Origin of the sequence: Scytonema sp. PCC 10023, from assembly GCF_963920835.1 — a bacterium.
Taxonomy (GTDB): Bacteria; Cyanobacteriota; Cyanobacteriia; order Cyanobacteriales; family Nostocaceae; genus Kalymmatonema.
Genome location: NZ_CAWUDP010000013.1, coordinates 57672 through 146344, shown reverse-complemented (window position 1 = coordinate 146344; position 88673 = coordinate 57672). Strand labels below are relative to the sequence as shown.

Annotated in this window: 81 protein-coding genes and 2 pseudogenes; 34 read left to right on the top strand and 49 right to left on the bottom strand. The window is 43.8% G+C overall.

Going from position 1 to position 88673, the window contains the following annotated elements; genetic code table 11:
* Both ACM0OZ_RS10795 and ACM0OZ_RS10790 read left to right on the top strand, forming a co-directional pair.
* Nucleotides 1-962 (top strand): WD40 repeat domain-containing protein (locus ACM0OZ_RS10795; protein ID WP_414582831.1); only part of this gene is annotated, 962 nt, incomplete at its 5' end.
* Nucleotides 959-2143, top strand: a complete 1185-nt coding sequence (locus tag ACM0OZ_RS10790) for an ATP-binding protein (protein WP_414582830.1) — start codon at nucleotides 959-961, stop codon at nucleotides 2141-2143. The genes ACM0OZ_RS10795 and ACM0OZ_RS10790, both read left to right, overlap by 4 nt.
* Nucleotides 2144-2495: 352 nt before the next feature.
* On the opposite strand, the gene ACM0OZ_RS10785 is transcribed toward ACM0OZ_RS10790, so the two are convergent.
* From ACM0OZ_RS10785 to ACM0OZ_RS10770, 4 genes are all read right to left on the bottom strand, one after another.
* Nucleotides 2496-3827, bottom strand: coding sequence for a Rieske 2Fe-2S domain-containing protein (locus tag ACM0OZ_RS10785; RefSeq protein WP_414582829.1), 1332 nt, complete (start codon nucleotides 3825-3827; stop codon nucleotides 2496-2498).
* 972 nt (nucleotides 3828-4799) lie between these two features.
* Nucleotides 4800-6143, bottom strand: a complete 1344-nt coding sequence (locus tag ACM0OZ_RS10780; protein ID WP_414582827.1) for a serine/threonine protein kinase — start codon at nucleotides 6141-6143, stop codon at nucleotides 4800-4802.
* An 18-nt stretch (nucleotides 6144-6161) separates the two neighbouring features.
* Nucleotides 6162-7475 (bottom strand): serine/threonine protein kinase, encoded by a 1314-nt coding sequence (locus tag ACM0OZ_RS10775; protein WP_414582826.1) that lies wholly within the window; start codon nucleotides 7473-7475, stop codon nucleotides 6162-6164.
* A 599-nt stretch (nucleotides 7476-8074) separates the two neighbouring features.
* Nucleotides 8075-8974 carry a methyltransferase domain-containing protein gene (locus tag ACM0OZ_RS10770; protein WP_414582824.1) on the bottom strand — a complete coding sequence of 300 codons (900 nt, stop codon included), beginning with the start codon at nucleotides 8972-8974 and terminating at the stop codon, nucleotides 8075-8077.
* Between the two features lie 507 nt (nucleotides 8975-9481).
* Between ACM0OZ_RS10770 and ACM0OZ_RS10765 the strand changes: the two genes are divergently transcribed.
* On the top strand, nucleotides 9482-10993 hold the full coding sequence (locus ACM0OZ_RS10765) for an FAD-dependent oxidoreductase (protein ID WP_414582822.1): 1512 nt from the start codon (nucleotides 9482-9484) through the stop codon (nucleotides 10991-10993).
* 218 nt (nucleotides 10994-11211) lie between these two features.
* Here ACM0OZ_RS10765 and ACM0OZ_RS10760 read toward each other — a convergent pair whose 3' ends face one another.
* From ACM0OZ_RS10760 to ACM0OZ_RS10730, 7 genes are all read right to left on the bottom strand, one after another.
* On the bottom strand, nucleotides 11212-11607 hold the full coding sequence (locus ACM0OZ_RS10760) for a hypothetical protein (RefSeq protein ID WP_414582820.1): 396 nt from the start codon (nucleotides 11605-11607) through the stop codon (nucleotides 11212-11214).
* Between the two features lie 9 nt (nucleotides 11608-11616).
* Nucleotides 11617-12678 (bottom strand): ribosome small subunit-dependent GTPase A, encoded by a 1062-nt coding sequence (rsgA, locus tag ACM0OZ_RS10755; RefSeq protein ID WP_414582819.1) that lies wholly within the window; start codon nucleotides 12676-12678, stop codon nucleotides 11617-11619.
* A gap of 516 nt (nucleotides 12679-13194) precedes the next feature.
* Nucleotides 13195-13623 carry a DUF4112 domain-containing protein gene (locus ACM0OZ_RS10750; protein ID WP_414582817.1) on the bottom strand — a complete coding sequence of 143 codons (429 nt, stop codon included), beginning with the start codon at nucleotides 13621-13623 and terminating at the stop codon, nucleotides 13195-13197.
* Nucleotides 13624-13685: 62 nt separating this feature from the next.
* Nucleotides 13686-14792: an RRXRR domain-containing protein gene (locus ACM0OZ_RS10745; protein ID WP_414582815.1), complete on the bottom strand. Its 1107-nt coding sequence runs from the start codon at nucleotides 14790-14792 to the stop codon at nucleotides 13686-13688.
* A 515-nt stretch (nucleotides 14793-15307) separates the two neighbouring features.
* On the bottom strand, nucleotides 15308-15490 hold the full coding sequence (locus tag ACM0OZ_RS10740) for a hypothetical protein (RefSeq protein WP_414582813.1): 183 nt from the start codon (nucleotides 15488-15490) through the stop codon (nucleotides 15308-15310).
* A 100-nt stretch (nucleotides 15491-15590) separates the two neighbouring features.
* Nucleotides 15591-16025 carry a hypothetical protein gene (locus tag ACM0OZ_RS10735; RefSeq protein WP_414582834.1) on the bottom strand — a complete coding sequence of 145 codons (435 nt, stop codon included), beginning with the start codon at nucleotides 16023-16025 and terminating at the stop codon, nucleotides 15591-15593.
* A 42-nt stretch (nucleotides 16026-16067) separates the two neighbouring features.
* Nucleotides 16068-16580 carry a hypothetical protein gene (locus ACM0OZ_RS10730; protein ID WP_414582811.1) on the bottom strand — a complete coding sequence of 171 codons (513 nt, stop codon included), beginning with the start codon at nucleotides 16578-16580 and terminating at the stop codon, nucleotides 16068-16070.
* Nucleotides 16581-16843: 263 nt separating this feature from the next.
* On the opposite strand from ACM0OZ_RS10730, the gene ACM0OZ_RS10725 reads away from it, so the two are divergent.
* On the top strand, nucleotides 16844-17929 hold the full coding sequence (locus tag ACM0OZ_RS10725; protein WP_414582809.1) for an A/G-specific adenine glycosylase: 1086 nt from the start codon (nucleotides 16844-16846) through the stop codon (nucleotides 17927-17929).
* Nucleotides 17930-18407: 478 nt separating this feature from the next.
* On the top strand, nucleotides 18408-19718 hold the full coding sequence (locus ACM0OZ_RS10720) for a glycosyltransferase (protein WP_414582807.1): 1311 nt from the start codon (nucleotides 18408-18410) through the stop codon (nucleotides 19716-19718).
* Between the two features lie 178 nt (nucleotides 19719-19896).
* Here ACM0OZ_RS10720 and ACM0OZ_RS10715 read toward each other — a convergent pair whose 3' ends face one another.
* Both ACM0OZ_RS10715 and ACM0OZ_RS10710 read right to left on the bottom strand, forming a co-directional pair.
* On the bottom strand, nucleotides 19897-20802 hold the full coding sequence (locus ACM0OZ_RS10715) for a CheR family methyltransferase (RefSeq protein WP_414582805.1): 906 nt from the start codon (nucleotides 20800-20802) through the stop codon (nucleotides 19897-19899).
* A gap of 180 nt (nucleotides 20803-20982) precedes the next feature.
* Nucleotides 20983-21117 carry a hypothetical protein gene (locus tag ACM0OZ_RS10710; protein WP_414582803.1) on the bottom strand — a complete coding sequence of 45 codons (135 nt, stop codon included), beginning with the start codon at nucleotides 21115-21117 and terminating at the stop codon, nucleotides 20983-20985.
* A 410-nt stretch (nucleotides 21118-21527) separates the two neighbouring features.
* Here ACM0OZ_RS10710 and sipA point away from each other — a divergent pair, with 410 nt between their 5' ends.
* From sipA to ACM0OZ_RS10695, 3 genes are all read left to right on the top strand, one after another.
* Nucleotides 21528-21791 (top strand): regulatory protein SipA, encoded by a 264-nt coding sequence (sipA, locus tag ACM0OZ_RS10705; RefSeq protein ID WP_414582801.1) that lies wholly within the window; start codon nucleotides 21528-21530, stop codon nucleotides 21789-21791.
* A gap of 33 nt (nucleotides 21792-21824) precedes the next feature.
* Nucleotides 21825-22382, top strand: a complete 558-nt coding sequence (locus ACM0OZ_RS10700) for a peroxiredoxin (protein ID WP_414582799.1) — start codon at nucleotides 21825-21827, stop codon at nucleotides 22380-22382.
* Between the two features lie 738 nt (nucleotides 22383-23120).
* On the top strand, nucleotides 23121-23597 hold the full coding sequence (locus ACM0OZ_RS10695) for a hypothetical protein (RefSeq protein WP_414582797.1): 477 nt from the start codon (nucleotides 23121-23123) through the stop codon (nucleotides 23595-23597).
* 6 nt (nucleotides 23598-23603) lie between these two features.
* Here ACM0OZ_RS10695 and ACM0OZ_RS10690 read toward each other — a convergent pair whose 3' ends face one another.
* Together ACM0OZ_RS10690 and ACM0OZ_RS10685 are read right to left on the bottom strand one after the other, a co-directional pair.
* Entirely contained in the window at nucleotides 23604-23981 is a 378-nt protein-coding gene (locus ACM0OZ_RS10690) for a response regulator (RefSeq protein ID WP_414582795.1), read from the bottom strand.
* Nucleotides 23953-27861, bottom strand: a complete 3909-nt coding sequence (locus ACM0OZ_RS10685) for a response regulator (protein WP_414582793.1) — start codon at nucleotides 27859-27861, stop codon at nucleotides 23953-23955. The genes ACM0OZ_RS10690 and ACM0OZ_RS10685 overlap by 29 nt, the downstream gene beginning before the upstream one ends.
* Nucleotides 27862-28984: 1123 nt before the next feature.
* On the opposite strand from ACM0OZ_RS10685, the gene ACM0OZ_RS10680 reads away from it, so the two are divergent.
* Together ACM0OZ_RS10680 and ACM0OZ_RS10675 are read left to right on the top strand one after the other, a co-directional pair.
* On the top strand, nucleotides 28985-31327 hold the full coding sequence (locus ACM0OZ_RS10680) for a phosphoenolpyruvate synthase (protein ID WP_414582791.1): 2343 nt from the start codon (nucleotides 28985-28987) through the stop codon (nucleotides 31325-31327).
* Nucleotides 31328-31431: 104 nt separating this feature from the next.
* The gene (locus ACM0OZ_RS10675; protein WP_414582789.1) at nucleotides 31432-31959 is read left to right on the top strand and encodes a universal stress protein; all 528 of its coding nucleotides are present in this window, start codon (nucleotides 31432-31434) and stop codon (nucleotides 31957-31959) included.
* On the opposite strand, the gene ACM0OZ_RS10670 is transcribed toward ACM0OZ_RS10675, so the two are convergent.
* Together ACM0OZ_RS10670 and ACM0OZ_RS10665 are read right to left on the bottom strand one after the other, a co-directional pair.
* The gene (locus ACM0OZ_RS10670; protein ID WP_414582787.1) at nucleotides 31951-32163 is read right to left on the bottom strand and encodes a hypothetical protein; all 213 of its coding nucleotides are present in this window, start codon (nucleotides 32161-32163) and stop codon (nucleotides 31951-31953) included. The genes ACM0OZ_RS10675 and ACM0OZ_RS10670 overlap by 9 nt on opposite strands.
* Nucleotides 32164-32389: 226 nt before the next feature.
* Entirely contained in the window at nucleotides 32390-34207 is a 1818-nt protein-coding gene (locus ACM0OZ_RS10665; RefSeq protein ID WP_414582785.1) for a right-handed parallel beta-helix repeat-containing protein, read from the bottom strand.
* A 499-nt stretch (nucleotides 34208-34706) separates the two neighbouring features.
* Between ACM0OZ_RS10665 and ACM0OZ_RS10660 the strand changes: the two genes are divergently transcribed.
* The 5 genes from ACM0OZ_RS10660 (at nucleotide 34707) to ACM0OZ_RS10640 (ending at nucleotide 39092) form a co-directional block, all read left to right on the top strand.
* The gene (locus ACM0OZ_RS10660; protein WP_414582783.1) at nucleotides 34707-34859 is read left to right on the top strand and encodes a hypothetical protein; all 153 of its coding nucleotides are present in this window, start codon (nucleotides 34707-34709) and stop codon (nucleotides 34857-34859) included.
* 233 nt (nucleotides 34860-35092) lie between these two features.
* Complete coding sequence (locus ACM0OZ_RS10655; protein ID WP_414582782.1) at nucleotides 35093-35803, top strand: response regulator; 711 nt, start codon at nucleotides 35093-35095, stop codon at nucleotides 35801-35803.
* Nucleotides 35803-36918 (top strand): sensor histidine kinase, encoded by a 1116-nt coding sequence (locus tag ACM0OZ_RS10650; RefSeq protein WP_414582780.1) that lies wholly within the window; start codon nucleotides 35803-35805, stop codon nucleotides 36916-36918. Before ACM0OZ_RS10655 ends, ACM0OZ_RS10650 begins: the two co-directional genes overlap by 1 nt.
* Nucleotides 36919-38112: 1194 nt before the next feature.
* Nucleotides 38113-38379 carry a hypothetical protein gene (locus tag ACM0OZ_RS10645; protein WP_414582833.1) on the top strand — a complete coding sequence of 89 codons (267 nt, stop codon included), beginning with the start codon at nucleotides 38113-38115 and terminating at the stop codon, nucleotides 38377-38379.
* Between the two features lie 398 nt (nucleotides 38380-38777).
* Nucleotides 38778-39092: a hypothetical protein gene (locus ACM0OZ_RS10640; protein ID WP_414582778.1), complete on the top strand. Its 315-nt coding sequence runs from the start codon at nucleotides 38778-38780 to the stop codon at nucleotides 39090-39092.
* A gap of 3 nt (nucleotides 39093-39095) precedes the next feature.
* Here ACM0OZ_RS10640 and ACM0OZ_RS10635 read toward each other — a convergent pair whose 3' ends face one another.
* The 8 genes and pseudogenes from ACM0OZ_RS10635 to ACM0OZ_RS10600 all read right to left on the bottom strand — a co-directional run bounded on the left by ACM0OZ_RS10635 (nucleotide 39096) and on the right by ACM0OZ_RS10600 (nucleotide 43508).
* Nucleotides 39096-39221, bottom strand: coding sequence for a hypothetical protein (locus ACM0OZ_RS10635; RefSeq protein WP_414582776.1), 126 nt, complete (start codon nucleotides 39219-39221; stop codon nucleotides 39096-39098).
* An 89-nt stretch (nucleotides 39222-39310) separates the two neighbouring features.
* Nucleotides 39311-39979 (bottom strand): annotated as a pseudogene (locus ACM0OZ_RS10630) (response regulator); the annotation flags it as partial.
* Nucleotides 39980-40126: 147 nt separating this feature from the next.
* On the bottom strand, nucleotides 40127-41212 hold the full coding sequence (locus ACM0OZ_RS10625) for an RNA-guided endonuclease InsQ/TnpB family protein (RefSeq protein ID WP_414582774.1): 1086 nt from the start codon (nucleotides 41210-41212) through the stop codon (nucleotides 40127-40129).
* Nucleotides 41185-41340 (bottom strand): hypothetical protein, encoded by a 156-nt coding sequence (locus tag ACM0OZ_RS10620; protein ID WP_414582772.1) that lies wholly within the window; start codon nucleotides 41338-41340, stop codon nucleotides 41185-41187. The genes ACM0OZ_RS10625 and ACM0OZ_RS10620 overlap by 28 nt, the downstream gene beginning before the upstream one ends.
* 140 nt (nucleotides 41341-41480) lie before the next feature.
* A pseudogene (locus ACM0OZ_RS10615) lies at nucleotides 41481-41918 on the bottom strand (sensor histidine kinase); the annotation flags it as partial.
* On the bottom strand, nucleotides 41891-42850 hold the full coding sequence (locus tag ACM0OZ_RS10610; protein WP_414582770.1) for a cache domain-containing protein: 960 nt from the start codon (nucleotides 42848-42850) through the stop codon (nucleotides 41891-41893). The pseudogene ACM0OZ_RS10615 and the gene ACM0OZ_RS10610, both read right to left, overlap by 28 nt.
* On the bottom strand, nucleotides 42850-43260 hold the full coding sequence (locus ACM0OZ_RS10605; RefSeq protein WP_414582768.1) for a hypothetical protein: 411 nt from the start codon (nucleotides 43258-43260) through the stop codon (nucleotides 42850-42852). Before ACM0OZ_RS10605 ends, ACM0OZ_RS10610 begins: the two co-directional genes overlap by 1 nt.
* A 122-nt stretch (nucleotides 43261-43382) precedes the next feature.
* The gene (locus tag ACM0OZ_RS10600; protein ID WP_414582766.1) at nucleotides 43383-43508 is read right to left on the bottom strand and encodes a hypothetical protein; all 126 of its coding nucleotides are present in this window, start codon (nucleotides 43506-43508) and stop codon (nucleotides 43383-43385) included.
* A 291-nt stretch (nucleotides 43509-43799) separates the two neighbouring features.
* Here ACM0OZ_RS10600 and ACM0OZ_RS10595 point away from each other — a divergent pair, with 291 nt between their 5' ends.
* Nucleotides 43800-44816 carry a hypothetical protein gene (locus tag ACM0OZ_RS10595; protein WP_414582764.1) on the top strand — a complete coding sequence of 339 codons (1017 nt, stop codon included), beginning with the start codon at nucleotides 43800-43802 and terminating at the stop codon, nucleotides 44814-44816.
* Nucleotides 44817-45007: 191 nt separating this feature from the next.
* Nucleotides 45008-45445 (top strand): response regulator, encoded by a 438-nt coding sequence (locus ACM0OZ_RS10590; protein WP_414582762.1) that lies wholly within the window; start codon nucleotides 45008-45010, stop codon nucleotides 45443-45445.
* Nucleotides 45446-45477: 32 nt separating this feature from the next.
* Here the strand turns inward: ACM0OZ_RS10590 and ACM0OZ_RS10585 are convergent, their stop codons facing one another.
* The 3 genes from ACM0OZ_RS10585 to ACM0OZ_RS10575 all read right to left on the bottom strand — a co-directional run bounded on the left by ACM0OZ_RS10585 (nucleotide 45478) and on the right by ACM0OZ_RS10575 (nucleotide 47371).
* Nucleotides 45478-45669, bottom strand: coding sequence for a hypothetical protein (locus ACM0OZ_RS10585; protein WP_414582760.1), 192 nt, complete (start codon nucleotides 45667-45669; stop codon nucleotides 45478-45480).
* Between the two features lie 178 nt (nucleotides 45670-45847).
* The gene (locus ACM0OZ_RS10580; RefSeq protein WP_414582758.1) at nucleotides 45848-46114 is read right to left on the bottom strand and encodes a Precorrin-3B methylase; all 267 of its coding nucleotides are present in this window, start codon (nucleotides 46112-46114) and stop codon (nucleotides 45848-45850) included.
* 9 nt (nucleotides 46115-46123) lie between these two features.
* Complete coding sequence (locus tag ACM0OZ_RS10575) at nucleotides 46124-47371, bottom strand: HhoA/HhoB/HtrA family serine endopeptidase (RefSeq protein WP_414582757.1); 1248 nt, start codon at nucleotides 47369-47371, stop codon at nucleotides 46124-46126.
* A gap of 590 nt (nucleotides 47372-47961) precedes the next feature.
* Here ACM0OZ_RS10575 and ACM0OZ_RS10570 point away from each other — a divergent pair.
* Both ACM0OZ_RS10570 and ACM0OZ_RS10565 read left to right on the top strand, forming a co-directional pair.
* Complete coding sequence (locus tag ACM0OZ_RS10570) at nucleotides 47962-50097, top strand: caspase, EACC1-associated type (protein WP_414582755.1); 2136 nt, start codon at nucleotides 47962-47964, stop codon at nucleotides 50095-50097.
* A gap of 350 nt (nucleotides 50098-50447) precedes the next feature.
* On the top strand, nucleotides 50448-50654 hold the full coding sequence (locus ACM0OZ_RS10565; protein WP_414582754.1) for a hypothetical protein: 207 nt from the start codon (nucleotides 50448-50450) through the stop codon (nucleotides 50652-50654).
* Nucleotides 50655-50675: 21 nt separating this feature from the next.
* Here the strand turns inward: ACM0OZ_RS10565 and ACM0OZ_RS10560 are convergent, their stop codons facing one another.
* Both ACM0OZ_RS10560 and ACM0OZ_RS10555 read right to left on the bottom strand, forming a co-directional pair.
* Nucleotides 50676-51263: a Uma2 family endonuclease gene (locus ACM0OZ_RS10560; protein ID WP_414582752.1), complete on the bottom strand. Its 588-nt coding sequence runs from the start codon at nucleotides 51261-51263 to the stop codon at nucleotides 50676-50678.
* Between the two features lie 343 nt (nucleotides 51264-51606).
* Nucleotides 51607-52446, bottom strand: coding sequence for a prephenate/arogenate dehydrogenase (locus tag ACM0OZ_RS10555; RefSeq protein WP_414582750.1), 840 nt, complete (start codon nucleotides 52444-52446; stop codon nucleotides 51607-51609).
* 318 nt (nucleotides 52447-52764) lie between these two features.
* On the opposite strand from ACM0OZ_RS10555, the gene ACM0OZ_RS10550 reads away from it, so the two are divergent.
* The 3 genes from ACM0OZ_RS10550 to ACM0OZ_RS10540 all read left to right on the top strand — a co-directional run bounded on the left by ACM0OZ_RS10550 (nucleotide 52765) and on the right by ACM0OZ_RS10540 (nucleotide 56046).
* Nucleotides 52765-53997, top strand: coding sequence for an RNA-guided endonuclease InsQ/TnpB family protein (locus ACM0OZ_RS10550; protein ID WP_414582748.1), 1233 nt, complete (start codon nucleotides 52765-52767; stop codon nucleotides 53995-53997).
* 483 nt (nucleotides 53998-54480) lie between these two features.
* Nucleotides 54481-55074 carry a DUF1517 domain-containing protein gene (locus ACM0OZ_RS10545; RefSeq protein WP_073634501.1) on the top strand — a complete coding sequence of 198 codons (594 nt, stop codon included), beginning with the start codon at nucleotides 54481-54483 and terminating at the stop codon, nucleotides 55072-55074.
* Nucleotides 55075-55143: 69 nt separating this feature from the next.
* Nucleotides 55144-56046 (top strand): hypothetical protein, encoded by a 903-nt coding sequence (locus ACM0OZ_RS10540; RefSeq protein WP_414582747.1) that lies wholly within the window; start codon nucleotides 55144-55146, stop codon nucleotides 56044-56046.
* Nucleotides 56047-56119: 73 nt separating this feature from the next.
* Here ACM0OZ_RS10540 and aroF read toward each other — a convergent pair whose 3' ends face one another.
* The 4 genes from aroF to ACM0OZ_RS10520 form a co-directional block, all read right to left on the bottom strand.
* Entirely contained in the window at nucleotides 56120-57178 is a 1059-nt protein-coding gene (aroF, locus tag ACM0OZ_RS10535) for a 3-deoxy-7-phosphoheptulonate synthase (RefSeq protein WP_414582746.1), read from the bottom strand.
* A gap of 618 nt (nucleotides 57179-57796) precedes the next feature.
* Nucleotides 57797-58264: a PAM68 family protein gene (locus tag ACM0OZ_RS10530; protein ID WP_414582745.1), complete on the bottom strand. Its 468-nt coding sequence runs from the start codon at nucleotides 58262-58264 to the stop codon at nucleotides 57797-57799.
* Between the two features lie 12 nt (nucleotides 58265-58276).
* Complete coding sequence (rpsO, locus tag ACM0OZ_RS10525; RefSeq protein WP_041032248.1) at nucleotides 58277-58546, bottom strand: 30S ribosomal protein S15; 270 nt, start codon at nucleotides 58544-58546, stop codon at nucleotides 58277-58279.
* An 18-nt stretch (nucleotides 58547-58564) separates the two neighbouring features.
* A complete protein-coding gene (locus ACM0OZ_RS10520) occupies nucleotides 58565-58810 on the bottom strand; it encodes a hypothetical protein (RefSeq protein WP_414582744.1) in 246 nt (81 codons plus the stop codon).
* Nucleotides 58811-59064: 254 nt separating this feature from the next.
* Here ACM0OZ_RS10520 and ACM0OZ_RS10515 point away from each other — a divergent pair, with 254 nt between their 5' ends.
* From ACM0OZ_RS10515 to ACM0OZ_RS10495, 5 genes are all read left to right on the top strand, one after another.
* The gene (locus tag ACM0OZ_RS10515; protein ID WP_414582743.1) at nucleotides 59065-61611 is read left to right on the top strand and encodes a response regulator; all 2547 of its coding nucleotides are present in this window, start codon (nucleotides 59065-59067) and stop codon (nucleotides 61609-61611) included.
* A gap of 131 nt (nucleotides 61612-61742) precedes the next feature.
* Nucleotides 61743-64997, top strand: a complete 3255-nt coding sequence (locus ACM0OZ_RS10510; protein ID WP_414582742.1) for a response regulator — start codon at nucleotides 61743-61745, stop codon at nucleotides 64995-64997.
* Nucleotides 64998-65328: 331 nt separating this feature from the next.
* Nucleotides 65329-65706, top strand: a complete 378-nt coding sequence (locus ACM0OZ_RS10505; protein WP_414582741.1) for a response regulator — start codon at nucleotides 65329-65331, stop codon at nucleotides 65704-65706.
* Between the two features lie 201 nt (nucleotides 65707-65907).
* Nucleotides 65908-66357 carry a hypothetical protein gene (locus ACM0OZ_RS10500; RefSeq protein ID WP_414582740.1) on the top strand — a complete coding sequence of 150 codons (450 nt, stop codon included), beginning with the start codon at nucleotides 65908-65910 and terminating at the stop codon, nucleotides 66355-66357.
* A gap of 75 nt (nucleotides 66358-66432) precedes the next feature.
* Nucleotides 66433-66720, top strand: a complete 288-nt coding sequence (locus tag ACM0OZ_RS10495; RefSeq protein WP_414582739.1) for a Mo-dependent nitrogenase C-terminal domain-containing protein — start codon at nucleotides 66433-66435, stop codon at nucleotides 66718-66720.
* 92 nt (nucleotides 66721-66812) lie between these two features.
* Here the strand turns inward: ACM0OZ_RS10495 and ACM0OZ_RS10490 are convergent, their stop codons facing one another.
* The 6 genes from ACM0OZ_RS10490 to ACM0OZ_RS10465 form a co-directional block, all read right to left on the bottom strand.
* Entirely contained in the window at nucleotides 66813-68507 is a 1695-nt protein-coding gene (locus ACM0OZ_RS10490; protein ID WP_414582738.1) for an alpha-amylase family glycosyl hydrolase, read from the bottom strand.
* A gap of 410 nt (nucleotides 68508-68917) precedes the next feature.
* A complete protein-coding gene (locus ACM0OZ_RS10485; RefSeq protein WP_414582737.1) occupies nucleotides 68918-69760 on the bottom strand; it encodes a cyanophycinase in 843 nt (280 codons plus the stop codon).
* Nucleotides 69761-70121: 361 nt separating this feature from the next.
* Nucleotides 70122-70337 carry a hypothetical protein gene (locus ACM0OZ_RS10480; RefSeq protein WP_073634522.1) on the bottom strand — a complete coding sequence of 72 codons (216 nt, stop codon included), beginning with the start codon at nucleotides 70335-70337 and terminating at the stop codon, nucleotides 70122-70124.
* A gap of 433 nt (nucleotides 70338-70770) precedes the next feature.
* Nucleotides 70771-70977, bottom strand: coding sequence for a hypothetical protein (locus ACM0OZ_RS10475; protein WP_073634512.1), 207 nt, complete (start codon nucleotides 70975-70977; stop codon nucleotides 70771-70773).
* 12 nt (nucleotides 70978-70989) lie between these two features.
* Nucleotides 70990-71553, bottom strand: coding sequence for a peptide deformylase (gene def / locus ACM0OZ_RS10470; RefSeq protein ID WP_041032243.1), 564 nt, complete (start codon nucleotides 71551-71553; stop codon nucleotides 70990-70992).
* A gap of 225 nt (nucleotides 71554-71778) precedes the next feature.
* The gene (locus ACM0OZ_RS10465; protein WP_414582736.1) at nucleotides 71779-72732 is read right to left on the bottom strand and encodes a polyphosphate kinase 2 family protein; all 954 of its coding nucleotides are present in this window, start codon (nucleotides 72730-72732) and stop codon (nucleotides 71779-71781) included.
* A 297-nt stretch (nucleotides 72733-73029) separates the two neighbouring features.
* Here ACM0OZ_RS10465 and ACM0OZ_RS10460 point away from each other — a divergent pair, with 297 nt between their 5' ends.
* Nucleotides 73030-73848 (top strand): DUF3598 family protein, encoded by an 819-nt coding sequence (locus ACM0OZ_RS10460; protein WP_414582735.1) that lies wholly within the window; start codon nucleotides 73030-73032, stop codon nucleotides 73846-73848.
* Here ACM0OZ_RS10460 and ACM0OZ_RS10455 read toward each other — a convergent pair.
* A complete protein-coding gene (locus ACM0OZ_RS10455; protein WP_414582734.1) occupies nucleotides 73845-75212 on the bottom strand; it encodes a pentapeptide repeat-containing protein in 1368 nt (455 codons plus the stop codon). The genes ACM0OZ_RS10460 and ACM0OZ_RS10455 overlap by 4 nt on opposite strands.
* Before the next feature lie 249 nt (nucleotides 75213-75461).
* On the opposite strand from ACM0OZ_RS10455, the gene ACM0OZ_RS10450 reads away from it, so the two are divergent.
* On the top strand, nucleotides 75462-75956 hold the full coding sequence (locus tag ACM0OZ_RS10450) for a cupin domain-containing protein (protein ID WP_414582733.1): 495 nt from the start codon (nucleotides 75462-75464) through the stop codon (nucleotides 75954-75956).
* 397 nt (nucleotides 75957-76353) lie between these two features.
* Here ACM0OZ_RS10450 and aat read toward each other — a convergent pair whose 3' ends face one another.
* Entirely contained in the window at nucleotides 76354-76929 is a 576-nt protein-coding gene (aat, locus tag ACM0OZ_RS10445) for a leucyl/phenylalanyl-tRNA--protein transferase (RefSeq protein WP_414582832.1), read from the bottom strand.
* 99 nt (nucleotides 76930-77028) lie between these two features.
* Between aat and ACM0OZ_RS10440 the strand changes: the two genes are divergently transcribed.
* The gene (locus ACM0OZ_RS10440) at nucleotides 77029-77358 is read left to right on the top strand and encodes a hypothetical protein (protein ID WP_069351106.1); all 330 of its coding nucleotides are present in this window, start codon (nucleotides 77029-77031) and stop codon (nucleotides 77356-77358) included.
* A 96-nt stretch (nucleotides 77359-77454) separates the two neighbouring features.
* On the opposite strand, the gene rpsN is transcribed toward ACM0OZ_RS10440, so the two are convergent.
* The 5 genes from rpsN to ACM0OZ_RS10415 all read right to left on the bottom strand — a co-directional run bounded on the left by rpsN (nucleotide 77455) and on the right by ACM0OZ_RS10415 (nucleotide 83069).
* Nucleotides 77455-77757 (bottom strand): 30S ribosomal protein S14, encoded by a 303-nt coding sequence (gene rpsN / locus ACM0OZ_RS10435; RefSeq protein WP_414582732.1) that lies wholly within the window; start codon nucleotides 77755-77757, stop codon nucleotides 77455-77457.
* Nucleotides 77758-78563: 806 nt separating this feature from the next.
* Nucleotides 78564-79280: an endonuclease III gene (nth, locus tag ACM0OZ_RS10430; RefSeq protein ID WP_414582731.1), complete on the bottom strand. Its 717-nt coding sequence runs from the start codon at nucleotides 79278-79280 to the stop codon at nucleotides 78564-78566.
* The gene (gene rseP, locus ACM0OZ_RS10425; protein ID WP_414582730.1) at nucleotides 79256-80359 is read right to left on the bottom strand and encodes an RIP metalloprotease RseP; all 1104 of its coding nucleotides are present in this window, start codon (nucleotides 80357-80359) and stop codon (nucleotides 79256-79258) included. Before rseP ends, nth begins: the two co-directional genes overlap by 25 nt.
* A gap of 341 nt (nucleotides 80360-80700) precedes the next feature.
* A complete protein-coding gene (serS, locus tag ACM0OZ_RS10420; protein WP_414582729.1) occupies nucleotides 80701-81981 on the bottom strand; it encodes a serine--tRNA ligase in 1281 nt (426 codons plus the stop codon).
* A 518-nt stretch (nucleotides 81982-82499) separates the two neighbouring features.
* A complete protein-coding gene (locus tag ACM0OZ_RS10415) occupies nucleotides 82500-83069 on the bottom strand; it encodes a DUF3611 family protein (protein ID WP_414582728.1) in 570 nt (189 codons plus the stop codon).
* A gap of 555 nt (nucleotides 83070-83624) precedes the next feature.
* On the opposite strand from ACM0OZ_RS10415, the gene ACM0OZ_RS10410 reads away from it, so the two are divergent.
* The 3 genes from ACM0OZ_RS10410 to ACM0OZ_RS10400 all read left to right on the top strand — a co-directional run bounded on the left by ACM0OZ_RS10410 (nucleotide 83625) and on the right by ACM0OZ_RS10400 (nucleotide 85096).
* Complete coding sequence (locus ACM0OZ_RS10410; RefSeq protein ID WP_073636234.1) at nucleotides 83625-83972, top strand: PadR family transcriptional regulator; 348 nt, start codon at nucleotides 83625-83627, stop codon at nucleotides 83970-83972.
* A 56-nt stretch (nucleotides 83973-84028) separates the two neighbouring features.
* The gene (locus ACM0OZ_RS10405; RefSeq protein ID WP_414582727.1) at nucleotides 84029-84556 is read left to right on the top strand and encodes a cofactor assembly of complex C subunit B; all 528 of its coding nucleotides are present in this window, start codon (nucleotides 84029-84031) and stop codon (nucleotides 84554-84556) included.
* Nucleotides 84557-84961: 405 nt separating this feature from the next.
* The gene (locus ACM0OZ_RS10400) at nucleotides 84962-85096 is read left to right on the top strand and encodes a hypothetical protein (protein ID WP_414582726.1); all 135 of its coding nucleotides are present in this window, start codon (nucleotides 84962-84964) and stop codon (nucleotides 85094-85096) included.
* A gap of 121 nt (nucleotides 85097-85217) precedes the next feature.
* On the opposite strand, the gene ACM0OZ_RS10395 is transcribed toward ACM0OZ_RS10400, so the two are convergent.
* Complete coding sequence (locus tag ACM0OZ_RS10395) at nucleotides 85218-85535, bottom strand: DUF3155 domain-containing protein (protein WP_096564951.1); 318 nt, start codon at nucleotides 85533-85535, stop codon at nucleotides 85218-85220.
* A gap of 277 nt (nucleotides 85536-85812) precedes the next feature.
* Here ACM0OZ_RS10395 and ACM0OZ_RS10390 point away from each other — a divergent pair, with 277 nt between their 5' ends.
* On the top strand, nucleotides 85813-87264 hold the full coding sequence (locus ACM0OZ_RS10390; RefSeq protein WP_414582725.1) for a sensor histidine kinase: 1452 nt from the start codon (nucleotides 85813-85815) through the stop codon (nucleotides 87262-87264).
* A 17-nt stretch (nucleotides 87265-87281) separates the two neighbouring features.
* Here ACM0OZ_RS10390 and ACM0OZ_RS10385 read toward each other — a convergent pair whose 3' ends face one another.
* Complete coding sequence (locus tag ACM0OZ_RS10385; protein WP_414582723.1) at nucleotides 87282-88532, bottom strand: S-layer homology domain-containing protein; 1251 nt, start codon at nucleotides 88530-88532, stop codon at nucleotides 87282-87284.
* Nucleotides 88533-88673 lie beyond the last annotated feature (141 nt).

Here is an 88673-nt window from a genome sequence, read left to right as displayed (position 1 = left end):
GTGACAAGACACTCAAAGTCTGGGACTTGGCTGATGGCAAACAACTTTTCACACTTAACGCTCATCGCGACTGGGTAAACGCAGTCGCCGTTACGCCAGACGGCAAGCGGGTGATTTCTGGTTCATTTGACAACACACTTAAAGTTTGGGATTTGGCTGATGGCAAACAACTTTTCACACTTAACGCTCATCGCAACCTGGTAAGGGCAGTCGCCGTCACCCCAGACGGCAAGCGGGTGATTTCTGCTTCCGATGACAACACACTCAAAGTCTGGGATTTGGCTGATGGCAAACAACTTTTCACACTCAACGCTCATCGCAGCTCGGTAACGGCAGTCGCCGTCACCCCAGACGGCAAGCGACTAATTTCTGCTTCCCGTGACAAGACACTCAAAGTCTGGGACTTGGCTGATGGCAAACAACTTTTCACACTCAACGCTCATCGCAACTCGGTAACGGCAGTCGCCGTCACCCCAGACGGCAAGCGGCTGATTTCTGCTTCCCGTGACAAGACACTCAAAGTCTGGGACTTAGAGACAAACAGAGGATTTTTTCACTTTTTTCGGAATTTAATAACCCGAAGGCAACTTTTCACACTCAACGCTCATCGCGACTCGGTAACGGCAGTCGCCGTCACCCCAGACGGCAAGCGGGTGATTTCTGCTTCCAATGACAGCACTCTCAAAGTCTGGGACTTGGCAGATGGCAAACAACTTTTCACACTCAATGCTCATAGCTACTGGGTAACGGCAGTCGCCGTCACCCCAGACAGCAACCGGGTGATTTCTGCTTCCAATGACAGCACTCTCAAAGTCTGGGACTTGGCAGATGGCAAGGTTATTACCAATTTTACTGCTGATAATCCAGTATGGTGTTGTGCTGTTGCACCGGATGGAATGACAATTACGGCAGGGGATAGTTCAGGGCAGATTCATTTCCTCCAGTTGGAAGCAGGTTTATGAACATCACACCTCGCCCCCCAACCGCTTTTCAAAAAGAATTCCAGCAACTGATTCACGAAGGGAGCAGCAATTTTGTTGGTCGTGAATTTGCCTTTGCTGCTATTACCGACTTCCTCAACCACCAACCCTGTGGTTACTTTACCATTGTGGGCACACCTGGCAGTGGCAAAAGTGCCATCCTCGCCAAGTATGTCATGGAAAATCCTTCTGTTGTTTATTACAGTGCGGAAGTTGAAGGAAAAAATTTGAGTACGGAATTTCTCATAACTGTTTGCACTCAGTTAACCCTTCGGCTACGCTCAGGGTTAAAGCCGAGCGGAGTCGAGGCTTTAATCAGGGAAATGGGGGATACAAATGTGTCGCTTCCGGATAACGCTACTGAGGGAAGTTGGTTTTTCTCACTTTTACTTCAGAAAGTCAGCGATTTATTACAACCAGATCAGCGTTTGATTATTGCTATTGATGGGTGCGATCGCATCGACCTCAACAACCAATTTCCAGACTCAAATCTATTTTACCTTCCTAGATATCTTCCAGAGCGGGTTTATTTTCTCCTCACCCGTCGCCCCTTTTTAAGCGAAAAATCTGGTTTATTAATCGAAACTCCTGCTCAAATTTTGGATTTAGAAGCATATTCCGAACAAAACCGAGAAGATGTGCAGACATATATACAACAATACATTTCAGCAACACCCTCCTTTTTAAACAACGCTGAGTGGATAAACAATCACTCTATCAGCGAACAAGAATTCTACCAACAACTCACACAACAGCTAAGACTCAAGAGCGAAAACAATTTCATGTATCTCAACCACATCTTAAAAGCAATCTCCCAAGGTTTTTATCCCGATAGCCCAAGCGTGGCGTTAGCCATACCCTTTCAATTTGAACCACTCCCTCCGGGGTTAGAGGCGTATTACAAAAATCATTACCAGCGCATCAAGGGTAAAGGTTTGTCTTCAGTGGGATTGGCTGTATTAAAATGTCTAGCACAGCTTGTACAAGCCCTTTCAGTAGAATTAATAGCCCAAATGGTTGATGAAGATGAATACGAAGTAGAAAAAGTGCTAGAAAATTGGCTGGAATTCTTATATCAGGAAATTAGAGGAGAAGAAACCTTTTACCGTTTGTATCATACCAGCTTTCAGAACTGGTTAGGCAAGCAACTCAATTTATCTTAGATTTCGTTCCAGAAAAAGAGGGGCGATTGCGCGGAGCGCAGTGCCTTCGGCAATCGCTCAGCCCGCCCTATGCCCCAGCCCACCAAACCCTCTGGGCAAAGAAAGAAGGGCAATCGCATCTGATGGACGTCCGAAATTCTGAGCGATCGCCTACATCAACTTATGAGTGAGAACATAGGAGTGGAGATTCCTCGCTACACTGCGTTTCGCGACTAATGACATTTACGATTTTTGGAATGAATGCAAGAAGTCTATAAATCAAATAGAAACTATCCTTTCCCTGATAGGGAGGTTGAGTCCACAAAGTTTCGTACGGCACGATCACCATATATTACACGCAAATCGTTGACCCCTATCTCTGTGCATGGATGTAGTCCACAAAGTAAAACCTTGGACTAAGCCAGAATTTCAGCCAAGCGTAAGCTCCTAGACCTAATAGTGCTGTCACAATTAGGGGTAAACCTAACTTAACTTGCAATGCATCGGGAAGGAGAACAATAGCGGAAACAGTAATACCAAAGTATATCAAAAGCACTGCCTGCAAGAGTTGCACAACTTTCAGCGCACGCCGACAGCTACTACAATGTTGGGTATGTTGTTTGTAGCGATCCAAAACTTGTTCGCGATTTTCATTTATATTCCTGATTTCTGGAACACTTATTCCTACTTCACTCCACGGTAGCTGTCCGTGACAATACTTATCAAACCAATTCCTATACTCAATCACTAGCCTATCTGCGCTTGTAGGTAGTTTATAGCAAGTTTTCCAGCTTTGGGACGATTGTGTCTGTTGGAGAAAATACTCTTGCTGTTGTAAAAGCACCATATCTCCATCAAGAACTTCATTGCGTTCGCTAATATGATCCCACCAACGGGGTATAAGACGATGGAGTGTTTTGGCAAAGTTACGGGGAAACTGAGCGACAATCCGAGATTTACCAGGAGATACTGGCATACAATAGGTGACAAGTCCAACCTGCTTTCCACCGTTACCAAACTTGATTGCATACTCCAAGCGACAAGGTGGTTCAAAAGTGATTGTTGTTTGAAAGCGTCCAACTGTTGCCGCTTCAATCAAATTTGCTGTTGATTGCACAATTTTAATTGGTATAGGTTGTGCTTTTGAGCGATCGCCCTGCACGCCGTGATGAGCAAAAGGAACATGACTGGGATCTGCCACATTTTCCACAAGGGTTTGCCAGTCATATTCTAAATCCCGTACAAAAGAAGACCAAACAAAGCCTTTGCTTGCATCTACTTGCGGTGATAAAGGTAAGGGTGTATTAGCAGCTTGTTCGCTTGATTTTGCATCTGGCCAAACCCAGAGTAAATCCTGTTGCTGACGAACTGGTAGTGCTACAGCACACAGATTTTCTTTATTCTTGCTCACAAGTTCTGGATTTTCCGCTTGGGGAATCTGAGTACAAATTCCTTGCTCATCAAATTGCCAACCGTGATAGCTACACATTAAATTCCCCGTTTTGTCATCAATGCGCCCCTCACTTAGGGGAGCCTTGCGGTGGGGACATTGATCTAAAAACACCCGGAAAGTTTGAGATAATTTGGGTTTCCAGATAACTAAACGCAGTCCCAAAAGTGTCACTGCAGTTGGTTGCTTGGGATCTAGGTCTTCGACTGGCGAGAGAGGATACCAGTACTGAAAAAAGTTGAATTCAGGTTCCATTTTACTAACGGGGATTTAAATTCCCAAAACGCTTTAAGTTTTCTTAATGAAGCATTTATTCGCTATATTGAGTGCCAAAACTGAATCTAACCACGAAACAACGACTAAAAAAGCAAGTTAGCAGTTTTTTCCCCATAGTAAGAATTAATGCTCTTTCGTATCCTTCTTATTTTGCTCCTGCTGCTCAAGCCACGTTTCGACTAGATCGACCATCACTGCGTATTGCGCTTAAAAATGATTGACAGTTCAGTTTGAAACTCCTCATTTAATAAATAGTTTAGCTCTCTTGATCCGAGAGATAATGGCTGTTTCTGCCTCTGACAATTTTATAGGAGGATTCCAGTTAGGAGGACGCATTATTTTTTACTACCGATATGACTCAAATCATTTTGGCTAAGATGAGTTGATATTACACCGTTTTTATCCACCTTGATTCCTCAATCAATTCTTTTAGTATATTCATTCTTGGTCAGGCTATCGCACCTAGAAACTAGCTGGCGCAAGAATTTCTTTGACTTTCACTATGTATAAGTTATACAAAAATGACCGAGAATTGCACAGTTGCATTCACCCACTTCAAACTAACAAGCCTCTTAAGTCCCAAAGAATCGCGATCGCCTGCTTTTGTTGCTTGTTTTCCAACCTCATAAGTAGGTCAACCTTAAAAAACATAAAACAAACCTAACCCCCCAGCCCCCTTCCCTATAAGGAAGGGGGAGAGTCAAAGCTGCTCCCCAAGGGAGAGTCAAAGCCTCTCCCCTTGTAGGGGAGAGGTTTGGAGAGAGGTCTTACGTTTAATTAGGTTGACCTACTTATTACCTCTTTTTTGTCAATCATTATTTCTTGACCGGCGCTCTAGGTGTGCGATCGCTTTTTACCAGTCCTCATCGTACCCCGAAAGGGACTTTTGCAAGAGGTCTAATTTTCACTACAAAAATCAAATTATTAAAGAGGGCTAATTTATGTTGGTTATTAATGCATACGCCCCAACCACTCTTTAATCTCCTCAATCAACCAGTGGCGTTCCACCGTAGCCAAAGGACTGGAAGTAAATTTCCGTGTCCCAGAATATTCTATTGTCACCCCTCGCGGTGCGGAACCTTGCTGAACTATCTCTTCGTAGACTTTAGTAATCAGTGAAGTTTTTCCCCGACGCCACCAGTAGCATAAACCAAACAACTTCCAGCGGATTTCAAAATTTTCCTGGTCAAAATACAAGTCCGTGTGTCTAAAAGCAGGTAGCACTGTTGCTTGGAATAGCACAAGCAGCAAAGCTAAAAAAGGGAAAATATACAATATTGCAGAATAGCTGAGTCCTGTTGTCGCCAGATTCAGCCACTGGGGCAGTTGCCAGACAAAAGGAGTCACCAGCCCGATGAGATAAAATAATTTGAACGCTTTCGCTCCGCGTCTGGGAATTTTAATTTCTATCTTATGAGCAGACTTTTTGATTTGAATCCGACTACCTGTAGGCTTGGGGCTAGTCTGCGGTGGGCTGAGTGCGTGTCTGTTCTTGAGTGCGTCTAGTGCTTGGCGAGCAGTACTGAGCCGTTCTGTGACATTTGGTTCTGTAAGTTTACCAATCCAATTCACAAAACCCGCATCGATACTCACTCTGTCAGCAAACTGAATGCGGGAATCTCGATATGGTAAATCAGCAGGCGGCGTCCCTGTGAGGAGATGAATCAAGGTTGCGCCCACAGCATACAAGTCAGAGGCGGGAACAGCACGACCTCCAAACTGTTCCATTGGCACATAGCCGTAAGTTCCCACGACTGTGAAGGTAGCACCTTCTAATACGGCTTGGTCTTGCACTGCGCCAAAGTCTACCAGGTAAACCCGCTCATCCTGACCCCAAATTAAATTGCTGGGTTTGATATCTCGATGCAGCACAGGAGGGTCGAGTTCGTGCAGGTAGACGAGAATGCTCAAAATTTCCACCGCTATCTTTTCTACCTGTGACTCCCAAAAGCGATGACCCTTATCCAGCAGTTCCTGGAATGATCTTCCGGGAATGTAACTCTGCACCAACCCAAACCAGGGAAATCTCGAATCTGGCTGCTCTTCCAAGACAAAGTAATCTCGATACTTGGGAATTCGGGGATGATCAAGATTTTTTAGCACTTGAGCCTCACGCTCAAACAGCTTGCTTTCATCCCAATGCATCTGCGGGCTGAGAGTGAGCAGCTTGACAACAACTTGTTCTTGGGATTGTGTACCCAAATCTACTGCTAACCAAGTTTGACGACTAGCATCTTGCCCTAATTTTTCTTGAAGTTGATAGCGCTTGCAGAGTAACTGTCCCGTTTCTGCCATAACCTTTGAGCCTAAAACCTAAAGTCCCAACCAATGCTTGATTTCATCCACCAGCCAACGGCATGCGTCGTGGGAAAGAGGTGGATTCAATCTACCAAACGAATACTCTTCGACACCAACTGCAAGAGTGACTTCAGCAATTTTATTCTTGCCAAAGCCGCCAGAGTCACTTTTGAAAACTTTGTCAATCTCTAAAACATTTCCTCGCTGCTGTTTGATGCGAAAACCCAGTACTTTCACCTGAATTTCAAATTGCTGATGGTCAAAGTAGACATTTGTCTCCACCAAGACAGGTAAGATAAACCAAGCCGCTAATACGAGACTACCTGTCAACCAAAGCCAATACATCCACGAACTATTGGTCAAAACCGACAACCAAAACAACCAAAATCCGAACCCTGCTACCACAAGCCAATTTCTCGGACTAGTAACCACCTTACGCCAAGGGACAGGAAGTTTAATTTGCAAGCGGCTAGGTGATTTTTTCAGCCAAACACAGCTTTCTGGAAGGCGTGGACTAGCAACTTTGATAGCATTTTGATTAGCTTTGAGAGCCTCAAGCGCCTGTTGAGCGCTCTTGAAACGTCTTTCTAAATTAGGCTGGGTGAGTTGCTCTAACCAACGAGCAAACCCAGGATTGAGCCTGACAAGGTGAGCAAACTGCAAGCGAGAATCCTTTTGAGGTAAATCCGCTGGAGAAATACCTGTTACTAGATGAATTAACGTTGCTCCCAAGGCATAAAGGTCAGATGCTGGAGTCGCCCTTCCGCCAAACTGTTCCAAGGGTGCATATCCATAAGTTCCCACCACAGTAAAAGTGGCTCCCTCTTTAGCAGCGCGATCTTGTACTGCACCAAAATCAACCAAATAAATCCGAGAATCTTTACCCAATAACAAATTGCTCGGCTTAATATCCCGATGCAGCACAGGAGGACTCAAACCATGCAGGTAAATCAGAATTTTTAGGATATTAGCAGCAATTTTGCGAACTTCTGGCTCTGCGAACACTTTACCTTGAGCCAGTAATTGCTTGAGTGATGTGCCAGGAATATACTCCTGAACTAACCCAAAGTAGAATAACTGGTCATCAAGGCAAAAATAATTGCGATACTCGGGAATGCGAGGATGGTTGAGATGTTTCAAGACCTGTGCTTCTCGCTCAAACAGTCTTAAATTCTCCCACTGCATTTGGTCGCTAAAAGTGAGCAGTTTCACCACAACGTCTTCTTGTGTTGACAAATCCTGTGCTAACCAGGTTTGACGACCTGCATTTTCAGCCAGTTTTTCTTTAAGTTGATAGCGATTATCTAAGACCTGTTGCGTTTGCAGCATCGTGTCGCTATTCCTTAACACTTTTGTCCCAAAATGGCACTATGGATCGTCCAGAAATCAACTTCTTGGCTAATGTAGAGACTTACCATACTACATATATAATATTTTGAACTACGCATACAGTCCTTGACTTTTCAAGAACGCTCGACATATAGAGGAATTTTGCTATTAGCTATTGATAATCAATGGTTACCCGCCAAGGAAAAGAAACGATGCCATCATAGAGAGACATTTTTTAACTTATGTGGTAATACAAATTATCTACTGAGTGAAACAACTCTATTCCGGATTTTCTGTCAAATATTTAGCAAAACTTAGATATTTAACAGGAAGGAGAGGAAAGGCGAAATAAAATTTTTTGGGAGAATTAATGACCATTAATGATACGGTTTCTTGGTATATTTACTTAGATAAATGCGAGATAAGTTTTCTATCCTAGTAAATATTATAATTTTTATACAGCTTGCTGTGTTGATTCTGTTGACTAAACAAATCACGAAAAGTAGGATGGGCATTGCCCACCCTAGAGTAAACATTTATTTCAGTTAATTGACAAAAGCTATACTTTAGCAAATCAAAGTTGCATGAGGTATTCTGACTTAATTAAGTTGGCTGCTGTAAGCACTATACCCATAAGCCAAAGTTTCTTTCATAGCAGCTGACGGCTTAAGACTTCTGTTAATCAATTTAGCAAACGGTATCCGGATTCCTTTAATTGTTTCCGGTAGAATGGCGTATTCTTGTGTTGGTTCTACAATGTATTGTGGACACTTTTCTTTCATTCCGGAAGCAGTTAACATGGCTTCTATTTCAGATGCAGAGTATTGCTTGAGATAAACTGAATTCTGCTTTGGGCTGAGTCTTCTCACCAAATTATGAATTTTATGAGAAGGACAAGACTTGTTGTGGAAAGAATGATTGAAAACGAACGTTCCACCTGGTTTAAGTACACGAGATATCTCAACCAGCAGGTTTCTAATTTGTGCCTCTGGTATATGCATAAAGACGCAGTTAGAAATTACCAAGTCTACAGAATTATCTTCTAAAGCTAATAACTCAGCAGAAGCACAAATAATGTAAAACTCTGCTTCCGGAAAAAAATCATATTCTTGCTTACACTTGAGTAACCGTCGCAATAAAGATTCAGAAATATCAATACCGTAATATTTCTGACATTTTAAATTTTTATCCTTTGAAAGGAACAAAGGAATCCGACCGTAACCACAGCCAATTTCCAGAATAGAATCTACAGACTTGTTGATAGGAAACTGATTCCAAGTTCCTCCAGGTCTTCCGGTAAGAAGAGTGTAATCTTGTTTAATCGGCGATGTTTCTTCTGCTTGCTCAATTTTTTGGGAACCATAGTATGTCTTACCAATTTTGTCCCATCTTTGTTTTTGTTCAGTACTATTCAACTGTTCGTAGTCTTTGGGGAAATAAATGCCATCCCGCAGTTGAAAGTCATTTAAGCTGATTTTACTGTTTACTGATTGACTCATTCGATTATTCCTGATACATAGTTAAATATGTTGTCGGTTCTACTCTGAAGTCCATGTTAACCGCAAGTAGTCTTAGTAAGCTCACCGGAATGCACCCCACCCCCCAACCCCCTCCCCGCAAGCGAGGAGGGGGCAGAAAATAACTGACTTTTCACGCCATGTAGAAAAATCCACGAAAAACCTAACCCCCTAACCCCCTTCCCTACTAGGGAAGCGGCTAAGGTAAAAGCCTCTCTCCTCGTAGGAGAGAGGAATGGAAGCGAGGTTTTCCAGATAAGAGTGAAAAGTAAGCAGAAAATAAGGGTTTTAAAGCGGGTGTGCATTCCGGTTAATAAACTTACCTACCTTTGCACATCAACGCTAGATGTAAGGGTGTGAGTGAATTATTCTCGCCTTACAGCCTTACCCTCCTAGTAAGGTTTTCATCTCTGGGTGCCTTTATGGTTAAATAGTATCTTTACACCAAATGTTTTAAATTTGATGGTGGAATAAACATTGGAGGCTGGTATGTCAGAAGTGTCACAAGGCAAGCGAGTGGTGGTTGTTGGTGCTGGTTGGGCTGGTTTAGGTGCAACCTACCATCTGGCAAAACAAGGGTACGACGTGACACTTCTAGAAGCTGGTTCCTATCCTGGTGGATTGGTGGCTGGTTGGAAAACAGCAGCAGGACGTTCAGTAGAAGCGGGTATTCATGGCTTCTGGTATCCTTACACCAATATCTTTTCGCTGATCAATGAACTGGGAATTAATCCGTTTACAACTTGGACTCGTTCATCGCAATATTCTCCCGCGGGGTTAGAAGTTGAATCACCAATTTTTCAGAACTTACCGCAACTCCCGACGCCTCTAGGAACTTTTCTGTATACGCAGTTTAAGCGTTTGCCATTAATTGATCGCCTCAGCGCGCTGCCTTTACTTTACGCCGTTGTTGATTTTGATAACTCCGATGAAGCTTGGCGGCGTTATGATTTTGTCACCGCCCGTGAATTGTTCAAAGACTTTGGCGTTTCTGCACGACTTTACCGCGAATCTTTTGAACCAATGCTGTTGGTGGGCTTGTTTGCCCCTGGGGAACAGTGTTCGGCTGCGGCAGCTTTAGGAATGCTTTACTATTTTATTCTGGCGCATCAACCTGATTTTGATGTGGTTTGGTGTCGCGGAACTGTAGGAGAAAAAATCTTTCGCCCTTGGGTGGAACATATTGAAAAAGCTGGGGCAAAGGTGCTAGCAAACCGCCGAGTCACTGACTTAATTGTTGATAGCGATAATCGGGCAACAGGAGTTGTTTGTGGTGATGAAGTGTTTGATGCTGATGCAGTAATTTTTGCTGTTGGTATCACTGGCATGAAAAAGATTTTATCAAGTAGCCCTAGCTTGCAAAGCCGTCAGGAATTTCGCAATCTGAGCAATTTGGGAGCGATTGATGTTTTAGCAACTCGGCTATGGTTTGACCGAAAGATTCATATTCCCCTTCCTTCTAATGCTTGCTTTGGGTTTGATACAACCACTGGCTGGACATTTTTTGATTTGAATGCATTGCATGATGAATACCGTCACGAACCCGGGACAGTTGTTGAAGCTGATTTTTATCATGCCAATCAGTTTCTTTCCTTAGAAAATGAGGAAATTATTCCGATAGTTCAGCGTTATTTAGCAACTTGTGTACCAGAATTTCGTGAAGCTAAGGTCATTGATAGTAGTGTGATTCGTCTACCACAGGCAGTGTCTCACTTTGCTCCTGGTAGCTATCGTTCTATGTTACCAGCAAAAACAAGTTTTAAGAATGTCTTTATGAGTGGTGATTGGATTGTAAACCGCCACGGTTCATGGTCACAAGAAAAGGCTTACGTTACTGGTTTAGAAGCAGCAAATTTAGTGATTTCTTCTTTTGGAGAGGGTACGCCAGTCAAAATTACACCTGTGCAACCAGATGAGCCACACATTCAATTAGGAAGAGTCGTTAACAGGAGTGCGCGTCATATTGGCAAATCTATCTTGCCTGAATTTTGGTTACCATAGCATTTCGCGTTTAAAGCGTGTTAGCCTTTTTTATAAGGAATTAACCTTTATTCAAAGAATTTTTGTCTCTTATAAAGACTGGTAATTAACTCTGTCCAACGGCAAGACCTTCTGTTCTAAATTTTGAAATCCTCAGAATTTCTTCATTTTTTACAGCTAAGTTGGTAAATGTGTTTCCATTAGGGACGGCTAAGTCGCTGCTGACGCTAGATTAAGCGTCAGCAATTTTTCTTGTACACCATGAAGCCAAGCTGTTGATAAGTTCCACATAAAAGTTGCATTGCTTTATCGTGTAGACCGTTCACTGTTAACTGTTGAGTGTCAACCGCGAGGTCAACAACTCTAATAAGTGATTGTGCAATGAATATGTGTTTTAGCTTAGAAATGATGATGGCGATTGGCTTTGCCACAGAAGCGAATCGCGATCGCCTTACAGCACTGTGCTCCGTGCGATTGGCTTTGCTACTACCCCGAATTGCGATTGGCTTTGCCACTGCCCCTTGGGCAATCGCCCAAAGAATACTGCCCTTTGAGCGATCGCCAGTCCAAAGAAGTGCAAGCGTGTAGCCTCTACGCAGACAAAACACTAAAAAGTTGAGACGGGTTTCTTGCAACGTTGTGTTTTAACGCTTGTTGTGATTTCGCATTGCTTTATGGATCTTCTTCCATCGTTCTTTCTCAGCTAGATTCGCACTCTGGTCTTGTTTGCGAGCAAGGTAGTTGAGTTCTTTTTGCAGTTTTTGGTAGCTCAAAAACCTTGAGTAGTCGAGTCTTCCCTCTTCCAACGCCTGCTGCACTGCACAATCCGGTTCATTGCTGTGCTGACAATTTCGGAAGCGACACTGCTGTGTCAGGGTTTCGATGTCTGCAAACGTTTCCTGCAAACCTTCATCACCTGCCCAAATTTGGATCTCTCGCATTCCTGGAGTATCTATAATTAAGCCTCCAGTTGGAAGTAAAATTAACTCTCGATGGGTCGTCGTGTGTCTGCCTCGGTTATCGCCCTGTCGCACTGGTTGAACGGCTTGAACGGTTGCTCCCTTGATTTGGTTGGTGATGGTGGATTTACCAACGCCAGACGACCCTAACAAAGCAACCGTTTGCTTTGGTTGGAGGTAGGGCTTTAAGCCATCCAATCCTTGATGAGTGGCGGCACTTAAAACTACGATTGGTACACCAAGGGCAACTGCTTCCACTTCCGTTAAACGCTGTTCAACGCTGTCACACAAGTCTGCCTTGTTTAAGACGATAACTGGATTAGCACCGCTCTCCCAAGCTAGAATGAGATAGCGTTCAATTCTTCTGGCATTAAAGTCTCTATCAAGTCCTGAGACTAAGAAGACTGTATCAACGTTGGTTGCAACAATTTGTTCTTCTGTTTTAGCGCCTGCTGTCTGGCGGGAAAATTTACTTTTCCTAGGCAAAATCTTATGGATAGTTGCTCGTCCTTCAGAATCTCTAACACGGATGACAACCCAATCTCCTACTGCGGGAAAATCTTTAGTTTCAGCAGCCTGATACCGTAGTTTGCCTGTAACTTCTGCTGACAGTTCTCCCTGTTCGCTGTAAAGGATATAGGTATTTCTGTGTTCAATGGCTACCCTACCGACAGTAAATCCTTCTTTACGATAGGGTTCAAAGCTGTGAGCAAAAAAGTCGCTCCAGCCTAAGCAATCTAAATTCACTTCTGTTTCCTCAATGTGTGCTACTTGTTTTGCACAAGGCTCACAGAGGAATTCTGAGTTTCATTCCTGTAAGACGGAGGACTGAAAGAGAATCTCTGCGCCTTGTGTCCGTTGAGTTGGGATAGTCAAGGTGACCCGGACAGCTAGAAACTCAGTCATAATTCTTCCTCCTTTCGTGGTTGATAGAGTGTGATAGAGTAATCAACACTTTCACGTTAGCCAATTCCGGAAAAATAGGTGCTGGCTGTTGAATGGTGGGTTTGGCTATGGCGGCGATGCTTCGCAGGAGCGGCTCCTTGGGCGATCGCACTTAAGCGGAATTCTCCGTCTTAAACCATTGCTTGGCAGTAAGTTTTCAAGTTATGTCAAGTCCAGTTGATTAGTGCCTATTCGGTGCACCAACCTCACCCCGGCTTTGGCTTACGCCAAAACTGCCCCTCCCCGCGAGCTCGGGGAGGGGTTAGGGGTGGGGTGCTACGGACGTTGGTAATGATGATTATTTAAACGGACTTAATATTACACCCTCAAATTGGCTGCATTTTTAACTTGGCTAACCTCACTGTTGTAAACTTCAGACGCAACTTCTTCGAGTTCTGGTTCAACTGCCATGAGATGTTTCTCTAAAATAGCCAAATTGCGGATGTTGGACTTATAGAAAGCATCAAATAAATCACCCACTAAAGGCACTGTGCCAACAACTGATTCTAAAGCAACGTTGAAAATCATTTCGCCTAAGTCCTGACGTGGTATGCCAAAGCGAGTTGCTAAGAAGATGATATAAGCCGAAAATGCTGTACTGATCAAATCACCAGCGCCTGGAATTAAACCAATAATTGGATCTAGTCCAATGCGAAACCCTGTCCCTGGAATACGTAAAGATGTGTCCATGAGACGGCTAAGTTGACGAATCCGGTTGAGAGTAGCTAGGCGTTTAATATTGTTCATCTTTTTTCTGCGGGATACCCCGACCTCAGCGAAGCAGGTCGGGGAGGGATAGCAGGTCAAATCTATAGGCTCGATGCCTGTAGATTTGACAACCTCCGAGTTGGCAGCACGATTAAACCCGTGCTTCGCTGTACCAGCCGGACTTTGTTTTTACTGAACTGACCTAGCCGTTTCCAGTTTTGGTCAGACACAGAAACTTGTTTCTCAGTATCGCCACTCACCCATCCACGATAAGTTTTGATTCCTTGAGTAGCTTCTACGTAGTCCCCTTTCCTGAAACCGTGGCGGGTAACAGTGCCACCATATTTGCGTCTTATCCCACCAATGGATGGAACCATCAGATGAAGTTGACGACGCGATATTGGGGGACGGCGAATAATTGTGAATGGCGCAGGTTGTACTTTCACATCTCCTTTCCAACCCATTGTTTGACGGTCAATCATGCCGTACCCGATAAAGACACCACAAGCTAGAGCAACACCGTCTACAGCGTGAGTTGCTGGGATTGCATCACCCTTAGAATGTTTTTGTTTGTGCAGTCCTAGTTGCTGCCTGATATTCGCAGTCTGCCAGCCTTCTACTTTTTTCACCTCGCCGTATCCTTCCAGATTTTCTAGTTGCCATTTCTGACCTACCATCACAGGACTAAAACCTTTATTACCACGCGCTTTGACTATTTCGTAGGCAACTGTGGTCATCGGGTAAATTAGCGATAACTCGTCAATCACCCGTAGCTCTAATTCGCGGTTAGCCCGGATACTGGGAGGCAGTTTATTGCCTCTGCGATTGTCAAACCGTTTCTGGCGATGAGCGCGTTTGCTGAATGCAATCTTGCGGTTAATCCGTCTACCTCTGCGCCCTCTCCGCATCATGTGCCGTTGTTCCATGCGTTCCCTTACTGTTTTAAACGGCAGTTGGATGTGCGCCATCCACAGGGTAAATTTGGCAGACTGCACACCAACACCTGTGTAATGTTTTCCTGGGTCTATCCCAACCGCTATGGGTTGTATGTTCGTAGTTCTAGGGCACCTGACTAACTGAACTTGGAAAATACCAAGGTCGTTGTACACAACCTGCGCTTTTCCTTCTTTTAACCAACGTCGCACTCTGCTGGCTTTTGCTGGCATTAATGGGTTGCCTGATGGCGTTAAAACTGGTACTCGTAACATGGTGATAAACCTTCGAGTAAAGTATTAAGTCCCCTCGCCCAACACTGACAGAATGGCTTGGCTTTACCCAACACTGTCGGCAAAACAGTTTGTAGATAGACCGGACTGGGGAAGCATCCGGCAGTACGTGTCAGTCAGTGTCTCAATCGGCTAGTCAAACACGTAAGATTTGCCTCTTACAAGCCCCACCCTCTTTTAGGGTGGGGTTATTGACATTCGTCTTGTACCGTTAGAAAGAATATAGCGGTTCTCAATTGAAAAGAACACAGCTCTTGTCTAGATTCTTGTGGGATGGGCTTCTAGCCCGTCCTATATCCGGGCGGCTACCAATCCATTGGTGTCAACTTAAAGCTGAAAACTTTGTAATTACCTTACATCATGCCCTTATACTTGCCCCCAATTCTCGCTTCACCCGACCCCGGTTTTGCCTTGCGCCAAAACCTCCCTGCCCCTAATCCCCAGAGGGGGCCCCGAGTTCCCCAAGGCATCGGGGAGGGGATTAAGGGGAGCCAGCGCTATGCAGGAGGGTTTCCCGACCCAGGCGACTGGTGAGTCCAGTCCTGAAGGCGGGTTTCCCGCCGTAGGGAACTGGCGAACCCGAAGGGCGTGTGGGGTACATCAACGTGGGATAAGCCTTTGAAGGTTAAGTTGACACCAATGGCACCAATCCCACTCCACAAAATTTGTATTCCACTCAAGCAAGAACCCCTATAAATATGGAAAAAATCTCGTGATAAGCGCGTTCATTCTTTCTGGCAGCAAGTCATAAGGGTTTCCAGAAATAAGCAGAGGTTCAATTTATTTGTGTCGTATATGCAACCCATCCATACCTTGTTTAATCCAACGCAAGCACTCATATTCTGAATGGAATAACTTTGGGGCTGCAATATTGTTTAATGAATCCGGCGGATAATGGTCGTAAAAATATTTATCAGCCTGTAGGAAGATAATAATCAGATTATCGCGGTAAGTATAGCGAGACTTGAAATGATCTCCATGACTAATAAACTCTAAATGTTCGTCAATATATTCTTTGGCAATCTCAACAATATTATCTATAGTACTACCATAGATTCCCGCTGGATTTTCTACTTTGTGAAATTTGCTTTTATGACCGATTTGTGATAATAATTTGTACGAATAAATTTTGTAATTATCAGCCTTACCGAAAACAAATGGAATGATGAGATATCCTTTGTATGAAACCGAGTGTTCATAAAGAAGACGGCTCATCACTTGAAAAGATGCCATGAAAAGTCAGGTAAATAACTGCATTTAATGTTTAATGTTCAAATTCAGGATGTAATTTCCCACTTGGAGTTCTCCCACCCACAATTCATATTCTACCCGCAAATGCTCTGGTAAAGGATGCCCGCTGAGTGTTAAGCTTCGAGTAAAATTACGCAAGCGAATAGGTTTGGTCTGTTGTTGTGAATCAGTTGGCAACCAGTAGCAAGTTGTACCAGAAACCCCCTGTTCCCACAAGTGACGGTAACTCAATTGAGCATTACCTTGCATCGTCATGATGACTCGGTAAGGAGAAATCTCTAACCATAATACTCGGGGACTGCTGGGAAGATCAGCATGACCTTGCTCTTGGGAAGATATATTCTCTGGAGTGAAAAAGTTCCCTACTTCACAATTTTTTAGAGACGGTGTGGTCAATACTAAAAGGAAGCGATCGCGGTCTTTTTGATACAATACCACGGGGGTTTCGACAACAGACCAAACTGGTAGGTCTGTGCAGACAAGTGATAGATCAACCGACTTGCAATGATGAGTGATCATGGTAGAAGCGATAAGGGCTAGAAAGCAAAAAAAATTTACTTACTTCTAAAGGGAAACCAAGTGTGATTTATACAGGAACCAGTACTAATGCCTAAAGCGATCAATACCAGAACCTTAGGTGATGGAAAACTGTATAACGTAGATGACACCTACTAAAGTGATAGGTACTAAGGCTAAGAACTTATGCAGCCATCCTTAATGAGGATTTGTATTGAAGTATCTGTTATTTTATCTGTTTAGGGAATCGTGTATATAAAATGACTATGAATCAATGCGCAGAGAAACTGCTTGCTTGGTACGACCATAATCACAGACCACTGCCTTGGCGTCAGAAAGTAAATATTTATCACATCTGGGTGTGTGAGGTCATGAGTCAACAAACGACTCTGGCTGTGGTTGTGCCAAAATTCTCAGAATTTGTCAAGCACCTTCCCACTGTGTACGACCTTGCAGCTTGTGATGAGGAAAAACTTCGCCAACTCTGGTCAGGTTTGGGCTATTACGCTCGTGCCCGTAACTTAAAGAATGGTGCTAAGTTCATTGTTGAACAGCTTGATGGTTCTTTTCCTCAATTATACCATGAGTGGCTGAAAATTCCCGGCTGCGGTCCTTACACAGCGTCTGTGATTGCAAGTATTTGCTTCAACGAAAAAGTCGCCTGCGTCGATGGCAATGTTGTGCGGGTTGTCAGTCGTTTGCTAGCGTTATCTGATGATGTCTGGAGTTCTTCCGGACAATCAGCTATTCAAACTCATGTTGCTCAGATGATTCCGGACGTTCGTCCTGGGGATTTCAACCAGGCTATCATGGAGTTGGGCGCTACTGTGTGTCGTAAATCGAAACCTCTATGCCTTTTGTGTCCATTACAGGAACACTGCCAAGCTTTTGCACACAATTGCATCGAAATTTGTCCTCCCAAAAAACCACGGCGTGATGCGGTGGATGTGGAGTTATTTGCTTTGGTGTTTTGGAGAAAGACAGCAGATACACTTGCTATTGCCAACAGAACAAAAGGATTTCTGTCCAACACTTTCGGCTTCCCATTAATTTCTGCAATTGAAGCATCGCAAGCCAAAAAGGTTCTTCAATCTCTGGAACATCTTCAACTTTTTGAACTGCCAAGCAAATTTTCACATCGTATCACCCATCATCGTATTTCTGGAAAGATTTTGGTTGCACAAGAGGTTGAAAACCTAAGCATCACAACAGAGAGTGTTGCTTGGCAGAAACTAGGTTTGCCACAAGATTTTTACTGGGTTTCAAGAAGTGTTATTGTTTCAAAACTCTCCACAAGTTTGGACAACAAGGTTTTTAAGATTTTTCAAAACTATCAGGACAAAGCTAGTTGAGATTTCTTATTTTAAGTTTGATTTTAAATGTTTGGGGTCACAGCATCAAATGCTTGCGCGGCACTTCTACCAAACGAAGGAAGCAAAAGTTAATTTTGTATGTGATGTTGAATACAATATGCTTTTTAGAGCTTTTAACCAAGGCTATTTTAGGGTAGCAAAAACTGATAAGAAAACCGCATAAAACTGTATATACGCGTCTACATTCAACTCTCAAAAGGATTATTTTAACTAAATCGAAATATTACAAAAATATTCCTTAGGCTGAGGTCTAACAAGCCTTTAGGATGAAGTTGTACTTATGAAAATTACTAAATATATAAGTAAATCAATAAATCACTTAATGAAAATTGAGTGAATGAGTTGAATTTACTCAAGCTTACATAACAGTTAAAAGTCCTTTGTAAATGACAATTCCTAATTCGTAATTAACTTAGTATTTACAAATTACGAATAACTCATTACTAATAATTGTTTTATGACTCACTTTGGTGTCATTTGCCCGCCTTTTTCTGGTCACTTAAATCCCATGGCAGCTTTGGGAAGAGAGTTGCGATCGCCCTCGGGCGGGCGCTCCGCGCCATCGCGTGGACATCGCGTTACCTTCCTGCAAATCCCTGATCTAGAACAGAATGTCCTATCAGAAGGGCTAAACTTTTTCCCGATTGGGCTGTCTACCTATCAACCAGGCGAACTTGCTGAAACTTTAGCGCAGTTAGGTCAATTAAGCGGTATAGAAGCGCTACGTTATTCAGTTAAGTTTTGCCAACGTATCACCGCTATTATCTGCCAACATGCACCCGCTGCCATTGAAGCGGCAGGAATTGAAGCATTGCTGGTAGATCAAATGGAACCAGCGGGTGAAGCGGTAGCCGAACTCCTCAATATTCCATTCATCTGTGTATGCAATGCGCAAGCTATCCACCGTAGCGCAGACGTTCCTCCCTTCTTCACTCCTTGGATTTACGACAATACCTGGTGGGCGCGTCTTCGCAATCAGGCTACTTATTACATCTTAGACCGTAGTAGTCAACCGATTCTGCAAGTCCTCAATGAGTATCGCCAAAAGTGGAAGTTGCCAGTTAACCGCAGGTTGTATGCCTCCCGTTCTCAACTTGCCCAAATCAGCCAACAGTCTGCTGCTTTTGATTTCCCCTGCGCTAATCTGCCAAAGCACTTCCATTACACTGGACCATTACGCAATACATCACCGCGCCAGGTTCCTTTTCCCTTTGAACAATTAACTGGGCAACCCTTAATCTACGCTTCCCTTGGAAGTATGCAAAACACCAAGCTGGAAATTTTTGAGTGCATCGCCGCCGCTTGCCAAGGACTGGACGTGCAATTAGTGATTCCTCTTGGAACTAAGATCAATCCAGAAGCAGTTCAAAAACTGCCTGGTTCTCCACTGGTGGTCGAGTATGCCCCTCAAGTGGAAGTGATTGCCAAAGCTAGCTTAACTATTACCCACGGAGGTCTCAACACTGTACTTGATTCTCTCAGTCATGGAGTCCCTCTCATTGCTATCCCCATCACCTATGAACAGCCAGGAAACGCAGCACGAATCAAATGGACAGGTACTGGCGAAGTTATTCCTTTATCTAACCTAAGCATCCCAAGACTGCGAGCAACGATTGAGCAGGTGCTAACAGAAGATTTTTACTTAAATAATGCATTGAGGGTCAAGCGATCGCTTCACTCAGCAGGCGGAGTGAAACGAGCCGCTGACATTGTTGAGCAGTCGATCAAGCAGGAGTCAGTTATCTCAAATCGTGCACTTGCCCGATAAAGTGTCAAGCCAAAATTTAAGAGTGTGTTTATAAAGAAAATCTTAAGTAGGGTGTGTTACGGCTCGACAAATATTTTGGGTTGCCTACAATTATTTTGAGCCGTAACGCACCGCACGTTTGAAGGTGCGTAACGCTGCGCTTTTACTACATATTTAAAATTTATTTTATAAACACGCTCTAAGGCGACAGCTGTCCAGGCATTAGCCTGGACAGCTTATCCGAATCATATTGCGATCGCTTAAATGCCTTAATTAATAGGTGTGGGTTGCGATGACCCCCAGGCACCTTGGCAAAAATGCGATGATGCAGATTTACGTTACTGAATAGGTCTGGGTTAGGTGCCATTTCACTCTTGCCCAGAAAAAGAAAACCGCTATCCTTAAGGCTAAAGTGAAAGCGCATCAAGACTTTAGTTTGCGCTTCTAAGTTGAAATAAATCAGTGTGTTCCGACACAGCAGTAGGTCAATCTGAGGTATGGGAGGGTCTTCAATCATATTGTGACGGCGGAAGAAGATGGAGCTGCGTAAGTCACGACGAAAAACGTAGTGGTCATCAGCTCGTTCAAAATACTTGTTTAGTAAAGAGCCAGGAACATTACTGACCTGATCACTAAGGTAACTGCCTTGGCGAGCTTGATTCAACGCCTCTTGGTCTATATCTGTGCCGTAGATTCGTACCCGTTGGCGAAACTGTTCTAAGCCAAGGAGTTCAGCCAGAACCATCGCCAAAGTATAGGTTTCTTGTCCAGAGGAACATCCTGCACTCCACGTTCGGATCGGTTCCTCTGATGACTTGCTGGCAATTATTTGCGGAATAATCTGATTGCTGAGATAATCCCAATCAGCTATATCCCTGAAAAAGTAGGTGAAATTATTTTCAATGATGTTAAAAAGGTTAATAAATTCTTCTGAATCAACTTCTAAATAGTCGTTATACTTGCTAAAGTCGGTGATGGAAAGCTGTTGCATACGATAACTAATTCGACGCATTAAGCCCTCACGCTTATAGTTAGTGAAATCAAAATGGTGTTTTTGCCTTAGGTAATTTAGTAATGTCTCAAAATGTAAGTCCTCTGAACACATCTGACCCCCTCCTTGAGTTATGCGTTACTGTTTACTCACTGGCTAATTCTTGACTCTATCCCGAGTGGATTCATCTAACGAGAAGCTCAGTCTACTGGACACGAACAACGCTTATAGATTTGACAAATGTAACAAATTTACTTTTCCTGTTTTCATCGTTGCTTGAGCAACTCGAAAAACTTACAGGTGATCTTTCTCAGGGTAGTTGACCTTGCTGCCTATTTTATGGATCAGCTTGAGTGCGTATTCCTGGGCGATCGCACTCTTATTAGCAGTTTTAATAAACACTAAATTGTTTGCCTTTTCGGTTTTCATTAGCCCCTATTCATCTATCAAATTTATCGGTTTAACTGAACAAAAACAAGGTCAAATAAGCAAAATAATTTAATAGTTAATATTTAAAATTGCTTAAACTTTTTCTAAGAAAACATGTTATTTAGGTAATAATATTTAGAAATAACAGTATATTGTGTTGTGTGTAACAGATTTTTTTGGAACTTATGAATGAGTGGCAAAGTTTTTCCATTACCGGGATGCTCCGGAGGAGGCACCCAAAGGGCACCGCACGACAATTCTTTCTGGCATCAAAGATAAATATGTTGAAGACGATTATGTATCCGCACTCAAACTGGTGTATAACCGCAGCATAAGGATGAAGACCTGCATTGCGAACGTAGGAACCCGAGTTCCCTATTCCCCAATCTAAAATCTAAAATTCCACCGTTATGTCCAAAGAATTTGCTATTGGTAGTAAAGTCCGCGTCGTAGCGCTACCACCCTACGTGAAAACTGCTGAACCCATGCCTATGCTGCGCCCCCCTGATGTAATTTACGTTGGAGAAGAGGGTATAGTTCTTGACCGCCGTCCCGGTGGGTATTGGGGTATTCGCTTTTCAAAGGGAGCCTTTCTCCTTGACAGCCAATATATCGAAAGCGTAGAAAGTCTTGCTGAATCTCAAGAATCTGAGAATGGCAACGAGAAATTGTAAACTTATTTTAAGTAGTGTTTTTGTCTATACATAATGATTTCCCGTCGCACTTTTTTGAGCATGTTATTTGCCTGCTGTTTGGCTGTGATCAGTTGGCTAAACTTTGCCCCAACTGCTAATGCGCTTGGTGGCAAACTTCCTGCAATCAATCAACCTGCGCCAGACTTTACTTTGCCAACAAATACTGGTGATGGTAAACTTTCGCTCTCGAACTTACGTGGTAAGTGGGTCGTCCTCTACTTTTATCCCAAGGATTTTACCTCTGGTTGTACCATCGAAGCCCGTCGCTTTCAGCAGGACTTGCCCAAATATAGAGAAAAAAAAGCTCAAATTGTAGGCGTCAGCGCTGACGATGTCGATTCCCACGCTGAATTTTGCGATTCCGAGGGGCTAAAATTCCCCTTGTTAGCTGATACCACTGGGGCGGTGAGCAAGGCTTACGGTTCTTGGATGAGCTTTATATCTATGCGCCATACTTTTATCATTGACCCACAAGGTATTGTGCGTGATACGTTTGTCAAAGTCAATCCAGCGATTCATAGTAAAGAAGTTCTGGCGCGACTCGACGAGTTGCAAAAAGCAGCGACTTGATAGCGTTTATCTGTCAGCTATTATCTGTCAGCTATCAACCACTCAGATTTGTGAAACTCCATCCGCTTGTCGGTGGAGTTTCAAGCTCAATTCAACATTAGTTAAACAAGAGTACACAAGTCCCTAGAACCCCACCCTAACCCTCCCCGTAAACGAGGAGGGAACTGGATTTTTATTGCTTCCCCCCGCTTGCGGGGGGACTGAGGGGGGTGCTTCTTTTTAATTTTGCAAGAGGTCTATTGTGGTTTCTGATTCTGGTAGCGCTCTGTAGAATAAAGTAAAAAGGCAAATTTTTTTCTATTTGCCTTAATGCCTGCTAGCTGCACAGAAACGCTACTATGGACTTTGAACCGTTACATAAATCCTGCTCAACTCTAATCAATGCTTCTCAAAGCTATTCAATTGGTGTCGAGCAACGCTAATACTTCCTGTTTCACTCTGGCGGTGTCGGCACTCACTAGTCCACAGGCGCGAGCTCCGTCTAACTGACGACTCTATGTATCGAAGAGAAGTTAAAAAAAACTTCTTTTGAGGCGCTACTAACGACCCTCTGTCTAGGTCGCTTGCACTTCGCCTGTGGCACGTTTACCAAACGCCAGTCGATGCTGGAAGGGTTATCCTCGCTCCGGCACGGTAGTTAACCGTTAATATATTGACTATAAGAGCGTCTTTTCGCTATACCTGCTCAAAATTGACGACCGTGTGATTTGACTTGAATAGATTTTAGGTTACAGTTCCATGCCCCAAACTTCCGCCCGAACTGCTTCACGAAAGGTAGAATTTGCTCAACCACCAGATCCTCGTAAGCCTCTGGAATTGCTGCGAAATACAGAAGCTTTGCTGCGCCGTCCCGCAGTAGCAGCCATTGTGCCGATTTTGTCCCCAAAGGTGGCTAGGCGCGTGAAAGCAGCTTCGTCTGTCGCAGAGGACTCTTTGAAGGATTTAGCAGAGATTGATCTAGAGAAGATTAGCGACTGGGAACTGCAACCTGCACGCATTCGGGTTGGGTTGAGCTTTGTTGGCTTTGGGGCTTTGATGATAGTTGTGCTGTTACTGTACGTGAATACGTTGCATCCAGAACTGAGTACAGTTCAGCAAATTGGGAAATACTGGTATCAATATGTTTGGTTTGTCTGTTTGGGTGTGGCGGGAATGTTTCTACTTGGTCGGGAAGCAATGCGTTCTGCTCAACAGCAGCAATCAAACCAACGGTAATGCTTCTCAACTCCAGCCTAATGCATTCTTCACTTGATCAGCAAGTTCTAATGGATTAAACGGTTTGGCGATCGCCGCCTTGATCCCCATTTGAGCATAGCGGCGTCGGTCAGAAGCTTGTATTTTTGCTGTTAATAAAATCACTGGAATAGCTTGAGTGGTAGGATTAGCTTGTAGCTTTTGAAAGGTTGTTAAACCATCCATATCTGGCATCATCACATCCAACAGAATCGCATCCGGCTGAAACTTTTCGGCTTTTGTCATGCCTTCTTTGCCAGAACCTGCTGTGAGTACCTCCCAATTTGCCACTGTCTCCAGGCAAATCTTGGTCACTTCTTGAATGTACTCCTCGTTATCAACCACCAAAATTCGCTTTATTGTCATTGCTACCATCCTGTTGGAAATTGTGAGTCATCCGCTGAAGTAAATCCATCACCCGCTGTTCAAATTCTTGAGCCGTTACTTGCCCTTTCTTGAGAAATTCTGTATACCCTAAGTTGAGTCGCTTTCTTTCAGATTCATCCAATTCCTTCGCTGAGTAAACCATCAGAGGAATTTTACAAAGTCGATTATGCTGCTGCAACCATTCCACAACAGTAAACCCATCACATTCAGGTAAAACTAAATCGAGGATGAGTAAATCAGGATTCACCTCTTGACTGAGGCGAATTGCCTCTTTTCCTGTTTTAGCAAGGAAGGTTTCAATGCCATGCTGTTTAAATAGCATCATGAGAACTTCTGCTAAATCGCTGTCGTCCTCAACAAGCAGAACGCGTCGTTTTGAGGTATTTGTCAGCGCTTGTCTGAGGGACTGAAACAGCAAGCTTTCCTCCAGTGGTTTGCTCACCCAATCAACAAAGTCCATATTTTTTTGGCTGGCATAAGTGGGTGAGCAAATACTACAAATGATAATCGGAATGTGTTGAGTATCTGCCCGTTCCTTCAAAACTGCCATAGTTTCCCAACCATTCATAGTGGGCATGAGGAGATCGAGCAAAATCACATCTGGTTGTTGATCAGCAGCAACGGCGATCGCTGCTTCTCCAGAATCCACCGCGATCACACGATAGCCTCGTTTTTCTAATAAATTTTGAAGTTTGCTACGAATTTCATCATCGTCGTCACAAACTAGCACCGAAGGGAGATGCGGAGGTGCGTAGATGGGGGAATGGGGAGATGAAAACTGTACCTGTGGGGGAGTAGGGAAGTAGGGAAGAGTAAAGTAAAAAGTACTGCCTTCTCCAAGCACACTTTCAACCCAAATGCATCCATTATGCTGTTGCACAATGCTCTTGCAAATTGCCAAGCCTAAACCAGTACCCTCATGATTACGGGAATCTGAGGAATCAACCTGTTGAAAGCGTTCAAAAATACTATCGAGCTTATCAGCTGGAATACCACGCCCGCGATCGCGAACGGTGAATAATATGGCAGAGAATGGGGAACATGAGGGACATGCTTGCTCATCCTCCCGACTCGTTGCTTCGGCTGTTAACCAAACTGTAGAACCAACGGGTGAAAATTTGATCGCATTACTCAAAAGATTGGTTAAGGTTTGGACAATACGATCCATATCTGCCCATAGCTCTTGGGATATGCTAGAAACTGATAGGGTAATTCCGGCTTTGTCGGCGAGAGGCTGCACTACATTCACTGCTTCTTCTATCACTTCAGCGACGTTGCAGCTTTGTTTTTCCATCTTCACTTTGCCGGACTCAATGCGCTCAATGTCAAGGATGTCGTTGATCAACCTGACTAAGCGTTCAGTACTGTCCACAGCAATTTGTAGCAGACGTTTCCCCTGATCTGAGTCTGGCTTAAGTAAACCACTTGCCAGCATTCCTAGAGAACCATGAATCGAAGTTAAGGGCGTGCGGAGTTCGTGGCTAACGACAGAAACGAACTCGTCTTTCATCCGTTCCACTTGCCTGCGATCGCTAATATCATGTAAATAAACTGTGTATACAATTTCTTCCCCTAACTTTAACTTAGAGATAGAAGCCTCTGCGGGAAATTCTGTACCGTCTTTGCGACGACCATAAATCTCCCGACGTTCTCCCATCCTGCGAGCAACGTTTGCGGATTTACCAAAATCAGCGACGTGCTGGCGATGTGCCTGGGTGGCTCGCAATGGCAATAGTATGTCTAAAGGTTGTCCAAGGACTTCCGGAGCCGAGTAGCCAAAAATTTTCTCGGCTCCTTGATTAAACATGGTAATGCATTGGTTGCCATCAATGGAAATAATGGCGTCATCTGCAATTGATACAATACCAGAAAACCGAGCTTGAGAGTTTCGCAGTTCTTCCTGTGTCCGCTGGTACTCATTGAGTTCTAAATTCGCTTGGTAGGTTATCCGTTGTCGCAGTTTAATCCTCTCAAGACGATTAATAATCCGCGTCACCAACTCTGGACCAATGATCGGCTTGCTGACAAAGTCATCTGCACCTGCTGCAAACACCTGATTCACTATGTTGGCATCACTGTGAACTGTTAAAAATAGAATTGGCAACTCACTCCAACGTGGGTCATTACGGACTACTTGGCAAATTTCTATACCATTAATTTCATCAATCTCTACATCTAAAATCAGAAAATCTGGCTTCAAAGCTTCTAAAGTTTCCCAGAAGCGTTGCGGGTCTTGGAGGTTTGTCACTTTGATTCCCCAAGGACTCAGTAAACTTTGCAACACTGCACCGATTTTAGGATCATCGTCAACAGCCAAAACGTGAGCCTCTGCATGGGGAGCATCTTGTAATACTTGTGTAACCGCTTCTAGTACCTGTGAAATAGGCATGGGTTTTTGTAAAAAGAAGTGCCTACCACTGCGAGCAACTTGCAATCGATTCCTAAAATCGCTTTGTTCGGTAAAAACAAGCACAGGTACGGGAGGTTTGCGTTGGTTTAATTCTGCCAATAAGCTAAAGCTGTCGTCATGATTCGGGAAAGCGCTGGGGTCAATCAGTACAACACTGGGATGTTCATGATAAAGTTGATGCCTCGCCTGTTCAATATCAGTAGCAATTGCAACTTTTAACCCCCTATTTGCAGATTCTTTTTCGATTTGTTCAGCAAAGGTGCATAGATTCGGGGCATCTTGGTGATAGGCATTGCCGTCAACCACCAACAACAAGGGATGCTCATCACCAGTTGATGACAAAGGTAAAGTTTCGTTGTGGTTTTGCTCAATTTCTTGACGCAATTGCTTTACCAAACTAGAAAATTCTTTCGTTTCACCTAGAGTTAATGCTTTACTAGATTTGAGCATCTGCTCAATTTTTCTTGCTACTTTTGACCCAACAGAAAAGCCAAAAGTACCCAAAGATCCAGCTAGTGTATGAGCTTCTTTTTGCGCTTGCTTGCGGAGTTTTTGAGTCAAAGCTTTTTGGGCTGAAGCACTTGCAGCATTCTCCAGCAGAGTCACCTGTTCATCAACCCGCCCTTTGAATTTGTTCCAAACTCCAGCGACTCCTGAAAGTATTTGCCGTTGAGTCTCATCAACAGAGGAAGAAGTGAGCAGATGAGGAGGCGAAGCTTCTCCCTTATCTCCCTTATCTCCCTCATCCTCCCCATCTCTTCGCTGCTTTGCTGGCGCTTGTTGCTTCAGCCGATAGCCAATACCATAGACTGTTTCAATCAGATCCCCGGACGCTCCTTGTGATTTTAGTTTCTGTCGTAACCCTTTAATATGAGTGCGAACGGCTTCTTCACCAGGAGTGTCCTCATAAGACCAGAGATGTTCCAAAATCATGCCACAGCTAAATACGCGGCGACTGTTTCTTAAAAAAAGTTCTAGCAGCCCATATTCCTTTGGAGTCAATGACAGAAGCTTTCCTGCATAAGTTGCTTCACAGCTTTTAGGATCAAGCTGCAAATCACCCCAAGTGAGCACTGGTTGTGATGCCACACTACCACGACGCAATAGCGCTCGTATACGAGCAACTAATTCCTCTTCATCAAAAGGTTTAACCAGATAATCATCTGCGCCTGCATCTAATCCAGTGGCTTTCTCGTGACTACTATCGCATCCAGTCAATAGCAAGATTGGCATCCCCAAACCTTTAGACCGGATTTTACGGCAAAGGCTGATACCATCTATCTTTGGTAGGATGACATCAAGAAGTATTAAATCGTAGTCAAAGGTGTCAATTAAATCCCATGCTACCTGACCATCGCAGGCAACTTCGACGGCATAGTTTTGGTTGGTGAGGACAGCAGCGAGAGCATGGGCAACAAGCTGATCATCTTCTACAACTAATATCTTCATTGTAAAAACTTAATTTATAAAGATGGAACTTAACAGTTATCAACCTTAAGAATGTTAATACAAGTATAAACAACTATAAAAAAACCGTATCAATGTTCATTTTAGAAGAGCTATCGTAGATGGTTAACCTTAAATCACAAATATCACAGACAAATTTACAAAACTTAAAATAAAAAACCCTCGATTTAATTCGAGGGTGTCATGCAAGGAACAATTGAAAATTTCTTTTTTAGAGAGGAAAACTAAGCAAATTACCAAAAATCCGTGGTTTTTACAACTTTACTTTATACCAAGCAATTTATAAGTACTTTGTTCGTGAATCGCTTGGTATCAGGTAAGTTTTGTTTACGAAAAGACGGCGAGAAAGCCCCGTCTCTTAAGCGAGCGGGGATGATTTCTCGTTCCCCGTCTTAGTCATTAGTCATTGGTCATCAGTCATTAGTACGAAAAGTGACGAAAAATCATGAAAAACGTACGCTCGGACTAAGAACTAATGACTAATGACTCGAAATCCCCGGTTTTTTATGAAACTGAACGTAGTGATAGTTTCATAGCCGGGGGATGAGTTAAACTCCTATCCACCCAGTTCTAGATCCGCGCTCATTCAAACAAAGGACATTGCTCTTTTCTCTTTTCTCAAGCTTGCTAGGAAATTCCCTGACATAAACCTCTGGTAACGAAGTACACTTTTCCTCACTAAATACTGGCATTGCTTGCCAGCAGCTACGGCAAAACCAATAAACTTCCTGATGACGTATATGGCGTAAAAGTGGGCGGGAGCAGCAAGGACAGTTATTCATGGTGTATTAAAATTTTTATACAAAATGTGTTTTTCGCCAAACGGACAGTCAGTTGAGAACTAAACCTTTTCATGCTTTAAGAGTAATTTGCAATTGTGAGGAACTTGTGAGCTATACCAAAAAATTTCTGATTCTCGTAACATATGTACACAATTTATGAGTTATACCTCCGCAGAAATATCAGATTAGAGAAGTTTTCGTTGACCAGTATCCTCACAAAAATCTCAACTTTTCTTCTTATAAACATTAAGTGTGGGACAAGCGAAGCATTTGCTTACTGCATGATCCAAAGAGAGCTTGATGTGTCATAAGGAAGCAAAACAATGGTAGAAGTAGAAACAGCAGTTGATCAAAAAAGCGATCGCCCTTTAGGGCGCTGGCACCTGTGCAATCGCGAAGTCTCCAAAGAAAAAGCTTTGGTATTGCCTTTAAATAAAGTTGGTATGGCAGACATTGCCTTAGTAGGTTCAAAGAATGCTTCTTTGGGAGAAATAATTCAGCAACTGCGGCGCAGAAGCGTAAAAGTGCCTAACGGATTTGCGACGACAGCATATGCATATCGCTACTTTATTGAAGCAGCAGGGTTAGAACCAAAATTACGCCAGATTTTTGCTTCTTTAGATGTCGAGGATGTCCAAAATCTCAGGCAAAGAAGTCAGCTTGCTCGGTCTTTATTGCTGCAAACTCCTTTTCCTGTAGAATTACAGTCGGCGATCGCCTCAGCTTACCAAGCCCTAGAACAGCAGTACGGACCTGATACCGATGTAGCCGTTCGCTGTAGTGCGATTGCTGAAGACTTACCAGATACCAGTTTTGCCGGACAGCAAGAAACTTACTTAAACATTCAAGGGTTACAAGCAGTACTCGAAGCTTGTCACAAGTGCTTTGCCTCAATTTTTACAGACCGTGCCATTTCCTACCGACAAATCAAAGGTTTCGACCACTTCAACATTGCCCTTTCGGTAGGCGTGCAAAAAATGGTACGTTCTGACTTGGCAGCGTCTGGTGTTATGTTCTCCATTGACACCAAGACAGGTTTCAGAGATGCAGTATTACTGACTGCGGCTTATGGTTTGGGTGAAAACGTGGTGCACCAAGCAGTTAACCCGGATGAATACTTAGTATTTAAGCCAACCCTCAGACAAGGGTATCGCCCAGTTTTAGACAAGCGGCTGGGAACTAAAGAAATCAAGATGGTTTATGATGTAGGCGGCTCGAAACAAACAAAGAATATCCCTGTTGCAGCTGGCGAACGTCAGCAATTTACACTCAATAATGACGAAATTTTGCGACTTGCTCATTGGGCGTGCCTTATTGAAGAACACTATTCCCAAGTTCGTGGTGTGTATACACCAATGTATATTGAGTGGGCAAAAGATGGTATCACGAATGAATTTTTTATCGTTGAAGCACGCCCACAAACAGTGCAATCTCAGAAAGCGCCCAATCTTTTACGGAATTATCGCCTCTTAGCAGGAACAGAGGAACAAATCAATTCAAAATCACCGAAGATTGGAGTCTCCTCCACAGACGCTGCGCGAACGGAGGAAACCTCCGCTCCAACTTCTCTCAAAATTGAAAATTCAAAATTAGGAGTTTCTCCCTCATCTTCCTCATCTTCCTCATCTCCCTCATCTTCCTCATCTCCCTCATCCCCCTCACTCCCTCACTCCCTCACTCCCTCATCCTCCTCATCCTCCCAACCCCCACTTGAAAAATTGCCCCGCCCCCGTACTAAAATTATGATGAACGTGGGCAATCCTGAAGAAGCTTTCAGTTTAAGCGCCATCCCAAATGATGGAGTCGGGTTAGCACCGATGGAATTTATCATTACCAACTATATTAAAGCCCACCCACTGGCATTAATTCATTTTGACGAATTAGAAGATGATCTTGCTAAATATAAAATTGCCGAGTTAACTGTCCAATATGAAGACAAAGCGCAATTCTTTGTCGATAAGCTGGCGCAAGGTATTGGTACAATTGCCGCCGCTTTTTACCCTAAACCTGTGATTGTCCGCCTGTCTGACTTCAAGAGCAATGAATACGCCAATTTATTGGGTGGTAGACAGTTTGAACCAATAGAAAAAAACTCGATGATTGGCTTTAGAGGGGCTTCTCGCTACTATGATGAGCGCTACCGCGAAGGTTTTGCTTTGGAATGTCAAGCGATGAAGCGAGTTCGTGACGCGATGGGCTTAACCAACGTGATTTTGATGGTTCCTTTTTGCCGTACCATAGAAGAAGGTCAGCAGGTGCTGGCCCAGATGGCAAACCATGGTCTTGTGCGTGGCGAAAACGGCTTGGAAGTTTACGTGATGTGCGAGTTAACCACTAATGTGCAACTGGCTGATCAGTTAAGCCAAATCTTTGATGGGTTTTCCATTGAGTCGAATGACCGGACACAATTGGCTCTCGCATTAGATCAGAATTCTGAGTTAGTGGCGGATTTATTTGATGAACGCAACAAGGCTGTGCAGCAGATGATTGCTCAGGTGATCGCAACTGTGAAACAGTACGGACGCAAAATTGGTATCTGCGGTCAAGCCCCCAGCGATTATCCTGAATTCGTCCACTTTTTAGTGGAACAGGGAATTGACTTCATCAGTCTTAACCCAGACTCTGTGTTGAAAACTTTGTTGGAAGTCGCCGCTGCTGAGCAATAAAGTTAGGAGTAGGGGGACAATGTTACACCCGTTCAGGAGTTATAAGTTCTTGATTCAAAACTTACAACTCATGACTCAAAACTAATAACTAAGGACTAATAATTATGTTTCAAAAAATTCTCGTTGCATTAGACAATTCTGAGATTGGTGAACACGTTTTCAATGAAGCTATATCTTTGGCAAAAGCAGTTGATGCAAATGTCATGTTGCTGCACGTTCTCTCTCCTTTTGATGGGGGATACTTAAACCCTGTTTTGCTGCAACCGAATGGTGTTTACCCAACTTTGCATACAGAAGCTGTCAATAAATATATGCAGCAATGGGAACAACTCAAGCAAGAGAAACTAGATATGCTGCTCTCTTTTGCCGAGAAAGCAAAGCAAGCAGGTATCATCACTGAATTTTCTGAAAATCTTGGCGATCCAGGTCGAGCAATTTGTGAAGTAGCTCGTAGTTGGCAGGCTGACTTGATTATAGTGGGTCGTCGTGGTCGCAAAGGGTTAAGTGAGTTTTTCCTAGGTAGTGTCAGTAATTACGTACTGCATAATGCTTCTTGCTCAGTTTTGACGGTACAAGGACCAATCCAAGATCATACGGAAGTTCCTCAAGCTACCAACGCAGCATCAGCTTAGTTCTAGTTGCAGTTTGAGAAACAGGGGAAGGCTTGCCTTCCCCTTATTTGCAAGGAGGGTAAAGAGCGATCGCCGGAGGCACTGCGCTCCGGGTAATCGCCCTTTGGGCGCAGCACGCGAACGCTCTTTGCGTGCCCAAAGGGCATTGGCACGGAGTGCCCGCATAATTGCGATCGCTCCTCTTGATGAGATTTGGTGCAACAAAGCAATTTGACTAAACTGAGATCTTGCAAGAGTTGCAACAGTAAGGAGGCTCAGCCTCCAAAGCCTCGTTACCAGGTTGAACCTGGTAACGAGATATTAGAGCCTCTGGCTCTTGTTGGGTGCAAGATCTGAGTAAAGGTGAATCAGCTTTGCGGAATTGCTCCTTTTATGAAAAACGTTTCATTGATGAGTGCAAATGCATCGATGCATCAGAAACGCCGTGTTCTCAAGACTCATAAGCACCGATATCAACGCCAGCACCTTGAGGTCGTTCTACACCGTCCTTATCGCGCTGTGCATACTGACCAATTTCTGAGGAACCAGTATCAATTGCTGCCGAACCAGATGTGAGATGGTAGTCATTGCCACCTGAGTTGACAAATCCAACGGACGCAACCTTAGTGTTGTTGTTAGCGTTCAGGTTGTCAATTCCAGTCCCACCTTCGTAGAGGTTTTCATACTTGTCCGTGAACAAGTTATTATCCAAAGTCACGTTGCCGGCATCTTCGATCAACCCATTCCGGTAGGTACTATCGGCAAAGATATTGTTGCGAAGCACAACGTCAGTCGGTTTATAACCGCCACCGAAATAACCACTACCATCGATGTCAAAGGCTTGGACATTATTCGCAACGGTATTGTTGAGAATCTCAACGTTACGAACATTACTGGTTACGGCAATTCCTCGACCAGGGTTGACTCCTTCTTGTCCATTTCCATAAACAAGGTTGTTGTAGACTCGGACATCAGATAGATCTCCTTTATCAGTCACTTCATCTGCAACGACAATTCCATCAGCAACGTTCCCAGTGACAACATTGTTGTAGACATCAATGTTAAATGAATTAGAACGGTTAGCCTCTATGTAGAGAGCAGGACCGCCTTGATAGCCCTGATATGTACCAGAGATCGAGGCTTGACCAGTTATATAGTTGTCATGGACGGAGCCATTACGAGAACCAGTTTTGATGTCGATGCCTTCACGTGTGCCATCTTTAACGGTATTATTAGCTACCTCAAAACCATCGACACCCCAAATGCTTAGCGACTCTTGCGTTCCAAGTGGATCAGAGATAGAATTGTCGCCGGTACCACCTTTCCATCTGGAATTGGCTTGTTCGACAGTGTTGTTGAGCACCTTGATATTTTTACTAGTGACCTCGGCTTCTCCACCTTCAAAATAGCTGTCAGGCATCGCAATGATACCTGAGGAACCAGTATTGTAGGTATGGTTGTTTTGAACAGTTATATCGTTGGAATCACGCAGAGAGATTCCAGCCCAAGACGTGTCCTCAATGCGGAAGCCATCAATGACCCAATGACCCTTGCCAACAGACTGGATAACCCCTTCCCGGAAACCTCCTTCGATAGGGTCAGGGTCGCGTACTGTGACATCACCATTGGCTTTGAGTGTGATATTACCTGACTCACTACCAGATTTGCCAAGGGTGACTAGCTCTGTGTAAGTACCTGGTTGAACTAGAATAGTGTCACCTGCTTTGATAGCGGAGTCCTCACTGACGGCATAGTTAATGCTTTTCCAAGGTTTATCACTTGTACCTGGATTGTCATCACTACCATCTGGTGAAACATAGTAAACAGTACCAGAGTTATTGTCTGTTGCAGTTGGTGCAGCTCTGAGTGCTGGTGAACCGCTACCAAGATTGCTGGAGTCCTGAGTGAACTGGTCTACATCAGAGTCACCAACGAGGGTGTCTTTGCCTTGGTCTCCAATCAAAAGGTCTGCGTTGCTGCCACTATTAAGGTTGTCGTTGCCATTGTTGATCAAGCTTTGATCATTACTAGAGAAACCAAACAGGGTGCCGCTTTGAGTGTTACCATCTATCCCGATGTCTTTTCCGCTAGAACTGTTGTTGGTCCAACTACCGATGATATCTTGTAGACCTTTGCAATCCACAATAGTACCTTCTCTATTCGCAGTTAGAGTGGAATTTTGAGGGTTGCTGCGATTAGTGATGACATCGGGAATTTGAGTCAAGGCATTGGGTTGAAGTGCCTGAGATTGAGAGTCTGTAAAGCTCATTATTTTGCCTCCATCAAGTTCTTCGTTAACGTCGTAACCGGAGATGACCCGAACAAAGGCAGGATCCTGAATCTTAGAGCAATTGAATTTAGCCCTAAAAGCTTGTAGGATTCCGTGATTATTGGAGCAGAGCACATGAAACTTTAAGCTTTAACATCAGAAGCATTTCTTCTGGTGCTAAAGTTTTTTAAAGTCAGGTGACTGTGCGGCAAGAATTAGGTAAATGCTTAATGAGTTCTGGGCTGAGTCGTTGCTTGTGAATTTATAGAGATAACCATGCTCAAGCACCCCAAAACTTTGAAGGAATTTTTCCTCTTTGAGATACTATATCACGACTTACGGAATTTTTCCTCTTTGAAATAGTATATCACAGCTAAATAACAGCTTACGGAATTTTTCCTCCTTGAATACTATATCACGACTTACGCAAAGGTCAGACCCACTGAAAAATTTTTCATTTTTCAGTGGGTGAATCAGGCTATCCGACCGCAGACCATTGATGAATGCACAGTCAGTTCGCACTTATGGGGCAGTAGAGAATTCGCTGCTGCGCGATCGTCTTGATGTCGCCTTTGATTTATATAGGACTCCTGTGCAGATTTTTGAACGACACGCTTGCGGAGGGCAGTGCGAACGCAAAACCCGGATGTAGTCGGCAAAATACGGTAAGCACTGCCCACCCTACAATACTTAAGATTTTTCATAAATCCTGCGCGGATTGCTATATGAGTGTCGAATGAGAAAAGATAACGCGCCGCACAATGCAAGCACTCTGGTACTTGATCCTGAATCTTTCTGTAGACTCGCAGTATTATAATCACAAAATTTCAGTTAAAATGGCAAGCCAGGGAATGACTCTGTAGATTTTGCTTGCCTCCTATCAGTATGGACATTTTAATCGTTGAAGATGAACCTGAAATTGCCCAGTTAATCGAAATTTCTTTACAAAAAGAAGGTTTTTCCTGTCGCAGTAGCAGCGACGGTTTGAATGCCTTGCGAATGTTTCAGGAGCAATCAGCAGATTTAATCATTCTAGATTTAATGATTCCTGGCTTAGATGGTTTGGAAGTCTGTGCAAGAATTCGGCAGAAACCAGGTGTTAAAGATCCATATATATTGATGCTTACGGCTAAGGGTGAAGAAATTGATCGCGTTATTGGCTTGTCTACAGGTGCAGACGATTACATGGTCAAACCCTTTAGCCCCAGAGAGTTGATTGCTAGGGTGCGGGCGCTATTGCGACGTAGTCTCCGCCACGGGGGACAAAATCAAGTATTTCGTACCAAACACTTTATCGTGGATATAGAGCAGCGGACGATAAGTCGCCAAATGAATTTTCAGCAACCAGAAATGCTAGATTTAACTACCCTGGAATTCAACTTGTTAAGCACCTTTATTAGTAATCCTGGTCGAGTTTGGAACCGCGCTCAACTGATCGACAAACTTTGGGGCGATAACTTTTTTGGTGATGAGCGCGTGGTGGATACTCATATAGCCAGGTTGCGAAAAAAAATTGAGCCAGATCCTACTAATCCCACTTTTGTAAAAACTGTTGTTGGGGTAGGCTATAAGTTTGAAGACTCTCCTGGTGTGTGATGAGGAAGATGGACTGGCTTTGGGCAAAGTCATTACCTTTGGCTTCACGCCTATTTTTCTCCCACTTGGTGGTGATGATTGTGGGGGTACTTAGTCTCGTAATTATCAGCAAAGTCTCTTCCCCCCGCTTTTTTGTTCTGCATTTGGAACGATTGGAACAACGAGGGTACAACTTATTCGATGTTCGTGCTGAGTTAGTTGACGGATTTGAAATTGCCTGGAGACGAAGCACTGTATGGTCAGTGTTGGTAGGTGCAACGGCTGCTGGAGGATTGAGTTATTGGGTGTCCAAACTGCTTATGCAGCGGTTGATAGAGATGGAACAAATTACGCAAAAGTTTGCTGCTGGTAAATTTGATGCAAGACTGCCTTTATCAGATATTCCAGAACTGAATCGGTTAGGTGTTAGTTTCAACCGCATGGCTACAAGTATAGAGGGGGTGGAAGCGCGACGTCGGGAACTGATTGGAGATATGACCCATGAGCTGCGGACACCACTAACAGTCGTACGCGGTTACTTGGAAGAACTCGCTGATGGAACTATTGAACCTTCTCCAGAAATTTATTTGCGGCTGACAAAAGAAACTAAGCGTTTAGAGCGGTTGGTCAACGATTTGCAAGAACTGTCTAAGGCAGAAGCTGGTTATTTACCAATCAATATACAGTCAGTAAATCTGCGTCCTTTATTAGAGTCTTTAGTAGAGAAATTTGCCGACCAACTGCTAGATGATGGACCAGTTTTGCGTTTAGAGTGTCCATCTAAACTACCTTTGGTATTGGCAGATCTTGACCGTACAGAACAGGTGCTGGTCAATCTACTTGGTAATGCAGTGCGTCATACCACTAAAGGCTCAATTACTGTCCGTACTTGGACTGAAGCTTCTCATCTATCGATTGCAGTCATTGATACAGGTGTGGGTATTGCTAAGGAAGATTTACCTTATATTTTTGAGCGCTTCTGGCGAGCTGACAAATCTCGCGATCGCCATTCCGGAGGAACAGGCATTGGTTTAACTATCTCGCGCCGTTTAGTGGAACTGCAAGGCGGTCAGATTCAAGTGGAAAGCGAGCTAGGATTGGGCAGCACTTTCCGTTTTTTCCTGCCTTTAGCTTAAGTTTAGCTGTGAAAATTCACCTGCACTAAATATACAAGATATACAAGCTATTGACACAAGGGGGTCACACCTGTGCCATATCCACTTGGTAGTTTAAAAGTAGCTAAAATTAAGGTTTTCTGAAGGATATTGGATTTTCATTTAAGAATTTTAATTTTTATCACAAGCTTTAGTGAATAGCACTGAGATTTGGTTACATAATTATGTTTAGTTTTTTCTTTGCTGCCTTTTTGGTGAGTTTACTAACTTTATTTGGTGGAGCTGCAATTGCCTACCTGTTCCCACAGAATCATTCCCAAGATTAAGGAACACTCCATAATCAATTCAAAATTCAAAAATGGAAAACCCAAAACTAGCAAGCGCTTACCTATTGAGTGTTTAGCAATTAAAAGCATAACTGCCGATTTATCTATAAGTTTAGCTTCAGCACAATTGATCCATAGTCCAAGTCCTTGTGACTTTCAAGAAACAAGGCAGCTATGCTGAGGGCAGCTATGTTGAAGGGAAGAGGATTTGACTTGTTTCTTCCATTCGTAGCGGGTGGCTTGTGCCGCCAGTGCACCTGCTCCTAAGAAACACCTACCGAATGTGTTTCTTGAGAGGTAACATAGATACCAGTTTTCCTACGTTATTCACATAGCGCGGGGTTTCTTTTTTCTTGGTAAATGTAGCATGACTATCAAAGAGTCTTTGACTTTTGAATAATGAAATTTTGATATAAAAATAAATACAGATCCGCTAATTATGGTAAATAAAGCTAAAAAATATATATTTTAGTTTGTTCTGTACGTATGTAATTGCCTTTATACTTATAACAATTGGTTTAGTTGAACTATAGTATAGGCTTGGTTCAATTTAACTTATGATAAGTAAATTTTATTTTTCAAATGTTGAAACTTCAGGGTATACAAAGGGTAGGATAGTTATGATTAGTCAGTAAAATTCCTAGTTGGTTAATTGTACAAAGATAGAATAATTATGATGAGCCAGTAAAATTCCTGTTTCCTTCAATAATCCATGAATTAGGTGTATGCACTGATTTGGAGATTTTTAGGGTTAGATTAACATTTAGTTAACTAATAAATAAATGGTTTGTACTAGCTTCAAGATATAGCAGTTGCTTTGCAAACCTCTAGCTCATACTGATAAATTTCTGAATCTTAGATAACTCAAGGAGTCGCTACAGTGAACAAGATGCTATTGGCTTTGGTTATTAGTTACCTACTGATCACCAGCTATTTTTTTATTAACTGGTTAAGATTTAGCCTTCGTCACCCTAATTCTTCTCCAGAAGAGAAATTTTTGTCTTTTGTCATGCTTATCATGACTACTGTGTTATGGCCCATCGTTGTTCCTCTGTCTTTTCTAGAAATCTTGAGGACACGAAAAGTTGAGTTTAGTGCTGTGATTCCTGTTCTTGTTGTGATTTGTGCGTTCAGTCTTGCATTTTACATAGGTTAACTACTTTAGCGCGTACTTCTTGCTATTACTACTGGGTGTGCCTTACGCGCCATACATAATAGTTGTATGATCAAATCGGCTGCCGCATCTCCCACTACAGCTCAATCTACACAAGCAAAATTCTTGCGTTTTACTTCTTAGTATGTGTCGAAATTTGGGTTAACTGACTATATTGTGTGTTAAATATTCTTCTTTACCGACGCGGGGTTGCTAGCATTTTCCTTAAGAAGGTTTGTAATATCAAGTCCGGATGAATACTTGTCATTACGCTAAGAACCCCTTTCCCCCTACCCCCTAATCCCCAGTATGTCCTAAGCCCTGCGGGCATACGATAATAACTGGACTTTAGACTCAAGCAGAGCGATCGCTCTTACGTGGGAGTGCAAAAAAATAAAGGGATGTCTGTAAGAACAAGCACCCCAGTAACGGAAGATGAAAAAAGCACAACCAATTTTCATCTACCGTTATGGATGTTTTTGCACAACGCGCGGGAATTCCGTCAAGCAGCATACGAATGTTTATCTCGGGCAAAGGATGCAACATTTGAACTGATGGATGCAATATTGCTGACACGCAACGCGTACAGCCTGGGGGATTTATCAATTTGTCCAGTGTTCCGTCGTCAATGGCCAAATATTTATGAGGCAATACAGGATACCAGACCGCAGCGCCATAAGCTGAAGGCTGGAAATGCAACGGGAATGATATTATAGCGTTCAAGGGAGCTTGACCAAATCAGCGATCGCAGTGCTGAGTGAACTGATTGTCCGAAGCAACTGTTCTGGCTCAACAGGTTTAGTACTGACTCCCAACCCTTGAGGCAGCAACCCTTGGAGGTACATATTTGATAGATATCTTCCTCTTGTTGATTACACTCTCACTCTAGCGGAAGATGTCAGGCAATGTCTAAAATGTTAGGATATTTTAGGTTCTATCTTTCACTCCCGGAAATTATTAGTTCTGAGATTGCATTGACTAATGCTTCTGGCTCAACAGGCTTGGGAATATGTTTCTGGAAGCCAACGTTGAGAGCTTGTCGTTGATCGTATTCTCCGGCATAAGCTGTCAGAGCTATAGCCTTCGGCATAGCTTCGCTTACCGCACGAATAAGTCCACCCTGCTGTGGCGAGCGCCTACGAATTTGCTGCATCAGCATATAGCCATCCATATCTCGCATTCCAATGTCACTGATCAAAATGTCAGGTGGTTGGCGATCAAACAGCATCAGCGCCTCAGCAGCAGAAGCAGCAACCGTAACTTGCGCTCCCTGTTGTTCCAGAATGAACTGTGCCAATTCCCGCATATCCTCATCGTCATCCACCACTAGAATCCGCAGTTGACTTAAGTCAACCGATTGAGCGGCAGTTGAAATTTCTTGCTCTGAGGCTGCTGCCAAAGCCATCAAGGGCAACCTAACGGTGAATGTGGCTCCTTGTCCTTCCCCTGGGCTCTGTGCATGAACTGTTCCTCGATGCAATTCGGTCAAATGACGAACGATCGCTAAACCTAAGCCCAGTCCACCAAACTTACGGGTGGTTTTGCCATCTTCTTGCCGGAAGTAGTCAAAAACATAAGGTAAAAAGTCCGGGCTGATACCTTTCCGTTACATAAAGCCTACCCAAAGCTTCCCATAACTGGACAATTCTTGCCAAAGATAACTTGTACCAATTAGATTTCTTTGGGGTTGGTTTATTTCCTGCTTCACTCTGGTTCGTTCGGACGACACCAGTCCACAGGCTAACACTGTCTAACTGACAGCTTTGCTCAAATTGATTGCTGCATTCAAATCGCGGTCAATTATGAAGCCACAATGACCACATTCAAACACTCGCTCATCAAGTCCGAGTGTTTCTTTTTTTGTTCCACAGTTAGAACAAGTCTTGGAACTGGGAAACCATCTATCAACGACTACCAGCTTGGAACCATACAACTCGCACTTGTAAGTCAACTGGCGACGGAACTCAAAGAAAGACATATCAGCAATCGCTTTAGCTAGTTTGTGATTTGCCATCATTCCGGATACATTCAAGTCCTCAATGACTACTGTGCCGTGGTTCTTGGCTAGCAGTGTAGTTAACTTGTGAAGCGTATCCTTACGGATGTTGGCAATCTTTGTGTGCAGTCTAGCAACTTGCATTTGCGCTTTCTTCGAGTTAGCAGAACCTTTTACTTTGCGTCGATGCAACCACTGCATTCTGGACAATTTTGCTTCATACTTTTTGTAGGACTTTGCGCCTATGACCACTTCACCAGTGCTTAAGGTGCAAAGTGCTTTGACTCCTAAATCAACACCTACAACGTCTGCATTGGCTAAGTCCTGTTGGTCTACTTCAAACCGAAAACTGATAAACCATCTATCAGCTTGTCGGCTAATAGTTGCAGATTTAGTTAACACTTGCGGTAGTCGTTCATAAGTTCTAAGGACACCTATTACAGGTACTTGAATCTTGTTGTTCCCAAGAATTTTTACTGTACCTTCCAAAGTAAAAGAATCATGACGACCTTTTTTCCGGAAACGGGGAACACCAGCCTTTTTGTTAAAACAACGTTTCCAAGCTTCGCGCAAAGCCATTAACGCTTGTTGTGGTGTAGATTTGCTGCACTCGTAATACCACTCATTTTCAGATTTCACCAGTGCCACCAACCACTTGTGCAAGTCAATAGCAGTAGGAAACTTAATCTTAGAACCGGGATTGGCTTTGTTGTGGTCTAATATTTGTTTTGTCAAAGCCAATCCCCAATTCCAAGCATGACGTGCTACGCCACAATGCCTTAACAATTCTGTGCGCTGCTTGTTATTCAGTTTCAATTCTGTTTTGAATCCAAGCAGCATGGCAACTCCTTAATCCATTCTCTAAATGCTTGAGACATATTCCAACCTTGTTTATCCGCATAAGCTTGAAGCTTGTCTAGTTCTTGTTGGGTGAGCAGAACTTTAAACCACCTATCTCTTTTAGGCATTTCTTTATCTCATACATGGTCTAAATATAACCATTATTAGACCATCTAATAAGTAGTGAAAACCGAATACAAAAGGTAAACCTACCCAAGATTGAGTAGAAATGAGTAGGTTTGTCGAGAAATTAACTTACAGCTTCACTCCCTGTGTCCCTGACCTGAATTTGGGCATAAGTGCCGATTTGGTCTAAACGAATTTCCACCTTTGCGCCATCCGGTGTGAACTTAATGGCATTGGAAAGCAAATTCCACACGATTTGTTGGAGCCGCGCAGAATCTCCACAAACCTGCCCGTTATCAAGCGTCACAACAGTTTGGATTTGAATGTGTTTTGCCTCTGCTGCCAAGCGCACCGTCTCTAGAGCAGATTCAACAATTGTAACCAAATTGATGGAGCAAATGTTTAATGCCATCTTGCCGCGTAAAATCCGGGAGACATCGAGCAGATCGTCAATGAGTTGGGTTTGCAGCTTGGCATTGCGTTCGATTGTCTCTAGAGCGCGTTGGCTTGCCTGTGCATCTAACTTGCCTGTTTGAAGTAGTTTTGACCAGCCTAAAATCGGATTGAGCGGGTGAGAAAGACATCACCCCCAACCCAAGCAGCCGTCAGCGCCAAAGCAGTGACACATCCCAGCCCGAGCAGATTTTGTACCAGAAGTCGATTGGCTTCGGCAAAAGCAACTGTCCTGGGGACTCCAATTCTAACATGGATATCCTGATCAACAGCGCCACTTCCTAAGGTTGTAAAGGCGTAAAGCCGCTTGACTCCATCCAAACTCATCGCTTCGGCGGTGCCTTCTTTTTGGGACAGCACTACTTTGGTCATGGGAGCATTCGGCATGGATTTTCCCACCCAGTTTTGCGAATCTGGGTATCGCACGAGAATGGTTCCCTTACGATCAGTGACTGTAACCACTGATCCGTCTGGCAACTTCATCTCGGCTGCCAGTTGATCCAGCCAGGCGATATCCAATGCTGCCACCACAACTGCCTGCACCTGCCCAGCTTTATCTAAAATGGGATAGCCAAAATTGAGCGTTGCTTTGCCCGTCACCCGACCGATTTGATATTCCCCGATGGCAAAGTCACGAGTCTCCTTAGCCAGGCGAAAGTAAGCGCGATCAGTTGCGTTTACAGGCTTTGTCGCTACAGGAGCACTGCAAATTGAGTTGCCTGCCGCATCAACCACACCGAAGCCTGCGTAGACACGGTATTGCTTCAGCAGGTTTGCCAGCAGCTGATTACACTCCGACCCTTTCCCCGAGCGGTTCTCAGGCATTTGAGCAAGCGCAATGAGCAGTTGACGTGCCCCTTCACTGGTTTGGCGCTGATTGGCAGCCGCCACTTTCACAAGGCGCAACAGATTCTCCTGCGCGTCTATTGCTGCACTCCGTCGTTGAGCCGCAGCCGTATAAAGAATCAGCCCCAATGCCGGAATCACTGCCAGGAGGACGAGCAACACCAAGCGAGCCCGAAGGCTGGATAAGCGTGGGTGATGGAACCAGGAGTGCATTATCGTTTCGCTTGACCTCCAATTTGTTGAATTAAGTCTGCGATGACTCTCACTAACACCTCTGGTTCTACTGGCTTGGGTACATGCCGTTGAAAACCTGCTAAAATTGCCTGCTCTTGGTCAATTTCTCCAGCATATGCAGTCAGGGCGATCGCACTCCTACTCCCCCCTGAACGGTTACTATAGAACTGAATTCGTTTGAGTCCCCAGTAAACAAACATCGGAAATTGAGATGCTAGACAAATACTGAGGGCTGTCCGCAAACTCTGAAACCAGGTGTTGAGCGCAGCAATTGGATCTGACCAGTCAAACGAGCGGAGGAGATCGCTCATTTCATCGCTTATCAGCCAATCTGTTGTTGGGTTTGCACGGACATCTTCAGAAACCGTTGTCTTCACATCAGGGGGCACAATTTCAGTTCCCCCCAGAGGAAAAATACTTAGTTAGTAAGTCTTCGCCGCGTTCGCCCAAGGAGTGCAGTAGAGCTTCAATTTGTTTCAATGCCACTGGCAAAGGCTTTGTCCGTCCGTTCTCAAGAGCGATTAACGCTCTGAAACGAAAATCCTAGCTTCGCGGCAAACTTGACCTGTGAGAGTTCGAGCCGTTGCCGAGTCTCACGAACTAACACTGCAATGTTTGGTTGTTCTATTGCAGCCATAAAACGTCAATTCCTTTAAGTGCTAGTAATGGTGGACTCTAACTGGTGGAGTATAACATCTGAGATAATAGCTGTAGAAATATACCATGTGGACTACCTCTCATGACCTCTACCCAAAGAAGCAGAAATTTTTGCAACGCAAAAATTTGTTGAGCACAAAAGTTCGTACCAATTTCCTTATTGAGAGCAATCGCGCTTTTTGACAAGGGTTGCTCGTTTTTATTAACTTTAATGCGACTTCTTAACTTCGGGTCTGGACTACAATGAAACGAAACAGACTTTGTGCAGTATATGCCAAGAGTAAAAAAGACGACGCAGCAGCCTTCAAGCGAACAGTTAGTTGTTGTAGACACTAGTAGTGAAGCTGAACTTCTCTCACCAGCTACACAAGTACCAGAAACTCAAGAGGCGAATGCTGAAAGTGTTCTTCAAACCGAGGAAATGCAGATTGCAACAGTTGAATCCGAGCTTGTTTTACATGAAGAATCTTCAGAGCCACTAACGGATGAAGAGCGCACCCTTCTTGACGACCTGGAGCAGCAAGTAGAAGAGTCATTTTACATAGCTGCAAAAGCACTGTGGGTAATCAACAAAAGAAGACTTTACCGAGAAACACATCAAACTTTTGAAGACTACTGCCGCGATCGCTTCCAATTTACACCACGTCACCTTTACTATCAGATCAAAGCTGCCGAAGTCATCGAAAATCTCCAACAATCTGAACGAGCCGTTCAGATTTTACCCTCCTCTGAGTACCAGGTACGCCCCCTCTCCCGCCTTAAGAAACCAGAGCAGCAGGTTGCAGCCTGGAAAAAGTCAGTAGAGAAAGCAGGAGGTCAAGCGCCTTCTCATGAGATAGTCAAACAAGCTGTTACCGAGCTATTTGCTGTAGCGCCGCCAAAGAAAGAAGAACTATCACCTCGGATTGTTCCGGGTGATATATGCCTGATTAAACGTAGTAGCGATGAGCGTCTAACAGGTCGTGTCGGTTATTGGGCTGTGGTGCAAGAAGTCACCAATTCTAGCTGTACGATACAACTCTACGACAGAACGGTAAGTGACGTGAGTGCCAATGCGCTCAGTCCTTTTGGATACACGACAAAAGACGCTGAAGCTATGCAGAAGCTTTGCAAGCGATTGAGAACTATTTACAATTCCCGGAATGACCTTGAGGAAGTGGCGATTATAACCCTCGAATACTTTGGAAAACTCAAACGCCCAACACTCAGTAGCCTAGAAAAGAAAATGCTTACTACCCTTGAAAGCGAAGCACTCAAAACAATTACCAAAAACTTAACGCGAGTCTGAAAGCCCCTGCTTTTTAGAATCCCCGTCTATGAACGAGCAGCGAGAGGTCAAAAAGCCTGTAGAACCAGAGGTATTGGTAAAGGCAATCGTGAATCTGCTCAAACACAACTAGCCATAGATTGAAACCTTCCCTAAGTAAGATTTAGTCGAGTCAGTCTAGTGCGGAAAATGAAATGAGTGCTTAAAAAGGCTTGACTACTTCCGATGATTACATGATGAATAGTTCATTCCCTGAAACAGATACTCAAGTTGATCGCATCCTGGTCGTTGATGATCTGCCTGATAACTACATTCTACTGCAAACAGTTTTGGAGAATGAAGGGTATCAGGTCGAAGTTGCCGATAGTGGTCAGGCAGCATTGGAGAAAATTGCATCTCATCCACCAGATTTGGTATTGCTCGATGTGATGATGCCGGAGATGAACGGGTTTGAAGTCACTCGTCGCATTCGACAAAATCCCGATCTGCCCTTTATTCCAATCCTTCTGGTGACAGGCTACACAGATCCCCTACCTGCCGATGGCTTTGATGCGGGAGCCGATGGTTTCATTCGTAAACCGATTGACTTTGATTATTTGCTGAACCGAATCCAGGCAATTCTAGAGCCTCAGGAGACAATCAACTCTTAAAGATTGTGAAAACATCTATATGTTTTTCTCAGCTACCGCAAGATGCTAGCGAGGCTGGCAACCACTTCAATCAAATCATCCGGGTTAACAGGTTTTGAGAGATGCCGTTGAAACCCTGCCGCCGTTGCTTCCTGCTGGTCTTCCTCTTTGGCAAAGGCTGTGAGGGCGAGCCTCTTATGGCTTCGCCACCCCTGGGAGCGAACGGAGGAGCTAAGTGTAATCATGCACACGGACTCCCGTTCGCTAACGCAGGTATACGGCTGCTGTTGCTCCAAAGCACCCAAGCTCTAAACTTCGCTTTGGTGCTATCTGGAAGGACTGCTAAATCGAATCGATGAACTGACAAGCAACAACACAGGCATATTTTGGCATATAAAGAGTAAGGTATTGCCCTGGTAAGAGCTATTTTGATTTTCGTGCCGACTTGGGGGGTGTTCGGTGTGCACCAAAATATTTTTCACTACGATAGCGCAACCACACCCGCAACACTTGCGGAATCTGCTGTTTTTGTTCCTTAGTTAGTGTGTTGTAAAGGGCTAACGCGCGCTCACGCTCACCCCGACAAGCAGCGTTGTTGTGAGCATCCCAATAGGTACGGGCGACTCGAATCCGCCGACAAACTTCCTTAACCAGTTCTTCTCCAGTCAGTGGAGGATCTTGCTTTGCCATACTCAAATACTATAGACTTGGTTGACTTGGAAAAGCACCTGGGCGCACAGCTAAGTTGAGATTTTGCCCATTGCGACGCAACTCCATGCGTACATCTCCCCCAACTTGGCTATTTTCCACTACCTTTTGGACAGAACCTGCGTCAGCCACTGCTTCCCCGTTGAGTTTTTGGATAACATCACCAGCACGTATCCCTGCTTTGGCTGCTGGTGAATTGGGCATAACTTTGACAACCAAGACGCCACGGTCTTCATCAACACTCAAACCGCTGTTGGGGTCGGAGTTGATGTTTTGTTTTAACTCAGGCGTTAATCCTACCATCTGAATTCCTAAATAAGGATGTTGTACTTTGCCTGTCGCTATCAGTTGACTGGAAATTCGTTGTGCTGTGTTGATAGGAATAGCAAAGCCCAATCCTTGTGCTCCTTGGATTATAGCTGTATTCATCCCAATGACCTCTCCTTGAGCATTAAGCAGAGGTCCGCCAGAGTTACCAGGATTGATCGCGGCGTCTGTTTGAAGATACTCCACTCGCTTATCGGCAGCACCAATTAGATTGCTGGCGCGTCCGGTAGCACTGATAATGCCAGTAGTGACAGTGTTATCTAAACCAAGCGGGTTGCCGATCGCGATCGCCGACTCTCCAGGTTGTAGCTTATCTGAGTTACCCAACTTTACTGTTGGCAGCTTATCTGCTTGAATTTTGACAACAGCCACATCTGTCAATTCATCTTTCCCCAGCACTTTACCTTGAAAAGTGCGCCCGTCCTTGAGTGTCACTTTCACCGTATCCGCGCCATTAACAACGTGCGCATTAGTGAGAATGCGACCATCAGCACTCATGATGAAGCCCGAACCAGTACCGCGTTCCACCCGCTTTTCTGGAATTGGCATTTGAGATCCAAAAAAACGACGGAAAAACGGGTCGTTAAATTCCTCCGGTAACTGAGTTTTGACTGTTCGGGCAGCATCAATCCGCACTACAGCTGGTCCAACTTGTTGTACAACCCCTATGACAAAGTTAGGATTAGTCGCAGCTGATATTGGCAGAGCAGCATTTACCGGACTCACCGCCAGGTTAGACGCGGTTTTAGACACCTGTTGATAATGAGAGGCTAGATAGCCGCCTGCAAAGGTCATTCCAGATCCTAGCAATACCAGCGATAAATGAAATGCTGGTTTTTTCCAAGAAGAACTGTTTAAGATTTTGTTGTATGTTTCTGGCTGGTTATCACCATCACGTGGTATTTTATACATAGTATTTCTATAAATCTCGATACATTTCCAATCTAAAGAGGCTTTGTGGCTGTGACACAGATATGACGGACTTGTGAAAACCCTGGCTGCGTAAGTCCTATATCTATAGATATCTATATCTATAGATATCTATAGAAGCTGTGTTTGTGTTGCTGGGGGAGATGCTTTCTAGAAAAACCCTTGAATAAAAAGTAGAAGCAATAGTAAGACATTCAAAGGAAAAGCCAGCAAACAGGCACAATAGAATTGGTGCCAACAGTCTAGACAACACTGAAATTATATCTATAGAAATTGTGTTTGTGTTGCTGGGCGAGACGCTTTCTGGAAAAACTCCTAAGGAACGCGGATTTAATAAAGTACAAAACCTCACCCCCAACTCCTCTGGGAACTTCGGAGAGGGGAGACTTTAACGACAGTTAAAGGCGGGGTGAGGTCAAAGGAGTGATTTGTATGTTATTTAATCCATGATCATAAATAAAAAGTCGAAGCAATAGTAAGACATCAAAGGAAAAGTCAGCAAACAGGCACAATAGAATTGGTGGCAACAGTCGAGACAACAGAGAAATTTGTAGAGGCGTAGGTAGGCAAAGATGGGGAAGCTAGCATTGCTGATAGGGGTGAGCGAGTATCAACCCGGATTAAATCCGCTACCATCTGCGGTTAAAGATGTTGAAGCAATGCGACGAGTACTGACACACCCAGAAATAGGAAATTTTGCTGAGGGAGATATCACAGCACTCAAAAATCCCCAACGTCAGGAAATGGAAGATGCTATTTACAATCTGTTTGCCCATCGCCAGAAAGAAGACTTGTTATTGTTTTATTTCTCTGGTCACGGCATTAAAGATGATAACGGCAGGCTTTACCTCTCAACTTCTACTACTCGTAAACAGAACGACAGGTTGTTCAAGCCTTCAGCAGTAGCAGCCAGTGTTCTGCACGAAAGTATGAATGAGAGCCGTTCCCAAAGACAGGTTATTATCTTGGACTGTTGCTTTAGTGGGGCGATCGCCCAAGGGTTAACGGTCAAAGACGATGGTACTGTAAATTTACAGGAACAGCTAGGCGGTAAAGGACGAGCAATCCTCACCTCTTCCACATCTACCCAGTACTCATTTGAACAAGAAGGTTCAGACCTCTCCATATACACCCGCTACTTAGTTGAAGGCATGGAAAAAGGTGCAGCAGATCGCGATGGGGATGGTTGGATTTCGATTGATGAGCTGCACGAGTACGCCAGTGACAAGGTAAAAGAAGCAGCACCAGCAATGACTCCCAAATTTTACCCAATTGAGGAAGGTCATAAAATTTTCCTGGCAAAATCACCAAAGGATGATCCTAAGGTGAAATATCGTAAGGAAGTAGAAACTCGTGCTAAGGAAGGTCACGAGTTTTCTATCTTCGCTCGTAGAATTTTAGACGGAAAGCAGAATGAGTGGGGATTAACTCCAGCAGAAGCAGCTGCAATTGAAGAAGAAGTCCTGCAACCTTATCGGGAGTATGAACGTAAGCGCGATGAGTATGAGCAAGCATTGATTGAGGCAATTGATCAAGATTATCCATTCAGCAAGACAACCCAAAAAGATTTAAAAGAATATCAGCAGTATCTGGAACTGCGGGATGAAGATATTGCCTCAATTGAACAACGGGTCATTACTCCAAAACAAGCAGAATATGAGCGCAACCGACAACAAGCACAGAGGTTACAGCAAGAGCAAGAAAGAACTCAGCAACAAAAGCAGCAAGCAGAATTACGAGAACTAGCTGAAACTCAGTCATCACAAGTTTCTCAGCCAAAATCTCCCTCTGTTATTCAAACTAATATTCCAACTAATATTCAAACTAATATTCAAACTCAGCAGTTTGAGTTCGAGTATGCCAGAATAACCGTAAAATCAGGATTTTTAGGTATAGGAAAAACAACCTGCAAAATCAACCGTCATGCAGGTCGAGCAGAATTTTTCATAGAAAACCTGGGCAATGATGCGTTGCTGGAGATGGTGGCAATTCCTGGCGGTCAGTTTTTGATGGGTTCTCCAGAGAATGAGCCAGAACGTTTTGATAATGAAAGCCCACAGCACAGCGTCACTATTCAGCCCTTCTACATGGGTAAGTTTCCAGTGACACAAGCTCAATGGAAAGCCGTTGCCGCTCTTCCTAAAGTCAAAATAGATTTAAATCCAAATCCATCCTCCTTTAAAGGGGCTAATCGACCTGTTGAGAAGGTGTCATGGGACGATGCAATTGAATTTTGCGATCGATTATCTAACAAAACTGGAAAGCCCTATCGTTTACCCAGTGAGGCAGAATGGGAATATGCTTGTCGAGCCGGAACGACTACCCCCTTTCACTTTGGCGAAACAATTACGACAGATTTAGCTAACTACAACGGTAAGTACACTTATGGTTCTGGACCAAAGGGTGAAGATCGTCAGCAAACAACAGAGGTAGGAAAATTTCCACCAAATGCTTTTGGTTTGTATGATATGCATGGTAATATATGGGAGTGGTGCCAAGATGCCTGGCATAATAGCTACGAAAAAGCGCCTGCTGATGGTACCGCTTGGATGAGTGAAAATGATAATAATTATCGTCTGCTGCGTGGGGGTTCGTGGTACACCTATCAGTGGGTCTGCCGATATGGGAACCGCAACGGGAGCGCGCGTGTCTACACATACGACCTCGCAGGTTTTCGGGTTGTGGTTGGGCGGCTCAGGACTCTTTAGCCCTTTACACTCTTTTCCTTTTGCACTTTGCGCTTTATTTTTTTCTTTTCACTTTCCGCGCGAAGCGCGCACGATAATTTTTTTTAGGCTTTTTTGGATGAGTTTAAATATATTAGTTTAATCATACAAAAAACTTAGGATTTAATCAAGAGGTCTGGCTGAATATATGTTAACTTTAACCATGGGGTAGGCAATTCCGACTGCTGCGGGGTGAGACCAGTGCTGCAGGAGGGTTTCCCTCCGTAGGCATCTGGCGTTCGCGCAGCGTCTCCGAAGGAGATACCCGGAGGGCGGTTCGTGGAACAACAATCCGAGGAACTGCCGCTCAGCGAACCGCAACAGGAACGCGCGTGACAACAGGAACAACAACGTGGGTTTTCGGGTTGTGGTTGCGCGGCTCAGCACTCTTCTGTGTCAGAACTGGTGGATGGGAATTCATCGGGCGTACCAAAGAAGAGTCCAGACCTAGTCCAGTGAGGTTGATAACAACTTCCGAAAATCAAACTGAGCCGGATAGCTTGGTAGATTGCAAAGTCGAACAGTTGTCCGGCTTATGATGTTAAAAGAAAAGGCGCTTCCTATTCGTCACTCAACTCAAAATTCACGCGCTCATAAATATCACTAAAGCTAATTTGAAAATCTAGAGAATTTAGGGCTAAAACGGCATCTTCCCCTTCAAGTTCTTTAAAAATCCATTCTCTTTCTGCTTTTTTCACATATTGTTCCACAGAGAAACTGTACTGGTCAATCATGATATATTCCTGAAATTCAGGAATTGAACGGTAATATTTAAACTTGTCTGTTTTGTCATAATTTTTGGTTGAATTAGATAAAACTTCAACAATTAACATTGGATTAGTAACAGTTGTCGTATTCGTTCCTTCGTATATCGGTTCACCTTTGACGACCATCACATCAGGATAAGTGTAGAGACGGTAACGAGGTATCCATACCTTTACATCAGTAAAATATATTTCATAAGCTTGTCCTTGTACTGTTAAAGGGAATTTTTTATAAAAATTTCCAGCAATTTTATTGTGGTTAGTTGTTCCCCCTGGCATTGGGATAATTTCTCCATCTCTATATTCACTTCTGTATTCGGTTCGCTCTTCTAATTCCAGATATTCTTCTGGCGTGTAATGGCGCTTTTCTGTTTGTAATACCATATCCAGTCTCTCAATTGAGAATAGCTCTAGAAATGTAGATATGCATTTTTATCATGTATTTAGGCTAATTGTAACCTACCCAAACAATTGAGCTAAAGCCTATACTGAATATCTTGCAGTATTCTCTATTAGACCCCACAACAGCCCAGAAATAAATTTCCGGGCTAATAGCTCAAGTCCATTTTAATGGACTGAAACCCTTTACTAGTCTTATGCGCGAAGACTTTAGCTATCAGCCGTTTTTAGCCTATGGCGGTTATTGAGACAGGTGCAAGATGTCAGTATAGCTACACAAAGGTAGACGCGTATCTTCTGTGGAGGAGCCTACGCTTAGCCTTAAATATTACTCAAGAAATTCAGGTCTTACCTTGTGGTTAGACTGTAACTGTTGTTCTAAAGCTGTCCAATTTTCCTGCTCAATCAAGCTAATCAATTCGTCGAGATTATGGCGATACTGCTGGAGTGAATTGAGCAATGCTTGCCGATTGTACTGCGCCATCATCACTCCTAACTCTGGATTCCCGCCACCAACACGACTTGTATCTCGAAAACCAGAACTAGCAAACTTTTGGGCTAATTCCAGCACATTTGAGTCAGTTTCACTCATACAAGCAGCAATCAATGAAGCACTTACCATCACGGGTAAATGGGAAATCCAACTGACTGCTCGATCATGCTCTTCTGGGGAACAATGGTAGAGAGTCGCCCCAAGTTCGCGCACTATTTTCTCTACCACTGTAACAGCAGCAGTTGGTGTTGTTTCTGTTGGTGTCAGCACGTAAGGTTTATTTTCAAATAAATTGGGGATAGCTGCTTCTATACCACTATCGGTTCTTCCCGCCATTGGGTGTCCACCGATAAAATTGTCCCAGAGGGGAGCGATCGCCTTAACAATCGGAGTTTTTACCGAACCTACATCAGTTATGACTGTGTTGGAAGGCAAATGAGCTATGAGCTGCTCAAATGTCGGAATAATCAACCCTATAGGTGTACAAATAAATACCACTTCTGCCTCTGTAAGCAGGCTGATGTCAACTGACGCCTGATCTACGCTACCTAGGGCTAATGCCTTGTGACAGGTTGATTCTCGACGGCTGACGCCCAAAACATGATGTCCTTGCGATCGCAAATCCAAACCCAAAGAGCCGCCTATCAGTCCAAGTCCTAAAATACCAATATTCATCTATCTGTGATTTTGAGATTCTATGTCATATCTTCCACCTCGCCGTCCCCAGACTGGAAGTTTATGGTTCTAAAGCGAATTTTGCCCCCTTCGGGTGCTTATTCCCAAATTGCCAAGCAAGCAATGCCCGCAACTGAAATAACCTCATAATATAGAAATTCGGCGTCGCTGTAGGGGGTTTGTACGTTCCTTTCTCAATAGCGACTAAAGTTTATTTCCCAGAGCTTATCAAAAATTTGGGTTTAAAACCTTGCCCTTTTAGGGCGACTTTATGTTAAAGGTGCTAACATAAGGAAAATGTTGGTTAGGTCGAAACCAGTGATAATTTACGAGTTCAAAGTCAAAGGGAAAGACTTGCAGTACAGAGCGATAGACGATGCTATCCGTACTAGTCAATTCATCCAAAACAAGTGTTTGCGTTACTGGATGGATAACAAAGGTACTAGTTTAAATAGATACGACTTAAATAAACATTGTGCTGTACTAGCTGCCGAGTTTCCCTTTGCGGATGAACTTAACTCAATGGCTCGACAATCTGCGGCTGAACGTGCTTGGAGTGCGATAGCTCGCTTCTACGACAACTGCAAAAAGAAGGTTAAGGGTAAAAAAGGATTCCCAAAATTTAAAAAACATTGCCGTTCTGTTGAATACAAAACTAGTGGCTGGAAGCTTTCAAATACCCGTAAAGCCATAACCTTCTCAGACAAAAAAGGTATTGGGACCCTCAAATTAAAGGGGACATACGACCTCAATTACTACGATGTCAAACAGATTAAGCGTGTCAGGTTAGTACGTCGTGCTGATGGGTACTACGCTCAATTTGCAATTGATGTTGACTTGAAGGTTGAGACTCAGCCAACAGGACAAGTAGTAGGTATTGACTTGGGATTGAAATATTTCATTGCTGATAATAAAGGCAATGTAGAACAGTCACCCCAGTTCTACCGTAAGTCTGAAAAACAGCTTATACGTGCTAACCGCAAGAAATCTAAGAAGTACGATAAGACGAGAAAAAAAGCCCACGAGCCGCAATCAACCAACTACCATAAAGCCAGAAATCGGTATGCCCGGAAGCATTTAAGAGTAAGTAGGCAACGAAAAGAGTATTGCAAGAGATTGGCATACTCCGTCATCCAATCTAACGATTTGGTAGCCTATGAAGACTTGAATGTCAAGGGCTTGGTACGTAATCGACATCTGGCTAAGTCAATATCTGATGCTGGCTGGTCAACTTTTCGGTCATGGTTAGAATATTTTGGTCACAAGTATGGGAAGGTTACAGTTGCCGTGCCTCCCCATAACACAAGCCAGAATTGTTCTAGCTGTGGCGAGAAGGTGAAGAAATCTCTATCGACTAGGACTCATGTCTGTCCACATTGTGGATTTGTGGAGGATAGAGACGTGAATGCAAGCATCAATATCCTGAGGCTGGGACTCAGTACCGTGGGGCACACGGGAACTTACGCTTGGGGAGATTTGCCCTCTTGGGCGATTGGGGTAACCCTGTCGTCTAATGGCGAGTCAAGGAACCAAGAATCTCCTACCCTTTAGGGCGGAGAGTGTCAAATAGCTATTCTTTCATTTAAAGATGCAGGAACTACCCAGAGAAATATTTCTGTTGTAGTGAACTTCCAGCCAAAGACATTTCTAACCTCGGTTTCAAAGTTCCTCAATAGGTAGAGTTATTAAATAATCTTTAAGAAAAAGCAATAAGTAACGCTACTATGATAAAAGAAACGATTTTTTTTTGCAAATAGCAGACACAGACTTTTTCCAAGCCCACATACAAACAATTTTAACTAATTATAGTACTCCAAATTTAATTTGGCATGAGCACCCTAACGAAAGGAAAACGATTTAATAGAAAGGATACTACTAATATCTATAATGATAATTTGACTGAAATAGTAAAATCAATGACTTCATCGTTGAGTAGGATTGTTGATTTTGTGAAAGGATTCCATTATATAAGTCATTAGTTAGTAGTTAGTAAGCTACAACTAATAACCAACAACCTTCAAAAGGAGGAAAAAGATGCGTGATACCTTTAATAAAATGATGGGTCGGACTCGGTATGTGGTCTGTCGCATTATGCTGCATTTAAGTGGATCTGAGGTAGCACCAATTCTGGGAGTTTTAAATCGTGCTGCAAGGGAAGCCATAGATACCGAAGGTGATATAGAAGTTTTGGGAGAAGGATTGGTAGAAATTTGCCAAACCTTATTGCAGTACGATGAATATTGGCTTTCTGCTGCTAATGAAGGCGACGTATTTTGGACTGAGGGGGAAGCAGGAGACTACGTGAATGAATTATTTACTGACTCCGCCCAACGTTACCTCAGTGAACCAGATTTTGGTTCTGACTCTGGATACGATGAACCTTTATCTATTCCTGTCACGCGTAATGTCGTCGTGATGATTACAGTCGCTTTTGAGGGAGAAGTCCCAGATTTGGAAGCTGATCTAGCTAATATTACTGCACTCAAAGAAGGCTTGAAAGCTCTAATAAACTTACATTACAAGCATAAACTACGAGCAATTCAAGTGCATTTTTCACCAGCTCGGTTGGGCGACGAACTCACCAACGACCAGCTATTACAATATTACCCGGAATTAATTCCTTTGTAGTTGGTTGGGTCGTCCACACTTACCATCCAATTGAGAAATTGTTAAGCTCGGAGATAGGATGATAGTCAAATGTTCATGACAATCGTGCGTAAATTCACAGCAATTTTTTTAGCTTTTAGTTTGTCTTTGACAACTGTCGCCTGTGGTGGCGGGGCATCAAACCAAACGACACCTCAAGCTAGCAACACCAATCAAACTACTGCTACCGCCAACGCTAGCACTAAGCTAGCTGATGGTCAGTATCCGGTGCAGCAAGCAACTTTTAACGATGCTGATGGGGAGTACACGGTGTTTTTACTCAACGCTAACCCCCCAACTTTGAGAACCCAAAGTTTACAAATGGCGCGGCTGACCGATGATGAAATCAAGCAAGGTAAGAAAACTTACCTAAAGGTAGAGAATGGACAGCCAGCTTTATACCTAACAGAAGACTTCAAAATTGAGTACGTCCACAACGTTACTGAGAATAGAACCAACCCGCAAACGGGACAACAGGAAACAGTTGTAGTCCGTCAACAAAATAGCTTCTGGGCACCCTTTGCCGGATCTGTTGCTGGATCTTTGGCAGGTCAGGCGATTGGTAGTATGTTGTTTAGACCCCAATATTATGTGCCGCCTGCATATCAGCCTGGTGGAGTGCTAACTGGCTACGGTGGCTATGGTCGCAGCTATGGAGATGCGGTTCAAAGTTATCGCACACGCTATAATGCGCCGCCTGCAGTAGAGAGAAACCGCACTGCTTTCCGCAGTACAGGGACAATTAGAAGGTCATATCCTGGTGGTTCTTCCACTGTACGGCGCACTGTCCCAAATACCAATACGGGCAGCCGCGCTACTGGTTCCGGTTTTGGCGGTAGTACCCTAAGACCTTCTGGTAGCAGCACCACCAGACGCAGTCCTGGCGGTAGCAGTTTTGGTAGTGGCGGTCGTTCTCGAACCCCGCGCTCAACTGGTTTTGGTAGACGTAGATAATTGTAGAGACGCGCCATGGCGCGTCTTTTAGATAATTGTAAAGACGCGCCATTATGGCGCGTCTTTACATAATTTATGCTATGGCAACAGCTGGGTTCTGCCAACGTCCAACAGCTTTGCCAACGACTGCAAGTTCTTGCATCAAGCGGTCGAAACGTTCTGGAGTTAGAGATTGTGGACCATCAGATAAGGCTTTTGCCGGGTTGGGATGAACCTCAATCATCAAAGAGTCACATCCCGCGGCGATCGCCCCTAGAGACATGGAAGGTACATGTGTAGCCCAGCCTGTGCCGTGGCTGGGATCAACCATAATTGGTAGGTGAGTCAGGCTTCGCAACACTGGCACTGCTGATAAATCTAGCGTATTCCGGGTGTACTGGTGGTCAAAGGTGCGAATTCCCCGTTCACACAAAATCACATTTGGATTTCCTGCTGCCAGAATATACTCAGCAGCCATCAACCACTCTTCAATGGTTGCAGCCATTCCTCGCTTCAGAAGAACTGGTTTTGACTGCGCTCCTACTTTCTTCAATAGGGAGAAATTCTGCATATTCCTTGCGCCTACCTGGACGACATCCGCTGCTTGGGCGATTTTCTCCAGGTCTGCACTATCCATGACTTCTGTGATAATGCCCAACCCGGTTTCTTCGCGCGCCTTTACTAACAAATCCAAAGCACTCTCGCCGTGTCCTTGGAAGGCGTAAGGCGAAGTCCGGGGTTTGTATGCGCCACCTCGTAAAAACTGTGCCCCAGACGCTTTGACTCGCCGCGCTGTCTCTACTATCATTTCCTCATTTTCTACTGAGCACGGACCAGCAACGACAACCACAGGGTGATGTTCACCAAAAAAAACTGGTCCATTGGGAGTGTTCACCACTACCTCAGAAGCTTCCCCGTGACGAAACTGGCGGCTAGCTCTTTTGAAAGGCTTTTCTACCCGCAACACCTGTTCGATCCAGGGGCTAATTTCCTGGATTTGCAAAGGGTCTAAGTCAACGGTGTCGCCAACCAGACCAATCACTACCTTGTGCTGACCAACAATTTTTTCTGGTGTCAGCCCCCAAGTGCTGAGTTCCTTGCTCAGACGGTCTATTTCCGCCTCAGGGGAACCAATTTTCATGACTACAATCATGTTAAAGTTCCTGCTTAGTTGAGTTGTATCTTAGAATATATTGCTAGTTATATTCCGTAATTAGACCTTTGACTAAGTCTTTCTTAATGAAATAAAACCAAATAAATAAAACCACAGATAAAGTTTAGTGTTCATCTGTGGTTCAAAATCATTAAGACAAGATGATTGGAAAAAGTCCACCAGCAAAGAAAAATCAATTATTCAATAATAGCGCTTTGCAGTTTCGTGACTGAATCTTGCAGCTAAACAAAGCATAAATTTTGAATTAGTAATGTTGAAGTTACAAAATTTAAACTTCAGCATTACTAATTCAAATCTACCCAACACCGCAGTTATTTAGTCTCTCAACGCTGCTCACGCCCTTAGGTGAACTCAAAATTATTAATTCAAAATTAAAAATGATTTTTAAACTTTGAATTTTGAGAGAAGTCTGATCCGAGGAAACTTCGGAGGAGCTTCGCTAACAGAACTTCGGTGCTTTTGAATCTTTGAGCAGCGACTGGGGGCTTGTATTCTTTTTTTGAATTTTCATAGCACCTAGCGCCTAGGGCGTTAGTGCGTGCCCCAGGGAAGGTGCCATACTTTAGAATGCCCAAAATTATGCGCAAATGTGGCTTACTATACATTTTTTTGGCGAGTTTCACGCCAAACTGCCACCATTCGCCCCAAATTGGTCCTAAACTCATTCCAGCCGAGCAGACTCCCGACTCTGTCTTCATCCCACGAGGCTGAGAGAACACCATAAGTTATCCCCAACACCCCCAAACCAAAAAATCCCATGTTCACCAGTAACACGGCGATGGGAGGTAGTTTGATGCCAGCGTAGATTAACAGCAGATAGCTGACAATGAGGGTACTGATACCCAAAGCTGTTGGTATACCAGAGAAGCCAGCCACTCGGCGAATCATCCGCTGGCTGACTCCCTGGGGGATTGCTATTTCTTCTTTGGTGAAAGGTGGCTTCTTCTGATCCTGTTTCCCAGATTCCTGCTTGGTTTCTGGTTGTGTGTTTTTTGCTTTTGCTGGTTTTTGGCGCTTTTTATTTGGTTCAAAAGGCAAGCGACTGCGTTCAGATTCGGCAGACATAAGCAGTATTCTCTATCCACGAATACCGAGACGACCAATCAAAGCTTGATAACGTTCCCGGCTACCCTCCTGAATATAAGATAAAAGACGCTTGCGTTGACCAATCAGCTTCAACAATCCCCGCCGCGAAGAATGGTCTTTCTTGTTTGTCTGGAGATGTTGGCTAAGACGGTTAATGCGCTCCGTCAGCATAGCCACTTGGACTTCAGCGGAGCCAGTATCGGTTTCGTGAACTTGGTACTGTGTGATTAACTCTTGTTTGCGCTGTTGCGTTAAAGTCATGACCCAATCAATTAATTTCTAATTTCTGCAGCAGTTTTCCATAATATCATAGCCATCATCTTTAGGGTGTGGGGTATTAGGAGGATGAGGGAGATAAGGAAAATGAGGAGAATTTTCTTTGCGTTCCCGCATCGATGTATCGCCGGGAAAGCCCTTCGGGTATGCCAGTGGGTACGGCCACGGCTGAGTGCTTCGCACACGCCAAGGGCGAACGCCGAACGGCACGCCTGACGGCGTTAGCGCAGCTCCTCCGTTAGGAGGCACGCCAGTCGCCGTGAGAGCGGGAAAGCCGTCATTCGCGCTGGACTCACCGTCATTCGCGCTGTCTCAGCGTGTCTCCCTGTCCCCGTATTCTCCTAGACTTTTCGCAAAATATAGTGTTCAGTTTTACAAAGCATATTGAATCCTAGCATCTACCTTAAGCTTGAGTTATGGTAGTGGGTGCGGCTAATTGTTGTTCAGTTGGTTCTAATTTTTACAGTCAATTCTTTAGAGAAGCGCGAGGTCCGCACGCTGTTATGAGAATTTTAGTCATTGAAGATGATGAGCTAATACTCAACCCGCTTGTCGAATTGCTGACAACCCAGCACTACGCTGTTGATGTTGCTAGTGATGGTGAAGTTGGTTGGGAGTTAGCAGAAGCTTTAGTCTATGACCTAATAGTACTAGATGTAACGCTACCCAAACTAGATGGACTCAGCCTTTGTCGGCGAGTGCGATCGCAGGGGATACAATCACCGATTATCCTGTTGACCGCTCAGGATAGCAGTACAAACAAAGTCGTTGGTTTAGATGCTGGAGCCGACGACTATGTGACCAAACCTTTTGATTTCCAAGAGTTACTAGCACGTATCCGCGCTTTACTGCGACGGGGAAGTTCAGCCTTATCTCCACTGCTAGAGTGGGAGAATTTGCGGCTGGATCCTAGTGTTTGTGAAGTGACCTATGATGGTAACCTACTACATTTGACTCGGAAAGAGTACGGTTTGCTAGAGCTTTTCCTTCGCAATTCCCACCGCATATTTAGCTGTAGCGCAATCATAGACCACCTCTGGTCTTTTGAAGAAACTCCAGGAGAAGATACTGTGAGAACGCACCTCAAGGGGTTGCGGATGAAACTTAGAAAAGCGGGACTTGCCAAAGATCCGATTGAAACCGTGTACGGTATTGGCTACCGCCTGAGAGGAGCAGAGGAGCAGAGAAGCAGAGAGAAGTCCGAGCGGAGGCTTCCTCCGCTCGGAACTTCGGAGGGAGCAGAGGAGCAGAGGAGCAGAGAAGCAAAGGAAGCAGGAAAGGACACGAGGACACGCAGACAAGCAGACGCGGTGAAAGGAGAAAAACTTTCCACGTCTGGTCCATCTCCATCCCCCTCATCCCCCTCATCCCCCTCATCTACCTCATCCCCCTCATCTACCTCATCATCCCTCACACCTGAGGAGATAAAACAGCAGACTCAGAGAATAACTGCTAGCGTTTGGGAGCAAACCAAAGACAAGTTGAGCGACCGAGTTACGGTCATTGAACAGGCTACGACAGCATTGCTTCGAGATGCACTCTTAAATGAACTGCTCTCAAAAGCACATGCAGAAGCTCACAAGCTAGCGGGTTCCCTAGGTTTATTTGGCTTTGACTATGGTTCGTCTTTGGCTCGACAAATAGAAGAGTTGCTCGAAGCTCAAGAGCCATTGGTTCAACAGCAAAAACTGCACTTGTCAGAACTGGTTGTGGCGCTACGCCGGGAGTTGCAAGTTGCAACTGCAAACTCTACCCCTGAACAATCATCAGCTGATGAGCGTCCGTTTATGTTGGTAGTTAGCCAGGATAAGTCACTGGTCGAGGAGTTGGTCAAGTCAGCTGTCAATAGAGAAATGCGCTCCCAAATAGTCATAAATCCAGCACTAGCCAGGGAGGAGCTAACTAATAATCGCCCGGATGCGGTGGTTCTTGACCTTTGTGGTAACACCACTGAGGATGGTTTGAGGTTGTTAGCAGAACTCAACTGTTGTACACCTCCAGTACCAGTATTAGTGATCACAAATCAAGATAATTTGCTTGACCGAGTACAAATAGCCCGTCTGGGTGGACAGGGTTGTTTACAAAAACCAGTAGCTTCAGCCCTGGTACTGGAGACAGTCACAAATCTGCTACAGCGATCGCGTAAGGCTGCAGCTAAAGTCCTGATTGTGGACGACGATCCGCTTATACTATCGGCTGTATCTTCTTTGTTACAGCCTTGGGGTCTTAAAGTTTCTACTTTGGAAAATCCCTTGAACTTTTGGGAAACCTTGGAAGCAACAACACCAGATTTGCTGGTTTTAGATGTAGATATGCCTCAAATGACCGGGATTGAACTGTGCCAAGTTGTGCGTAACGATCCCCGCCATTGCGGCTTACCAGTACTATTTCTAACTGCACGCACTGATGCGGATACGATGCGACGCGTGTTTGCTGCTGGCGCGGATGATTATGTTAGCAAGCCCATTGTCGGTCCAGAACTGGTGACTCGCATCCTTAATCGCTTGGACCGAACACGTATGCTGCGGACTATGTCTGAAATCGATGCTTTGACTGGAGTGGCTAATCGTCGCCAGTCAACCCAGGAACTCAACCAGTTACTGAGTCTAGCCCATCGCCACAATCAGCCTTTGTGCTTTGCTGTTCTAAAAATCGATCACCTTCAGCAAATTAACCAACAGTACGGTCATGCTGTGGGCGATGAAGTATTGTCTAGATTTGGAAGACTGTTACGACGACATTTTCAAAGTGAAATTCTTTGCCGATGGGGCGGTGCTGAGTTTGTTGTGGCAATGTATGGAATGACACAAAAATACGGAAGACAATGGATAGAGGAAATATTTGTAAATTCAAGCAAAGACAAGTTTCTCACTCCTGACGAAAAAGATTTTTCCGTATCATTTAGTGCGGGGATTTCTAGTTATTTACACGATGGCACAGACTTGGACACACTGTATCAAACAGCATTGGCAAGATGTGATCGTGTGTTATCACAGAGAAATCTGAGCAGTAGAACTTCCCGTTCCCAATCGCAACTGCGTACAAAATAACCCTACCTAATACGTAGCTGCTTAGAAATTTAATCGGGCAGAGTGGAGAAAAATTCAAAATAAAAAGAATTTTGAATTGTCAAAGCCTGTCTTCCAATCCCAAAAATCATGCATAGGGCTTTCATCTAACCATGCAAGCATACACAAGTACAACTCAAACAAAGCTTCGGCAAAGGCTATTCCCGGCTGTACTCACAGGCATCAGCGTTTTCATTGTGACTCTGTTATTTTGGCGGGAGTTACTCTTTCAAGAAGACCTTGATGTCAAGAGAAACGTTGAATTAGCAGCAGCTAGTGTTAGTTATCAAATCACAGCCCCGATTGAAATTCGTACACAGGCATTAGTTCGCATGGCTAAGCGCTGGGAGAGACAGGGTGGAACTCCTCAAGCAGAGTGGGAAGCAGATGCTTTCAACGTTTTTCAAGATTTTCCAGGTTTTCAAGCAATTGAATGGGTAGACGAATCATATTATGTACGTTGGATTGTTCCTTTAGCAGGAAATGAAGCCATAAAAAATCTCAACTTGACTTTTGAGAAGCGTCGTCGGACTGCTTTAGACAAAGCCAAACAAACCCGGAAGATGACTGTAACACGTACAGTCACTCTTCCTCAAGGAGGCAAAGGATTTTTAGTGTGTATACCTTTGTTTTCAGACAATGACTTTAATGGATTTGTAATCAGCGTTTTTCGCACGCAGTTATTCTTAGACACTATATTAGACAAGAATCTAACGCAGAAATATAATGTCGCTATTTTTGATGGCAGCGAACAAATCTACGCCAGTCATCAAGAACTTATCAACAGCCAGAAGCAAACTCGATGGACACACAACTCAGAAATCAAAATTGATGGTGTCACATGGAGTGTTCGCGTTTCGCCAACACCGGCATTGCTAGCTCAGCAACGTTCCCCTCTTGCCGATGTAGTGCTAGGTTCAGGCTTGCTAACCGCCGTGCTTTTGGCATCGGGAGTGTACCTGAACCAGAAGTCCAGACGCTATGCTCAACAGGCGAGGGCAATGAATCAGGAATTAGCTCATGAAATCACCGAACGCCAGCAAGCAGAAGCAGCATTACAGAGGTATGCAGCAGAGCTTAAAGACTTGTATGATAATGCACCTTGTGGCTATCACTCTGTAGACATCGAAGGTATCTTCATGGGCATAAATGATACCGAACTCAAGTGGTTGGGTTATACACGCGACGAATTGATTGGAAAGAAAAAGTTTTCTGAGTTGTTGACGGAATCTAGCATCGCAACTTTCCAAAAATGCTTCCCCATTTTCCAGGAGCGTGGTTGGATAAATGATCTGGAATTTCATATGATTCGCAAGGATGGCACCATTTTACCCGTGCTTTTAAGTGCAACTGCCATCAAGGATGAGGCAGGTCAGTTTGTCATGAGTCGGACTACAGTTTTTGATATCAGCGCTCGTAAAGAAGCAGAAGTAGAACTGAGTAACCTGAGTTCTGCTTTAAAAAGTGCGGTAGAAGCCGTCTCCCGCTTGGATGAGCAAGGACATTACATCTATGTCAATCAGGCCTATGCCAGGATGATGAGCTATGAACCACAGGAGATGGTGGGTTTGGAGTCGCAACTCACTGTTTATCCAGAAGATCGGCAAAAAGTGATGGCAGCACATCAAAAAATGCTTAATGACGGTAGGGCAGAAGTAGAAGCCAGAGGTGTGCGTCAAGACGGCTCGGTGTTTGATATGCAAGTGGTTATGGTCAAAGCTTACGGCATACAGCAGAATTACATCGGTTATTACCAATTCATGAAGGATATTAGCGATCGCCGCGAAATAGAAAGGCTCAAAGATGAATTTGTCTCCATCGTCAGCCACGAATTGCGGACTCCCCTAACTTCCATTCGTGGTTCCTTGGGCTTGATGTCTAGTGGTGTACTGCAGACCCAACCCGAAAAAGCTCAACGGATGCTGGAAATTGCAGTCAATAATACTGACCGTTTAATCCGATTAATTAACGACATCCTGGATATCGAACGCATTGAGTCAGGCAAGGTCACAATGACAAAACAAACTTGTGATGCTGCTAGCTTAATGCTTCAGTCAGTAGATGAAATGCGTTCTATGGCAGACAAAGCAGAGGTAACTTTGTCTGTTTCTCCTGTATCAGTTCAGCTTTGGGCAGATCCCGACCGGATTATCCAGACTTTCACCAACTTGCTCAGCAACGCTATTAAATTTTCACCTCCAGGTAGTACTATTTGGCTCAGTGGTGAAGTTTGTCAGAACACGGAGACAGGGGGACACGGTGAGACAGCTTCTCCATCGTCGCAGTCCTACATACTGTTCCAAGTCAAAGACCAAGGAAGAGGTATTCCGGCTGATAAACTCGAAAGCATCTTTGGACGTTTTCAGCAAGTTGATGCCTCTGACGCACGTAAGAAAGGCGGTACTGGCTTAGGGCTTGCGATCTGTCGCAGTATTGTGCAACATCATGGCGGGCGCATTTGGGCAGAGAGCACCCCAGCGAATGGTAGTACTTTCTACATTTCGCTGCCTATACAGCAAGAACAACAGGAAAAGCCTGTTATCCCACTCACTGAGTCTGACTCTAATTATCCATTGGTGTTAGTCTGCGATGATGACTCTTCAGTTCGTATCATGCAGACCATGCTAGAAGAACGTGGCTGCCGAGTAACCACCGTGGCTTCGGGGGAAGAGGCAGTACAACTGGCAGAACAACTACAGCCTGATGTCATTTTACTTAACCTGATGATGCCTGGTATGCATGGTTGGGAAACTCTAGCAGTTTTGAAGCAACAGCCGCAAACTAAAGATATTCCGGTAATTATTCTTAGTAGTTTGATGCCGGATCCTACAGTGGCTCTTCATCCAGGAGTGAACGACTGGATTGTTAAACCGCCGGATGAGGGGTTGTTGTTTCAGGCTTTGAAACGAGCGCTGACAGGAGAACACAGCCAGAGTATTAAAGTTTTAATCGTAGAAGATGATTTAGACTTGGCACAGGTGTTGATTGCGATATTTGAACGTTATGGCATAGAAACTTATCATGCCAAGACAGGACGAGAAGCTTTGCACCTGAGCCAGCGTCTTCTCCCTGATTTGTTGGTGTTGGACTTAGAACTGCCAGAGGTTGATGGTTATGCAATAGTGGAGTGGTTGCGACACCATAGGCGTTTATGTTCAGTGCCTATGGTTGTGTATTCTGCTAAAGACCTAAACCAGTTTGATCAGGAACGGCTAAAACTAGGACAGACTTTATTTCTGACCAAAGGTCGTGTCACAGCAGATGAATTTGAACAGCGTGTCATGGCTCTGCTTATACCAAGCTGCGTTCTAGAACCTCACCCCCGCCCTACTAAGGAGAGGGGTGCCCGTGAGGGCGGGGTGAGGTGAGACCAGCGCTCTTTGGAGGGGAGCCACTGCGTTGGGGAGCCAGCACTGTAGGAGGGCTTCGCTGTGAGCGTTCCGCCGAACGGTTTCCCGACCTAGGTGACTGGCGTCGGTGCCGACAGTCCCGCAAGTAGCGTTCTCCCGCTCTCACCGCATCTGCCGTAAGCGCAAAGGGTCCCGCAGGCTTACGCTTTGCGTGTCCGTGCCTCCTCCGGAGGAGCTTGCGCTAACGCCCTTGGCATGCCGCAGGCATAGGACATACCCGGAGGGTGATACGTATGAATGCAACTTAGTATTAACCGGATTATTTCAGCGCACAAGGGAGGCAACAGTAATGATAGCTAAACGTATTCTTATTATTGATGATGAAGAAGATATCCGAGAAGTCGCTCAACTGACCTTAGAAGCTGTAGGTGGTTGGCAAGTCTTTACTGCTGAATCAGGCTTTAAAGGGTTGCAGTTAGCTGAAGCTGAAAAACCTGATGCTATCGTTCTAGACGTGATGATGCCAGAGATGGATGGTGTTGCGACTTTCCAAAAACTACAAGCAAATCCTGCTACCCAAAACATCCCCGTGATTTTAATGACAGCTAAAGTTCAATCTAGTGACCAACGCCGATTTGCTGAACTTGGCGTGACGGGGCTGATTGCCAAACCTTTCGACCCCATGACTTTAACTGACCAGTTGGCAGAAGCTTTGGGCTGGCATTAGGCATTTGAAAAAATTTTTCCCTTCTCCACAGGTTCTTCATTTTTAGACTTTAACTTTAGAAATATCAGGTGACCCGGGTTTGGAAAATCACTAACTGCAATAAATCAACTACTACAGTCAATTGACTGAAATTACCTTTGGTAGTGAATTATTGCAGAATTCTTAAGGCAATAAACCATTTCTAGAGAAGGGATAATATTCATGTACGAACAAGATTTTGAACAAGAATATCACGAATTTCATTCTGCTGTCGGTTTGTTTGCGTATATTTCAAAGTTTAGAGATAAAGCATTAGTAGAAATTTGTGAACAGACATTAATAATGATACTGGGTTCAAAATACACAACCAATGTCATGAATGCGGCAATGTTTCAGCTAGCTGAGTCTGCTCCTGAAACTTGCCAATGGATTTGGCAAAATTTCCCTGAGCATGAAGCGTGCATTTCATTAAAAGAGTATTTTCTTATACTTGCTATACAACAATTAATTAGCCAAAGTTTCGTTTTAGGTCAAGATTTTAGCGCCACTACTCACGGTACACTACTGATTAATGAAAATGCGAAACTTGCATTAATTCAAAGTCTTTCTCATCAAGATTTGCTTTTACTTGAAGAACTTATTCAAGTGAATGAGCAGGTAGCGCTTTACTAATTCAGGACAAGAGTGAAAGCACAAAGATATTGCACAAAATCAAAAATTATTCTTCAATATTGGAAAAGCTCTATTATGCAACTGAGAAATTTGCTCCATCTCGGAATAAACCCTTTGCAATTCCTACGCCAATGGCTTGAGTCTTTGGAAATTCGTAACTACAAAGCCGCTCAACTATTATGCAAGCTTATTCCATCTCAATGTCCCTTTGAGCGGAAGATTAAACTTTTTAATCAGACCATTTTGTACATTCCCCCCTTGTGTAAGCTAAATCCTTTCTACGAACAATTGGTTATGCTTCGCTTCAAGTCTTTAGTTTATCTTGCAGATGAATGTGGTGAGGATGTTACAGTTTATTGTTGATAAATATATGGGCATAAATACACTATAAATAGTGCAGGCAAGACGCCCACACTAGAAAACAAGAAACCCATAAGAAAAATAAAAAACTTTTCCTACCGCCAAACAAATACTTTCGCTTGGTATGGTTCTATATCAATCATAATGCCATCTTCCCCAGCTTCCACGTCATAATTACCTGTCCACTCGTGCCATGTGCCAGCACTGGGAAACTCAGGAACGTGATATCCACTAAGGTTTTGGTCTGATAAATTTGCCAAGACGACAACACGAGAACGTTCTTCATGCCAACGAACATATGCCAGCACTTTGGCGTCTACATCCTCATGGAAAAACTCAATGTTATCACTTTGCAAAGCGGGATTGTGTTTGCGTAGGACAATAAGTTTTTTATAGTACTCAAATAAATCGCGATTTTGGTCTTTCTCCAACAAAGGCCATGCAATCTTCTTAGGCTGAGTTACAGTTTCACTTTTGCGTTTGTGTTCCCCAAATTCTTCCCCCATCCACAGCATCGGTATACCCATTGCCGTTATCAACAGCACTGCTCCTAACTTGGCTCGTCTAAAGGCATCCTCGTCAAATATACCGCGATCGGCGGAGCCGCGCTGTAGGCGATCGCCCAATTCTCTCAACAGATGTTCGCGATCGTGAGTTGCCAAGTAATTTATGACGTTTATCGCACCCCCATAACCCTGTCGCCTTGGATCTAAAACCTCCTTAAGCTTTTCAAGCTCAAACTTTTCACCGCAAATATGTGGAATTACAAAATAACGAAAACTTTCGTGCCAACAAGCATCTAGCGGTCCTTCTGGAGTCGTAACCTGACTAGTATCAGGAATATGTTCAGCAATGTTGTAAAAGGGTTTGGGTGCAGTGTTCTTTTTCGCTTGTGTGGCTAACCAGTCTAAAAATTCATTGTTAGCCAATTGACGCACTGCATCAAAGCGAATTCCGTCAATGTGATACTCCTGAACCCAAAACCGGACGACATCACCAACGTATTTCCATGCAGGCTTAACGTCTAACTTTTCGTCATAGTTATCATAGTTAAACTCGGGACCCCAGTAATTATCAGGGTCTTCCGGATAATGCATATGTTCGTAATACCAGTAATTCCTGTCAATTTGCAATAATGGGCATTCTTCATCAGTATGGTTATAAATTCCATCAACAAAAACGCGAATACCCCTAGCATGGCACTCGTCTATAAATCGCTTTAAATCTTCTGTTGAGCCGTAGCTGGATTCTGTAGCGAAGTAATGGCGTACTTTGTAGCCCCAACTATAATCACCAGGATACTCATTGACTGGCATCAATTCAATCGCATTAATTCCCAATTCACTAAGATAATCTAACTTTTCAATTGCATCTACATATTTTCCACGTTTGTAAGAGTCAACGTCGCCACCAGTAAAATCAGCAACGTGCATTTCGTATATGACTAATTCATGATTTTCTGGTAACGGCGTATCGTCGTGCTGCCAAACATAAGTATCAACAATCTTTTTGCCGTCTTTAATTCTTACTATACCGACTTTTCGCTCTTCATCAACGTCTGTTGCATAGGGGTCGATAACATCTACCCATTGATCCGGCTCAAAATTTGGACTTTTCGTTTGAACACGGAACTTATATTGATAGACACCATCTTCTAATTCTACTTGAATGCGGAAATAACCATCCTCTCCTTTTTCCATTGGTATCTCTTTCCACTCCGAAAAAGACCCAATTAAAGCGGCTCCTTGATTACGAGGAGCAAACAAATTAAATTCAATTAAACTTGCCATTTCAACTGCTTAATAAATTCAATCAAGTCAATGACAGGAAATTTAAATATTTTGTAATATACATATTAATAAATCTTCTTTCTTGAGTTATATTTATTTTTTATTGAAAATACACCCTACATTTTTCGCCAATTGGATGGCGGTAAAGAAGTAAAAAGTGAGAAAAAAGCGGGAAATAGCATTCTCTAATTCCCACTTTATTTAGCAATCCTCCGCACATTTGTGTGAAAGTGCCTGCGCGTTCAAACAAAGTAGCGTGCCGCAGGCATAGGCGAGTGCGTATCCAAAGGACTCAGCGCATAAATCGAAAAGCTCAGATTCCCGACTTCTTAAAGAAGTCGGGAATCTTGTTGTTCACAAATGATTTACGATTGCTATTTCAATGCATTTATGAAAAGATAAGTATTTTTTTAAGCAGCTGGTGCAGCGGCAGTTGTTACAGTGCGATTATCTAGGATAGGCTTGCGGGTTTTGAGGTCAAATTTGTATCCGTGTGGCAGAATATGAAGTCTTGCTCCGCAAACTGCCAAAGCCTCATCCTTCAGGATTTCGTCAACATTGCTGTGTATAACCTCTGAATCATCGACAACTGTAACAGAGCCTTCCCCAATCACTTCAAACTGGCTATCAGTCACGACGATCGCCGTGTTCTCGTCAATGCCAAATCCTAAAACAGCAGGCTGCTGTGCCAAAGCTGCAATTAAGCGTCCCAACCGTCCGCGTTGCGAGAAATGCTGATCAATGACAACCCCTGGTAGGAAAGCCAAACCGGGACCCATGTCCACAATTTCCATCCGAGGGTTTGTCTCTGAGTCGCCTTCCACAATCATGACGTCTGGCATCACAGCGGCTCCCGCGCTTGTCCCTCCGACAACTATGCCTTCAGAGCAGCGTTTGTGAATAGCTTTATCAATTTCAGTGTCCTTAAGGACGCTGGTGATCCGGGCTTGGTCTCCTCCAGTAAAAAATACACCAGTGGCTTTATCAATCGCTTCTAACGCTGTAGACGAAGACCCATCTTCTCGGCTTTCGGTGTCAAGTATACGAACATCCTCCGCTCCTAGCCGCTCAAACACTCTAATATAATTCTCTCCGACTTCTCTTGGCAGTTCTGTCGCCGCCGTCATAATGACAATCCTGGCTTTAGTACCCCCAGCACGGCGAACGAATTCCCGAAGAATTTGGCAATCCCCCTCCTTATCTTCCGCTCCCCCAATAATGACCAATTGTCGTTTAATTTCACTGTCTACCATAGAGCCTCTTCATACGAGTTATTTCTTTCTATAAAACATGATCATTAAAGCTATAAAAACTCCCATTTGGTAGAGTAAAATACAAAAAATAAATATGTATTATGTAGTAGGTGGTGTTGAGACGCTAAATAGTACTATATAAAAAAGAATAGAAATAACTACTCTGTGATCACAAAAGGTCAAAATAAATAAAAACTCAAAACTCAGAACGGCTAACAGTCTTTGATTTTGAAATTGCAGAAAGCTTGTATCCACTTCTGTATTGGTCTTAAGCACAGCTTTTGCAATTGACAAGCCTCTAGAAAACTTCTCTAGAGGCTTTGTTGTCTTGATTAATTTTTGAAACTAAACAAAAAGAGTGTTAGTTATCCACTCTTTGTCCATCGTCATCACTCTTAAGCCACTCGGAATACAAATCTTCTTTTATCGAACTGGTTTGATTCGTCTCATTCTGGTTGGAAACTAGTACTTTGAGGGTCGTTTGGTAAGCGTTATTAACTAGTTCATGACCGTAACCAATCACTACTCCAGATTCGCCTGTTTTTTGGTGAATTGCACAATCGCCAACAGTAAGCATAATAACTGCCTTGTTGTTCAATTAATTTGTCCTTCGTATTGTTCTCCGAGTGTTCAATTAGTTACCTCAACCTTTTGATATATTTTATACAACATTTCTTAACAAAATAAATAAGTCTAAAGGTAGGTGAGCTATTTACTTTAAGGGACTTAGAAAAAATAATTCCAGCGTCTAGTAAGGACTATAAAAAATATCCACAAACCATCTACCCAAATTGGATAGCTTATCCGCATCCAGATCTAATAAACGTTGAATAACGAAGTCGAGGCGTGGGAGATCTCAAAGTTGTACTTTATTCAATTTTTCAGAATTCTTAGCAAGAATTGCAACAAAACAATGAAGCTTAAGTAAAAGGCAAAAGGTAAAAGGTAAAAAGTCAAATGATTTAGTTTTCCTTTTTCCTTTTTCCTTTTCCTTACTCTACACCTGATGCTTATTTAATATTAGCTCTAGCATCCCTAACTGCAGCAACGAAAAATAATCCTGTCAGTGGAATGCTTAATGCCAGAATAATTGCAGTTGTTTGAGTACCCAAGTCCGGTTGTCCAGAAGCGAGTTCAAAAATTGAACCTACAGCTGCTATAGCTGTGATACAAGAACCAGCCAGAAATAAACCGCTTTTTGGAGTAACTGTATTCACTACCTGACCACCCTATGCTACTGGTTTTACAGCTTGATGTGAAAAGCCATGCTTAGATAGCTCTTGGGCCAAAGCCAAAGAATTATCTACACGATCTACAAATACCACACCATTGAGGTGATCCATCTCGTGTTGAATACAGCGTCCGAGCAAATCTCCAGCTTTTAATGTCCGGGGACGCCCATACTCGTCTTTGTAAGAAATTTCTACAACTTGCGGGCGCTTCACATCCATGTAGACACCTGGAATGCTCAAACATCCTTCCTGCGCCACACAAATTTCGCGACTAGCCTGCTTGATAGTCGGGTTAATCAACACCAGTGGTGGGTTAGCTGGGTTATCTGGTTCGCAGTCAATGACAATCAGTTGTTTGTGAATTCCCACTTGGGGTGCAGCCAAACCAATGCCATCCTTACTGTACATGGTTTGCAACATTTCACGTACCACTTGACGAAGTTCCTCATCGATTTTAGACACGCGCTTAGCTGGTTGACGGAGGACGCGATCGCCTAGGTAATGAAGTTCTAATGGTGGATTTTTTAACTTTTTCTTCTCAACGGCGATTTCTATAGGCATGATGCTGTAACTCGCTCTTTTAGGCTTGGTCTTATATAGTGTAAGTTCTTTAATCTTAACAATTTCAGCCCCCCAGTTCGATTGGGTAAAACCCACCATCAAGGAATGCAACACTTACACCTACCGATGGCACTGTTATCCAGGTTAATCGAGAGTGGCAACTTAAATAACCTCGACTCCTTCACCCTGTCCTTAAGGGGCTTTGTCGTATTAATAGGTTCAAGCTTAATCTGGAACCACAATGTTTTCTAAGCCCACCTCAGCTGGCGGGTATTGTGGATTCATCGACTCAAGCGTATCGGCAATTGTACGAGCAACAACGAGATTACGATACCACTTTTTGTTAGCTGGCACCACATACCAGGGAGCATAAGCAGTCGAGCAATTATTAATTGCATCTTGAAACGCTGCTTGGTAATCATCCCAAAACTGACGCTCTTTGATGTCATTGCTAGAAAACTTCCAGTGCTTATTTGGGTTGTTTAGCCGACTTTCCAAACGTCGTTTTTGTTCATCTTTAGAAATGTGGAGAAAAAACTTAATCACTCTGATATTGTTCAGAGTCAGCATATGCTCGAACTCATTAATCAGATGATAGCGCTCCTGCCAAACCTCCTTGGGTACTAACTGCTTCACCCTCACAATCAGCACATCTTCATAGTGAGAGCGGTTGAAGATAGAAATCATCCCGCGTTGCGGTGTCCGCTGATGGTAACGCCAGAGAAAGTCGTGACTTGACTCCTCATCACTTGGCTTTTTGAAAGACCACACTTGGCAACCTTGGGGGTTCAATCCGCCAAAAACGTGTTTGATTGTGCCATCTTTGCCACCTGTGTCCATTGCTTGCAGCACAATCAATAGGCTGCGATTATGTTCAGCATACAACTTTTCTTGCAAATTCTGAAGGCGATCGCGCTGGTGTTCGAGTTCATCTTCAGCGTCTTTTTTGTGTTTGTAATCTTCAGAGCTGTTCGGATCAAGATCAGCTAAAACAATTGGCTGTTCTGGTCGAACTCGATAGCGGGCATAGTTTGGTTTTGGTGGCGGGGATACTACAATTTTCTCTGGAGTCATTTCTGATGCCACCTCGGTTGTCGCTTTTGCTGCCGCATGGAAAGCTTCAGACTTACGCTCTTTTGCAGTCAAAATCTTGTCTGGTAGATTGCTTGGTGTGTTCATCGCAATTTCCTTATGGAAAGAGTTTTGTAGGATTGTTTCTTAACTTAAGGAAATTGAGTGAAAACTACCTCTATCAATGGTCAACGAAATTAACTGTTCTAGGAGACATATTGTAGGACTTCATATCAAGCTTAGTACGTGGCGGTTGCCCGTAACGCACTGTTATTCCGGGCGATCGCCTGTTTAAACTGAATGAACCATGCTTTATTAAAAGTGGGGTGTTAGAAGGTAAAAAATGATAATAATTGTTACCCTTTATCATTTATAATTCTTCATAATAATTTAAGAATTATAAATATGCACTCTCAATGGGAAGCTTTGCTGAAAAATCTCGGTGAATGGCAAGGTTCATTTACCCGTGTCTCGCCTCAAGGTGAACTTCTGGAAGATATTCCCAGCAGAGTTTCCTTAGAAGGATTGAACAACAACCAAACAATCCGCCAGACTATAAGTCTGGGGGGAAGTGAAAAGGTTTTAGAATACTCTTCCTTGGGACGAAGTACGCTGTTTTTTGAAAATGGGGCGTTTTCGCAAGGTTCAATCCAGTTAGGACCATTTTCTGAATTTGGGGCAGAACTTGGGTTAATTCACGAAAATCGCCGCTTACGCCTCGTTCAGTTATTTGACAAAAACCTCCAGCTAGACAAAGTTACCCTCATTCGAGAACATCTGGCGGGAACTCAACCAGAACAACGTCCACCTTTAAGAGTAGATGACCTTCTGGGAGAATGGCAGGGTGAAGCAGTCACAATATATCCAGATTGGCGTCCTCCCCAGAATTACCCTACCAAAATGCAATTAGAACTTAATGAGTCTGGGCGACTAAGGCAAAGCTTAACCTTTAGTGAACGGACGATTACTTCAACGGCGACTGTTAAAGAGTCTATCATCGACTTCGACGAAGATCCGCAAAAGCAGATACAAGTATTACTCCTACCCGATGGTGCTTCTGCCACTTCACCACTTAAACTGCAATTACGTCAACCACTTTTTCTTGAAGTCGGTTGGCTTATCCAACCCGACTTGCGCCAGCGGATGATTCGCAGCTACAGCGACAAAGGCGAGTGGGTGAACCTGACTTTAGTGACAGAACGTCGGGTTGCTTCTGTTAACTAAATGTTTGAGAATTTTGACGAACTGCTCATAAATTGAGTAAATTCACCGTCTTTAAATGTCTCTTCCCAATTGGTGGGTAGGCGATAGGGATTAGGATTATCTTTTGTGGGTACATACATGAAGATGTACTCACACTTAACTCCATCTAGTTTGGTTTCCGGAGTTATACCCCAATCTCCAATATATGCGCCTGTAAGAATTGCACCTCTAAAATCAGTTCTGTCTAATTGCGCTTTTGTAAGGTTAGCTCTGGAAATATCCGCATTTTGCAAGTTAGATTCATTAAGCCTAGCTGCAATCAAGCTAGCATCTCTGATATTCGCTCCCTGCAAATTGATACCTTGCAGGTTCCAGCCATCGAAATTTTTGTTCTGCAAGTCTTTTGTTATCAGCAATTGTCGTATATTTTCATCCTCAAGATACGTTGCCCTGATATCAGCAAGGTTCAGGTTTTTCGCTTGAAACCAGCAGGTGCGTGTCAGGATAGATTTGTTGAAATTGGTATTTTTCAGTCTTGCCTGTGTAAAGTCGGCATCTGTTAAATCACTTGCTTGAAAACTGGTTCCGCGTCTTGTTACTAAGCCAAAAGCAATATTGCGAAGCCAGCTTTGCTTCTCATCTTCAAATAAAGCACGGCAACTAACGTCAGTAGACAAGATTAATGTTAATACTGCTACTGTCACTGCCAGTGCTCCTGCTGTGACACCACCTACCTTTGCCGCTGCAACAACCACTGCTCCGGCTACCGCGCCTGCCATTGCTACTGTTACTGCTACTACAAATAGCCCAGCTATAGCCCCTGCCACGACCGCTGCCCCAGCTATAACTACCAGCCCTGTTGCAGCCACAACCACTCCTACAGCACCTGTGACCACCACTGTCACCACCCCTGCCAATTCCATCACCCGTGTCTGACTGCCTGCGCCAACCCATGCTACTGCCACGACCCCTGCCCATACTACTGCTGCAACTCCAGCACATACAACTGCCACTGCCAAAAATCCACAGGCTGCTGCGACTCCTCGGCGCAGAGTGGTGAGAAAAAAGACTAACAATACTATTAAGCTGATGGCACTAACATAGATATTTTCACGGTTCCCATTTACTACTATGAATCCTAACAGAGAGCCACCGACAGCCGATAGCAATCCTGATAGTGCCGACAGCAGTAATGCAGATATTAGTATGGTAATTGCCCAACGGCGTTGCAGTCCCGCTCTCGCATGGCTGAAGTTTGCTCCTCTAAGGATGGCATTTGTGAAGTCAGTACCTTGGATATCGCAATAGGAAAAATCTGCACCTGTTAAGTCTTGCCCTTTGAAGGATTTGCCTTTGAGCTTAGCACGGCGGTAGTTTTGAGCCACGTTCAATTACAATAAAACTCAGGTACTTTTAACTACAAGTTGTAGAATATCAGTTTTTGGCAGCTTTAGATATCTGTCAGGTGTCTTAGTTATTTTAGTTGACACGTGAAGAAGTTGTCGAAGCTGCGGCTAGCTTACAGCGGTTTTTAGGTAAATGAACCAAATCACAAGACCTATCTCCAAACCTCAGTTTAGAATCCCCTTACTTCCAGTGAGGGGAGATGTCAAGCAGTTAACAGGAGAACCAGAATGACCCTTAATCAACAAGCCATTTTGATGCAACCAGGTCAAGGAGCTTCCTACTGGTTTGATCGTGATTTATATATCTTTAAAGCAGTGGGTGAAGATACAGGTCAAGCGTACGCTCTGTGTGAAGTGGTAGTTGCACCACAGGGCGGTGGTACGCCTCCTCACAGGCACAGTCGCGAAAATGAATCGTTTTATATCCAAGAAGGTGAGCTGGAATTCCAGCTCGATGAACAGACGATTGTTGCAACAGCTGGAACCTTTCTCTACTCACCTAAAGGTCAACTTCATCGATTTATCAACACGAGTTCTATGCCTGCGAAACTGTTAATTTGGGTTACCCCAGCAGGATTTGAGAAGTTTGTTGCAGAAGTTGGTAAGGCAACGGATAGCCAGGTTGGTTCTGCACCGTCTTTAAGTTCAGCAGATTTGGAAAAAATTCTTTCGACCGCACCTAAGTATGGTGTAGAGATTATTCCTCCGTCTTCTGCTGATTGACACTCCTCGACCTAAAGGTACGAGGATTCTTGCTTCATCCGTCCTCCCTAGATATCCGAATGCAAGCATTCAAATATCCCCGTTTGGATACGTCCACAAGCGCACACGGACTGCCCGACCGTGTTTAAAAGGATTTATTCAATTTTTTTTATTTCTCATTCCCACAGTATGTCGCACGTAGCTGAGCATTGTGGATGGCGAGCTACCAACATTGGCTATCTAGGCGTATTACCGCATTGCCATATACATTATGGCATACTTGACACGATTCCTCAATAAAGCCGTCCTAGAAGGACGGGGCTTTAAACCCAATTTTTTGGTAAACTAAGCCAATTGTCGCTCTAGTTGAGCATCATGAGGGCAAGCAGAGTGAATGGAACGAGGCGGAGTAGATGGACTAAAGTAGCGAACAAGAACGTTGCAAAGCTTTGTAAAGTAACTGTTGATATTCTTTATCTCTCACCCCATAAGCACCAAACCTTTCCAAATGGGGATTCATCATTTGGGCATCAAACATCACAAATTCCCTTTGGCGCAACCTTTCCACCAACTTCACCATCGCCACCTTTGAACCCTCGGGGATGCGGTAAAACATCGACTCGCCAATAAAAGCGCCCCCAATCACAATTCCTAAAATTCCCCCAGCAAGTTCATCCCCTTGCCAAGTTTCAAAACTATACGCCCAACCCGCTTGGTAAAGTTCCCAGTAAATCTCTTTTAATTCTGGTGAAATCCAGGTGAGTTCTCGGTTAGCACACCCAGCCACAACAGCTTTGAAATCGCGGTTAATCGCAACGGTAAAACGCTCTTGATTGAGAACACGCTGCAAGGACTTAGGGTAACGAAATCGTTCATCTAAAGGAATGAGAGTGCGATCGCGGCTTTTATACCACCCCAAGACATCATTCTCATCAGCCATGAGAAAATAGCCTTGAGCATAGCTTTGAATAATAGTGGCGATATCATATTGCATAAAAATAAGCAAAAAACATATTTTGTAGTAAGCAGTGCGATCGCCTACTACGAAAGTATTTTTTGGCAACCTGAGTCTTTAATATAAAAATAAAAGAAAATGACAGAACCAATTCCACCGATCACCTTACCACCACCTCAAAATCCTATGCTTGAGGGAGAATGGTTGCGCCAGCGCTTGCATCAGTGGCTTGATGAAGAATTTATCCCAGAAGCGATCAATCAGACAATTGCCGAAAGAGCAGCACAAATTTTTGTGCGTCAACGGATGGAAGGAGAAAACGACTTAGGTTCTCTGGTGATTGCTATTGTCACAGAGATGCAGTCGTTTGATTTTTCCAAAAGTTTCTATGGAGAGTTTGCTATAGCCAACGCTGTCAGCGATTTACTCCTAGATAGTCTGGGAATTGATAGATGTTGCGGACAATAATTTTTGTCCTTAATTTTTGTCCTTCGTCATTAGTCCTTTGCCCTTTGTCATGTGCTAACGACTAATGACTAATGACTCATGACTAATGACTAATGACTACCAACTAGATTTAACCACTCCGGGTAAAATACCTTCGTGTGCCCATTCCCGTAGGACGTTCCGAGATAGTCCAAAGTCGCGGTAGACTCCTCTGGGACGACCAGTTACCCAGCAGCGGTTACGACGACGACTGGGAGCGCTATTGCGGGGTAGCTGTTGAATTTCGCGGTGAATTTCCAGCTTATCAAGAGGAGATTCTGCTTGTTTGAATTCTTCCAACAAGGCTTCGCGCTTTTCAGCGTACTTAGCCACTAGTTTAGCGCGTTTTTTCTCGCGCTCAATCATGCTCTTTTTTGCCATAATGCTCAGTAATTAGATGTCAAGACAGTATTCTCCATTTTATATAATTGCACATCTTTTGACATGAATTAAGTTCATAATTAGGGCTTAATCGCTCAAGCAGTGACACTCCTACACCTCTCTTCTTTGTAGGTGTAGGCTTCTGGCGGATTGCTCCTTCCAGAAATTCGTTCGTGGTACTCATAGTCTTTCCCACTACCGCAGTTTATAGTCAGGAAAAATGCCCCTCCCGACTTGAATGATTGAAAAAACCATTCCCCTACGTTCCTTGAAGATTTTACATACCGGAGGCTGTAGTCGGCTGGTTCATTGCAGCAATTTAAGACCGCACTTCTCGGTAAAACCCCCTATCTTCAGTTGTCTAGGTACAGATGGTTGACCAGTGTTTTAGACGAGCGTCAACACTTCTCTATGTTAACATAATGGGTAGATATTGCCTACCCATTATGAAAGAATCACGATTGAATTTAAGAATATCAACAAAGTAGGTTAAACAAGTTGCGGCTATATGCAGCAAGTAAAGATAAGACAGTCACTCAAATTGTCGAAGACGCTTGTTGACTCTTTGCCCAACACTTTAGTTGGCACTTCTTCGCACTGTCCCCACTCCCGAATCAGCCGACAGCTGATATTGGCAAGCAGCGCGGTGGACGGGTTCCCCGGCATAAAGCGACTGCTTGCCCGAAGGGTCGCGGGACGTACCTTGAGTGCCCCCTCTTTCCTTCCACGCCTCCCAGAGGGTAGGACGTGGGGCTTCTGTCGGAGCTAGCTAACTACAAACCTGGAATTTTTCCTTATTCAGACCACTAAGGGCTTTCCTCAACTTTTGCCTTCACAGTCACCTGTGGCACGTTAAAAGCAGAAGGACAAAGTTCAGCCAGTTGACAAGCTTCACAAGCGGGCGATCGCGCTTTACAAATCGCCCGACCGTGATAAATCAGCCGAATTGACCAATTTTCCCAGTCTGGCTGAGGTAATAGGAGCATCAAATCTCGCTCAATGCGGATGGGGTCTGTGTGTTCAGTTAAGCCCAAGCGCTGGCTCAGACGCTTCACATGAGTATCAACGGTCACCCCAGCATTGATCCCATAAGCATGAGCGAGGACGACATTTGCCGTTTTGCGCGCCACACCAGGAAGCTGCAGCAGCTGTTCCATCCGCTTTGGCACATGACCGCCAAACTCATTGACAATCATCCGACAGGCTGCTTGAATATTCTTCGCCTTATTGCGATAAAACCCGGTGGAACGGACCAAGTTTTCTAAAGAAGCCAAATCAGCATTTGCCAGACTCGCTGCATCCGGAAACTTATTAAACAAGGCTGGTGTCACTTGATTCACTCGTTCGTCCGTACATTGAGCGGAGAGAATCGTAGCCACCAGCAACTGCACTGGGGTTGAGTAGTTTAAAGAGCAAGTTGCATCTGGATAAAGGCGCTTTAAGCGAACTAAGATTTCTAGCGCCCGTTGCTTTACAGATGACCGTTTGCGGGTACTAATCACTGGAATAATTTTTGCACCCACTCCAATTGGGTAGTTTCTTTGAGTATGAGAAAAATCCCTAGCCCTAAAAGTATCACCAAACCAGTTTGCATGACACCTTCTTGAACGCGATTAGGCAAGGGTTTACCGCGTAAACCTTCAATTAGTAGAAAAGCAAGTTGTCCTCCATCTAAAGCTGGTAAAGGCAAAATATTGATCACAGCCAAGTTAATGCTGATCAAAGCGGCAAAGAAGAACAAACTCGCTGTATCATTCTGGGCAATGTTGGCACCTATTTCCACAATTCTCACTGGACCAGCAACTTGGTTAGCTGTTTCGCCGAAGTTCGTGATTAATTGCCCAAAACCTTGGAATGTCATTGTGACAATCCGCTGGAATTCCTTAGCGCCAATCTTGAAAGCTTCCACGGGGTTGCTCACGCGACGACGCTCAAGTTTGACGTTGGGAGCAAGTCCAATGCCGATACTACCCTCACCGTTTGCGTTCGCTTGAGGAACTACGGTCAAAGACAGCTTTTGGTCATTACGCGCAATTTCTAGTTGAATTGGCTTATCTGGATTAGTTTTAATTATTTCCCTTAAAGCCTCTAACTCTTGCTGCGATGCCCCAAATTGTCTTTGATTAGCTGCTAGGATGACATCTCCTTTCTGAATTCCTGCTTTGGCTGCGACAGAACTTACATTTGGTGCTAGCTGTTGGATCAAAACTCCTGGTTGGGGTTGGCTTGGTTGTGGTATACCAACAAAACTCACTTGCGTGACTAAAAGGAAGTAGGCAAATATTAAATTCGCTATCACTCCCGCACTAATGACAATGGCCCGATCTAAAATGGGGCGGTTACGCAAAAGATTCGGGTCATTGGCTGGAATATTGCTATCTGGGTCATCGTCAGGAAAACCGACAAAACCACCCAAAGGAAAAGCTCGGATAGCGTATTCAGTTTGCGCTCCTTGATATTTCCAGATAACCGGACCAAAGCCCAGAGAAAAACGATTGACGTAAATCCCCTGGGACCTTGCTGCAATAAAATGTCCAAACTCGTGTACCAGGATCAGAACAGCTAAGACTGCGATCGCTGCTAAAGGCGCAAAAACTGACATAGAATGAGTGAACTTATTCAGCTATACTTCTTCATTTTAAAATCTGTCCCAGTCTACCACTGGTCTGGTGTGCTGATATTCTAGCTTTTTCGGTAATTCTTAAGGGGGAATTGTAAATTGTTAGTCGTTAGTGGTTCTTTGTCACAACTAACAAATACATTTCGGTTAGTGATGTTTCCGTTGTATGAGATCCCCCAACCCCCTTAAAAAGGGGGCAGATAGTTCCCCTCTTTTTAAGGGGGGGCGCTTGGGTCCCCTCTGGGGTTGGGGGGCAAAGGGGGGATCAACTCTTATCCCAAAAGTATTGCACAACTAACAACGCTCCAACTCATAACCCTACATCACAGCACTTCACGTCCTATGTAAGGTTGCAGCGCTTCTGGTATGCGTACGGTTCCATCCTCTTGTTGATAGTTTTCCAAAATCGCTGCCATTGTACGTCCCGCAGCTAACCCAGAACCATTAAGGGTATGCACAAACTGGGTTCCCTTCTTACCGCTTTCTTTAAAGCGAATTTGACCCCGGCGCGCTTGGTAATCCATAAAATTGGAACAGCTGGAAATTTCCCGGTATTTGCCAGAAGACGGAAGCCAAACTTCTAAGTCATAGGTTTTGGCAGAATGAAATCCTATATCCCCAGTACATAAGGCTACGACTCGGTAAGGCAGCTGCAACGCCTGTAAAATTGCTTCTGCATTGCTTACCAATTTTTCCAGTTCCTCACTAGAAGTGCTGGGATGGACAAATTTCACTAGTTCAACTTTGTTGAATTGATGCAGTCGAATCAGTCCGCGCATATCGCGTCCATAACTCCCAGCTTCCCGACGAAAACAGGGAGTATAAGCACAATGGTAGATCGGCAACTCTTCGGAATTGAGAGTTTCACCACGGTAGAGGTTGGTTACGGGAACTTCCGCCGTAGGTGCAAGCCACAAATCATCCGCCGCGCATTTAAAACTTTCTTCAGCAAACTTGGGCAGTTGACCCGTGGCTGTCATAGACTCGGTATTAATCAAAAATGGGGGAATGACTTCCACATACCCTGCTTCTATCTGGCGATCGAGCATAAATTGGATTAATGCTCTCTCTAGCTTTGCACCAGCGCCTATAAGGGTCACAAAGCGACTTTGTGCGACTTTCACAGCTCGCTCAACGTTGAGAATACCCAACTTTTCGCCAATTTCCCAGTGAGGAATAATGTTTGGGTTTTGAGGAATGTACTCATCGCCCCAACGGCGGACTTCTACGTTATCTTCCTCACTCTTACCAATAGGTGTGGAGTCACTTGGCAAGTTGGGAAGTGTCAGTAAAAGTTCTTCGATTTTGGCTGAAAGTTCTTTCTCCTGGGGTTCCAGTTTCCCAATTTCTGCTTTCACAGAACTGCCTTCATCCCGCAAAGCTTGAATTTCTGGTTCTTTGGGGTTGGAACCAGCTTTTATCTTTTCAGGAATTAATTTAGCAATTTCGTTACTACGTGCTTGGAGTTGATTTCGCTTCGCTTCCAATTCGCGTTGCTGTTTATCTAACTCTAAAAGCGGCTGAATGTCGTAGTTTCCGCCACGAGTATTCAAGCGTTCCTGAACCAATTGTGGATTTTCTCGTATTAGCTTAATATCCAGCACAGATTTATCCTAGTCCCTAGCCTGCGGATTTTCTTTACAGTTAACACCTCAAAATATAGTACTTCCGGCTAGTGACAAGTGCAAAAGTCAATGAAGAGGCAAAGGAGTGTTTAGGGGCAAGCATTCGAGATATCTTAAGATAAAATTGATTTTGTCAATAAGAAAATATGCTGAGATAATAAAAATAAATTATAAAAAATTATACTGACTTTTCAGTATAAAAGTGAATGATGATTACAAAGATTATGCGATCGCCTAAAGCGCACTGAATTCTGGGCGATCGCGCTGTGTGCAAAGTACAACGCAATTGCTCACCCAAAAACGATGTTTTCTACTACAGGTGACATATTTTTCAGCCATAAGGGATATTGACAAATGCACTAAAAGCATAATAGGTCACTAATAACCTGCCTAGCGTTCTTACCTTCTGCCATCTACCATTTGCCATCTGACGAATTCTACTAGTTTTTTATTAAGGCAGTCCGCAGCGAACAAGAAATTATCAATTAAGAATTACGCTAAGACTGGGGTTTGGAAATGCGTTGGAGTAGCCAAATGGACGCAACAAGCCCCGCAAAATGTGCTGAAACCGTATTAGTGTTTGCCTGCACGACGAAAATATCCAACGATTGGATAATCCGGCTAGGGTCGATTTGGGTGTAAACTCCAGTACCCACTTGCGGTAAAGTCAATGACTTTGTGAGCAGGATGCCAACAGTCGCTTGCGCCCCTAACAAAGTCAACAGCATTCCCACTAAATGCACCATAACCGCAAAGCGTACGACTTGAACAGTTTCGACTTTGCGCGGGCGGTTGTTAGGATTGGACGATTCTAATCGATTACCAAGCTGGGTGTAACGGAAAGCTAAATAAATACCTACTCCCAAGGCAATGAGCCCAGCAACTGCAAAAAAGGCACCGAACCCAGTTCCTGGATTATTACTAGTGTTGCCAGATCTCTGACTAAAGACGGCAAACAGCAAAATCCCCCCAGAAACAACACCTAGCACTAACTGAATCCAAAAGCTAATCCAACCTGTGAGGCGAAATGCTTGGGCGATGGCTCGGAGTGAAGAGGATTCTGACATACTGATCACCAATGTGCTGGGGTTTGATAAATTTACTATCACACTTAGTAAACAGGACTGGAGTATTTCTAGTAGATAAATTCCGTAATGAATACTTTTTTGGGTGTGTTCGCTATCCGTAAAGCTTGAAATGAAACATGATATTTTGTCTAATCTTTAAGCAAAGACCCTAGGATATTTACTGTCCAGCAAAGTTTTGATTAAGTTCTACATAAATACAGCATTTTACCTTTAAAATTGCTTAGACGGCATTTTATGCTTAAGCAGTTCTTACGCCCTTGGCATAACTTGACACTAAAGACTGTGGCATAGCCGTTGTCAAATCGCTCCTCAATATGATCTCAGAAGCTTGGGTAGGGGTGCAAATTTTTGTATCCCTAAGGTTGGTGCATCAGTTCCACGATTAGTCAGCGTGGAATTTGTCTCATGTCATTTTTACCCTTTGGTGATCCAGCCTAAGGAACGCTAAATACTAATCTTAAATGAGTAGTATTTTATACGATTTCCGTGGATTGTATGCTCAACCCTTAGGCATTTTTTAGCCATTCACTAACCATGAAACTTGAGGATATATATCACTTTTTTGAAAATCCTCCGCCAACTTACCTTTGTCAGGAACTCGCTGTTTGTTATATCTTGTATGTTTTGGTACAAGGCGAATCCTATGGAACGGAGTTGATCCAACGCTTGGAAACTGAACATCCAACCTACCGGCTTTCGGATACCGTACTTTACAGTGCGATTAAATTTCTCGAAGACCAGAAGGCAATCACTGGGTATTGGAAGAAACTGGAAGGACGCGGACGTCCCAGGCGCATGTACCAAGTGTCTCCAGAATGGCAATTTCAAGCAGAGGATTTAGCTCGTTTATGGCAACAGTACATAAGCGGGAGAAAAAATTAGCGCTCTTATTAAATAATGAATAAGTCACCTCCTGTAAAATACTCATAATTTAGTTTATGGATACTGCTACTCTACCATCGACGTTGCTGCTCACTTTTTTATTATCGGTCGGGCTATTTTTCTTTATTCGTGCCTCTACCAAAGACCGTACACAAACAGAAAAGCTGGTTTGCGAGCAAGACGAAGCTACTTTAATGCCTCAATTAAGGGAGTATTTTCAAACACGGTCTTACCGAGTAGCAGCGGTAGACCCGAAACAAAACCAAGTGACTTTTGAAGGCTTTGTTCAACCTAGCTGGTTTTTAGCTGTGTTTTTAACAGTTTTAGCAGCTGCGGGTCTTCTTTGTTTATCACTAGTTTTGTCACTACTTTTTCCCAAACTTAGTACAATTTTTCTTGCGCTGGTGCTGCTGTCGCCTTTAAGTGGTGTTTTTTATTGGAAAAAAGCTGGAAAACTAGAGAAAGTGTCGCTGAAGGTGGAAGCAACCGAAGGCGACCAACATCCAAGTAAAATCATTGTAACTGCCCATCGAGACGAACTTATTGAGTTACGCAGAGCTTTGGGATTAAAAATTTCTGAATAGCTGTTATTCTTTGATTCAGACTGGCAATTTCAGTTTGTTGCCTGCACCTTGTCTTGCATTATCATACTGTGATAATCAGGATGTGGTGTCATGCTGAGTCTTGTGCAACCTATCGCTTGAGGACAGGTTTGTGAAGCGTAGACTCCAAACTGGGCTTCAAAAAAAAGTAGGGTAAGTCGCATCAAGAAAGTTCTAAGCGGTGAAGCGCACGCTAGAGATGAGCCTAGCTCCGACCTAGGAGACACGCAATGCTTGTGATTGACAATTGATTAACCGAACATGATATAAGCCGCAAAGACACACTATAAGCCACTTTTGACTTAAAAAAATGGAATAGAGAGAGGAGGTAAAACGACTCCTGCTGTATTGCTCTTCTCCACAAGTTGTAGAAAAAAGCTATATCGCTTGAAAGAGCGTGCCGAAGCTTTGCTCAAAACAGGATCGCTCTATCCCCACTCCCTTATACGTTCTGACACTTATATCCAACTTATACAAACACAAGGTTTGATTGAAGTTGATAGCCTCAACCAAAATCGCTAAGCTAACACTGGCAAGTGAACTGCATCGTTAAAAAAAAATGAAACTTTCAAAAAACCTAGCAATTTTGTCAGTTAATGGTTGTCATCAGGCAAACTCAAACTTTATGATAACCATTGTTAGTTTATCGACTAGCAACAGCTAGTGGCTCCTGAGCTGGAGAACCTTCAAGGATTCTCAGGCTAGGGAATAAGAAGTGGTTCTCTTCAACATATTGAGCACCAAACAGCCCCTTTTCAGCCCAAAAATAACGGTCTGTTGTGTGTTCATTTCGCTTTACAAGTAGCAACGCGGGTGGCAAAATTCCTTCAGCTTGAATGAATTTTCTAGCTGCTGTCACAGGCTTATCTTCGCCGCTTTCGATGCTAAATTGAGGCACGTGTTCTAAAATTCGCCGCCCTTCTTGGCGACGACGGCTCTTCCTCTTGCGTCTCCTTGCCAACGTTCTGTCCTCCTCTTACAAGCAATAGATTGTAGTGATAGCTACAAAATCCGTCGTAATTATAAAAGTTCTAGTTCAAAAATACAAGAGTTGTTAACCTTTTGATACAAGAAAGATAATTTGTTTTTTAAAAGAAAAATTAAAAGTAGTGAACAATATAATTCCTTGGAACGAACCGTTAGTTGCTTTCTTCAGTTAAGCTTTGTTAAATAGAACAAGCCAACTGCTGTTTGTTTTCGTCCCTATAGTCATGTCATCTTAAAAAAGGGCTCTTGAAATGTTAATGTCTGCCAGTTCTGAGTTTGTTGCTCTATGCCGAGAGCAATTGGCACTGTTAGCCCAAGGGCTGGAAGCATCTTTGAGCGTTGTCTATTTGACGCAAGAATTGATAGAAGCTTCGACAAATGAAGCAAAACTCATTCCTGTGGTGGTTTACCCAGAAACGGCAGTAGAACAGCAAAGAGCTAATGCTTTAGTATTGCCGAGCTCAATACCTATTTCCAAAAAGAATTGGGATTCGTACACAAGAGAGGACGCTACCTTGGATAGAACAGGCCGTTCTCGTATGGGCGATGTGTTCAACCCCAAAAACAACCGTTCTAACCGGAGATTATTGAAAGCAGCAGAGGAATTTCCAGCCCGATCACGAGAAACTGGGACAGGAGATGCAGCATCAGCCCATTCAACAGAGGACTATCTACTAAGAGGTGACCAAATTGTTTTACCTCTTGTCCATGAGGATGTGATGATAGGGTTGCTCGTCACAGTCAGGGAAGACCGAGCATGGAATGAACAAGAAAGAAGTGAAATAAAACGGATTGCTCAAACGCTATTGCTTGCTTGTGTTTTGGATCAGCGTCGAGCATGGCTGCACCAGCAGTTGCAGCAACAACAAATTCTCCAAGAAAAGCAACAGGATTTACTGGATAATTTATTGCACCAGCTTCGTAACCCATTAACCGCATTGCAAACTTTTGGTAAACTATTGCTGAAGCGAATGCGACTAGGAGATGCTAACCGAGAGGTAGCAACTAGTATTGTGCGGGAAAGCGATCGCCTCAAAGAATTGTTGCAACAGTTTGATGAAGTTATTGACCTGACAGCAGAAGATTTAGGACCACTGGCGTTACCTCAAAAAGAAGTCCTTGTAGAAGCAAACGTGCAGAAAGACGCGAAAGCACCGCTTTTGTTGCCTGGTACAGGAGAAAAAGAAGTTAACTGTTCTGTACTCGATATATTAGAACCATTGTTAGTGTCAGCCAGAGCGATCGCTCAAGAGCGAAATTTGCAACTGATATCTGAAATTCCTCCTAACTTACCTCTGGTACGCGCTAACCTCAAAGCATTACGAGAGGTATTAAGTAACATTATTGACAATGCTTTGAAATACACGCCCACTGGTGGCAAGATTTTCATCCAGGCGGGGCAACAAAAAGCTCATTTTCAGGGAATTACCATCAGTGACACAGGTCCTGGCATTCCAGCACAAGATTTAGAGCATCTTGGAGAGCGACATTACCGAGGTGTGCAAGCTCAAACGGAAATTCCAGGGACGGGGTTAGGATTATCAATTGCCAAACAGCTCATAGAGCAAATGCAGGGCGAAATAGAAGTTTTCAGCCCTGCTGTGACCTCGCTTATTACATCACCCGATGCACCAGGAACGACCTTTATTATTTGGTTACCCAAAGTGAAGACAGAAGAATCAACAGTGAAGAATCAAGAGTGAAGAATCAAGAATATCTTTTATTTCAACGAAACCTCAAAGTTCTGACCGATGGTCATTTGCAAGTCGGTGTTTGGATCAATGGCGATTAAATCCACACTCTTCTTACCAAAGAACAGACTAATCAATCCACCAATAGCAGCGCCGCCCAGAACTTCTTCTGCAGCAATAGCGCGATCGCCAGTTACAACAGATACCGCTGCTGCTGCACCTGCACCAAGTGCGGTATTCCTGAGAATTGTTTTTGTATTGATGCCCTTTTTGACAGTTTCGGTCTTGGTAATTACTTCCGAAGTCGCATTGATTGGATACTCCTGACCATTAGTTAAGATGAGTTTTTGGGCGATGAATTGAGAACCGCCCTTGTCTTTGACGGGACGCAGTTCACCAACTACCCGACTGCCAGTCGGAATGACTACAGTTCCTTTATCAGTAATCACGTTTTGTGACACGGTGAGGGTTAGAGGTGCTGTTTCATCCTTAGTCACGAGAATTTTTTCTGCTTTTTCATACTTTATAGGAATCACAGTACCTTCAGGAATTGTCACCGCTACTGGTTTTGATGGAGTCGGTTCACCAAGAGCTACAACGTAGGGCGAGTTAATTGCTGCGACTTTACCAGAGCTAACCAGTGCTTGGTAGACAAAAGCTGCTACTTGTGCGCGAGTTGCAGTTGCTTGCGGATTTAGGAATTTAACATTAGGATAATTCACGACAATTTGTTTCTCTGTAGCCGCAGCAATTGGACTACGGGCATAGCTAGAGATGTTATTAGAGTCGTTGTAATATTGCAGGTTGCTTTCGGCGTCACCGCTAACGTTGTAATCTAAACCGTTAGCCAGGGAAACTAAAACCTGTTCGCGGGGAATATTTTGGTTAGGCTCGAAACGATTGCCAGGATATCCAGACAAGAAACCGGTGGTATATGCATCCTGAATCGCACTCGATGCCCACAAGCTGCTTGGTACATCGTAAAATCTGACTGCCTGCCGTTCTGGCGCTTTTTGGAAAGCTTTGCCAATCATGGCAGCAAATTGAGCGCGTGTGACTGGCTGTTCTGGGCGGAAGCTACCATCTGGAAATCCAGCGATAATTCCCCGTTGTGCCAGTTGTTGAATAAACTCTGCTGCCCAATAGTTGGATTGAAGGTCTGTAAAAGTTGTTTGGGCGAAAGAAGCTGTAGGTGTCACTAGAGGTGCGATAGTACCTGCTGTTATGCCCAAAGCCATGAATGCAGCACATCCAGATTGCCAACGAAAGTGACCAAACATTATATCCTCACTCCCCAAAAAAATCTGCTCTTTTCTGATTGTTAATTCGACTATATTTGAATTAGGAAGTTCCTAAATCGTTATGGCTTTGGTTAATAGTTTCATTTGGCTATAAGAGTCATTGAAAGGATAAAATCTCAA

What these genes read in the sequence shown, in the direction of transcription:
- ACM0OZ_RS10790 (WP_414582830.1), top strand. Translation starts at nt 959, where the DNA reads ATGAACATCACACCTCGCCCCCCAACCGCTTTTCAAAAAGAATTCCAG.
- ACM0OZ_RS10785 (WP_414582829.1), bottom strand. Translation starts at nt 3,827, where the DNA reads ATGGAACCTGAATTCAACTTTTTTCAGTACTGGTATCCTCTCTCGCCA.
- ACM0OZ_RS10780 (WP_414582827.1), bottom strand. Translation starts at nt 6,143, where the DNA reads ATGGCAGAAACGGGACAGTTACTCTGCAAGCGCTATCAACTTCAAGAA.
- ACM0OZ_RS10775 (WP_414582826.1), bottom strand. Translation starts at nt 7,475, where the DNA reads ATGCTGCAAACGCAACAGGTCTTAGATAATCGCTATCAACTTAAAGAA.
- ACM0OZ_RS10770 (WP_414582824.1), bottom strand. Translation starts at nt 8,974, where the DNA reads ATGAGTCAATCAGTAAACAGTAAAATCAGCTTAAATGACTTTCAACTG.
- ACM0OZ_RS10765 (WP_414582822.1), top strand. Translation starts at nt 9,482, where the DNA reads ATGTCAGAAGTGTCACAAGGCAAGCGAGTGGTGGTTGTTGGTGCTGGT.
- ACM0OZ_RS10750 (WP_414582817.1), bottom strand. Translation starts at nt 13,623, where the DNA reads ATGAACAATATTAAACGCCTAGCTACTCTCAACCGGATTCGTCAACTT.
- ACM0OZ_RS10745 (WP_414582815.1), bottom strand. Translation starts at nt 14,792, where the DNA reads ATGTTACGAGTACCAGTTTTAACGCCATCAGGCAACCCATTAATGCCA.
- ACM0OZ_RS10735 (WP_414582834.1), bottom strand. Translation starts at nt 16,025, where the DNA reads ATGAGCCGTCTTCTTTATGAACACTCGGTTTCATACAAAGGATATCTC.
- ACM0OZ_RS10730 (WP_414582811.1), bottom strand. Translation starts at nt 16,580, where the DNA reads ATGATCACTCATCATTGCAAGTCGGTTGATCTATCACTTGTCTGCACA.
- ACM0OZ_RS10725 (WP_414582809.1), top strand. Translation starts at nt 16,844, where the DNA reads ATGAATCAATGCGCAGAGAAACTGCTTGCTTGGTACGACCATAATCAC.
- ACM0OZ_RS10720 (WP_414582807.1), top strand. Translation starts at nt 18,408, where the DNA reads ATGACTCACTTTGGTGTCATTTGCCCGCCTTTTTCTGGTCACTTAAAT.
- ACM0OZ_RS10715 (WP_414582805.1), bottom strand. Translation starts at nt 20,802, where the DNA reads ATGTGTTCAGAGGACTTACATTTTGAGACATTACTAAATTACCTAAGG.
- ACM0OZ_RS10710 (WP_414582803.1), bottom strand. Translation starts at nt 21,117, where the DNA reads ATGAAAACCGAAAAGGCAAACAATTTAGTGTTTATTAAAACTGCTAAT.
- sipA (WP_414582801.1), top strand. Translation starts at nt 21,528, where the DNA reads ATGTCCAAAGAATTTGCTATTGGTAGTAAAGTCCGCGTCGTAGCGCTA.
- ACM0OZ_RS10700 (WP_414582799.1), top strand. Translation starts at nt 21,825, where the DNA reads ATGATTTCCCGTCGCACTTTTTTGAGCATGTTATTTGCCTGCTGTTTG.
- ACM0OZ_RS10695 (WP_414582797.1), top strand. Translation starts at nt 23,121, where the DNA reads ATGCCCCAAACTTCCGCCCGAACTGCTTCACGAAAGGTAGAATTTGCT.
- ACM0OZ_RS10690 (WP_414582795.1), bottom strand. Translation starts at nt 23,981, where the DNA reads ATGACAATAAAGCGAATTTTGGTGGTTGATAACGAGGAGTACATTCAA.
- ACM0OZ_RS10685 (WP_414582793.1), bottom strand. Translation starts at nt 27,861, where the DNA reads ATGAAGATATTAGTTGTAGAAGATGATCAGCTTGTTGCCCATGCTCTC.
- ACM0OZ_RS10680 (WP_414582791.1), top strand. Translation starts at nt 28,985, where the DNA reads ATGGTAGAAGTAGAAACAGCAGTTGATCAAAAAAGCGATCGCCCTTTA.
- ACM0OZ_RS10675 (WP_414582789.1), top strand. Translation starts at nt 31,432, where the DNA reads ATGTTTCAAAAAATTCTCGTTGCATTAGACAATTCTGAGATTGGTGAA.
- ACM0OZ_RS10665 (WP_414582785.1), bottom strand. Translation starts at nt 34,207, where the DNA reads ATGAGCTTTACAGACTCTCAATCTCAGGCACTTCAACCCAATGCCTTG.
- ACM0OZ_RS10660 (WP_414582783.1), top strand. Translation starts at nt 34,707, where the DNA reads ATGAATGCACAGTCAGTTCGCACTTATGGGGCAGTAGAGAATTCGCTG.
- ACM0OZ_RS10655 (WP_414582782.1), top strand. Translation starts at nt 35,093, where the DNA reads ATGGACATTTTAATCGTTGAAGATGAACCTGAAATTGCCCAGTTAATC.
- ACM0OZ_RS10650 (WP_414582780.1), top strand. Translation starts at nt 35,803, where the DNA reads ATGAGGAAGATGGACTGGCTTTGGGCAAAGTCATTACCTTTGGCTTCA.
- ACM0OZ_RS10645 (WP_414582833.1), top strand. Translation starts at nt 38,113, where the DNA reads ATGCTATTGGCTTTGGTTATTAGTTACCTACTGATCACCAGCTATTTT.
- ACM0OZ_RS10640 (WP_414582778.1), top strand. Translation starts at nt 38,778, where the DNA reads ATGTCTGTAAGAACAAGCACCCCAGTAACGGAAGATGAAAAAAGCACA.
- ACM0OZ_RS10635 (WP_414582776.1), bottom strand. Translation starts at nt 39,221, where the DNA reads ATGTACCTCCAAGGGTTGCTGCCTCAAGGGTTGGGAGTCAGTACTAAA.
- ACM0OZ_RS10625 (WP_414582774.1), bottom strand. Translation starts at nt 41,212, where the DNA reads ATGCTGCTTGGATTCAAAACAGAATTGAAACTGAATAACAAGCAGCGC.
- ACM0OZ_RS10620 (WP_414582772.1), bottom strand. Translation starts at nt 41,340, where the DNA reads ATGCCTAAAAGAGATAGGTGGTTTAAAGTTCTGCTCACCCAACAAGAA.
- ACM0OZ_RS10610 (WP_414582770.1), bottom strand. Translation starts at nt 42,850, where the DNA reads ATGCACTCCTGGTTCCATCACCCACGCTTATCCAGCCTTCGGGCTCGC.
- ACM0OZ_RS10600 (WP_414582766.1), bottom strand. Translation starts at nt 43,508, where the DNA reads ATGGCTGCAATAGAACAACCAAACATTGCAGTGTTAGTTCGTGAGACT.
- ACM0OZ_RS10595 (WP_414582764.1), top strand. Translation starts at nt 43,800, where the DNA reads ATGCCAAGAGTAAAAAAGACGACGCAGCAGCCTTCAAGCGAACAGTTA.
- ACM0OZ_RS10585 (WP_414582760.1), bottom strand. Translation starts at nt 45,669, where the DNA reads ATGATTACACTTAGCTCCTCCGTTCGCTCCCAGGGGTGGCGAAGCCAT.
- ACM0OZ_RS10580 (WP_414582758.1), bottom strand. Translation starts at nt 46,114, where the DNA reads ATGGCAAAGCAAGATCCTCCACTGACTGGAGAAGAACTGGTTAAGGAA.
- ACM0OZ_RS10575 (WP_414582757.1), bottom strand. Translation starts at nt 47,371, where the DNA reads ATGTATAAAATACCACGTGATGGTGATAACCAGCCAGAAACATACAAC.
- ACM0OZ_RS10570 (WP_414582755.1), top strand. Translation starts at nt 47,962, where the DNA reads ATGGGGAAGCTAGCATTGCTGATAGGGGTGAGCGAGTATCAACCCGGA.
- ACM0OZ_RS10560 (WP_414582752.1), bottom strand. Translation starts at nt 51,263, where the DNA reads ATGGTATTACAAACAGAAAAGCGCCATTACACGCCAGAAGAATATCTG.
- ACM0OZ_RS10555 (WP_414582750.1), bottom strand. Translation starts at nt 52,446, where the DNA reads ATGAATATTGGTATTTTAGGACTTGGACTGATAGGCGGCTCTTTGGGT.
- ACM0OZ_RS10545 (WP_073634501.1), top strand. Translation starts at nt 54,481, where the DNA reads ATGCGTGATACCTTTAATAAAATGATGGGTCGGACTCGGTATGTGGTC.
- ACM0OZ_RS10540 (WP_414582747.1), top strand. Translation starts at nt 55,144, where the DNA reads ATGTTCATGACAATCGTGCGTAAATTCACAGCAATTTTTTTAGCTTTT.
- aroF (WP_414582746.1), bottom strand. Translation starts at nt 57,178, where the DNA reads ATGATTGTAGTCATGAAAATTGGTTCCCCTGAGGCGGAAATAGACCGT.
- ACM0OZ_RS10530 (WP_414582745.1), bottom strand. Translation starts at nt 58,264, where the DNA reads ATGTCTGCCGAATCTGAACGCAGTCGCTTGCCTTTTGAACCAAATAAA.
- rpsO (WP_041032248.1), bottom strand. Translation starts at nt 58,546, where the DNA reads ATGACTTTAACGCAACAGCGCAAACAAGAGTTAATCACACAGTACCAA.
- ACM0OZ_RS10515 (WP_414582743.1), top strand. Translation starts at nt 59,065, where the DNA reads ATGAGAATTTTAGTCATTGAAGATGATGAGCTAATACTCAACCCGCTT.
- ACM0OZ_RS10510 (WP_414582742.1), top strand. Translation starts at nt 61,743, where the DNA reads ATGCAAGCATACACAAGTACAACTCAAACAAAGCTTCGGCAAAGGCTA.
- ACM0OZ_RS10505 (WP_414582741.1), top strand. Translation starts at nt 65,329, where the DNA reads ATGATAGCTAAACGTATTCTTATTATTGATGATGAAGAAGATATCCGA.
- ACM0OZ_RS10500 (WP_414582740.1), top strand. Translation starts at nt 65,908, where the DNA reads ATGTACGAACAAGATTTTGAACAAGAATATCACGAATTTCATTCTGCT.
- ACM0OZ_RS10495 (WP_414582739.1), top strand. Translation starts at nt 66,433, where the DNA reads ATGCAACTGAGAAATTTGCTCCATCTCGGAATAAACCCTTTGCAATTC.
- ACM0OZ_RS10490 (WP_414582738.1), bottom strand. Translation starts at nt 68,507, where the DNA reads ATGGCAAGTTTAATTGAATTTAATTTGTTTGCTCCTCGTAATCAAGGA.
- ACM0OZ_RS10485 (WP_414582737.1), bottom strand. Translation starts at nt 69,760, where the DNA reads ATGGTAGACAGTGAAATTAAACGACAATTGGTCATTATTGGGGGAGCG.
- ACM0OZ_RS10480 (WP_073634522.1), bottom strand. Translation starts at nt 70,337, where the DNA reads ATGCTTACTGTTGGCGATTGTGCAATTCACCAAAAAACAGGCGAATCT.
- def (WP_041032243.1), bottom strand. Translation starts at nt 71,553, where the DNA reads ATGCCTATAGAAATCGCCGTTGAGAAGAAAAAGTTAAAAAATCCACCA.
- ACM0OZ_RS10465 (WP_414582736.1), bottom strand. Translation starts at nt 72,732, where the DNA reads ATGAACACACCAAGCAATCTACCAGACAAGATTTTGACTGCAAAAGAG.
- ACM0OZ_RS10460 (WP_414582735.1), top strand. Translation starts at nt 73,030, where the DNA reads ATGCACTCTCAATGGGAAGCTTTGCTGAAAAATCTCGGTGAATGGCAA.
- ACM0OZ_RS10450 (WP_414582733.1), top strand. Translation starts at nt 75,462, where the DNA reads ATGACCCTTAATCAACAAGCCATTTTGATGCAACCAGGTCAAGGAGCT.
- aat (WP_414582832.1), bottom strand. Translation starts at nt 76,929, where the DNA reads ATGCAATATGATATCGCCACTATTATTCAAAGCTATGCTCAAGGCTAT.
- ACM0OZ_RS10440 (WP_069351106.1), top strand. Translation starts at nt 77,029, where the DNA reads ATGACAGAACCAATTCCACCGATCACCTTACCACCACCTCAAAATCCT.
- rpsN (WP_414582732.1), bottom strand. Translation starts at nt 77,757, where the DNA reads ATGGCAAAAAAGAGCATGATTGAGCGCGAGAAAAAACGCGCTAAACTA.
- rseP (WP_414582730.1), bottom strand. Translation starts at nt 80,359, where the DNA reads ATGTCAGTTTTTGCGCCTTTAGCAGCGATCGCAGTCTTAGCTGTTCTG.
- ACM0OZ_RS10415 (WP_414582728.1), bottom strand. Translation starts at nt 83,069, where the DNA reads ATGTCAGAATCCTCTTCACTCCGAGCCATCGCCCAAGCATTTCGCCTC.
- ACM0OZ_RS10410 (WP_073636234.1), top strand. Translation starts at nt 83,625, where the DNA reads ATGAAACTTGAGGATATATATCACTTTTTTGAAAATCCTCCGCCAACT.
- ACM0OZ_RS10405 (WP_414582727.1), top strand. Translation starts at nt 84,029, where the DNA reads ATGGATACTGCTACTCTACCATCGACGTTGCTGCTCACTTTTTTATTA.
- ACM0OZ_RS10390 (WP_414582725.1), top strand. Translation starts at nt 85,813, where the DNA reads ATGTTAATGTCTGCCAGTTCTGAGTTTGTTGCTCTATGCCGAGAGCAA.
- ACM0OZ_RS10385 (WP_414582723.1), bottom strand. Translation starts at nt 88,532, where the DNA reads ATGTTTGGTCACTTTCGTTGGCAATCTGGATGTGCTGCATTCATGGCT.